Source organism: Paenibacillus sp. OSY-SE, from assembly GCF_000283315.1.
Classification (GTDB): Bacteria; Bacillota; Bacilli; order Paenibacillales; family Paenibacillaceae; genus Paenibacillus_B; species Paenibacillus_B profundus.
The window spans coordinates 1-95,333 of sequence record NZ_ALKF01000178.1 but is presented as its reverse complement, the minus strand read 5'-3'; the positions used below and the strand labels follow the sequence as shown (position 1 = coordinate 95,333).

80 protein-coding genes and 3 pseudogenes are annotated in these 95,333 nt (G+C 51.2%); 63 read left to right on the top strand and 20 right to left on the bottom strand.

The features are described from left to right. The 22 genes and pseudogenes from A372_RS35470 to A372_RS0113385 form a co-directional block, all read left to right on the top strand. Positions 1-1,016: polymorphic toxin-type HINT domain-containing protein (locus A372_RS35470; RefSeq protein WP_026011056.1), on the top strand; the 1,016-nt coding region annotated here is incomplete at its 5' end. Between the two features lie 18 nt (positions 1,017-1,034). Continuing rightward, positions 1,035-1,256, top strand: coding sequence for a hypothetical protein (locus A372_RS0113480; RefSeq protein WP_019421386.1), 222 nt, complete (start codon positions 1,035-1,037; stop codon positions 1,254-1,256). Between the two features lie 201 nt (positions 1,257-1,457). After that, positions 1,458-1,655 (top strand): annotated as a pseudogene (locus tag A372_RS0113475) (RHS repeat-associated core domain-containing protein); the annotation flags it as partial. A 1,333-nt stretch (positions 1,656-2,988) separates the two neighbouring features. Further along, positions 2,989-5,208, top strand: a complete 2,220-nt coding sequence (locus A372_RS0113470; RefSeq protein WP_019421384.1) for a hypothetical protein — start codon at positions 2,989-2,991, stop codon at positions 5,206-5,208. A 53-nt stretch (positions 5,209-5,261) separates the two neighbouring features. Then, positions 5,262-6,455 (top strand): HEAT repeat domain-containing protein, encoded by a 1,194-nt coding sequence (locus A372_RS0113465; RefSeq protein WP_019421383.1) that lies wholly within the window; start codon positions 5,262-5,264, stop codon positions 6,453-6,455. 31 nt (positions 6,456-6,486) lie between these two features. Then, entirely contained in the window at positions 6,487-7,875 is a 1,389-nt protein-coding gene (locus A372_RS0113460) for a glycosyltransferase family 2 protein (RefSeq protein WP_019421382.1), read from the top strand. A gap of 53 nt (positions 7,876-7,928) precedes the next feature. Further along, on the top strand, positions 7,929-8,732 hold the full coding sequence (locus tag A372_RS0113455) for a response regulator (protein WP_019421381.1): 804 nt from the start codon (positions 7,929-7,931) through the stop codon (positions 8,730-8,732). A 34-nt stretch (positions 8,733-8,766) separates the two neighbouring features. Then, the gene (locus A372_RS0113450) at positions 8,767-10,134 is read left to right on the top strand and encodes a nucleotide sugar dehydrogenase (protein ID WP_026011055.1); all 1,368 of its coding nucleotides are present in this window, start codon (positions 8,767-8,769) and stop codon (positions 10,132-10,134) included. Next, positions 10,127-11,062: a hypothetical protein gene (locus tag A372_RS0113445; RefSeq protein WP_019421379.1), complete on the top strand. Its 936-nt coding sequence runs from the start codon at positions 10,127-10,129 to the stop codon at positions 11,060-11,062. Before A372_RS0113450 ends, A372_RS0113445 begins: the two co-directional genes overlap by 8 nt. A 290-nt stretch (positions 11,063-11,352) precedes the next feature. Continuing rightward, positions 11,353-12,681, top strand: a complete 1,329-nt coding sequence (locus A372_RS35465) for a hypothetical protein (protein ID WP_019421378.1) — start codon at positions 11,353-11,355, stop codon at positions 12,679-12,681. Positions 12,682-12,773: 92 nt separating this feature from the next. Beyond that, on the top strand, positions 12,774-13,526 hold the full coding sequence (locus A372_RS35460; RefSeq protein WP_019421377.1) for a ribosomal protein L7/L12: 753 nt from the start codon (positions 12,774-12,776) through the stop codon (positions 13,524-13,526). Positions 13,527-13,577: 51 nt separating this feature from the next. After that, on the top strand, positions 13,578-14,900 hold the full coding sequence (locus A372_RS0113430; RefSeq protein ID WP_019421376.1) for an SMI1/KNR4 family protein: 1,323 nt from the start codon (positions 13,578-13,580) through the stop codon (positions 14,898-14,900). Positions 14,901-15,000: 100 nt separating this feature from the next. Then, on the top strand, positions 15,001-15,324 hold the full coding sequence (locus A372_RS0113425; RefSeq protein WP_019421375.1) for a hypothetical protein: 324 nt from the start codon (positions 15,001-15,003) through the stop codon (positions 15,322-15,324). 89 nt (positions 15,325-15,413) lie between these two features. Continuing rightward, a complete protein-coding gene (locus A372_RS0113420) occupies positions 15,414-16,121 on the top strand; it encodes a B3/B4 domain-containing protein (RefSeq protein ID WP_019421374.1) in 708 nt (235 codons plus the stop codon). Positions 16,122-16,220: 99 nt separating this feature from the next. Next, a complete protein-coding gene (gene uvsE, locus A372_RS0113415) occupies positions 16,221-17,222 on the top strand; it encodes a UV DNA damage repair endonuclease UvsE (protein ID WP_019421373.1) in 1,002 nt (333 codons plus the stop codon). Positions 17,223-17,343: 121 nt separating this feature from the next. Further along, positions 17,344-18,114 (top strand): enoyl-ACP reductase FabI, encoded by a 771-nt coding sequence (gene fabI, locus A372_RS0113410; protein ID WP_019421372.1) that lies wholly within the window; start codon positions 17,344-17,346, stop codon positions 18,112-18,114. A 128-nt stretch (positions 18,115-18,242) separates the two neighbouring features. Beyond that, complete coding sequence (locus A372_RS0113405) at positions 18,243-19,067, top strand: sulfite exporter TauE/SafE family protein (RefSeq protein WP_019421371.1); 825 nt, start codon at positions 18,243-18,245, stop codon at positions 19,065-19,067. 105 nt (positions 19,068-19,172) lie between these two features. Beyond that, positions 19,173-20,030 carry an inositol monophosphatase family protein gene (locus A372_RS0113400; protein WP_026011054.1) on the top strand — a complete coding sequence of 286 codons (858 nt, stop codon included), beginning with the start codon at positions 19,173-19,175 and terminating at the stop codon, positions 20,028-20,030. Positions 20,031-20,151: 121 nt separating this feature from the next. Continuing rightward, positions 20,152-20,406, top strand: a complete 255-nt coding sequence (locus A372_RS0113395; RefSeq protein ID WP_019421369.1) for a hypothetical protein — start codon at positions 20,152-20,154, stop codon at positions 20,404-20,406. A 137-nt stretch (positions 20,407-20,543) separates the two neighbouring features. Next, a pseudogene (locus A372_RS39545) lies at positions 20,544-20,702 on the top strand (cupin domain-containing protein); the annotation flags it as partial. A gap of 128 nt (positions 20,703-20,830) precedes the next feature. Continuing rightward, positions 20,831-20,998: a hypothetical protein gene (locus A372_RS37950; protein WP_019421368.1), complete on the top strand. Its 168-nt coding sequence runs from the start codon at positions 20,831-20,833 to the stop codon at positions 20,996-20,998. Between the two features lie 170 nt (positions 20,999-21,168). Further along, complete coding sequence (locus A372_RS0113385; protein ID WP_019421367.1) at positions 21,169-21,348, top strand: hypothetical protein; 180 nt, start codon at positions 21,169-21,171, stop codon at positions 21,346-21,348. A gap of 193 nt (positions 21,349-21,541) precedes the next feature. Here the strand turns inward: A372_RS0113385 and A372_RS0113380 are convergent, their stop codons facing one another. Further along, the gene (locus tag A372_RS0113380) at positions 21,542-22,927 is read right to left on the bottom strand and encodes a C39 family peptidase (RefSeq protein ID WP_019421366.1); all 1,386 of its coding nucleotides are present in this window, start codon (positions 22,925-22,927) and stop codon (positions 21,542-21,544) included. Between the two features lie 217 nt (positions 22,928-23,144). On the opposite strand from A372_RS0113380, the gene A372_RS0113375 reads away from it, so the two are divergent. The 5 genes from A372_RS0113375 to A372_RS0113355 all read left to right on the top strand — a co-directional run bounded on the left by A372_RS0113375 (position 23,145) and on the right by A372_RS0113355 (position 29,202). Beyond that, positions 23,145-23,765, top strand: a complete 621-nt coding sequence (locus A372_RS0113375) for an RNA polymerase sigma factor (protein ID WP_019421365.1) — start codon at positions 23,145-23,147, stop codon at positions 23,763-23,765. Continuing rightward, positions 23,713-25,443 (top strand): DUF4179 domain-containing protein, encoded by a 1,731-nt coding sequence (locus A372_RS0113370; RefSeq protein ID WP_019421364.1) that lies wholly within the window; start codon positions 23,713-23,715, stop codon positions 25,441-25,443. The genes A372_RS0113375 and A372_RS0113370 overlap by 53 nt, the downstream gene beginning before the upstream one ends. A gap of 195 nt (positions 25,444-25,638) precedes the next feature. Further along, entirely contained in the window at positions 25,639-26,373 is a 735-nt protein-coding gene (locus A372_RS0113365; RefSeq protein ID WP_019421363.1) for a DUF4367 domain-containing protein, read from the top strand. A gap of 81 nt (positions 26,374-26,454) precedes the next feature. After that, positions 26,455-27,801 carry an ABC transporter substrate-binding protein gene (locus tag A372_RS0113360; protein ID WP_019421362.1) on the top strand — a complete coding sequence of 449 codons (1,347 nt, stop codon included), beginning with the start codon at positions 26,455-26,457 and terminating at the stop codon, positions 27,799-27,801. Positions 27,802-27,846: 45 nt separating this feature from the next. After that, a complete protein-coding gene (locus A372_RS0113355) occupies positions 27,847-29,202 on the top strand; it encodes an ABC transporter substrate-binding protein (RefSeq protein ID WP_019421361.1) in 1,356 nt (451 codons plus the stop codon). A 413-nt stretch (positions 29,203-29,615) separates the two neighbouring features. Here A372_RS0113355 and trpB read toward each other — a convergent pair whose 3' ends face one another. Next, entirely contained in the window at positions 29,616-30,785 is a 1,170-nt protein-coding gene (gene trpB, locus A372_RS0113350; protein ID WP_019421360.1) for a tryptophan synthase subunit beta, read from the bottom strand. Positions 30,786-31,105: 320 nt separating this feature from the next. On the opposite strand from trpB, the gene A372_RS0113345 reads away from it, so the two are divergent. After that, a complete protein-coding gene (locus A372_RS0113345; protein WP_019421359.1) occupies positions 31,106-31,987 on the top strand; it encodes an ROK family protein in 882 nt (293 codons plus the stop codon). An 88-nt stretch (positions 31,988-32,075) separates the two neighbouring features. Here A372_RS0113345 and A372_RS0113340 read toward each other — a convergent pair whose 3' ends face one another. The 4 genes and pseudogenes from A372_RS0113340 to A372_RS33900 form a co-directional block, all read right to left on the bottom strand. Continuing rightward, the gene (locus A372_RS0113340) at positions 32,076-32,348 is read right to left on the bottom strand and encodes a hypothetical protein (protein WP_019421358.1); all 273 of its coding nucleotides are present in this window, start codon (positions 32,346-32,348) and stop codon (positions 32,076-32,078) included. 54 nt (positions 32,349-32,402) lie between these two features. After that, complete coding sequence (locus A372_RS37945; protein ID WP_019421357.1) at positions 32,403-32,576, bottom strand: hypothetical protein; 174 nt, start codon at positions 32,574-32,576, stop codon at positions 32,403-32,405. A 23-nt stretch (positions 32,577-32,599) separates the two neighbouring features. Further along, positions 32,600-33,262: a TetR/AcrR family transcriptional regulator gene (locus A372_RS0113330; protein ID WP_019421356.1), complete on the bottom strand. Its 663-nt coding sequence runs from the start codon at positions 33,260-33,262 to the stop codon at positions 32,600-32,602. A 181-nt stretch (positions 33,263-33,443) separates the two neighbouring features. Next, positions 33,444-34,256: pseudogene (locus tag A372_RS33900) on the bottom strand (substrate-binding domain-containing protein); the annotation flags it as partial. A 230-nt stretch (positions 34,257-34,486) separates the two neighbouring features. Here A372_RS33900 and ptsG point away from each other — a divergent pair. Both ptsG and A372_RS0113315 read left to right on the top strand, forming a co-directional pair. After that, complete coding sequence (gene ptsG / locus A372_RS33895; RefSeq protein ID WP_019421353.1) at positions 34,487-36,088, top strand: glucose-specific PTS transporter subunit IIBC; 1,602 nt, start codon at positions 34,487-34,489, stop codon at positions 36,086-36,088. 492 nt (positions 36,089-36,580) lie between these two features. Next, positions 36,581-36,823: a hypothetical protein gene (locus A372_RS0113315; RefSeq protein ID WP_157259544.1), complete on the top strand. Its 243-nt coding sequence runs from the start codon at positions 36,581-36,583 to the stop codon at positions 36,821-36,823. A 37-nt stretch (positions 36,824-36,860) separates the two neighbouring features. Here A372_RS0113315 and A372_RS0113310 read toward each other — a convergent pair whose 3' ends face one another. The 3 genes from A372_RS0113310 to A372_RS0113300 form a co-directional block, all read right to left on the bottom strand. After that, positions 36,861-38,063 carry an MFS transporter gene (locus A372_RS0113310; protein WP_019421351.1) on the bottom strand — a complete coding sequence of 401 codons (1,203 nt, stop codon included), beginning with the start codon at positions 38,061-38,063 and terminating at the stop codon, positions 36,861-36,863. Between the two features lie 29 nt (positions 38,064-38,092). Then, positions 38,093-38,671, bottom strand: a complete 579-nt coding sequence (locus A372_RS0113305) for a TetR/AcrR family transcriptional regulator (protein ID WP_019421350.1) — start codon at positions 38,669-38,671, stop codon at positions 38,093-38,095. 491 nt (positions 38,672-39,162) lie between these two features. Beyond that, on the bottom strand, positions 39,163-40,701 hold the full coding sequence (locus A372_RS0113300; RefSeq protein WP_019421349.1) for a multicopper oxidase family protein: 1,539 nt from the start codon (positions 40,699-40,701) through the stop codon (positions 39,163-39,165). 326 nt (positions 40,702-41,027) lie between these two features. Here A372_RS0113300 and bioD point away from each other — a divergent pair, with 326 nt between their 5' ends. The 5 genes from bioD (at position 41,028) to A372_RS35455 (ending at position 46,151) form a co-directional block, all read left to right on the top strand. Beyond that, positions 41,028-41,801 (top strand): dethiobiotin synthase, encoded by a 774-nt coding sequence (bioD, locus tag A372_RS0113295; RefSeq protein WP_019421348.1) that lies wholly within the window; start codon positions 41,028-41,030, stop codon positions 41,799-41,801. A gap of 24 nt (positions 41,802-41,825) precedes the next feature. Then, complete coding sequence (gene bioB / locus A372_RS0113290; protein ID WP_019421347.1) at positions 41,826-42,830, top strand: biotin synthase BioB; 1,005 nt, start codon at positions 41,826-41,828, stop codon at positions 42,828-42,830. Between the two features lie 35 nt (positions 42,831-42,865). After that, positions 42,866-44,059, top strand: coding sequence for an aminotransferase class I/II-fold pyridoxal phosphate-dependent enzyme (locus A372_RS0113285; RefSeq protein WP_036704143.1), 1,194 nt, complete (start codon positions 42,866-42,868; stop codon positions 44,057-44,059). Between the two features lie 75 nt (positions 44,060-44,134). After that, positions 44,135-45,169, top strand: a complete 1,035-nt coding sequence (locus A372_RS0113280; protein WP_237728536.1) for an alpha/beta fold hydrolase — start codon at positions 44,135-44,137, stop codon at positions 45,167-45,169. Beyond that, positions 45,108-46,151: a methyltransferase gene (locus tag A372_RS35455; protein ID WP_019421344.1), complete on the top strand. Its 1,044-nt coding sequence runs from the start codon at positions 45,108-45,110 to the stop codon at positions 46,149-46,151. The genes A372_RS0113280 and A372_RS35455 overlap by 62 nt, the downstream gene beginning before the upstream one ends. A 75-nt stretch (positions 46,152-46,226) precedes the next feature. Here the strand turns inward: A372_RS35455 and pfkB are convergent, their stop codons facing one another. Continuing rightward, positions 46,227-47,159, bottom strand: a complete 933-nt coding sequence (pfkB, locus tag A372_RS0113270) for a 1-phosphofructokinase (protein ID WP_019421343.1) — start codon at positions 47,157-47,159, stop codon at positions 46,227-46,229. A gap of 37 nt (positions 47,160-47,196) precedes the next feature. After that, complete coding sequence (locus tag A372_RS0113265; RefSeq protein WP_019421342.1) at positions 47,197-48,066, bottom strand: class II fructose-bisphosphate aldolase; 870 nt, start codon at positions 48,064-48,066, stop codon at positions 47,197-47,199. 89 nt (positions 48,067-48,155) lie between these two features. Here A372_RS0113265 and A372_RS0113260 point away from each other — a divergent pair, with 89 nt between their 5' ends. The 7 genes from A372_RS0113260 to A372_RS0113230 all read left to right on the top strand — a co-directional run bounded on the left by A372_RS0113260 (position 48,156) and on the right by A372_RS0113230 (position 56,281). Further along, positions 48,156-49,211, top strand: a complete 1,056-nt coding sequence (locus A372_RS0113260; protein ID WP_019421341.1) for an SIS domain-containing protein — start codon at positions 48,156-48,158, stop codon at positions 49,209-49,211. A 193-nt stretch (positions 49,212-49,404) separates the two neighbouring features. Beyond that, positions 49,405-50,190 carry a DeoR/GlpR family DNA-binding transcription regulator gene (locus A372_RS0113255; protein WP_019421340.1) on the top strand — a complete coding sequence of 262 codons (786 nt, stop codon included), beginning with the start codon at positions 49,405-49,407 and terminating at the stop codon, positions 50,188-50,190. Positions 50,191-50,729: 539 nt separating this feature from the next. Continuing rightward, a complete protein-coding gene (locus A372_RS0113250) occupies positions 50,730-51,212 on the top strand; it encodes a PTS sugar transporter subunit IIA (RefSeq protein WP_019421339.1) in 483 nt (160 codons plus the stop codon). 67 nt (positions 51,213-51,279) lie between these two features. After that, the gene (locus A372_RS0113245; protein ID WP_019421338.1) at positions 51,280-51,540 is read left to right on the top strand and encodes an HPr family phosphocarrier protein; all 261 of its coding nucleotides are present in this window, start codon (positions 51,280-51,282) and stop codon (positions 51,538-51,540) included. A 95-nt stretch (positions 51,541-51,635) separates the two neighbouring features. Further along, positions 51,636-53,375 (top strand): phosphoenolpyruvate--protein phosphotransferase, encoded by a 1,740-nt coding sequence (ptsP, locus tag A372_RS0113240; protein WP_019421337.1) that lies wholly within the window; start codon positions 51,636-51,638, stop codon positions 53,373-53,375. A 257-nt stretch (positions 53,376-53,632) separates the two neighbouring features. Further along, the gene (locus tag A372_RS0113235; RefSeq protein WP_019421336.1) at positions 53,633-54,487 is read left to right on the top strand and encodes a PRD domain-containing protein; all 855 of its coding nucleotides are present in this window, start codon (positions 53,633-53,635) and stop codon (positions 54,485-54,487) included. Between the two features lie 342 nt (positions 54,488-54,829). Beyond that, positions 54,830-56,281: a PTS transporter subunit EIIC gene (locus A372_RS0113230; protein WP_019421335.1), complete on the top strand. Its 1,452-nt coding sequence runs from the start codon at positions 54,830-54,832 to the stop codon at positions 56,279-56,281. Positions 56,282-56,731: 450 nt separating this feature from the next. Here A372_RS0113230 and A372_RS33885 read toward each other — a convergent pair whose 3' ends face one another. Further along, complete coding sequence (locus tag A372_RS33885; RefSeq protein ID WP_019421334.1) at positions 56,732-57,256, bottom strand: ferritin-like domain-containing protein; 525 nt, start codon at positions 57,254-57,256, stop codon at positions 56,732-56,734. 1,027 nt (positions 57,257-58,283) lie between these two features. Between A372_RS33885 and A372_RS0113220 the strand changes: the two genes are divergently transcribed. Continuing rightward, a complete protein-coding gene (locus A372_RS0113220; protein ID WP_019421333.1) occupies positions 58,284-61,067 on the top strand; it encodes an endo-beta-N-acetylglucosaminidase in 2,784 nt (927 codons plus the stop codon). Positions 61,068-61,215: 148 nt separating this feature from the next. Here A372_RS0113220 and A372_RS0113215 read toward each other — a convergent pair whose 3' ends face one another. Then, on the bottom strand, positions 61,216-62,535 hold the full coding sequence (locus A372_RS0113215) for a glutamate-1-semialdehyde 2,1-aminomutase (protein WP_019421332.1): 1,320 nt from the start codon (positions 62,533-62,535) through the stop codon (positions 61,216-61,218). Continuing rightward, on the bottom strand, positions 62,532-63,533 hold the full coding sequence (locus A372_RS0113210) for an LCP family protein (RefSeq protein ID WP_019421331.1): 1,002 nt from the start codon (positions 63,531-63,533) through the stop codon (positions 62,532-62,534). The genes A372_RS0113215 and A372_RS0113210 overlap by 4 nt, the downstream gene beginning before the upstream one ends. Before the next feature lie 232 nt (positions 63,534-63,765). Between A372_RS0113210 and A372_RS0113205 the strand changes: the two genes are divergently transcribed. The 6 genes from A372_RS0113205 (at position 63,766) to A372_RS0113180 (ending at position 71,949) form a co-directional block, all read left to right on the top strand. Continuing rightward, positions 63,766-64,857, top strand: a complete 1,092-nt coding sequence (locus tag A372_RS0113205) for an ABC transporter ATP-binding protein (protein WP_019421330.1) — start codon at positions 63,766-63,768, stop codon at positions 64,855-64,857. Further along, the gene (locus tag A372_RS0113200) at positions 64,850-65,644 is read left to right on the top strand and encodes an ABC transporter permease (protein WP_019421329.1); all 795 of its coding nucleotides are present in this window, start codon (positions 64,850-64,852) and stop codon (positions 65,642-65,644) included. The genes A372_RS0113205 and A372_RS0113200 overlap by 8 nt, the downstream gene beginning before the upstream one ends. Positions 65,645-65,653: 9 nt before the next feature. Beyond that, the gene (locus tag A372_RS0113195; protein WP_019421328.1) at positions 65,654-66,439 is read left to right on the top strand and encodes an ABC transporter permease; all 786 of its coding nucleotides are present in this window, start codon (positions 65,654-65,656) and stop codon (positions 66,437-66,439) included. Between the two features lie 280 nt (positions 66,440-66,719). After that, entirely contained in the window at positions 66,720-69,116 is a 2,397-nt protein-coding gene (locus A372_RS0113190; protein WP_157259549.1) for a S8 family serine peptidase, read from the top strand. A 102-nt stretch (positions 69,117-69,218) separates the two neighbouring features. Further along, positions 69,219-69,698 (top strand): thioredoxin-dependent thiol peroxidase, encoded by a 480-nt coding sequence (bcp, locus tag A372_RS0113185; protein WP_019421326.1) that lies wholly within the window; start codon positions 69,219-69,221, stop codon positions 69,696-69,698. Between the two features lie 322 nt (positions 69,699-70,020). Beyond that, on the top strand, positions 70,021-71,949 hold the full coding sequence (locus A372_RS0113180; RefSeq protein WP_019421325.1) for an AraC family transcriptional regulator: 1,929 nt from the start codon (positions 70,021-70,023) through the stop codon (positions 71,947-71,949). 264 nt (positions 71,950-72,213) lie between these two features. On the opposite strand, the gene A372_RS0113175 is transcribed toward A372_RS0113180, so the two are convergent. Further along, positions 72,214-72,636, bottom strand: a complete 423-nt coding sequence (locus A372_RS0113175; RefSeq protein WP_237728535.1) for a hypothetical protein — start codon at positions 72,634-72,636, stop codon at positions 72,214-72,216. A 19-nt stretch (positions 72,637-72,655) separates the two neighbouring features. On the opposite strand from A372_RS0113175, the gene A372_RS0113170 reads away from it, so the two are divergent. The 12 genes from A372_RS0113170 (at position 72,656) to A372_RS0113110 (ending at position 87,960) form a co-directional block, all read left to right on the top strand. Continuing rightward, complete coding sequence (locus A372_RS0113170; protein ID WP_019421323.1) at positions 72,656-73,144, top strand: hypothetical protein; 489 nt, start codon at positions 72,656-72,658, stop codon at positions 73,142-73,144. Positions 73,145-74,124: 980 nt separating this feature from the next. Continuing rightward, on the top strand, positions 74,125-75,612 hold the full coding sequence (locus A372_RS0113160) for an efflux RND transporter periplasmic adaptor subunit (protein WP_083858848.1): 1,488 nt from the start codon (positions 74,125-74,127) through the stop codon (positions 75,610-75,612). Further along, a complete protein-coding gene (locus tag A372_RS0113155) occupies positions 75,609-76,379 on the top strand; it encodes an ABC transporter ATP-binding protein (protein ID WP_019421320.1) in 771 nt (256 codons plus the stop codon). Before A372_RS0113160 ends, A372_RS0113155 begins: the two co-directional genes overlap by 4 nt. Beyond that, positions 76,315-77,499: an ABC transporter permease gene (locus A372_RS0113150; RefSeq protein WP_036704136.1), complete on the top strand. Its 1,185-nt coding sequence runs from the start codon at positions 76,315-76,317 to the stop codon at positions 77,497-77,499. The genes A372_RS0113155 and A372_RS0113150 overlap by 65 nt, the downstream gene beginning before the upstream one ends. A gap of 542 nt (positions 77,500-78,041) precedes the next feature. Beyond that, positions 78,042-80,600, top strand: coding sequence for a LuxR C-terminal-related transcriptional regulator (locus A372_RS0113145; RefSeq protein WP_019421318.1), 2,559 nt, complete (start codon positions 78,042-78,044; stop codon positions 80,598-80,600). Positions 80,601-80,790: 190 nt separating this feature from the next. Further along, positions 80,791-81,726: a sugar-binding transcriptional regulator gene (locus A372_RS0113140; RefSeq protein ID WP_019421317.1), complete on the top strand. Its 936-nt coding sequence runs from the start codon at positions 80,791-80,793 to the stop codon at positions 81,724-81,726. Positions 81,727-82,179: 453 nt separating this feature from the next. After that, complete coding sequence (gene deoC, locus A372_RS0113135; protein WP_019421316.1) at positions 82,180-82,845, top strand: deoxyribose-phosphate aldolase; 666 nt, start codon at positions 82,180-82,182, stop codon at positions 82,843-82,845. Between the two features lie 72 nt (positions 82,846-82,917). After that, on the top strand, positions 82,918-83,313 hold the full coding sequence (locus A372_RS0113130) for a cytidine deaminase (protein ID WP_019421315.1): 396 nt from the start codon (positions 82,918-82,920) through the stop codon (positions 83,311-83,313). A 117-nt stretch (positions 83,314-83,430) separates the two neighbouring features. Continuing rightward, positions 83,431-84,609: a NupC/NupG family nucleoside CNT transporter gene (locus A372_RS0113125; protein WP_019421314.1), complete on the top strand. Its 1,179-nt coding sequence runs from the start codon at positions 83,431-83,433 to the stop codon at positions 84,607-84,609. 26 nt (positions 84,610-84,635) lie between these two features. Next, the gene (deoB, locus tag A372_RS0113120; RefSeq protein ID WP_019421313.1) at positions 84,636-85,817 is read left to right on the top strand and encodes a phosphopentomutase; all 1,182 of its coding nucleotides are present in this window, start codon (positions 84,636-84,638) and stop codon (positions 85,815-85,817) included. A 21-nt stretch (positions 85,818-85,838) separates the two neighbouring features. Beyond that, positions 85,839-86,546 carry a purine-nucleoside phosphorylase gene (gene deoD / locus A372_RS0113115; protein ID WP_019421312.1) on the top strand — a complete coding sequence of 236 codons (708 nt, stop codon included), beginning with the start codon at positions 85,839-85,841 and terminating at the stop codon, positions 86,544-86,546. 112 nt (positions 86,547-86,658) lie between these two features. Next, positions 86,659-87,960 carry a pyrimidine-nucleoside phosphorylase gene (locus A372_RS0113110; protein WP_019421311.1) on the top strand — a complete coding sequence of 434 codons (1,302 nt, stop codon included), beginning with the start codon at positions 86,659-86,661 and terminating at the stop codon, positions 87,958-87,960. Between the two features lie 94 nt (positions 87,961-88,054). On the opposite strand, the gene A372_RS0113105 is transcribed toward A372_RS0113110, so the two are convergent. The 5 genes from A372_RS0113105 to modA form a co-directional block, all read right to left on the bottom strand. After that, positions 88,055-89,023, bottom strand: coding sequence for an ABC transporter ATP-binding protein (locus tag A372_RS0113105; protein WP_019421310.1), 969 nt, complete (start codon positions 89,021-89,023; stop codon positions 88,055-88,057). Between the two features lie 85 nt (positions 89,024-89,108). Continuing rightward, a complete protein-coding gene (locus A372_RS0113100; RefSeq protein ID WP_019421309.1) occupies positions 89,109-89,900 on the bottom strand; it encodes an ABC transporter permease in 792 nt (263 codons plus the stop codon). Further along, positions 89,897-90,673, bottom strand: coding sequence for an ABC transporter permease (locus A372_RS0113095; RefSeq protein ID WP_019421308.1), 777 nt, complete (start codon positions 90,671-90,673; stop codon positions 89,897-89,899). Before A372_RS0113095 ends, A372_RS0113100 begins: the two co-directional genes overlap by 4 nt. Before the next feature lie 190 nt (positions 90,674-90,863). Then, positions 90,864-91,538 (bottom strand): molybdate ABC transporter permease subunit, encoded by a 675-nt coding sequence (gene modB / locus A372_RS0113090; RefSeq protein WP_019421307.1) that lies wholly within the window; start codon positions 91,536-91,538, stop codon positions 90,864-90,866. Between the two features lie 26 nt (positions 91,539-91,564). After that, positions 91,565-92,413, bottom strand: a complete 849-nt coding sequence (modA, locus tag A372_RS0113085; RefSeq protein ID WP_019421306.1) for a molybdate ABC transporter substrate-binding protein — start codon at positions 92,411-92,413, stop codon at positions 91,565-91,567. A gap of 327 nt (positions 92,414-92,740) precedes the next feature. Here modA and A372_RS0113080 point away from each other — a divergent pair, with 327 nt between their 5' ends. Beyond that, a complete protein-coding gene (locus A372_RS0113080; RefSeq protein WP_019421305.1) occupies positions 92,741-93,694 on the top strand; it encodes a helix-turn-helix transcriptional regulator in 954 nt (317 codons plus the stop codon). Positions 93,695-93,936: 242 nt separating this feature from the next. Next, positions 93,937-95,304 (top strand): polysaccharide deacetylase, encoded by a 1,368-nt coding sequence (locus A372_RS0113075; protein ID WP_019421304.1) that lies wholly within the window; start codon positions 93,937-93,939, stop codon positions 95,302-95,304. Positions 95,305-95,333 lie beyond the last annotated feature (29 nt).

Below are 95,333 nucleotides of genomic sequence, written 5' to 3'. Positions count from 1 at the left end.
CGTATGAAGGGGAACTGACGAATCCGCTCAGTCTGAACCAATATACGTATGTAGAGAATAACCCGCTGACGAAGATCGATCCGACCGGGAACAACGCTTGGGATTTATGCATTGGCTCATTACTCTGTTTTTCAGCCGGAACGAAAGTGAAAACGGAACAAGGACTAAAACCGATTGAAGAGATTCAAGTGGGAGATAAAGTCCAAACGAGAAATGAGGAAACCGGGGAACTGGGTTACAACCCTGTAGAGGAATTGTTCCAAAGGGAAACGGATGAAACCTATCATGTAAAAGTGAATGGAACCACCATCATAACAACGGCAGAGCATCCATTTTGGGTAGCTGGCCAAGGTTGGGTCGAAGCACGTGATCTGAAGAAAGGGGACAAACTGGTCGATCTCGATGACCAAGAGGTTCCCATCGAGGACATTGACGTCAAGAAAGAACGGATCACGGTATATAATTTCAGAGTCCAAGGCATACACAACTATTTCGTAACGGACTTGAAGATATGGACGCACAATTGCGGCGGTCGTGACGGTGCACTGTCTGGAGGGAGAATTTCCTCTTCCGTTAGTGCCCCAAGAGTCGGAGGTGGAGGGGGTTACTCGAGCCCGGCGAATGTGAGTCGCGGACCTGTCGGAGCTAAGATAGAAATACCGAAAAGTGCAGAGCAATTTTATAAATCAGTTTTGGATAAAGGCTTAAAGTCTAATAAGGGTATAGGTAAACAAACGGCGACATCTAATAAAGGTAACAATTATAACGTTACCCCAAGTAACAATCATACAACAGTCACCCAAAATCCTGGATTTACTGGCAAGCCAAATTCAAGTGTTGATATTGTTGACCTTAAAACTGGAGAGATATTAACGAGAAGATGGTATGGGTCTGATGGAAAAGCAACAAGAGATGTAGACTATACCCATCATAAGAATCCTAAAACTCATCCAGAAGCACCACATGAACATACTTGGACTTATGATAAAAATGGTAATCCAAGTAGAAGTAAGTAAGGGAGGGAGAGATGAAAATTGGAGTACAGTGAACTTGTCCAACGAGTAGGGTGGGGCGAAGAGTTCCAGTTCTATTATCAAAATGAAGAATACTGGATTAGTACAAACAAAGAAGGATACTACTTAACAAGAGGGAAAGATAGTTTTACTCAGTCATTTCAGACAGCAGAGGAATTGTTTAAAGAAGGTCGAATCGATGGGGAAACTATATTAGAACTATGGGGATTAATTGAAATATAGTACATTGAGACCTTGATTGGCTTCGCGCCTTTCAAGGTTTTTCTTTTGGTGGGCTACCTAGTGCCCAATGAACCCATCATTCAACCAGTAACACATATAACCAAGGTAACACGGCTACAATAATTTCTTCATTACCTTTGTACACACATAAATTCTTGAACAATGTAACCTAATTAGCGCTATAGAGAGAAATTGCTCAATACGTACGATATCTGGGGCAATCCGCTGACGGAAGAAGAGCGGGTGCCAAATATTATTCGCTACTCGGGCGAGTATTGGGACAAGATGACGAATCTGCAATATTTGCGGACCAGATGGTATGATCCGAGTATCGGGCTGTTTAATAATGAGGATACGTATGAAGGGGAACTGACTAACCCGCTCAGTCTGAACAACTATTTGAAACGATAGAAATAGGGGGGAACCACTAATTTCTCCATGGCCAATAGCTCTACCCGCTGTACAGACCGTCGCTCAAGCTCTGGAGCAGGGCAGGACTGGGGTAATGGAAGCGAACATACTTTCACTGTATGCGCCATGGTAGTAACTAATCTGGTACTGTCAGACCCGAATGGGTTGCAAGGGCTCAACGTCCTACAGTACAAAAAGCGGGGGAACAATTGCCCGTCCTACATCAATTTTCCTCATCTGCACCACGTCATCTTTACCATTAAGAAACGTTTAAGCTCAAACTTTCCTTTAAACGTTGTCATTTAATAAGGCCTACATAGAGGTAGTATCATCAAGTGGATCAACACTTTACAAAAAAATAAAACCTCCGATTTCCTGGCTAAAACAAGAAACCAGTGCTGTACGTTGCAGTTGGAACCAAAACGGGAAAACATCCGCTAAACCACGTGCCCCAATTGCAAAAGTACATTTGTTTTGCCCATCAATTCCCCATTTTGGTGCTGGACCGCAATTGCATTTCAAAAGCCGAAAAAGCCGGATTTTAGCAAAAATTACTGCACAATTGCAGTTCGCCCCCCTCTATCCTTACGTGCCCCTGCCACTTAGAGGGAAAAGAAAATACCTCCTCCTCTACTATAGAAAGTGGGCCCAAATGAGCCTAATGGACACACCTGTTCCGCAAAAGGCACAGGGACTCGGCAGACTTTAGCATCAGCTATAACGCCTGCATGTGTCTAGCGGTCAAACACTGATTTTAAGATGGGTCTGATTCCTCGTTTGTAAGCGCACACAAACTAGACTATGAACATTGGCGTAAATAAGGGATGAGGCACTGCTACTCGGCCGTAGATCGTCACATAAAAATCTTGTAAACAAAAATAGTAAAAATATCCTATTTTGAAAGTTAATAATGTATTTATATGTCGAATGCATAATTGTGACCAAAGACCTGATATTCTAGGTATTTTTGGTAAATAGGTTACAAAGCCGAAACTTTTTGCAACACCTTGCGTCTAACTACAACAAGAAATCGAATAGAGAAAAAATCCTCTGCAGTACTCCACTTATCAAGCTGGATTGCCGAAAGTGAGCCGCTTGATTGCGGGCAAACTCTCACGCCCACATAAAATTTCATCAAAGGGAATTGGGTCCCAAATTCAAATCACGACTATATAACCATGTTATTCCAGTCGATTTAGTGGTTATTATTGGTTGTGTGGTGATGGTAATTGTTCTAGGAGGTGTTCTAACCCGCGTCTTTAACTATTTAGCGCGATGACTTATAGATTTCATAGAGAAAGGGTGGAATGGGAAAACACACATGAGCCGCAAGAGGAAATGGAACATTGTTGCTGTATCGTTTGTGCTCTTAATCGGCGTTTTTGCGGGAGGATTTTATTTACTGCAGGATTTTCTCTATCCGAAACCCATTGCTCTTGCTGACGCGAGCGGCATCAAGGTCAAATTCAAGACCGAGGGCGACCGCTTCATGGCATATGAGAAGGACGGGTTCAAGCCAATCTTCGTGAAAGGCGTCAATCTGGGAGCTACCGTACCAGGCTATTTCCCTGGCGAATTCCCGATTCAAGAGGACGACTATTTGCGATGGTTCGAGCAAATTCGCGATATGGGCGCTAACGTCATTCGCGTCTATACCGTGCATAAGCCGGTCTTTTATGAGGCGCTCGTTAAGTTTAACCGGGACAAGGGTGACCGCCCGCTCTATTTCATCCAGGGCATTTGGTCCCCGGAAGAACAGCTTATAGAATCGCAGGACGCTTATGTGCCCGAGATCCAACAGCAGTTCAAGCAGGAGATCGAGAAGGCGGTCCGCGCCGTCTATGGCGATCTGGAGCTGCCGGAATCGGCGGGTGTGGCAAGCGGGACCTATAAGGCTAATGCAGGAGACTACTTGATGGCGTGGCATCTCGGTACGGAGTGGGACCCGGTGATGGTGGACAACACGAACAACAAGCATCAGGCACTCAAGCCGTATGCAGGCACTTATTTCACCGCCGCGGCGCAAGCATCTCCATTCGAGAGCTGGTTAGCCGAGATGATCGACCATGCCGCCTCCATCGAGAATCGTTACGGATGGCAGCATCCGATGACGTTCACGAATTGGGTGACGACCGATGTCCTGACGCATCCGGGCGAACCGTTGTATCAGGAAGATTTGGCGAGTGTGGATGCAAGGCATATTGAGCCTGTGAAGTGGAATGCCGGTTACTTTGCCGCATACCATGTGTATCCGTATTACCCTGACTTCTTCCACTTGGACAAGTCACTGCAGACGCTGAAGGATGAGCAAGGTAAATTCAACACCTATAAAGCCTATCTGCGCCAACTTAAAGCCCAGTTCACAGATATGCCTGTCATGATTACGGAATATGGCGTCCCATCCTCGATAGGGGTATCTCACTTGGGAATGGGCGGCCGCAATCAAGGGGGGCATGATGAGCGGGAGCAAGGGCGCATCGATGCTTCGCTTACGCAGGACATTTACGATGAGGAGTTCGCTGGGGCTATCTTGTTCATGTGGCAGGACGAATGGTTCAAGAAGACATGGAACACGATGGATTATGAAATTCCGGACGACCGCCGCCCGTATTGGTTGAACGTATTGACCAATGAGAAGATGTTCGGTTTGCTCGGGATGTTTCCGAGTAAGGAGGACACCCTCGTTATAGACGGGGAGGCAGGCGATTGGGACCAATTGCCGGATAAAGTGCAGATCAAGACGGAGCTGCCGGGAATCCGGGAGATGTGGGCAGCTCACGATGAGGGGTATGTATACCTGTCGCTGCGGCTTGCCGAACCGTTCGATCCGAAGCGCAAGGCATTGTATATCGGTTCCAGCACGCTAGGCGGAGGCAACCGCAGCATGCCGGAGCTGCCGGGAATCACTTTGGACGAAGGACTTGAGACGCTAATCGTGCTCGGTCAAGACGAGGAGAGTGAAGTCCGCATCGCGTCCAACTACGATTTCCATAACCGGCTGTACGGACCATCGGGCTATTGGATGATAGAGCCGAAGCCGGAAGAGTTGGCACCTAATTCGGGACGGTTCAACCCGTGGAGATTAGCCGTCAGCTTGAAGATGGAGCCGCCGGATACGAGATCCGCGCATCCATTCGAAGATGTGACGGTCGGTAAATTGATTCGGGGGACGAATAATCCGAAGGATCCGAATTACAATTCTCTTGCTACCTGGCAGTACAAAGGTGATTTTGTGGAAATGCGCATCCCATGGATGCTGCTTGGGTTCGCGGATCCAAGTTCGAAGCAGGTCATCAGCTATAGTCCGCTTCAGGACAAACGGGTATTCAAGACGGAAACGACCGAAGGCATTCGCTTTCTGCCTTGGGTGTCAGAACGCAGTGCATCACAAGCAAAGAAAGACAAAGCAAAGGCATCTAAGCCATACGCACTACGCAATATCCCAGTATACCAATGGAATCAATGGGAAAAAGTTGGATATACAGAACGATTGAAACAAAGCTATGACGAGATGAAGCAGCTCTTTCACCGTCTTAACTAACTTTAGCGGCCAATGGCGCGCGACTTTAACCGATAAAAGGAGGCGAACGTCAAATGTTTTCCAATTTGGACCTTGCCGTAGCTTTCATTTACGTGTGTCTTGGCTTAATCGGATTCGGAGTGCTGATTTTGCTCACGATGAAAGCACGCAGCATTATATTGGAGCGGAAACGGGCAGCATTGCTGGAGAAGCATCAACCCTATTTCGTCTACTTGCAGCGGCATATCGTTGATCCAGACCCGTTCCAACCGCCTAAGGGACCACTTAGTCCATTAGAAACGCGAGTCATACAGGACAAGTTGATGGAGTGGATTGAAAAATTCCGGGGAGCACAGCGGCAGAAGCTGACCGCTCTGTGCGAGGACATGGACCTCGTGCAGCTGGATAGGAAACAACTTAGCAGTATGTTCTATGCGAAGCAAATGAAAGCAGCTTACCGTCTGGGGGGCATGAGATCCGCGCAGGCGGTTGAACCCTTGATTGAGCTGATGAAGCAGGAAAAAGACGGACCGCTACTGCACGTATTAGCCCGATCCGTTGCCAAGTGCGCGGAGCATCTAGACCAGCTGTATGTGATGTTGCAGCAGCTGACCCGTCACCGGAAAGGGAACTATTTGAATGCAGCCGAGGTGCTGGAGGAGACATCCCTTGATGTGACGCCGCTGCTCCTTCAATGCATGGAGGATCGGGATCACAATCTGGTGAAGACCGCATTGCTCGCTTTACGCGGACAGACAGGCGTCACTTTAACGCCTGCCCTGCTCCGACTTGCTGACAGTGACGACAAAGAAATACGTTCCCTTGCAGTTAAAATGCTTGTTCGTGCCGGCAATATCCTCCCGGAGGAAACCATCTGCTCATGGTTGACCGATCCGGAAGGGGAAATCCGTGCGGCTGTTGCAGAGTCGCTTGGACAATTCGGCTACGAAGGCAGCATACCTGCGCTGAAGCAAGCATTAACCGATTCTGACTGGTGGGTGCGCTATCACAGCGCGAAAAGCTTAGCCATGATGGGAGATGCAGGATTCCGAACGCTGTGTGAGGCAGCGCTGGAAAGAGATGACCCCTTCAAATCCGACATGGCCAAAGACCGTATTCATGAGGAGCTCCTGCGTGAGCATTTCTTCGCCAACCGGCGCAAGCAGATATCGGGCGCTCACACGAAACAGTCGCTGTACGAGCAATATTTCGGCCAAGCATCATCCGTACCAAACATTCGCGGCATAGGAGGCGATTATTCTGCTTAGAGATTTACTTCTCAACTACGGCTATTTCGCGATGTATTATGTCATCATCGTCAACACTATATATTTCGGCATTATGCTCTTTTCATTGAAGAGCGTCTTCTCCATTGTGCGGAGAAAACGATACGCGTTAAGCGGAAGCTTGGTGGGATCGGAGCACGTTCCGCCCGTATCCCTGCTCGTTCCGTCCTATAACGAAGAGCTGACTATTATTGAAAATGTCAGATCGTTGATGACGCTCAACTATCCGACCTATGAAGTCATCGTTATCAATGACGGATCCACGGATGAGACGATGAAGGTGCTTATCGACGAGTTCGAGCTGTTCCACATGGACAACTTGGCGGTTCGATATTCAGTTAATTGCACGAAGATTAAAGCAATCTATCACAATCCGGAATATCCGCATTTGTATGTCATCGACAAGCTGAACGGCGGTAAGGCGGACTCGCTGAATGCGGGCATTAATTTCTCGCATTATCCGCTCATCTCGTCGATTGATGCGGATTCCTTGCTGGAGAAAGATTCGCTCATTCAAATGGCAAATATGTATATGTCCAATCCCGAAGAATACGTCGCCATCGGCGGCAACGTGCGTATCGCCAACGGCTGCACGATTGAGAACGGCACAGTCAAGGAGGTTCGCCTGCCGAAGAAATGGTGGCCGATGTTTCAGACGTGCGAGTATTTAAAGGCGTTCCTCGGCGGACGCATCGGGTGGAGCGCGATTAACGGACTCATTATCGTATCCGGCGCATTCGGACTGTTCCGCAAAGACTACATTATTAAAGTCGGCGGTTACCGTGGCGGTTATCCGGGTGAAGACATGAACATCATCATCAAGCTGCACCGCTATATGCTAGAAAATAAATTGCCTTACCGCATTGCCTTCTGTCCGGAAGCTGTCTGCTGGACTCAGGCTCCGGACACGTATCATATTTTGTCCAATCAGCGCAAGCGCTGGGGACGGGGAAATCTGAAAAATATGATCGAGAATTATGATATGACGTTTCGTCCGAAGTACAAAGTATTCGGCATGCTGTCGCTCCCGTATACGATCATTTTTGAAGCGCTCAATCCGTACTTTAAAATTACGGGTCTGCTCTCTCTGATCGGCTACGCACTGTACGACATGACAAGCTGGAATATCGTCGGTGTGTTCCTGACGATCAACTTCTTGTCTGGGCTTCTGTTAGCTATCGGATCACTCTTGATCGAAGAAATCGCCTTTAAGCGTTACCCGAGAGTTAGCGACATGCTCCGCATGCTGGCCTTCAGCGTGCTCATGTTCTTCGGCTATCGCCAGCTCGGGAGCTTATGGCGGATTCAGGGACATATTCAATACTTTCAGAAGAACAACTCTTGGGGCGCAATGACCCGTCAAAGCTGGAAGGAAAAGAGCGAACAAGTGAAATCGGCCTAAAGGTCCATGTTCAACACTAACTTAGCGATAAGGAAAGGTGGTATTAACCGTTTATGCTGCACACTGCAGAACAGCAATCCGAATTCGTTCCGTCTTTTAAACAGACGGTGCATCATCTCTGTTCGAATGATCCCGAGCATCAATTAGGAATCATCTTCATTCATGCCGGTTCGATGGGCCGCGCGTGGGAGGGAGAAATAAGCAATTGGCTGAAGGCGGAGCGTACAATTTCATTCGAGTTGATGATCGATGATTCGCACCACCTGATTGCGATTATGCTGCGACGAGCAGCTCTTGATGAAACGCATTATTATGCGCTCCAGTTAAAGATGCTGCTTGAGCAGAAGTTTGCCGGCAAGCCGATTGTATGCGCAATTGCTGCCGTTGCTGATGCTGCGGAGATCGAAGAACTGATCGAGGGCCGCTTGGCCGAATTGACGGTCGGGGGCGCCTATTCCGATATCCGGGTTCTGCATGATGAGCTGCGGCCTATGGATGCCAGACGGATTCTAGTGGTCGACCATGATGAGAGCGTCCGGGAATTTCTGAACATATGGCTTACGATGAAGGGGTACGAAGTGTACGAAGCGGAAGATGCCTATTCCGCTTTGGACCGCATCCATTCCGAGCCGTTTGATCTCATATTAACCGAGTTGAATTTATATGGTATTAATGGCTTGCCGTTCATTTCTCACATTCAGAAGATGAATCTGAACCCTGCTCCGAAAATCGTCATTCTGTCCGAACAGCGGGTGGAGCAGACAATAGACTATTGCTATCAACAAGGCGTCAACGACTACATTACGAAGCCGTTCTCGCCCGTTGAATTAGATGAAAGACTCAGTCGTTGCTTCTAGACATAAAAAATAGAAAGTATGGAAGGTGGAACCTGTGAACATGTATGCTGCTAATTTGAAACATGCCATCGAACACAAAACGTCTGTCGTCGGAGTGATTGGTCTAGGTTATGTCGGTCTGCCGCTTGCTATCGAGATGTGCAAACAAGGATTTCAGGTGGTTGGGATCGACGTGGACCCTACAAAAGTTGAGAAGATTCATACAGGTCACTCTTATATTAAAGATGTGAGCGATGAAACCTTGATGGAATGCATGAACACAGGAAGATTGTTTGCTACGAGCGATTACAGCCATATTCAATTGCTGAACGCGGTCAGCATCTGCGTGCCTACTCCGCTGAGCGAGAATCAGGATCCAGACACTTCATATATTACGCAGGTTGTCGAACAGCTGAAGCGTTATATGAAAAAAGGGCTGATGATTACGCTGGAAAGCACGACGTATCCGGGAACGACGGAAGAGCTCATTCAGCGGGAAATCGAAGCGATCGGGTATCATGCGGGTGAGGATTTCTTCCTCTGCTTCTCGCCGGAACGTGTCGATCCGTCCAACGAAAAGTATAATACGTTCAATACGCCGAAAGTGATAGGCGGCGCGACGCCGGCGTGCTTGGAGCTTGGGACCGCTCTGTACGGACACATCGTGGAATCCGTCGTTCCGGTATCTTCCACGAAGGTGGCTGAAATGTCGAAGCTGCTGGAGAACACGTTCCGCAGCGTGAACATCGCATTCATTAATGAAATGGCGATGATGTGCGATCGGATGTGCATCGACATTTGGGAGGTCATCGATGCCGCTGCAACGAAGCCGTTCGGATTCATGCCGTTCTATCCTGGACCGGGCATCGGCGGACACTGCATCCCGCTTGATCCGATGTACTTGTCCTGGAAAGCGAAGGGCTTCCGTTTCTACAGCAAGTTTATCGATATCGCCCAAGCGACCAATGCCAATATGCCGTACCATGTTATGGAGAAAACATCCCGGATACTGAACGAAGGCTCAAAATCGCTTAGAAATTCGAAAATATTAATTCTCGGCATGGCCTACAAACCGAATATCGATGATTTGCGGGAATCCCCGGGTCTTGAAATCTATGAGTTGTTTAAGGCGAGCGGTGCTCAAGTCGATTATTACGATCCGCATGCGATTCACTTTAAAAATAAGACAGGCAAGACGGTGTGCACAATCGATTACAACCTGCCAACCTTCAAAACGTATGACTGCATGGTGCTGATTACGAATCATCAATCGTTTGATTATGAAGAACTCGCTGATTTGAATATCCCGATTTTGGATACTCGTAACGCTTTCAAAGGTATTAAACGACCGAACATTTACAAGTTGGGTTATACGGCGCAGACAAGCTCCAATGAAGAATGGGAAGAGGCTGTTCTTGTCTAATAAAGACAAAGTCTCCGTGCGCCCGAGCGCGCGGGTAATAAAGCGTTACACCCGGTTCAGACATAAGCGATGGACTACACTCATTCTGTTACTGTGCTTCTTTGCAGTCACGCCGCTGCTGTTCTACTCCGCGGGAGCGAAGCAGACAAAAGCGACATGGCTCTGGGACACCGAATGGATTCGGGACGCCCCGGATGAGGTCATATCCTTCAGCAAAGACAATCAAGTCAATTTAATATTCGTGCAGATAAGCACTGACGTGAGGGAGGTGGAATACCGTCAATTTATTCGAAAAGCGCACGAGGCTGGCATTGACGTTCACGCTTTAAAAGGGAGTCCGGAGTGGGCGCGGGCCGATAAGCAGGAGGAGGGCACGGAATTCATCCGTTGGGTTGCCAATTACAATGAACAAGCCGGGCCGAAAGAGCAGTTTACAGGTGTCCATCTCGATGTGGAACCGTATCTGCTGCGAGGCTGGAAGGGGGATCAAAGCCGGATTGTGCGCGAATGGTCGCACAATATGACCCGCTGGCTGAGCGAGGCCCGTGCAGCAGGCTTGTACATTGCGGCAGACGTTCCTTTCTGGCTTCATCGCATTGAAGCGTCAGAAGGCGGAGGCAGCCTCAGCGGATGGATGCTTGAGCGCTTCGATTCGCTTACCATTATGGCCTACCGGGATCATTCGGATTCCATTTACGATTTAGCAATCGATATGCTCGCAGAAGCAGAAAGTGCGAACAAGAAGATTCTGATCGGCGTTGAGCTTGGACCGACGGACGAGGGCGACTTCGTTACCTTTCATAGCAAGTCCGTGAACTATTTTGAAGAACATTTGCAGGAGGTAGGGCGGCAAAGTGTCGACCATCCGTCTTACGGAGGGGTTGCCGTGCATCACCTGCGAGCTTGGTACGAAAAAGTGAATCCTTAATGAACGGAACGGAGCGGCTCAGCCGCTCCGTTTTGTTGTTTCGTGCGGTCAGGTAGCGGATATTCTCTGAGGCAGTGCTCGAGCTCACGTAAAGGTATGTTCTTTCTCAGACACCCTTTGTCCATTCTCCACAACACTCAGAATTTGCGATTGGTTGAAGCACCGATGTATACAGCTTTACACGCTTGCCGCCGAATATAAGGTAAGAAAGGGGCAAGTTGCGTGGAATGGACAGCGGGTTGTCGGGGCCTTACAATTTAATTAGGGAAGAAAAAAGGAGGGTGAACGGGTTGAAGGATGGAAGCATGACTCCTTATGTAGATCAATTAGTAGAGGCTTTTCTGCAGGAAAGGGCATCCCAAGCCGTATTCGAGCAGTTATTTGCCATTTCTAGCTGTGATCCGAAGCAAATATCCGTGTTCGTTATCGCGTTCATGGAGCGGATATCTGAAGGTTCGACTGTGCTCGGCACGGCTTTCGGCCTGCTCGCTATGGAGAATTGGGATGAAGTCATCCAGGCAGCCATGAAACATTTACGGTCGAACCCTGCTCATGAGGGCGCAGCGGATGCGATCGCCTATGCCAGCCTGCAATGTCCGGACAAGCTGTCGTCCTATGTTGAAGAGCTGTTCCGATTGCAGCCGAATGAAAACGCTTATTATAGCGCATGGTTCTGCAGGGCTGCCCATGAGAAGGACATCGAACAATGGATACATACATTACACGATGCGGAAGTGAACGATCCGGCATTCGGCCACAGCTTGAATGCGCTGCTGGAAGCACGAACCGAGCCGGCGCTCCGTGCGGTCATCGAGCGGATCGAACGGCTGCACCGAGATGGCAGCCAGGCGGAGGCCGTCCGGTACCCGTTAGACTTGCTGCTTGAGGAAGCCGGTTACCGGCTCGCCGAAGGGGAGCTTGAACAACTGCACGGGAATATGGCCTATCATCTTGTATTTCGGCCGGAAGACTTCACCGCAGAACGTCCGGTATGGTTTGCGCGGGAACAGCATCCTACGTGGGGCTTGTCTCCCGCCACTCCGGCGGCAGACGACCGGAACGAGACGGCCATGTTCGGAGGCCGCCTCGCCGCCCCATGCTCCGTATGCGGTCAGCCGATTCATCGTCTATTGACACTCGAACGCATACCGGACGGCGTCCCGATTGCCTCATTGTCTCGTATTACGCTTGGAGTATGCTTGTCGTGCCTAGGCTGGGAGGAAGGTGAGTTGTTCTGCGTTCATGATGAGCAAGGCGAGCCGTACCCGCATCCTAGTGCGGCTGGAACGGAGCCGCAGGAGCCGCAATTTCCAGCCGAAGCGCTGCGGGATGCAATGATCAAGCTTGTGCCGGCATCAGGCCGCTGGCAGACGCAGGATTGGGCGCTATCGAATAGCCGGGAGAACCTGAACCGTCTCGGCGGAATGCCGTCATGGATTCAAGGGGCCGATTATTTGCACTGCCCGCACTGCAGCGAGAAGATGGCCTTCATCGCCCAACTCGATTCCGATCTGCCGACGTCTGACGGTGAGGAATGGATGTGGGGCAGCGGCGGCATAGCCTATATGTTCTGGTGCGACGGTTGCCGAGTCAGCGGCTATAGGTGGCAGTGCACATGACCATTTAATGGTCCAACTGACTTTAGTATGAGTGGGATTGATGTGGTGTGTAGAAGTCGGTTGCAGCAAGATGTTGCGAGGAGAGTGAAGAGATGGTGCTGAACATACCGCTGGACTTGCGGGAATTGCTTGACCGGAGCGTGCTTTGTTCCCCGGCTGCGGCGTATATCCCATTTTCACTGGCGAATATCGCAGATATTGAGAGCTACCAGCTCGGCTATCGAATAGATGGGCTTGCGGGGGAAGATCTGACCGGCTGGGAAGAGGGGGAATGGCTGCCTTCATGGCTCGTCATCGGGCAATGGGACGGGGATCCGTACTTTGTTGATATGACGGAAGGCGAAGCGGACTATCCCATTTATACTTCTGTGCATGGAGAAGGCTCTTGGGAAGCGGAGGAGTTCGGCTGCACTTTTGTGGAGTGGATTCGGACGTTGGAATGCTTGCTCGTCGAGGCGAAGCGTCAGGCAGCAACGGATATAGAACAGATTCATGCGCAACGGAGCAGCTTCGATATTTCGCGTTCATTCTTGGAGGAATGGCTGGAGAGCCTTCTCGAATGGGCGCAGTGCAGCGCGGAGGAACGGCCGCCGCTGGAACTGGACTTCCGGACATATCAGCTCGTGCTGACCGATGCCGGTCCGAACCGGATCAAGGTGCTGAAGATAGTGCGGGAACGACTGCAGCTAGCGCCGACGGCGGCGAAGGAACTGCTGGAGCGCGAGGAAGATCTGGTCATCGGCACAGGGACTAAGGAAGATCTGCAGCCATTGCGAGATTTACTGGAAGAACATGGGGCGAAGTCTGCATATCAGCTGGCGGATGCAGATATCGAGATGCCGTAAAGCCGTCTGCGCGCCGATTGATGATAGTTGGGGAAATGGAGGAGGAGAACAGTGGAACAAGTCATGCAGGCATGGGTTGAACGATGGGGAGCATTGATGAAGCGGCTTGAGCAGCAAGGTGCGCGGGTGCATCCGTTAGAAGTTCAGCCCCCAGCCACGGAGGCGGAGCTTGTGGAAGTAGAGGAACGAATAGGCATTCCGATCCCGTCCGTGTTCCGCACATTGTTGCAGCAGGGGACGAAGGAAGTCGGGATGTACTGGTCGCTGCCGAATGCGGCGATGCTTCCTGACGAGCTCGAGTATACGCCCTCCGGCGACTTCGGCTGGAGCTTAAAACAGCTCGACTGGCCTTATTTCGGCGGTGACGAGGATGACCCGGATGAACGGCGTTATTTGCAATTTCATACGGCTGGCAACGGGGATGCGCTGCTTATCGGTCTGGATGACGGGGCGGCGGATCCATCGGTATGGTATTGGAGCCATGAGGAGGGGGAGTTCGACCTGATGGCCCCGAGCTTTACCGAATATGTGGAGCGGGTGACGTCCCTCGGCTGTATCGGCGCGGACTGCGGACAGCACCGGCAATTTTGCAGCGAAGGCGGCCTGGACTTGGGCTGCTCCACCGCGCAAATATGGTCAACTTGGCTCGATGTCTTCTTGACGCTGACGCTAGAGCAGTCGGCCGCCAGTCTGGAATCGCTGCTCGCCTATGCCTCGATGCATGGGGCAGAGGAGCAGGCCGTCAAGGATGCGTTCGCGCGGTTTGACCGAACCGCAGTGTTTGACGCTTTGCAATCCAGGGTGGAGCATGCGCAGCAGTCGGATCACAAGCAAGCCTGGAGTGAAGTCATTGTGCATGTATCGGCTGCAGAGGCTGCGGACTGGGCAAGATCGCTTTGGCACGGCAACGAGGCGGTTCCCGGTTGGATTCGGGACTATTTGACAGCGCATTGTCTGCCTGAGGAGGAAGGCTTGCCGCTCGTCATTCGAGAAGTGGAGAGCGAAGAGGCAGATGGTTCCGTACATCCTTATACAGCTCTTCATCGCTTGCGGCATTTCCGCAGCAGCGCGATCATTAGCTGGATGAAGCCTCATGTTGCCTTCCCGATCGGCGGTTGGGACTCGCTCTTGGCCGTATCGCAGCCAAGCGCAGAGGAATTGATAGTGTGGCTGAATGGAAGCGACGCCGAGCGGCAGACGGCGCTGCATGCCGTCTGCCACATGATGAAGCAGCAGATCGTTCCCGTCACTCGGATAGATGCGGCGGAATGGGAGCAGGTATTGTCAGAATGGAGAGACAAGGAAATATTGCGGAACAACAAGCGGGTTTTTGATGAAGTCATCTCGAAGCTGGACGACTGGCACGCTTCCTGATGACAGGGGAGAGTGGCTATAGGCAACAAGAGGCATAGTTGCCAGACATCCAGTATTCGTGGTTCAATAAAGAATAGAACGAAGCAAAGGAGCGAGTCACATGGGATTTCAGACCGAGTTCAATTCCGTTTGCAAGTTTAAGACCGAACAGGAGCTGCATGAGCTGCTCGAATATGGCCGCGGCAAGATGACGAAGCAGGGCTTTCGCGTGTTCCCTGCAGGCCAGAAGGTAATTGCGTATACGCCGGACAATACGGCGGTCGCGATTGTCAAAATTGTGGCCTCCATTGCTGAGATTAACTTTCAGGGCGAAGAAGTGACCGAAGTAGAGATGGAGCTTATCCGCAAGCTGAATGAAGAAGAATCCCGGGTACAGACCGCGCTGGCGCACGAGATGTTCTTCGGAGACCCGAACCGGAAATAAATGATCGTCACGGAAGCACCGGAAGCCGGATTGGCAGAAGGGGCTTCTTTTGCATTCATTTACATTACGCCATAGGAGGTTGTAAACATATGAAATTTACCGTATCTGAACAAGTATTCGAGGCATTGCCGCATGTATGCTTTGGTATCGTTGTTGCTAAAGGAATTGACAACACGAAGGTCTACCCTGAAATCGAGCAGCGTCTGCAGCAGAGTATCGCTGAAGTGGAAGCGAAGTTCGAAGACGTCCGTGCCAAGCAATCGGAAGAGATCGCGCCGTACCGCGATGCGTTTCAGACGCTTGGTTTCAATCCGAACAAGTTCATGAGCTCGATTGAAGCAATGGCATCGCGCATTGAGAAGAAGAAAGGCTTTCCTAGCATTAATCCGGCAGTCGATCTGGGCAATGCCATCTCCTTGAAATATCTCGTTCCGATGGGGGCGCACAATATGGAGCAAGCGGAAGAGGACATTTGCGTGCGCTTCGCCAAGGCGGATGATACGTTCGTGCCGTTCGGTCTTGGACAAACGGAAGCGGAATCGCCAGATGACGGGGAACTGGTCTATGCCGTGGGCGATCAGATTAAGACCCGCCGTTGGATCTGGCGGCAAAGTGAGCTAGGCAAGATTACTTCAGACAGCCGCCACATCTTCTTTCCGATTGACGGGTTCATGGGCCGTAATGACGCTCAGGTTGCCGGCGCAAGAGCAGAGCTGGCAGAGTGGCTTCAAGCGCAATTTGGCTGTGCGGTTCTAACCGGATGGGTGGACCGCAATAATCGGGAAATGGAGCTGTAGGCGCACTCGACGAACATAAGTCAGGCTAAGCACTCCTTATAATGGTTACGATAAGGAAGAATATGGCGCGAAGGCGCTGAAAAAGGAGTCTGATGGTACGTGCTTGTGCGCTTCGGCTATGTGGCAATGTCGATGACGGTGCAGAATGCGTCCCCGTCCCGTACGATGACGTATGCGAATTTCAATAAACTTTACGACCGGGATGCCGGACTCCGGCGCTTGGAGCGGCTGGCGGAGGCGAATCTGCATAACACGCTGCGCCTGTTGAAGCATAACCGCGCGCATGACATTCAGGTGTATCGTTTCTCTTCGAAGCTCATTCCATTATCCACCCATGAAGCCTTGATGGATTGGGACCCATTTCCTGCACTCGCCGAGGCATTTTCCGCAATCGGGGCCTACGTCAATAAGCATAGAATGAGAGTATCCTTCCATCCGGATCATTTCACCGTCCTCAGCACGCCGCGTGAGGAAGTGCTGCGGAAATCTGTAATCGACCTGGAATATCACCTTCGGATGCTGGAAGCGATGGGGCTTGATGCGCGCGCGAAGAACAACATTCACATCGGCGGCGCATACGGCGATAAGCAGACAGCGGGCGAACGCTTCATGGTGAACTTTCGGATGCTGCCGGAAGCGATTGCGTGTCGCATGACACTGGAGAATGACGACAAGACGTTCAATGCGCTGGAGACGTTGGCGATTTGCGAGGAGCTCAGCGTGCCGATGGTGCTCGATATCCATCATCAATGGGTGAACAATGAAGGCGAGAATACTGCAGATCTATGGCCGCGCATCGCGCGGACGTGGGAGACAAAGTACGGACAGGCGGATGCGTCTAAGCAAGATCCGTTGCCGCCGAAGATTCATGTGTCGAGCCCGAAGAGTGAGAAGGATATACGAGGGCATGCGGATTATGTCGAAGTTAAGCCGCTGCTCGAGTTTTTGCGAGCTGCCGCGAGGTATACGGAGCGGCTGGATGTCATGCTGGAGGCGAAGCGGAAGGACGATGCGTTGCTGAAGCTGATGCAGGATTTGGAGGCTTATGCGGGTGAAGGGGTAACCCTGATGAATCAGGCGAGCGTCCATATCGATCCTTAATGGACTTGCTACTTGAAAATCAAGCGAAAATACGATACGTTGGACAAAGAACGTTTACCTCATTCTTTTCATTCTGCAATGAAATGGAAGAATGTGTGTCGGCGAGAGGAGGAATAATACGATGACTCAATTACTTGAGGGTAAAAATATCGTCGTTATGGGCGTCGCGAACGACCGCAGCATCGCATGGGCGATTGCACAATCGTTAGCCGCTCAGGGTGCGAGATTGGCATTTACATACGAGAGCGAACGTGTAGAAGGACGGGTTCGCAAGCTGGCGGAGACCATTCCGAATTCGGTCATTCTTCCATGTAATGTTACGGTGGATGCAGAAATTGAAGGCTTGGCAGCTCGATTGCGCGATGAGTTCGGCACACTGCACGGATTAGTACATAGCATTGCATTCGCCAAGACGGAAGAATTGGAAGGAATGTATGCAGACACTTCCCGTGAAGGATTTGCCTTGGCGCATGATATTAGCGCGTATTCCTTGGTTGCTGTTGCGCAGCGCTTGCATCCGCTGATGACCGAGGGCGGAAGCATCATGACGATGACATACCTCGGCGCAGAACGCGCAATGAAGAACTACAACGTCATGGGTGTCGCGAAAGCGGCGCTGGAAGCTTCGGTCCGCTACTTAGCGGCCGATCTGGGACAACACAATATCCGCGTCAACGCGATTTCGGCAGGTCCTATCCGCACGTTAGCTGCGAAGGGCATCAGCGATTTCAACTCTATCCTGAGACAGGTAGAGGAGAAAGCACCGCTGCGCCGCACGACGGAGACGGCGGAAGTAGGGGACACAGCGATGTTCCTGATGAGCTCGTTGTCCCGCGGGATTACGGGTGAAGTCATTTATGTAGACAGCGGATACCATATTATCGGCGTTTAACTAGACGCGCATAATATGCGAGACGTTGTACAAGCGTCCGCCTTGTCATGCGCATTTCTTCGACAGAATGAATGCACGTGGCAAGGCGTTTTTGTCATCTTCTATATTGTGAAAGTAGGAACGAAAACATGATAGGCACGATATTGTTCCTCGCGCTGATTGGTCTCGTGGCCGCAACCTTTGGCAGCCTTGTCGGCCTGGGCGGCGGCATCATCATCGTGCCGGGACTTATCTTTCTCGGTCCCCATCTGCTCGGGGGCCCCGTCTCCTCGCAGACAGCAGTTGGCACTTCACTCGCGGTTCTTATATTTACGGCATGCTCTTCGACTCTGGCCTATATGAAAGTGAAACGCGTCGATTGGCGCAGCGGTGCAGTCTATTTCATAACGAGTGGACCGGCTTCCATGCTTGGCGCGGCGTTGACCGAGTATTTCAATGACAACGTATTTAATCTTGCGTTCGGATTTTTTATGCTTGCCATGGCCATCCTCATGATGATAAAAGAGCGGTTGAAGCCGTTCGACATCTCGTGGCGAGAGACGCGCGCCATGATGGACGCCTCGGGTCAGGTGGAGGAGTATGGTTACAGCTTAGTGCCCATGCTATTTATCGGTTTTGCAGTCGGGTTCATTTCCGGGCTGTTCGGCATCGGCGGGGGTTCGTTGTTTGTTCCTTTAATGGTGCTTCTATTCCGGTATCCGGCTCATATTGCCTCAGCCACGTCCATGTTCGTTATTTTTCTCTCATCTATCTTGGGCACAAGCGTGCATGCTTGGAACGGTTCCGTTGATTGGACACTCGTGGCAATACTCGCGCCAAGCGCATGGCTCGGCGGACGAATCGGGGCGGCGCTCGCCAATCGGATGACTGGACGCGGGCTTCTGCTGCTGCTGCGCATCACGCTGTTCGTATTGGCGGTGCGTATGATTATGAGCGGCTTGGTGGCCGAATGACGGTTTTTGCGCTTACAAGGATATTCGAACGAAACTTCACTATAGAAATGACGTATAGTTAAGGAAGTATGATTACCATTTTTTACAGAAAGTAGCGTGAATGCCTTGAGCACTTCGGACAAGACTCCTTATGTTGTCACAAGTAAGAGTTACACCGCGGTAGCGGTCAATTGTGCTGCTAAGACGGGTGAATGGATTAAGAGCAGATTAGGTCAACACAAGTCACTCCACATAAAATCTTCCCTGCATGACTTGGTTACGGAAGTCGACAAGGGTGCAGAGCAAATGATACGTAAATTGATTTTGACACATTTTCCGCAGCACGTCATTTTGGGGGAAGAAAGCGTAGAGCCGGGAAGCGAAGCTTCCAAGCGCGCGTTGGAACAAGCCCAAGAAGAAGAATATTTGTGGGTCGTCGATCCGTTGGATGGGACGACGAACTTCGTACACGGCTTCCCATTCTATTCCGTATCGATTGCGTTGGCCCATCGCGGCGAAGTTATCGTCGGCATTGTATATGATCCGATGCGGGACGAACTGTTCGTTGCGGAGAAGGGGAAGGGGGCTTACGTGCACGGGAACCGCATGCAGGCAGCTCCGGAGAGCAAGCTGTCTGAGAGCCTGCTGGCAAGCGGCTTCCCTACGGAACGCGATCGGGCGCTGCCTGGCAACTTGGCAGGGATCAACGCCTTGGCCCCGCAGGTGCGCAACATACGTACCGCAGGATCGGCTGCACTGCATATGGCATACGTTGCAGCAGGAAGATTAACGGGCTTCTGGGAGTTGAATCTGAACGCTTGGGATTTGGCGGCGGGCAGTCTGCTTATTTCCGAATCTGGCGGCCGGATTACGGACACGTTCGGCAAGCCGTATCACTTGGGCGTGCGCGATGTGGTCGCTTCCAACGGGCTTATTCATGACGCTTTTATCGGCGCGCTGAAGGATGGAAATGCGCAAGGATAAGAAGCAACATTCTTCACACGTGCTATGGTGCGGTCATGCCCGGCTTCGAGACCTTTTCGTGGCATGAATGAGCTTGGTCAAGCCCATACTAACGCCAAAGCGTATGAAGGAGGAGGCTTCCATGCCTGAACGAGAAGAACGAAAACGTCTAGAGGCGGAATTGAGCGGCTTTCTGACTGAAGGGGAGATGGAGACGGAAGATCAGGATGCAGCGGTGAGACGGCGCCTAGCGCCCCGAACCGAAATTCGCATCCAGACGTCCATCGATCCGATCGTGGAAGAGACGGCGCGATACCGCAAGATGGCCAAGGAAGTGGATAACCGTTATGACGGTTATTTATCGCGGGTGAACGATAAGAAGAAGACAGAAGAATAACCGTCAAAGACGGAGCATAAGCATATGAGCCGGCCCTTAAGGGCCGGCTTTTTTAAAAGATATGAAGCAAGATAAGAGTCGTCGAAGTACTCTTTCGTTCACTCTCCCCATCATTCAGGCTGGGCAAGGAACAGCTCGGCAAGCTGGAATTTACGATCGATGGGCAGTAGACCGTGGTGTCTCAAGGGGAATCCATCGTCATACCGTGCGGGGCGAATCATGGGGTGACAGCATTAGAGAAGAGTGCTCTGTTGGGCGCGTTCACTCCGCTGCGCGAAGATTTGATTAAGCGATAACCTAATTTAGAAATATATGTATCCTTCGCCGCGTAAATAGAATAGAGATGATGGAAACGCTCCGACAACTTATCCGATAAGATGCCCGGGGCGTTTTGTCGTATTTTGGAAGCGGAGGAGGCTAGAGTATGTTATACTTCTTGATATGGCTTATCAGTTGGATTATGCTGTTCTGGATCTGGGGCGAGGCGTCGGATCGAAGGGGAAAGCACATCGGCTGTCTATGGGCGCTGGTCGTGTTCTCTCTTGGTCCGCTAGGAGTTATTTTGTATCTCATCACGCGCAATTGGGATTAAGCTGAACATATGGTTCCTAGGAGATTGGCCCCATCCGCCGCATATTCCGGTCTCAACCTGGACGAATAGAGGTAAAGACTGGGTAATTCATTGATAATCTTCGTCCATTAAGGTGGATAAGTCTGTTTTGTATCGCTGCAGCGGACAAAGAGAATAGGGAGGTGCGTGTTATGGTAACGCTTGTTCCTTTTGTTCTGGGCTTGTTGATTATGTTGGGCGTCATCATGTATGCGCTCTGGGTGTTTAGCCGCCGGGGTTCATTCCAGTACGACGAACAGAACGTCTGGATGCGGGATGTGGATGAAGATAAGCCGGCATCCAAGCACCCCCAAGACAAGACGGGGTTGTGACAATCGAATAGGAAGAATGTTCGAGGCTATCGCAATGGTTTGACCATTGCGATAGCCTCTTTTTATTTGGATGCAGCATACATTGCAGCCGCAGCTCCTCTTGAGTTGTTGAAATAAAAAAGGATAGAGCGGCAGGTTTGAGACTTGCCTCTATCTATCCTTCATTGTAGCTGTGCGGTATTTGTGTAAAAGGTTATTTCGTGCTTGGATTGGAGGCAGGAGCTCCCTGTTCCGGCAAATACGTAATAGCCTGACTGCCCATCTGTTCCCATCCCCGCTGGAAAGCTTTGCGCTCCACACGGTCGCGGCGTCCGAGCGGGTCGTTCACGTAGACATATTTATCGTCATAACCCGTTACAACTAACGAGTGCTCATAATAGGTGACTTGAATCGGTCCATCCGCCGTCTGCCAAGTGACCCAATGGTGCTCCGGCACGGCGTCGTACATGGTCGTATGGATAACCCATACCGGGGTTCCCTGACCGACGACCCATAATAAGTGATCGAATGTAGTGCCCGTCATATCGATAATCCGTCCCGGTAAATATTTTTCCGCGAGGTCGGCAATCGGTTCGTGGTAGACGCCGAGTCCCGGATTGGACAGGGAACGCATGTCTCCGACAAATCCATTGTGCGGGTTGCCGAAATATATTTTGCCGTCAGCCCGTTTGTACGGTGTCGGATCCTTGCGTATCTTCTCGGCAAGCTCGTTCTTATCCACATCCACCTGCGCGCTTCGCAGCAGCATGGCGAGCGCAGTTACCTCGCAGCCGCGCGGCAGATCCGGAAGCTGCAGAATGAGCGGGGCTCCATTCAAGCGGATTGACTTCGGCGCAGGCCGCTCGGGATCCCACATAACATGCTCGCCCCGATAGGTCACTCTGCGCCCGGGCGCCTGTTTGGCATAAGCGACGGCATCTTCCCAGCGGCGGAACAGAGTCTGGACCGTGTCTCCCAGCTTAACGGCGTATGACCCGAACGAATCATAAGCCAGATACAGGGACAGCTCATCGTGCCAGTCCTGCCACTGTTCGGCGTCCGGCGCCGACTTGCGCTTTGACAAAGCGATGATCCCGTCTTGCGTGTAAATGCTGCGGCCGAGCGCTTCCGTGACCGGGCGCAGCGGCACATAAGTCATCCCGTCCTTCACCAGCGGCGCAGCCTTGAGAGGTGTCGTAGACGGCGCGGCTGCCGTGGCAATGGTAACTTCGCCGGCATGAAAAGAATACGTCACTTTGGATTTATCCTTGGCGAAGGTAATCGTCCCTCGTTTCTTGTCATAGGAAAGCTCCGCCTCAAGCTTATTCGCTAGAAAGCGTGCTGGAACGAACGTTTCGCCGCGCTCTTTGTACGGTGCGGCTCCGGGACGCTCATCATCGATCGGCACGAGGTAGCGGCCGACACGAGCCGTGTTGCTGTACAGCATCAATACAATATCGTCGGACGGCATGTCGAACATGAAGGACAATGCTCCGCGATCGAATTTGGATCCCAATAAATATTGAAATGGATAGGCGCATAGCGCAAGCAAGATAAGGAACAGCAGCCAACGATTGAGCCGCCGAACGAATTGTGGCAATTTCAATATCCTCCTCAGACATACTCCCTTATGTATATCGGCTAATCGATCCCTTTTCGTTAGATAACCTGATTCTTAAGTTGCGGAATGCCATAACATCGATTAGAAGGGAAAAGTTTAATGAAAGAATAATATAAAAAAGATGAAAAAAATGAACCTTTTATTCTTGTGAGTTGTTAACTTAGTATAGTAACGCATAGGAAAGGTGGAGGACCTGTTGACGGACAGGGAATTTTTTGAGCGATACAACAAAGAAGTGTACAGGACCTGCTATTATATGCTGCGCGATGCGTCAGACGCGGAAGATGTATGCCAAGAGGTGTTCATGAAGGCGTTAACCTCCGGCTGGCAGCAGGTGGAGTATCTCAAAACGTGGCTCATGCGCATTACGGTCAACCACTGCTTGAACCATCTGCGCAGACGCAAGACGAGACGGATGAAAGAGAAAATGCTGCTCTTGTTCCAGCGGGAACAGGTGGAGCCGTCCGCGCTCAGCATGGTGGAGCGGCAGGAGACGGAGGACGAATGGAAGCGACGCATGGCGCAGCTGCCTGATAAAATCAGGGCAGTGGTGACGCTCCGTTACACGAACGATTTGGCTCTTGCGGAAATTGCCGAGATTTTGGAGATCCCGATTGGCACGGTGAAATCCCGCTTGAATAGAGGTTTGAAGCTGATGAAGGTCATGCTGGATGAGTCGGGTCAGATTGAGCCGGATGAGAGGGGCAGGCCGGGGAATAGCAGCGTACATAAGCAGGTAAAAGGCAGGAAGGAAGGTGCGGAACATGAAGAAGAGAACAAACGAAATAAAAAATCTTTCTCAGCAGCTGGGCGATGACGGCAACCATTCCTATCCGGACTTCGATGCAATGTGGATGCGGATCGAGGCGGCCATAAACGCGCAGGATAAGCAAAAAACTTCCGCATCGTCCAGGACGGTACCGTTGTTCCGAGGACGCCGCTTAGCCGCCGTGCTGTCAGCGGCTGTATTTGTGCTGTTAGCTACCCCGGTTCTCGCCTATATTTCCGGGAAGTGGGATTTTAATTCTCTCCAAGGTGTGGAATCAGCGATCCAGCATGGATTCGGGCAGCCGATCAATAAGAAGGTTACGAATAGCGGCGTCACATTCGCAATCGATACGGCGGTGTCCGACGATAATGGAACCACGCTGTTATACAGCTTGAATACAGGGGATAAGCAGGAACGGAAATGGACGTTCGACCAATTTGATTTCAAAGACGAGAAGGGAAATTCCATTGCAAGTCTGGATCTTGTGCAGAAGATGAATATGAACTGGGATAAAGGCTACTATTGGCATAATTGGGATGAAGAAAGCCGAACCTACAACGGATTCTTCGAAACGTCCTGGACGGTTCCCGGCAAGGAAGAGAATGTGCAATTGTCTGCGCGTGGGCTGCAGGCGTACGACTATGTTCGTGTACCAATCGATTTGAATCCGCACAAGGCAGAGGTACAGACTTTTCCGATTCATGATGGCGGGATCGAGGAATTGAAGGTGCAGTTCATGGAAGGCGGACAAGGGCAAGCAACCCTCAAATACTCTGTGTCCTACACGGATGATTCGAATTTCAACATCGTTGGCCCTCAAATTGTGGTGAAAAAGGGAGGGGAAATGGTAATTCGATCAGGCGATAAGACGACTAGAACGATCGAGATTGGGGGACATCCAGAATGGGGTGTACAAGAAGGTTATAGCTCGGACGAACTACTGCAGGGTGACAATTCATTCGAATTTGTATATGGCGTGAAGGGAAGCCATATCGAGGGAGAATGGAATATCGGTATGTTCACCTTGAACAAGGAGAAGGCGATAAAGGCGTCAGTGACCCGGGAATTAAACATTCCGATCCACACGGCGCAAGGGGACTCGATCCTCCGCAAGCTGATTATCAGGCCGACTGCGATAAAATTGGAGGTAGAGAATAAGAGAGAATTCCACGAAATTCCATATCGGACAGTTTCGTTGCTAGTGAACGGACGTAAGCTTGAAGGGTGGGAGATGCCATTGGAATATGCCAATACTCCGCTCCATGGATATCGGCAAGCTTTCACATTTCCGGCAAGGCACGATCTGCGGTTGACCGCGGACACGCCGGTAGAATTGTTGTTGGAACGTGAGATCGAGAAGATACGTTACTATAAGAAGCCAATCAAGTTGACAGCTATTACAGATGAAAAGAAAGAAACGATTGTGAACGTAGAGGGTTATCCGGTCAAAGTAACCTACTATACCAAAAACGGTGACCTGTATGTCGAGAACGAGAGCGAGAATCTAAAGTTCAGCGGCGTTACTCAGACGTACATGAAACAGGGAGACGAGAGAATATTCGGGAAAGTCCTGTTTTACCAATGGGAGGAGAACTGGCTCGATTGGGAGAATTCCAACAAGTATGTAAACGTGTATCGCGGATTTAAGGGAAACGAAACAGAGATTTACTTATTTGAGTTCTACATTCGACATTGGGATCGGGATTTGAAAATAAAGTTGCAATAGGATGAACGATGCTGTCCCCGTCAGGATATGACGTGAGGGCAGCATTTTTTTGAATTTCCCCCAAATTAGTGAACCTAAATAAGAGCGACCGTGTTAATTAGGATAGAGGCTTGCGCCTAAGGGATCCTATAAACACGATAGTGCGGCCTGACTAACATCCGAAAATCGTTTGAAATTTAGAGAGGAGAATAACCCATGAAAAACACAATGAAAGTAACAATCGCTACACTTTGCAGCATCCTGCTGCTAGGTTCCATGAGTGCTGCTGTACAGGCAGCGTCGTCGCAATCAATCAACAGCATTACGCTCAAAACGGCAGCGGCCAAAGCTCCGACTGATGCAGAGAAAAAGAAAATGATCGAAGCGGAGAAGGCAAGGATAGTAAAAATCAAAAAAAATCCTGGGGACGTTTACCTTGTGTATGTCAGTGATAAGAAGCTGAATGGCGATAGTGAGTTTTTATATTATGTGGAATTCCCAACATTTCAGAAATACGAAGACTACAAGAAATGGACTACTAAATTAAAGGGAGCAATCGTGCAGGAGCCAGAGGGGATGCCAGAAGGATATACCTTTGTTAAAGGAGTAATCCAAAGTCCGTCCAGTAAACAGTTCGAGGCACAAGTGAAGGCTGAAGCCAAAGGCAAAGTGGTATATTCCAAAAAGATGGAATGGAAGGAAGCAGGAGATATCAAACTGGAGTACAAAAAAGGAAAAGATAATATCATTCTCCACATGCAAACGGATTATAGCGAAGATAAGAAGACTAAAGAATACAAATACGAATCCGCCGCAGATAGCTTACATACTGATCGAAATCAAGTTACCTGGTCGAAAAACGGAAAGGTATTTTTCATCTCCGTGAATCCTGGAAATTCATTGACGGAGGAAGAGTTAGTCAAGCTTGCGAAAACGATGATTAAAAAATGATAGGGATTAAGGCCGACAGAAGCTGCAGGTACGGGTTGCCTGCGGCTTTGGATACGGAAGCAAAGGAGAATGATAGGCGAGATGCGATGGGGTTCGTGGTTGAAGCAAGGCACGATTCTGGTAAGCATTATGGCTCTGGTGAGTGGATGCTTCGGAACGAAGCCTGTGCTGGAGGAGCTCGGAAAGGATGGCCGCGGCAAATTAAAAGTGCTTTCCTATGATGAGGGCGATTTCTTTCGAGAATACGGAAATGTATTTACGCTCAAATTTCCGAATATCGACATTGAAGTGGTCGAGACCAAGGGATTATTCCAGCAAACGAAAAAAGGCGTTGATTATGGGACGGCATTAGCGAAGCTGATTGATGAACAGCAGCCCGATGTGTTGACTCTGCCACCTCAATATTATGAAGAATACGCATTGGACGGCAAATTATATAATTTAGAGCCGATCATCAAGCAGGAGCAATTCGATCTGGAAGGGTTCATGCCAGGCTTGATTGATATGGTGAGAGAGAAGGGAGGAGGCACGCTATTTGGCCTGCCGCCGTTTTTCTTTACGGATGTGATTTATTATAATGCCGATTTGTTCAAAGCGAATGCGATAGAACCGCCAAAAGGCGGCATGACCTGGAAGGATCTGTTCGATCTGGCTGCGCGCTTCGAAGATGCGGGAATGCCTGGGCTATATGCTGGCGATGAGAACGCGGTTCGGATGCTGAATCGCATAGCGGACACATGGGGCCTGCAGGAATTCGATGCTAAGGGGGAGAATATCTTGCTCGAATCCGAGGGCTGGAAGCAGGCATATCAAATGGTGACGGATGCAATACGTGCCCGCGCGCTGCAGGTTCAGAAATCGGGAGATACGAGGTTTCTCCGTTCGTCCGATAATCTCTTCCTGCAAGGCAATGCTGCTATGACCATTGGTGGATCAGGCTTTATTCGTGAGTTTAGCGATTCGAGCAACAAGAAGGCGAGCAAGATGGATTGGGGAATGGTTCCTGTCCCTATTGATCCCACCCACCCGAATGAAACGCCAAGCGCGATTTCCGATGAGTATTTTGCCATAAACGAGCAATCGAGCAATAAGCGGGCGGCCTGGGAATTTGTTAAGTACGTCAACGGACCGGAGATGGCGAAGGCAAGCTCCACCATGTACTATAAGCTGCCGACGCGAACCGGATTCGTCAAGTCGATTCAGGGCAAGAGTACAGAAGCTTTCTATGCATTGCAAATAAAAAATAGGAAATTCGAGTGGGCAATAAAGCGGATTCCTAATGAATTCAACAGTGTATATGCTCCTTTGCGGGAAGAAGCGCTACAGGCCATCATTGAAAATGAGAAAGCCGTGGATGCAGCCTTGGCAGAACTACAGCAGAAGGCACAGGCAGCGCTTCAGAAGGCGCGCCAAGACAATGTGAAATAAAAGAGATCGATGAATAGGAGTGCAAAGGAGAAGTGAAGTGAAGAAATGAGGCGAACCGGAAAACGTAAAGCGGCTGTACTGCTTCTGCTCAGCATCGTCCTGCTCATAAGCGGGTGCTTCGGGAATAAGCCCGTGCCGGACGAGCTAAGCGGTGAAGGCAACGGGAAGCTGAAGGTATATTATCCCTATGTAGAGGACTTCCATATCAAGTACGGCCAGTTATTTAACAGCCAGTACCCTGACATTGAAATCGAAGTAATCCAGTCGTGGGATGAGGGGGAGGGCGAACCGAATGAATTAAGCCCATTGGAAAAGTTACAGCGTATGATAGAGCGCCAGAAGCCGGACGTGCTCGTTCTAAATCTGGATGAGTATGATCAATTATCCAGCATGGGCAAGCTATATGATTTGGAATCGGCCTTCAAGCAGGAGCAATTCGATTTGGACGGCTATGCGCCAGGCTTGATCGACATGCTGCGTGAAAGGGGAAACGGTTCTCTATTTGGACTTGCTCCCACGCTCAGAGCTTCGTTCCTTTACTACAATGCGGATATGTTCAAGGATATGCATATCGATCCGCCGGTCGACAAGATGCCTTGGAAGGAGCTATTCGAACTGGCTGCCCGGTTCCATAACGGCAGAACGGATGAGGATACTTCATACGGATTGATGGATAATGAAGCTTCTGACGTATTGCGGGGAGTTGCGGCTGCGATGAATCTGCAGCTGTTCGACGCGGAAGGGAAGCAGGTGATGCTGCAATCCGAAGGCTGGAAGCAAGCGTTTCAGTTAACGGCCGATGCGATCCGGAACAAGGCGGTATCGGTTCGTCCGCCGCAGCAGGACGGCGAGCCTGGATCGCGTTATATATTGGCCATGAACAAATTCGTTAACGGGGAACTCCCGATGATTATCAATGATTCGTCCTTTGCTGCACACATTGGCGGGTCTTCCAAGATGAATTGGGGCATGGTGACCGCCCCGATCGATCCGGCGCGCGTGGATGAATCCGCGAGTACCTATGCGACACAAATATTCGCGATCGCTGCGGATTCGACGAATAAGCGAGATGCTTGGGAGCTTGTCAAGTTCATGAACGGCGCGGCGATGGCAAAGGTCATATCCCGCAACGGAAGAAGCGAGCTGCCGGCGCGGACAGGATATATTCCGAGAGGCTTGGAAAGAGGCGCGGAATCGATTTATATGCTGAAGCCGGCGAAGCATCGGGCGAATGAGCCGTGGAAGAAGAACATCCCGGAGAGCTTCTATGAGGCGTATTCTTCACTGGTGAATGAAGCGCTGCAATCCGTTACCGATAATGAGCAGTCAGTGGACGAGGCGCTGGCGGAGCTGCAGCAAAAGGCGCAGGTGGAGCTCGAATTGGCCCGCAGGAATAGGTAAGCGACGAATACAGATGGCCAACCGGCGGAGTCTGGTGCATTGTCTGGCGGCAGCAGACCCCTGTGAATAGGGAGAGGAGAATTTTTCGCATGAAAAACATGAGCAAGGCGGCAATTGCGGCATCCGGCTGTTCGGTTCGCTGAATATAGCCGCAGAGGCGGCATCGCAACCAACGAAGGCAAAAAGTGCCATCACGGCGGACTCCAAAGCTTCTTCCGTCCAGAATAACAAAAAGATTGCCGAGGCGGAGACGGCCAAATTAACCAAAGTCAGTAAAAATCCAGGTGATTTTTTTGCCCTGTACGTAAAAAGCGGCATGGGCGTCCAGCCGGACAGTGAACGATTGAGTAAAACGTGAAACAGCCATAGTCCCGTTCCCATGCGGACTATGGCTGTATTGCGCTGCATTGCCGCTATTTGTTCGCTTTGAGCATCTCGAACACTTGCTCCACATCTTTGTCTCCGCGGCCGGAGATGTTGATGATGACGATCTGATTGCCGTCCAGCACCGGAACGAGCTTCAACGCATGCGCGACCGCATGCGCGCTTTCCAGCGCCGGGATGATGCCTTCCGTCTTGGACAGCACTTGGAATGCTTCGAGCACTTCTTCATTCGTCACCGTCACGTATTCCGCGCGGCCCGATTCTTTCAAATAGCTGTGCTCCGGGCCGATGCCGGGATAATCGAGTCCCGCCGCGATGGAGTAGGTTGGCGCCGGATTGCCTTCCTCGTCGAAGAGAACGAGGCATTTGAAGCCGTGCAGAATGCCGGGCACGCCTTGTGTCAACGTAGGGGCTTGTTCCGGCTCCACGCCAATCAACCGCACCGCAGGCTCATCCACATAATGCGCGAAGGAACCGATGGCATTGCTGCCGCCGCCGACACATGCCAATACGGCATCTGGCAATCGTCCTTCCTTTTCCATTATCTGACGCTTCGATTCTTCGCTAATTACCGCTTGAAAATGCTTGACCATCGAAGGGAATGGATGGGGGCCTACAGCAGAACCAAGCAGGTAGAAGGTGTTCTCGTAGTTCTCAACCAGGTCGTTCAAGGCTTCATCCACAGCGTCCTTCAGTCTGCCCTGCCCTTTTGCAACCGAGACGACTTTCGCGCCCAGCAGCTCCATGCGGAACACATTTAGCGCTTGACGGCGGATGTCCTCGGCTCCCATATATATAACGCATTCCATATCGAACATCGCGCAGACGGTCGCAGTCGCTACGCCATGCTGGCCGGCTCCCGTCTCTGCAATGATCCGATGCGCGCCCATGCGCTTCGCAAGCAAAATCTGCCCGAGCACGTTGTTGATTTTGTGGGATCCGGTATGGTTCAAATCCTCGCGTTTCAAATAGATTTTCGCGCCCCCAAGCTTCGCAGTCAGATGCTTGGCAAAGGTAAGTGGGCTTTCCCGTCCGACAAATTCACGCAAGTACGTTTTGTATTCTTCGATAAATTCCGGGTCATCCTTGTAATGATAAAAAGCTTCGGCAAGCCGATTCATTACATCTTGCAGCTGCGGCGGAACAAAGCTGCCGCCAAATTGACCAAACATTCCTTGCTGAGACGTCGTAACGGTCATGGTGTGGCTCCTCCTTAGTGGCGCGTTTTAGCAAAATAACTTGCTCATATTTTAGCGCATCAGCTTGCGAAAGTCTATCGTCATTTCCAGCATGGAACACCTGCAAAAGGGTAGAAAGCTCAGCATATGTGTCCGAATCTTAGATGATGCGCGCAACTTATTGGAACATCCGATAGGCGATGTTATAATGAACAGGATGGAAGCGTTATCGTGCTGCCGCGCGACAGATAGGCAGAATGCGCGGCATTACGCGGATTGGCGGATAACCCCGCCTGAACATCGTAGAGAAGGACAGGCTTGGAGAAGGTGAGGGAGAAACAATGAAACTGTTAGGTGCAATTGAAGGCGGAGGTACGAAGTTTGTCGTCGCTGTAGGCACGCCGGATGGACAAATTCAACATATCGAGTCTTTCCCGACGACGACGCCGGAAGAGACAATGGATCGTACGGTTGAATTTTTCAAGGATAAAGGGGTAAGCTCCATTGGCTTCGGATCGTTCGGTCCGGTAGACTTGAACAAGCAAAGCCCGACATACGGTCATATCGCGAAGACGCCGAAGCCGCATTGGAGCGGCTATGATGTCGTCGGCCACCTGAAGCGCCATTTCAACGTTCCGGTAGGATTCGACACCGACGTCAATGGTGCGGCGCTCGGCGAATTAATCTTCGGCGCGGCCAAGGGCTTGAACAGCTGCCTGTACATTACGGTCGGCACGGGCATCGGCGCAGGCGCGGTAGTGGAAGGCAAGCTCGTGCATGGCTTGGTTCACCCGGAGATGGGACACATCATGGTGAAGCGCCATCCCGAAGATACGTATGAAGGCAAATGCCCGTATCATAAGGATTGCTTGGAAGGGCTGGCGGCCGGACCTGCCATTGAAGGCCGTTGGGGCGTGAAAGCATACGAACTGGGCGATGATCACAAGGCTTGGGAATTCCAAACCTTTTACTTGGCGCAAGCGTTGATGAACTATATTTTGACGATCTCCCCTGAGAAAATCATTCTCGGCGGCGGCGTATCGAAGCAGCTTCACCTGTTCCCGCGTATTCGCGAGCAAGTGAAGGAACTGCTGAACGGCTATGTGCAGCATCCTGCTGTATTGGAGTGCGGCGACGATTATATCGTTCCGCCGGCGCTGCAAGACCGGGCCGGCATTACGGGCGCGTTGGCGCTTGCGGTACAAGCGTTGGAAGCTGAATAATTCAATGGATGCATAGGGAAGGGGCTGCCCCAAAAGTCATAATGAATGACGGTGGCTGCCCCTTTTTTGTCAATTATAATCGTTGGTTTTATTTGGAGATACTTCTAAGTGCACTGAACACATTGACACCCACTACAATGATTCCGGAACCAAGCAAGCCCCATGCCCATAGGTGCAGGTTAAACAGTAGCCCCGCACCTCCCGCAGCCAACAGAACAAGTCCAATACCTCCACTGATTACTGCACCTTTGTATACTGCTTTTGGGGATGGGTGGGTTGCTTTTTGGGCGCGATTCATCGCCTTATGATACGTGTTGTTAGACAGCTTTTTGGTCGCTGCAAGTATTTTTTGATTAACCATTTGCAATTAGCGCCTCCTTATTCAACCATTCACATTTAAATGACAAGCAGCTCACTACCGAATCCCCGCATTTATTACTGCGCTGATTAGGGCGAAGACACCGAACACGATCGCCCAACCTGCCCACACATTTTTATAACCCTTACGTTTGCTCAGCAGCCATCCAATAATGCCTGCAATCAACACCGCACTTGCGATCGTTGACCCTACAATAAATCCGATGTGCATCACCGAGCCCCCTTTGTAAACATTCATTGCCCATCTTGTGAATATCCGCCCATATTCGCGTACAGGTCGGTTGCTTTCTCAATTAATGCATCACTGACAACATCAACACCTAACTGCTTCATCATCTGCTGTAAAAATTGTAAACGACGAAGGGTATCCGAACGGTTGCGTTCAAATAAAACCGGGTTTATCCATATGTTCAACAGCAACAAGAAAATCTCCGCACATTCAGTCGGATAATCGGTAACAATGGATCCGTCTTCTCTACCTTGCAACATAATTTGAGCAATCCGGGGAGTATCCTTAATGACACAGTCCTTGATCCCTGTCACTACAAACTGCGGGTTCTTGATCTGTGAGCTCAACACGCTGTCTATGGAATGTGTATCTTTGTCTGTGGCAACCGCTTCTAATATACTCACAAGCTTCTCTCTTGCATTATTCGCTTGTGTATTCTGAATTAACATGTCGAACATCTCTGTCGTAGATTGAGAGCGCTGCTTCATGACCGCATCCAATATCTCTTCTTTTGATTTAAAATGGTGGTATATTGCTCCCTTTGACATTCCTAAAGCATCAATAATGTCCTGAATGCTAGTTTTGTCAAAGCCTTTCTCGGTGAACAGTTTTGCTGACACCGTTAGAATTTGCTCCAATGTCTTCTCGGGATATTTGTTTCTTGCCATTATCCATCCTCCTATTAGATACCGACCGTTGGTATTTATATTTTTTCATAAAACAGTTGCTTCGTCAATCCTTTCTTAATTATCCGCCACTTGATGTCAGTTAACGAGAGAAGGGGCTGTCCCTTAAGTAGAAATTCTACTTTTGGGACAGCCCCTTTGTAATTCGATTTAATATCGTTTTTTAGCTTCTCGGTGCCGCGGTGGATTCTCGTGCGATGAGCTTCGTCGGCAGCAACAGCTCCATGAACGGCTCAACCTTGTGTTCCATGCGCCAGAACAACTGCTCGACGGCTTTGCGGCCGAACAGATTCAAATCGACGGCCATCGTTGTCGTCGTGGGCGTGGCCAAGCGGGATAACTGCCCGTTATCAAAGCTGCAGACGGATACGTCATCCGGCACCTGAAAGCCAAGCTGATGCAGCGTGGAGTTGGCGAGGAACCCGAGGCCATCGTTCACGCAAAACCAAGCGGTCGGTTGGGTTCTGATGGCTTTCATCGTCTGCATCATATATTCCGACTGCTCAAGCGCATCCGTCACGATCTAGTCCGGATTGACATCGAGTCCCAAATCGCGAAGTGCCAGTTGGAACCCATCCAGCCGCTCGTAGTAGCTGGGTGAGAAGCTGATGTTGCCCATAAAGCCGATATTCCGGTGCCCAAGCTCGAACAGATGCTGAACGGCCTCATATGCGCTGAAGCGATTGTTCGTCAAGATGCAGTCGATATGAATGGCCGGATGATGATGGTCAATTAGCACTGTCGGAATGCCGGTGGCAATAACTGCGTTCGTGTAAGTCGTACTAAGGTGAGACAAAATAAGGATGCCGTCTACGTCCAGATTTTCCAAAAACGGCGGCAAAGTAAGCTCAAGCTCCGATTCTTTGTTGATGGATTGGATAAGCAGATGCTTGCCGCGCCCTCTCGTCTCCTGCTCCACGCTTAAATAGATCTCTCCGAAAAAGCTCTTCTGCGCATCGAGCCGCTCATCAGCCACCGCTTTCGCTTGGGCGAGCTGCCGGCCATTATGGCGCGCTACCCTGAATTGGGAGTTTCCAAGGGCGTTGTCGTATATGAAGTATCATGAATTTGTATGAGTTTACATGAAGTTATGACTCTGTAAATCAGTACTCACCCGCGTGCATAGCACTAGAACGGATTGGAAATGGTAACAACAGGTTTCTCATCCATTCTGAAGATCATGCACATAGTTAGGGGTTGAGTTCTATGTTTAAATCCATATTCGGCGTGCTGCAAAAGGTCGGCAAGGCACTGATGCTGCCTGTCGCCATTCTGCCTGCGGCCGGCATTCTGCTCGGTATCGGCAATGCGCTTCGCAATCCGGATCTAATTGCAAGGATTCCGGTGCTGGGCAGCAGCACCATCAGTATCATCTCCAACGTGATGGAGCAAGCTGGGGGCATCGTGTTTGATAACTTGTCCTTATTGTTCGCTGTCGGGGTAGCCATCGGTCTGGCCGGGGGGGACGGTGTGGCAGGGCTTGCCGCCATCGTCGGATATTTCGTCATGAATGTGACGATGAAAGTGATAATGAACGTAACGCCGGACATGGTAGAGTCCAACTTCGCGTACGCCATCGTGCAGGGCGTGCCGACGCTGCAGACGGGCGTCTTCGGCGGCATTATTATCGGCATCACGGCGGCAACGCTGTATAAGCGCTTTTTCACGATTGAGCTGCCCTCATACCTCGGCTTCTTCGCGGGCAAGCGCTTTGTTCCGATAATAACAGCCGTCACGTCGCTTATTATCGGGATCGTGATGGTGTTCATATGGCCGCCCATTCAAGTTGGTCTGAATGCATTCTCTCATTCGCTCATCGATTCGAACCGCGCGCTTGCGGCCTTCATCTTCGGCATCTGTGAACGGGCGCTCATTCCATTCGGATTGCATCACATTTTCTACGCGCCGTTCTGGTTCGAGTTCGGGGAATATGTGAACAAAGCAGGCGAGCTGGTCCGAGGGGATCAGAAGATCTTTTTCGCCCAATTGAAGGATGGTGTCGAGCTGACGGCGGGTACGTTCATGACCGGCAAATATCCCTTCATGATGTTCGGGCTGCCAGCGGCAGCACTCGCCATATACCATGAAGCGCGCCCGGAGAATAAAACGCTCGTGGCGGGGCTTATGGGCTCGGCAGCGCTCACGTCGTTCTTGACCGGAATTACGGAACCGCTCGAATTCTCTTTCCTGTTCGTGGCGCCGCTTCTCTTTGCCGTTCACGTCCTTTTTGCGGGTCTTTCGTTCCTGACGATGCATCTGCTCGGCGTCAAAATCGGCATGACGTTCTCCGGCGGCGTCATCGATTATTTGCTGTTCGGCGTGCTCCAGCATCGGACGCCTTACTGGCTCGTCATCCCGGTCGGCTTGGTGCTTGCGCTCATTTACTATTTTGGATTCCGCTTCGCCATCCGCAAGTTCAATCTCAAGACACCCGGAAGGGAAGCGGCCGCACCGGCTGCTGCCTCTAGGCAAGGAGCGGCAACGGCGGGAGAACTGCCGCGCGGCATACTGACAGCGCTTGGCGGCAAGGACAACATCGCTTCCCTGGATGCTTGCATTACGCGCTTGCGTGTACAGGTCAAGGATAAGGGGGATGTGGACAAAGACCGATTGAAAGAGTTGGGCGCTTCGGGGGTGCTTGAGGTCGGCAACAATGTGCAGGCAATATTCGGAACCCGCTCAGAGACGATTAAGCATCAAATTCATGAAATCATCAAACAAGAGGACATGGAACTGGATACGGGCGAATTCAATGAAGATAGGGATCGAGGGAAGCGTCCAGACAGTGATCGCAGCGAGAACGATTAGAGCGGATGCATTTGACCGCTCTCTTTTCTTGTACAAGAGGATGACGGAGAGAACCTTCAATGCGTATCGCCATGCGGTTCACGCTTGTCCCTAAAGCCCGGCTAGGGCAGGGGTTCGGGCTTACAGGAGCGAGGCGTATCCAGAGCGAATGTTCCTATTTAGACCCTTTGGTTCACTCTACCCTTCATTCAGAAAATTAGCGTATTCCTCCTCCTCGCCATGGCGGATATGTTGTTAGGACCTTGAGCAATGCGTCATAGATCCGCTCTCCCCTGCAGTCAGGAAAGAACATGGTGGAACCTCCGATCAGAATGTAATAGGAGTTGCGTATATAAAACGGCCACGACCCCCCACCACTACTAAAAGCCCAATCGATACAGAGATCACTAAGCGCAGCAGCCAGAAAGCGGATCTATGTTCCATTGGGCTTTTTGCTGCGCTACGCTCCGCAACCGCGGGTACTTGGATTAAAAGCAAAAACGGGCTGGAACGGTGACAGGTACTGCGGGGGTGGAGCGGAGCAACGGGGTTCAAGCGGTGGCCGAGGACATTAGCTATGAAATTGAGAAGGTCCACGATTGGCTTGACTATAGGCCAGGCTACTTGAAAGGACGGATGAAGATGAAAAAAACGGAAATGATTTTGCAGCTAAAGGCAGATTACGAGCGGTATCAAGAAGGGATATATCTTCTGGATGGGGCAGTACCAGCGAAGCTGGCACTACCGACAAAGTAAATGGTGTTATTTATAAATACGCCCCGTGCTTTTCAAATTATTCCGCTAAGCTTTCTCCCAATTGTTTTTCCTTCCACATGACTGTAATACCGAGGCCAATGACCATAATGACAGCAGCGAAAAGATAAGGATAGTGGATGTTTACGTCAAATAGTATTCCTGCCATCGCTGGCCCGACGATATTACCTAAGCTCGTATAGGTTGAATTCATTCCAGCAACAAATCCTTGCTCTTTCCCGGCAGCTTTTGATAAAAATGTCGTCAATGCCGGACGAAGCAAATCAAATGCGAGGAAGATGAAGCAAGTTACCGCCAGCACGGCCAAATAGCTAGAGATCAAGGTGGACGCCACCGCCAATATTGCACCTGTAATTAAACATAATTGGATCAGTTTCTTTTCACCGAGTTTTTCTACCATTTTTCCAAACATAAATACTTGCGCAATAACGCCGAAGATTGAGCTTATTGTAATAATGGCTGCAATGTCCTTCGGCGTGAAGCCGAATTTATGATCAGAAAACAGGCTAAAAACCGTTTCATATGCTGATAAACCGAAAGCGAGCACAAATACAATGATAAATGCGATAAAGTAAAGCGGATGAAGTGATCTTTTTAAATCGCTTATAAAGTTTGTTTGCTTTGTATTTGCGGAAATTTCTGCAAGCTGTTCCTTTGTCAGCTGCTCTTTTAAAATAAATATGGACGAAATGCATGCTAAAAAGGCAATGGCTGCCGCAAAGAAGAAGGGCATACGCACACCGTATTCTGCAATAAAGCCACCGATGCCAGGTCCTATAATAAAGCCCGTGCTAATGGCGGCAGAAATATAGCCCATCGCTTTTGGCCGTTCCTGAACGGATGTAATATCTGCCACATATGCAGTAACACCTGGCATAACAAAGGCGGCACTAATTCCCCCTAGAATCCTTGATATATAAAGCACCGATACATTCGTGGCCAACCCAAAGATAAGTTCTGAGACACCGAAAAGGAATAAGCCGATGATGATGATTTTCTTTCTGCCGTAACGGTCAACCCATCGTCCTGCGAGTGGTGACATAAGCAGTTGTGCCACCGCAAATGCAGCAACAAGATAGCCCATCGTTTTGCCTGATAAATGCATAATATTCATAAAAGACGGCATAACGGGGATGATGAGACCAATTCCTAGAAAGGCAATGAATATATTGCTTAAAAGAATAAGTAATACCGTCTTTTGTTCTTTTATTGTTTTCTTCATGTATCAACACTTTCTTTCTGTAAGAATCATTAATGTGAAATACCTCTCCAGAATACGGTCCAAGAGGCTGCTAATTTATCCTTCAGCCGTTTCTCATCATTGCCGTATACAAGCTCCAGCATAATGGAATCGACTACTCCTAAGAAGGCGAGGGTCGGCGTTTTTGCTGCATCTCCGACTATTGCTTCAGCATCGATCCAAGCCTGAAATTTACTTTCCAGTATCGACTGCACCTTCTCCTCGATATCGATTACTTCCTTTTCGATTGCTTTTGCGAGATGTGCCGGCGGAAAAAAAGACATACGCAGCCAAAATTTTAACTGCTCATTTTTTTGGAATAGATCGATTACCAATTGCAGAAATCCGTATAAATCTTTTTCGGGATTTTTTGAATCAATGTTGCTGAAATATTGAAGCTTTGAAGATAGCTCCGTCTCTTTCGCATCACGTAAAACTTGCAGAAAAAGATCATCCTTTCCTTTAAAATGGGCGTAAATGGATTGTTTTTTCATGCCGACTTCTTCAGCGATTAGAGAAAGGGATGCTCCTTCATAACCATGAATTGTGAAATATTTTAGAGCGGCTTCCTTAATGCCATTGCTTTTCAATAAAACCACCTCCGATTTAACGAACGTTCGTCAGTTATATTAGCAAATGAAATAAATATAAGCAAGCGGAAAATAGATTTAGATATCTAAACAAATTATTTTTATGTTGCATCCTTTTTATTTTTGTTTTACTGTCACATTTTTGTGTGGATGGTTCGTTGTATAGAGTGATAGGGGGTGAATCTTAAAGCAGCGGTGAAAAAATAGAATTGTACGTTGAAAACGGAGGCTCAAAAAAAGGAAAGCGGTATACTCCAAGAAATACACTTGGACGGTTAATGCATTGCGAACGCAATGCATTACGTCACTAGCACTGATTAAAAAATTGAATTTCTGAGACCACAGATCAGAATTGTCGGAAAAGACAAGAACATATACACATAGAGGGGATAATACCAAGCTTCCTGGGCTTTTCAAGTACAAAGGGGCTATCTAAAAATGAGGCAGCTCCTTTTTTGAATCAAGTTAAAGTTGTGCGGGCCCAATCCGTTTTACTCGGCGATGACGGATGTCATCATGCCGCCGTCCTCGTGATTCAAAATATGGCAGTGAAACATCCATTCTCCTGCTTCATCGAAGCGGAATGCAATGTCTACATACTCGGCCAGAGGGACATTGACGGTATCCTTGAACAACTCCCGCGCCGGCGCTTCGCCGTTGAAGGAGAGCACTTGAAAGTGTGTGCCATGCAGATGCATGGGATGCGCCATATGATGGTCATCGTTATAGATTCGCATTGTATAAGTGCGGCCAGTCTCGATGCGAAGGGGCTCTGTATCGGGAAAGGCTTGCCCGTTAATCAGCCACGACATGCGATGGTTCATCATGCCTCCCCTCATCGCTCCTCTATTCGTCATACCTTGATTCATCTTCCCGTCGCTTTCTAGATTGCCGCTCACCATGCCCGAATTCAGGCGTACCGTAAAGTCAGGCGACTGAGGCGCTTCCGTCAGCAGCGGACGGGGCGCAGGTGCAAGGAACGGTGATGCTGTTACTTCGTTCCGTTGTCCGTTATATATGATCGGCAGACGCATGCCGCGGCCCCGGCCGTTGGTCAGCTCGAAGCTGCCAGCGCTATAGCTGCCCAGCAGTTCGGCGTCGACACGTTCTCCGGGACTGATAAGGATCGTATCGGATTCAAATGGCTCCGCCAGCGCCGCTCCGTCCAAATGAGTCACACGAAATGTATGTCCCGGCAGGTTCAGCTTCTGCGAGTTGACGGTTGAAGCATTGACGAACCGCAGCTTCACGAGCTCCCCTTCCTTTAAGGTTAACGCAGGAATGGCAGAGCCGGTCTTGCCATTTATCGTGTCGAATTCATCGATCTTCATCTTCCCCGAAGCTTGTCTCTCTTCTAACATCCAATCATCCAATACAAGCACGATATCACGGTCATACTTCAGATCTGCCGCTGTCTTAATAACGAGAGGAGCGTACAAACCTTGCTCGACCTGCTCTTCGACCGGACGGTAGTGCGAGTGATACCAGTATGTTCCGGTCTGCCGGATTGTGAACTCATACTCGTGCCGGTTGCCGGGCTGCATGTCGATGCCGGGACCGTCCTGCCGAATCGGAACCTTCAAGCCGTGCCAGTGGATGTTGGTGCCGACATCCAACTGATTGTTTACGTCCACGGTGACGCGATCCCCCTCCGCAAATACGAGCGGCGGCCCGGGAACTTGTCCGTTATAGCCCCAAATGTCTGCTTCGCGTCCGTCTCCGAAATTGTGCCGCGCCTGTTGTATTGTCAGTGTGATCGGTTTATTTCCTGGCTGCGGGCGAATTGAGGTCAATTCAAAAACACCGAAGTCATCTGCGGTGCTGGCGGGTAGGGCTGATTGCTCCTGATCGTTCGAGCCGGACGGCGTACTGTTATTCTCTGCCGCGCCCGCGTCAGACGAAGTGTTGAACCGCGTCTCCGCTCCGTCTGGCTGCCGGGAACAGCCTGAAGATAAGGCCAAGATCAGCACGGTTGCAACCGAGATTGTTAGAAGCGGGCGGAGACGATGAGATGGTTGAAAATGACACATATTTGGTTCCTCCTTGATGATAGACATTTGATCTTTTAGTACATGAGGGCATTTTCGTTATATCGCAAACCTATCACGGATCGATAAAGGTATGATCCCACATCCAACAGCTGCAGTATAGGGAAGCGGGCTAAAGAATCGCTGGAAGAACAGCGTACCAAAGATGTGTGTGGATTTTATGTAGAGGCAGTTCATGTATGTTTACCTTTCATGTATTAATTTGGTTAACAAACTCTTGTGCTGATTCCGCCATTCCGGTAAAATGGATGAATGTAATGTCAACTCTATATTCATATACATAGGTTTACAAAGAAGAGGTGCCCAACATGAAACCGCAAATGCAACGAGGGTCAGGGGATAGCAAAGGATTGTTCGTTTCCTCAACGGGAACGGGCGTTGGCAAGACAGTCGTCACTGCGGGGATTGCGGCTTATTTCCATCAAATTCGGAAGCGGAAGCTACAGCTATGGAAGCCGGTACAAAGCGGTGTGACTATGGGAGACCCGGAAGCGGACAGTTATCGCTTGCGAATGGGAAGCGGGATGACCGAGCTCCCCGAGGAAATGCTGGCGACTTGGACGCTGCGCGATCCGCTGGCGCCCTGGATGGCATTTGAACGTGCAGATGTTGCATTTTCGTTTACGGCTTTGCTGGAGGAAGGGCGTAAGCGGTTGGAACAACAGGCATTTCTGTTGATTGAGGGCGCAGGGGGAATCGCCGTACCATTCTCGCAGCGGCATACGATGGCGGATATGGCACATGAGCTCAGAGTGCCACTGTTGATCGTATCTTCACCGGGCCTGGGGACGGTTAGTCATACGGTTACGGCGGTGCATTACGCACGCGAACGGGGAAATATAGACATCGCCATAGCGTTTAGTGGTCCTCCGACGATGGCAGAAGTGAAGGAAGTAGAGGAGAACGCCCGCATGATTGAGACGATGGCGGATGTTCCTGTACTGGGACATGTGCCCTGGCTTCCGCAGCCAGATCGCGCCCGGGCGACCGAATCGTCAGCATGGGCGATGTGGCAGGAACAGTGGCTAGCTTCGTTTACTAGGATGACCCGGTTTACGCAATGGCTGCTTGAACGCGAATAAAGATGAGAAGAAGGAGCGATGAGGATGAGCGACACAATGATAATAGTGGAGACAGATTGGCGTAATTTGGCCAGAAAGGCGATTCAGGGAGAGGCTCTCACCCGGGAAGAGGCTCTGAGTGTGCTGCGCGCAGATGATGATGAGCTGCTCGCGATTATGGACGCGGCGTACCGCGTGCGCCGGCACTATTTTGGCAATAAGGTGAAGTTGAACCTGATTATTAATGCAAAGAGCGGATACTGTCCTGAGGACTGTGGATATTGCTCGCAGTCGCGCGTATCCGACGCTCCGATTGAGAAGTACACCCTGCTTGAGAAGGATATCCTTGTGGATGGCGCGAAGAAAGCGATGGAGATGCAGGCGGGTACGTATTGCATCGTTGCCAGTGGGCGCGGACCGACTTCACGTGAGCTGGATCAGGTCGTGGCTGCAGTGGAGGAGATTAAATCGACGATGCCAATGAAGATCTGCGCCTGCTTGGGCATCCTGTCGCAGGAGCAAGCGAATCGGTTGAAGCAGGCCGGTGTTGACCGCTACAACCACAATCTCAATACGAGCGAAGGCCATTATTCTCATATTACGTCCACGCATACGTATGCGGACCGCGTACATACGGTGGAGACGGCGAAGCATGCCGGGATGTCGCCGTGCTCTGGCGTCATAATGGGGATGGGCGAGACGGACGAACAGCTCGTCGATGTCGCGTTCTCCTTGCATGAGCTGGACGCGGACTCGATTCCTATTAACTTTTTGAATTCGATTCCGGGGACGCCGCTTGCGCATTTGAACGATTTGGACCCGCGCCGCTGCTTGAAAGCAATTGCGATGTTCCGCTTCATCTGCCCGTCGAAGGAGATTCGCGCATCTGGCGGACGTGAAGTGAATCTGGGCATGCTGCAGCCGCTTGCGCTTTATGCGGCGAATTCGGTGTTCGTCGGGGACTACTTGACGACCGAAGGGCAGGAAGCGACGGCGGATCATAAAATGATCGAGGATTTAGGATTTGAGATTGAACAATGTGCGCTGTAACTAGCGTTATCAATAATTCGGAACGATGGGCGTGGATGAAAGAGGAATTGGATGAGAGGGAGCGAATGGGGCGGCTGCGCCGCTTGTCGACCGCCATCTGGCTGGAGAACGGATGGATCGAGCGCGACGGCAGACGGCTCTTGAATTTGGCGTCCAATCATTATTTAGGTCTTGCTCCTTGGATTACTGAACAGGGGTGGGAGGCATTGCGCACGGAGACAGAAGCTATGGGTGAACCTGGAGTTCGAATAGGTTCTGGAGCTTCACGGCTCATCGTTGGTCACGATCCGCACCATGCCACGCTGGAGCGGGAGATGGCGGAATTCAAGCAAAGGGAAGCGTGCCTTGTCTTTACGAGCGGCTATATGGCCAATGCCGGCGTCATTTCTGCGCTGGTTGGCCGCCATGACGCCGTATTTAGCGACCGCTTGAATCATGCGAGCATCGTGGACGGCATCGTGTTGAGCCGCGCGCATCATGTGCGCTATCCGCATCGGGATTTGAACCGCCTGGAGGATCAACTGAAGAAGTGGAGCGTCGGCGCAACCAGTGGAGCGGGACGGGCGCCGCGGAAGCTCATCGTCACTGATTCCGTCTTCAGCATGGATGGGACGGAGGCGCCGCTGACCGATCTGGTGACGCTGAAGGAGCGATACGGCGCGATGCTTATGGTCGACGAAGCCCACAGCGGCGGCGTGTATGGGCCGGAAGGGCGCGGGCTGTGCCATGAGCTTGGCTTGCATGAGCGCGTGGACGTTATTATGGGCACGTACGGGAAGGCGTTTGGAGCCGTCGGGGCCTATATTGCAGCGGATGACATCGTCATCCGCTATTTGGTGAATCGGGCGCGCACATTCATATACAATACCGGGCTGCCGCCACTTATGGCAGCCCTCATTCGTGCCCGGCTCAGCGAGGTGCGTGCTGCAGATGAAGCGCGGTCCGAGCTCATGCGCAAGGCGGCGCTGTTCCGCGCGCGGCTGCGTGCCGGCGGACTGGACATCGGCGAGGGTGCGAGCCATATCGTGCCGGTCATGCTAGGCACGGATGAGCTCGCGGTTGCGATGAGCGCCGCTCTGGCAGAGACGGGCATCGCGGGTGTAGCGATTCGGCCGCCGACGGTGCCGGAAGGGTCGGCGCGCATCCGTTTTGCGCCGACGCCGATGCATCGCGACGAGGATTTGCTGTGGGTGGCGGATACGGTCGCACGCTTGGCGCGAAATATCTAGGCTCAACGCTTCTTAGTGTAGAGACAGACATGCCAGCTTCGCTGGTGCCGAATTTACGACAATAGGCAGTCGGAAGTGGAAGAAAATAGAGCAGCCATGGATGATAGTAAGTATGACGCGAGGTTGTTAATGATGGAGATAGGAAGATATGAAAATGATGGCCAACAGATAGGGATGAACGGTACAACGGCAGCGAATGGAGGCGGAGACGCTTCCGCTGCGAAGGCGAAGCGCCCGAAGCTGTTATGGGTGCACGGCTGGGGGATGTCACCCGAGACGTGGCGGCATTTAGCCGCTGAGCTGCCCGCATTAGACCATCGCTATGTGTCGTATGCCTCCTGCCGCACGATAGAGGAGCTCCGCGAAGTGGTGAGCCTGCCCTTCCGGCTGGAGCCGGAAGGGGAGTGGCATGCGATCGGCTGGTCGATGGGCGGAATGCTGCTCCTCGAGGCGCTTGCCGCATGGATGGCGGGGCCAGCTTCCCCCGCCATGCCAGCTGTGCGCAGCATCGTCTTCTGTGGGACGACGCTGCGCTTCATTGACGACACGGGGCAGGCCGGTTGGCCCGACCGTGTCGTAGCGCGCATGCGCCGCCGCTTGGCGCATGCGCCCGAGGAGACGCTCCGCGCGTTCGCGGAATGTCTCCCTTCCGCAGCCGAGCGCGATGACGCCGGGCTGCGGCGGGTGCTTGCGCAGTACCGTGCGCGAACGGCGTGCTCTGCGCATGCGCCCATGGCAGCGGCTCAACCCGCGTCGCCTGAGTCTGGCGTGCATGCATTCACGCCGGAAGGGCTTGACGCCGGTCTCGCCTACCTGCAGCAGGCAGACCTTGCCGCGGCGTGGGCGCGGGTGACGGCGGCACCGGCGGGGCCGCGCCTGCTATGGCTGCACGGGGCGGACGACACCGTATGCCCGCTTGGCGCGGTGAAGCGGGCACAGGCGCTGAACGGACAGCGGAACGCTGCCCGCTTTGCGGTGCTGCCGCAGGCCGGGCATGTGCCGTTTCTTACGCAACCGGCTCGCTGGCGAAAGGAGTTGACGTCGTGGTATGACAACGACATCGGATTCAACAGAGACTCCGCGTCCATTTCTGGGCGCGAACGTGAATAAATCGCTTGTGCAGCGCCGCTTCGACAAGCATGCGCACGAGTATGACAGCTATGCCGAGGTGCAGCGTGTGATGGCGCACGAACTGGCGCAGCGCATTTCGACGAGCTGTACCGGACCAGTCTCCCGGATTGCAGATATCGGCTGCGGTACGGGACTGCTGACGCTTGAACTGCCTCGGTTATTTCCAGAGGCATCCGCGACCCTTGTCGATATGTCGCCGCAAATGGTGAGGGCGGCTTGCACGAAGCTGGAGCAATCCGGTACAGCCGCACGGCGCCTCGATCCCGTCATCGCCGATGCGGAGGCGTGGGTGCAGGAGCAGGGCGGACAGAGGGGAAGCCGTGATCGCGCTCAATCTTACGACCTTATCGTCTCCAGCGCCGCCTTTCAATGGTTCAACCGTCCGGCGGAGACGGCAGGCGGGCTGCTTCGCCTGCTTGCTCCGGGCGGAGTGCTGGCCTTCGCTACGTTTATGCCGGGGACGCTGCACGAGCTGCACGAGTCTTTCGGAGAAGCCGAATCGGCGCTCGGCTTGCCGTCGGTTCCACGCGGACTGGCATACCCGGCGCGGGAGGATTGGCTTGGGTGGCTGAGCGCGCCTGTACGAGCCGCCGTATCTGAGGCCGACGAACGGGCTGCTGGTACGGCTGCTCCTGTAGACAATCTTGCACGGAGCACTGCCCACGCTGCGGTATCTACAGCGGATCCAGCAGCTCTGTCGTCCCATAAAGCGTTGCCACCTTCTGTCACATGGGAAGAGGCTAGCTACCGCTATGCTTTCCCGGATGTGCCGGCGATGCTGCAGCAAGTCCGCCGCGTCGGAGCGGGCAACGCCGTCGCAAGCAGTGCTGCCGCCGGCGCGTTGAACCGTACGCTCTATCGGAAAATGGTAAAGTGCTACGACGACCGTTATCGGCTTCCCGATGGGCGCATTCCGCTCACCTACGAGGTTGCCTACGGCATCGTTGAGCTGCAAACATAACGAAAGCAAACGGCCGCCCGCACCTGTCTGGGCAGACAGGATGCGGGCGGCCGTATATATAGGGCAGGGTTGCTGTTATAGAAGTATTTCCACTTGAATTTGTTGCTTCAACGCCTCGACATCCTCAAGCCGCACCATGCCAGCGGATGGCATAAGCGCATTGGCCGTGCCGCAGGCGGCCCCTAGCTTCAGCCGTTCTTCCGCCGGTAAAGCGCGTTTGTCCGCGACGACCAGACCGGCAACCATGGAATCTCCACTGCCGACGGCGTTGACGGCGTCGATGCGCGGAATGCTCACGCGGAATAACTGCTTATCCATAGCGGACAGCGCCCCGCGCTCACCGAGTGAGACGACGACATTCGCGATGCCCTGCTTCGCTAGCCGGAGCAGAGCGGATTTGATGTCGTCTTCCTCTTCCGCGTTGCCGTCCGTCAGCTTCACGACTTCATGCTCGTTCGGCTTGATAAGATAAGGACGTGCAGCAATGCCTTCCACCAGCGCCTCACCGCTCGTATCCAGCACCGGGATAGCGCCGGCCCCACGGGCGATGGTGATAAGCTCGGCATAGAGCCCAAGCTGGCATCCTGTGGGCAGACTGCCGGAGAAGACGACATGTGAGGAGCGCGAAGCGAGCTTCGCTATCCTCTCCTTCATCGACTCTATCGCTTCTGCCGGAATGGAAGGGCCGGCTTCCAACAGCTCCGTCTGGGTGCCTCCTTCCGGGTCGATCACATTCAAGCAGAGGCGCGATTCGCCCTCCACCGTGATGAAATCGGACGGAATTCCTTCCTGGCGCAGCTTCTCTGAGATCGCCATCCCATTGAAGCCAGCGACGAACCCTGTTGCGATCACGTCTTCACCGAGCGTGCGGATGACGCGAGCCACATTGATGCCTTTGCCTCCGGCAGTCGCATTCATTTGCTCCGCCCGGTGCAAGGAATTAAGGTTGAATCCGGGGATGATGTATGTCTTATCGATCGCCGCATTCAAGGTTACGGTTGTAATCATATACGTTCCTCCAACATGAAGCGGGCTGTTGCAGCGGTTAGCGAACCGCGTTCGCCTTGCCGATACAGCCGGCCATTTCCATCTTGCTCTTAGCTAGTGCTTTTACTGCCTCTTTCGCAGGCACCATATATTTACGTGGATCGTTCTCGTCAGGATTCCCTGCAAATACGGCTTTAATCGCATCGGAGAAGGCAATGCGCAGCTCTGTGGCAACGTTCATTTTTGCCATGCCATATTTCACGCAGCGCTTCACTTGTTCTTCCGGAATGCCGGAGCCGCCGTGCAGAACGAGTGGAACGCTGACATCTGCATAAATTCGTTCCAGTCGCTCGAACGCAATTTTCGGTTCACCTTTATAAATACCGTGCGCGGTGCCGATTGCTGGAGCAAGCGTAGGGACGCCGGTCGCCTCGACGAACGCAGCGCATTCTTCAGGAACGGCAAGTCGCGCATCTTCTTCTTCGACGACGATATCGTCTTCCACGCCGCCGACTTTGCCAAGCTCGGCTTCGATGTTGACGCCTGCGGCTGTAGCCACTTTCACAACTTCCTTCGTGCGGCTAATATTTTCTTCATATGGATGCATCGACGCATCGATCATGACGGATGTATAGCCAGCGCGGATACATTTTACAATGAGATCATAATCAGTGCAATGGTCTAGATGAAGTGCGATAGGAACCGAAGAGAGCTTGGCTGCGGTCTGGGCGGCAGATACGATGTATTCCGGCCCTAAGTGCTTCACCGTACCCACCGTCGTTTGCAAAATGAGGGGAGTTTGCGTTTCTTCTGCGGCTTCAACGACTGCCTGCAGCATTTCCAAGGTGTGAACGTTGAAAGCGGTAATGCCAAAGCCTTGTTCGCGAGCCGCTTGCAGCATAGATGTAGAGCTGATAAGATGTCCCATTTGCATAGCCTCCTGCATATTATGATTGAAACAATCAAAATAATGACTTATAATTTCATTAAGTTGATTATAAAGGAGGATTTTGTGGAATGTCAAACCAGAATACGCATACGTATCGCGAAATTAGTGATCAGGCTGCAGCTCTGCAAGAAGCATGGACACAATTGCAGCAACAACAGGATTGGATCGGGAAATATATAGGAAGCGATAAATATGAGGAAGTTGTCTTCATCGGCTCCGGTTCCTCTTGGTACCAAGCGATGACGATGGCGGCGACGTATCGGAAATGGACGGGACGCAGTGCGGTGGCGCATCCGTCCTCCGACTTGTTCTTGTTCCGTGAACAGACCGTGGCGGCATCGAAGAAGACGCTCTTGGTCGGAGTTTCGCGTTCGGGCGAGTCTCACGAAGTCATCCTTGCGTTAGAATCAGTGAAGGAACTGCCGCATTGGACCACGTGCGGCATCACTTGTCATCCGTCAAGCAAGATGGCAAATATGACGGATTGTCTTGTATCGCCGCGCGGTGCGGAGAAGAGCACGGTCATGACGAAGTCGCTCAGCAGCATGACCTTCATGATGCAGGCGGCGATTGCTCTTGGCGCAGGACAGGAGAAAGCATACAAGGAATTGGAAGCTGTATTGCAATCCGACGCTGCGTCCGTTACAATGTCGGATGAAACGGCAGAAGCGTGGGTGAACGGAAATTCTTTTAATAAAACGATTTATTTAGGAATGGGCGCGTTGTACGGTCTTGCGCTGGAAGCGTGCTTGAAGCTGAAAGAAATGACCTATACGTGGACGGAAGCATACGGCACGCTAGAATTCCGCCACGGACCGAAGTCGATTGTCGATCCAGAAACGCAAATCGTGTTGCTGCTGTCCGAACAAGCACGCTCCTATGAGCTGAAGGTAGCTCAAGAAATGAAGCAATATGGCGCTACGGTCGTCATCGTAACCGCACAAGCCGGTGAAGATACGCAATTTGCCGACAAGGTGGTTGAGCTTGGTGCTGCGGATGTCTGCGATGAAGCACGTGCGGTATTGTATTTGCCATTTATTCAATACAACGGTTATTATACGGCGGTGAAACGGGGCCTTAACCCGGACGATCCACGGAACTTGACCCAATTTGTATCTATATAATAAGCGTGTCTATTTGCGTGAATCGCATGTAGGAAGTTCGTAACTGGCGCTGCTAACGGAGGTTCTGTCTCCGGCTAGCAGCTCTTGCTTTGCCGGCATACCGCTTTTGGACCGCATTCATCATGGGTTTAAGCCCTTTTTTACCTAGTAACAACCCGCAACGCAACAACCAGCAACGGATGGAGTGAATCGTATGAGTGAATCGTTATCCAAAGGCGAGCAGCGCCGACAGCAAATTTTGCAAGTGTTAAAACAGAATGGACGCATTACGATAGCGGAGATGATCGATCGTTTTGAATGCTCGGAAGCGACCGCTCGCCGGGATTTGGACTTATTGGAGCGGAAAGGCGAGCTGATTCGCACGATCGGGGGCGCGATTTTTGAAGGTGCTGGTTCCGTACGGGAAGTTCCTTTCGTAGAGAAGCGCCAACTGCTATGGCTGGAGAAGGAAGCGATCGCAGAACGCGCCCTTGACTTTATCGAGGAGGGCGACAGCATTTGCTTGACCGGCGGAACGACGACGTTTCTCATCGCGAAGCTGCTGAAGCAGCGCCAAGGGATTACCGTTGTGACCAATGCGGTGAATATTGCGATGGAGCTGTCAGATTGTGAAGGCATCCAGGTTGTCGTCATTGGCGGCGTAATGCGAAGCAACAGCTTTGAACTATGCGGACCGCTCGCAGAGCGCACGATTGAGCATTTGAATATTGAAAAGTTGTTCATGGGCATCGACGGCTTCTCTACAACCAAAGGAATTACGACGTATTCCGAGCTGGAAGCACAGACTGCCCGCATGCTGATGCGCCAAGCACAGCAGACGATCGCGGTGTTCGATTATACGAAGGTCGGCAAAGCTTCATTGTTCTCCGTAGCTCCTGTCAATGAGCTGACGGCATGTATCACGGACCGGCTTCTCCCTGCTGATATGGCGGAGGAACTGGATCGAGCGGGAGCGTTGTGCCACTACGCCAACCTGTAGAACGGCCCAACCAACGTATTACTTATTTAGATTAAAGGAATCTGCAACGGCTTTCCTCCGTGTCACGTATGGTATGCAATAAAATGTTTTCTCTGGGTGTTATGTGGTGCAGCCAGGAATGAATCGGGTATAGAAAGAATAAGACGGTATGAGCATGATGCGGCGGTATGATTTACAACCAGAACGCACATCTTATGGATACCGCATAACTCATTTGCCAATGTACTGATGGCGAATATGTCTAATTTTACCCAATCGCCCGGCTCGCTTGCACACACAATATCCATCATGATACAATGAGTGGTGAATTTTACACTGCAAGTCAGCGTGTTACTAGTACGACTAGGCATGAGCTAAGCGGCTGTTCACTGGGTGAACTGCATGCTTCAGCGCATGCCTTTTTGCTTTTTTTTAACAGCAACACGTATTTGTTGCACATGATCGTCGGCTGATTTATCCCGCTGGAAGAACAGAAATACAGAACACTGACAGTAACGGATTGTCCATAGGATAACGGTTCATACAAGGAGGAAATTTATATGTTTGGATTTGGAAAGAAAAAGAAAACGATCTCCATTACAGCGCCTATAACAGGTAAAGCGGTAGCATTGGAGCAAGTTCCTGACCCGGCTTTCGCACAAAAGATTATCGGTGACGGCATCGCCATCGAACCAGAGCAAGGAGTGCTTATCGCCCCCTTTGACGGACAGGTCATTCATCTCATTGATACGTACCATTCCTTGGTGCTCGGTCATGAATCTGGACTTGAATTGCTTATTCATATCGGCGTGAACACGGTATCGCTGCAGGGCAAACCGTTCAAGCCTCATGTTAAAACAGGCGATAAAGTGAAAAAGGGTCAAACGCTGATCGAGTTCGATATTGCCCAAATTAAAGAAGCGGGTCTGCCGGTCATCACACCTGTTATTGTGGCCAACGGTGATGTTGTCGCCGAGCTTAAAGCGAACACAGGCAGCGTGACGGCGAATTCAAATGAACTGATGGAAATTGTCCTGAAATAAGACGGAATCGTAAAACATATTGTAAGTAAAAACACCAGTAAACTTTGATGGAAAGAGGTCATGAATAATGGAAAAGCAATTTACAATCAAAAACCCGCAAGGGATTCATGCGCGTCCGGCAGGTGCGATTATGAAAAAAGCGGCGGAATTTGCAAATGCGCAAATCTCGTTGGAGTTCAACGGCCGCAAAGTTAGCGCGAAAAGCATCACTGGCGTCTTAACGCTTGGCATGAAGGCAGGGGACATCATTACCGTATCTGCGGAAGGCGATCAAGCTGCGGAAGCGATCGATGCAGTAGGCACAGTTATTGAATCGGTTCTCGACTAATTCATTACGGATAAAGAAAAGCCCTTCAGAAGAAGGGCTGGCAGGCATACTGTGTATTTGAAATAAGCATCAACAAAAGGAGTGGAGAAACCGTCATGCTACTTCAAGGAATCGCGGCAGCATCAGGATACGCTATCGGAAAGGCATTCGTCATGCAGGAGCAAGCCACTGCGGTGGAGCGCAAGGACATTGGAACGTACGCCGTTGAAGCCGAGGTGGAGCGTTTTCAGAATGCTGTGCAGCAGGCGATGGACGAGCTGGAGCAGATCAAAGAGAACACGGCAGCGAAGTTGGGGGAACATCATGCGGAAATCTTCGCTACGCATATTCTTGTCTTGCAGGATGAAGAATTTGTCGGTCAGGCGAAGGAGAAGGTCCGTCAAGAAGCGGTGAATGCGGAATTTGCGCTTCAAGAAGTGACGCAGCAGCTTGTGGATATCTTTACGAGCATGGACAGTGAATATATGCGTGAGCGCGCGGCAGACTTCCGCGATGTGAGCCAGCGTGTGCTCGGCTTGTTGTCTGGCAAGAAGTCGGCACAGCTAAGTGACTTTGATGAGGCGGTGGTCTTGTTCGCACATGACTTGACCCCATCCGATACGGCGCAGCTGGATCGCAGCAAGGTGGCCGGATTCGCGACCAACATCGGCGGACGCACATCGCACTCTGCCATTATGGCCCGCTCAATGGAAATTCCGGCGGTCGTTGGCTTGCAGCATGCAACGGAAAGCGTCGAGACCGGAGACATGATCATGTTGGATGGATCGAGCGGCATTATCTTGATCAATCCGGACGAGGACACGTTGAGCTTGTATCGAGAGAAAAAACAGAAGTTCGAGAAGCGTCAAGAAGAGATGAAGCTGTACAAGGATAAGCCTTCCGTAACGGCAGATGGCCATGAAGTGGAACTGGTGGCGAACATCGGCAATCCGCAGGATGCGTTGGGTGCCCGGAACAATGGGGCGGAAGGTGTCGGCCTATACCGTACGGAATTTTTGTACATGGGCCGTGACAGCTTCCCGTCGGAAGAAGAGCAATACAATTCTTATGTCACGGTATGCGAAACGATCGGGTCTGATAAGCCTGTTGTTATCCGTACGCTGGATATCGGCGGCGACAAAGAATTGCCATACTTGGAGCTTCCAAAAGAAATGAACCCGTTCCTTGGCTATCGCGCCATTCGTCTCTGCTTGGACCGCAAAGATCTGTTCAAGACGCAGCTGCGTGCGATTTTGCGTGCTAGCGCGCACGGCAACGTCAAATTGATGTATCCGATGATATCTACGATAACCGAGCTGCGCGAAGCGAATGCTATCTTGGCAGAAACGAAAGCGGAGCTGGATGAGGAAGGCATCGCCTATAACAAAGGGATGGAAGTCGGCATGATGATTGAGGTGCCTGCGGCTGCGATTATTGCCGATCAGCTGGCTAAGGAAGTTGATTTCTTCTCAATTGGCACGAACGATCTCGTTCAATATACGATGGCGGCGGACCGTATGAACGAGCAGGTGTCTCACCTGACACAGCCGTTTAATCCGGCGGTGCTGCGCCTGATTCGCATGGTTATCGATGCGGCGCACCAAGAAGGCAAGTGGGCCGGGATGTGCGGCGAAATGGCAGGCAACCTGAAGGCGGTGCCGATTCTGCTCGGACTGGGACTCGATGAATTCAGCATGAGCGCAAGTTCCGTGCTGTCAGTTCGCGTGCTGCTCTCCCGTTTGAACCGGGATGAGATGAAACAATTGGCCGAAGAAGCGCTAGCGCTGGAAACGGCTGAGGAGATTCAATACCTGGTGGTGGAACGGGTAGCGGCGGTTCAAGAACTATCCATTTAACATTTATACACGTTATAAGTTAATAAATGTAGGCCGAGAGAGGGGATACCCCTTTTTCGGCGCTGCAATTGACGTTAATGGTTCGACACTAATTTGACAAAAAGTTTATTATTATTCTAAATTTAGACATAATTCTCTTTTTATGTTGACAATGATTGCGGTTTCAACTACAATGATTTTACAGTTGAACGCGTTAATGCGAAAACGTTTCCATTCAATGATTTATCTCCGCAATTTCATGAGAAAGGAGATTCACGTTGTCAAGCAAGCGTCGCTTTGAGATTATACGGTCATTAAGCAACAATGTCGTATTGGCGAACGATGTGTTGACGAACAAAGAAACCATTCTCATGGGAAAGGGACTCGGATTCGGAGCTAAACCTGGAGGAGAGCTTGTTCCGAGTGACACCCGCATTGAGAAGACATTTGCTTTAGAGAGTCAGCAGCATCTGTCGCAGTATCAGATGCTCTTGGAACAGATTGATCCGGAAGTCATTACCGTATCCGAGCAGATCATTTCCATGGTGTCTGAAGCGCTTACGCCGGATTTGAACGAGCATATTCACCTCGCATTGCCGAGCCACATTGAATATGCGCTGTACCGGTTGCGCCATGACATTGCGATTGAAAATCCGTTTTTGTGGGAGCTTCGCACCTTGAATCCGAAGGAATATGAGCTTGCTGCTCAGGCGGCCGGGCTTATTGACCGGACATTCGGTGTGACTGTGCCAGAAGATGAAATCGGATTCTTGACGATACACATTCAGTCGGCTGTCGCACATGTTCCTGTCGGGAATATGGTCCAGTTCAATCATCTATTGAAGGATCTGGTTGCACTGATCGAAGAACGACGAGGGGGCGACATCCCGAAAGACAGCATAGACTACCTTCGGCTCATTACGCATCTCCGCTTCGCCATTGAGCGAATCCGCCAAGGGGAGCATTCCCGCAATCCGTTCCGGGACAAGCTGAAGGACATGGTGCCTTATGAGTTCGAGGTGGCGCAGGAATGTGCCGCGTTAATGGCGCGGAAGCTGGAGACGGAAGTGTCGGAGGACGAGACAGCATACATCGCTATGCATCTGTATCGATTGTTTAACAAAGACGAGTAATTATCTATTACCTATAAGTGCGTGTTCAAAAAGGTCGGTTTTTAGCACCGAGAAGGTTGCAGGACTTCGAGAGTGAATGCAAGATTCTATGCCGAGTTACTTCCTGAGTGACTTCGTGATCAAAAGAGGACTTTTTGAACAACCTCTATAACAACCTTCATAACAGGCGTGTTACTAGTACGACTAGGCATGAGCTTGCTAAGGGATAGCATCCGCGATATCGGGTGGTGTCTCATCGCAAGCTCATGTCTTTTTGCGTTGTTGCGGTGATGACAGGCAGAAGAATAAAACTTTGGCCTTTTATCCATACTTTACTTAACCAATTAAGGAGGAGAACAACTCATGCTAGCCTTTTTGCAAAGAATTGGTCGGGCATTGATGCTCCCGGTTGCAACGTTGCCGGCGGCAGCCATTTTGCTTCGCTTCGGTGCAATTGACTATGTGAAAGACTTCCATATGGGAGACACGGTCGGCGGGTTCCTGAACCAATATATTGCCCCGTTCCTGGATGCAGGCGGCTCTGCTATATTTGATAACTTGGCTCTTATATTCGCCATCGGGGTAGCCATCGGATTTGCTTCAGACGCGGTGGCCGTATTGGCGGCCGTCATAGCGCATATTATTTTACTTAAAGTATTGTCCAAAATTCCGGCAGCGTTCGCGTTCATTCCGGATGACATGAAGCTCGACATGGGCGTCATCGGCGGTATATTGGCCGGTGGTATCGCTGCGTTCCTGTACAACAAATATCATGATATTAAAGTGCCGGATTGGCTTGGCTTCTTCGGCGGCAAACGATTTGTGCCAATTGTCACCTCAGCGGTTATGATTTTAGTAGCGATTCCGTTCGGGATTGTATGGGGACCGGTTCAACAGGCGCTCGATTCCTTCGGCAACTGGATTGTTGAACTCGGAGCGGTCGGCTCCGGCATCTTCATGGTAGCGAACCGGCTTCTCATTCCATTCGGTCTGCACCACGTGTTGAATGCAATTGCATGGTTCCAAATCGGCTCCTTTACCGACGCTGCCGGACAAGTATGGCAGGGCGACATTGCCCGATTCTTCCATGGCGACCCGACGTCAGGGTTGTTCATGACCGGGTTTTTCCCAATCATGATGTTCGCATTACCAGGTGCGGCTCTCGCCATTATTCATGCGGCGAAGCCGGAGAATCGCAAAATGGTTGCTTCCATCTTTATCGGTACGGCTATCGCGTCGTTCCTAACTGGGATTACGGAGCCGATCGAATTCGCATTTATGTTCGTTGCTCCCGTACTGTTCGTTGTCCATGCGATATTGGCGGGGGTGTCTGGATTCGTAACGGCAACGCTTGGCATTAAGCACGGGTTTGGGTTCTCAGCAGGCTTTATCGACTATGCGCTGAACTTCCCATTGGCGACGAAGCCATTGCTTCTGATTCCAATCGGACTCGCCTACTTTGTGGTTTACTATTTCTTGTTCCGCTTCCTGATTGTGAAGCTGAATCTGAAGACGCCGGGACGCGAGGATGAGCTGGAGACAGAAGGAGACGCGGATAACACGGTCAACGCCAACTCCAGCCTGCGTGAGAAAGCGGAAAAAGTCGTCGGACTTATCGGCGGCAAAGATAACATTATTACGAACGAAGCATGTATTACGCGCTTGCGCTTGACGCTGAAGGACGACACCGTGGTCAACGAGGCGGGCTTGAAGGCGCTCGGCGCCGCCGGGATTATGAAGCTCGGCAAAGGCAACGTGCAGGTGGTGTTCGGTACGCAGTCCGAGCTCTTGAAGGAAGAAATCAAGAAGCTGTAACCTAATATTGCTGTAATGGCAGCGGCTCCGCGTCTTTAAGATGCGGAGCCGTTCTGTTGTAGGGGGATATGTCCGGTTGCCGTTTAGTAGGGAGTAGGCCCGCTTGCCGCTCATTAACGTTATGCCGCACAAAATGTACACTCGGTCCTCGCACATGCATCTCGACCATATGTGATTTCTTGAATCAGCAGACAGTCAAGCAAATCAAAACGCAATAAGCTGCATCAGAACACAGTAGTTAAACAGGTGTACATCACAACGCCGTAGTTATACAGAACGCAATAGGTTGCATGTAAATGGGGCATATATATTGCACAAATTACAGTTGATTGGAATTGGGAGGATGCCCTTTGCCAAAAAGAGAAGCATCCGGGTGAAAAATAAACGAAACAGAGATGTTACGGCGATGTTGGGTCAGAGGGGATTAGAGAATAGATTAAAAGGATTGCGCTATTTATTTTTCGCGTACAAGAAATTGTATTTGCTGGTTTGCTTCAACTCGTCAGTCAATATTTCAAAAATGATGTTGCGGAACGGTTCCGGCCCAACCGTGAAATAAATGCGCCGGTATTTTTCAACTGCGCTGAGCTCACCGAAGAGAGCCTTTTCCAGCCCTTCGAGATACGAGGCTGTCAGCTGATAGGATTCATCTATGGCTTCAGGGACTTGTTGCCCGGTCAAGCAATAGTAGATATAGCGGAACCATTGGCGATGCCTCCGCTCGTCGTTGCGAATGGACGCGATAATGTCCTTGTCCGCCTGGGAAGGGGCGAGCCGGATTAAATCATCATAGAACAGCTCGTCATCGCGTTCCCCTTGAATGGAGCTCGCAATGAGAGGGAGGGCCGTATTCAGGTTGGTGTCGTAAGCATCGAGCGGCGGCTGAAGCGGGTTAGTTAAGCATTCGGTGCTTGGAACAGGGGCATTTGCACGATATGGGGCATATGGAGGGCTCATGCAGAATAAAGGAAGCATGTTAAGTCCTCCTCGATATGGATTCGATCTTGCAATATCATATGTGTGTCCGCCTAGAAGGGTACCTGACTTCTATAATTATGACGGAAATAACCAGTTAAGAGCCACTTGTTTAATTCAGAGTAAATTTTTGGAGAGGCGTTACTCTCTCCGTTCGGCGTTTCCGTTCACTCTCCCCTTCAGTCAGTAACAACGATTCCAGCATCGTCCAGACGCTCTATGGTGTGATTGAACGGTTGATGTAATAGTGGGAGGGAGCATCTCCAACTGCAATCATACATTTGAGAGTTCCCTTTTAACGTCTTGCGTCACGCTGGACAGCACAGAGAGATGCCCCTTCTGAACGAGAGGGAGAGTGGAGAAAAGTACGTGGCAGCGTATCGTGATTGGCTAGAAATGTGAGCTATCTTTAGTTCATTCATATAGTTACTCTGAGCGCAATGAACTACATCAGTGTGTAGTTAGGTTAATTAGGGACATACCTGATGATTGCTTTATTATTACTGCCTAATATCTCGAAAATTGAGCGTTGATAAGTGTGATGACGGCTATATCGATTCAACTTGGCAAGGATACCAAGCTGCATCCATTGGATTTCGTCCAATGCTTTTTAGCATGGAGCGTGACTGGGTGTCATTTCACTGGAAATGATCCAATAGGACCGGACCAATTTGGATCTAAAAGACTAAAAAGGACGATTTGATTGGACAGTTTCCAGCAGAATCATCGAATACTGCTTGTTTGAGGGGGAAGGCTGTACTATTTCCAATGGAATCTTCATTTCCCAATCCAATCTGCACCGTTCGGGCTGAACGAAAGCGGAGCGCAGCCAATTTTCAGGGTAAATATTAAAGATTTGGTGGATCAATTAAAGATATCTCGTCAAATAGGAAATACCATCCTTTTCACTGGATAATATAGGGTATACAATAAATCTGCATATCAAATTGTAAGCGCTAACATTATTTTCGGCCCATGCATCCGGATATGGCTTATTTATTATTTGGGAGAGAGGAAGAGGTATCGAATGAAACGATTGCAACCGACGGTTATGTCCAAACAACGAATGAAACGCAGCCTTGCCGTATTCGTCAGCACGGCGATGCTGGCGGGTTCCTTGATGGGGTTTGCCGGTCAAGCGGAAGCCGCGCAGCCGCATTCTTCCTATTGGTATCCGAACACGCTCTTGGAGTGGTCTCCGTCAACGGACCGGGATGCCGCCTTCAACAAGGGCAGCGTCAAGCTTGTAGAGGAGCGTGTGAAGGGTTATAAAGTAAATCCAAACGCGCTGGAGGACCCGAAATTGATGGCGCTCGCATCCATGTACCCGAATACGAGCGGGGTGCCTTCGCAAGGCTCTGAAAAATTCAATACATTTACATTTGGTTATTGGCAGTATGTGGATAGCCTCATCATGTGGGGCGGCTCTGCGGGCGAGGGCCTGATCGTACCGCCAAGCGCGGATGTGATCGATGCCGCCCACAAGAATGGCGTGCCCGTTTACGGAACCGTATTTTTCCCGCAAAGAGAACACGGCGGCAAGCTCCAATGGCTGCGCGACATGCTGCAGCAGCGTGAGGACGGCTCGTTCCCTACGGCGGATAAATTAATAGAAGCGGCATCATATTACGGCTTCGACGGCTGGTTTATCAACCAAGAAACGCAAGGTGCCACGCCGCAAGACGCGCAATTGATGCAGCAGTTTTTGAAATATTTGCAGCAGCACAAGCAACCGGGCATGGAGATCATTTGGTACGATTCGATGATCAATCGAGGGCCCATATCCTGGCAGGGGGCGCTGACGGACAACAACAAAATGTTTTTCCAAGACGGCAGCGAGCGCGTGTCCGACACGATGTTCCTTGACTTCCGCTGGCAGTATTCCGGTTATACGTTCCAAAATTCTCCTTCTGTCGCCCAAAGCTTGAACCGGAGTCCTTACGACCTCTATGCGGGCATTGATGTAGAAGCAAATGGATACAATGGAACGTTCAACATGCCTGCTTTGTTCCCGGGAGAGGGCAAGGCAACGACTTCCTTGGGCATTTATCGCCCGGATTGGGCTTGGAACAGCTCGAAGACCCATGAAGAGTACATGGAAAAAGAGACGACGTTCTGGTCGGGCTATGAGCATAATCCAGCCGCGACGCCGCCGCGTCCGGGGGCAGGGGATGCAACGAAGCAGAGAACGTGGCGTGGAGCGGCCAACTATTTCGTAGACAAGAGCGTCATTACTGGTCCTGAATTCATCACTCATTTCAATATGGGGAACGGGCATCTGTTCGCCGTGAACGGGGAAGTAGTCCGCAGCCGGGATTGGAGCAACCGAAGCCTGCAGGACATCCTGCCGTCTTGGCGCTGGATTGCAGAGTCCGAAGGGACGGGACAGGCGTTGCAGCCGTCCTTTGATTATGAGAACGCTTACTACGGCGGCAGCTCGTTGAAGGTGGCGGGTGACCTCCGGCCGGATTCGGCTACACACGTCAAGCTGTACAAGACGAACATCCGGGTCGAGCCGACGACGGTCGTATCGGCTACATATAAAGCCAATGACGAGAATGCCAGAGTCCAGATCGGAGTATCCTTCGATGATGCGCCAGAGCAATATGTGTACCTGGATCCGGCAACCATCGAACTGGCGGACGGAACGAGCGTCACCGACACCGTGTACAAGAACAAATGGGTGCGTTCGACCGTGACGCTGGCGACGTATGCGAACCGCAACATTGCGGGCATTTCACTGAAATTCGATTCACCGGAAGCGATTGATGGCTTGCAGGTGAATATCGGCGAGCTATCCATTCGCAATACGGAAGCAGCAGTCCCTCAGCTTGACGCGGTGAACGGTCTTGTAGTGACGGAATCCGATTTCCGAGACGGCATCTATGGCGATGCCCGCCTCAAATGGGAAGCGCTGGGGGGAGAGGTGCTGTACTATCAAGTGTACCGCGTGAATCCGGACGGAGTCCGTGAGCTGGCAGGCGCGACGGCCAACAACGTTTTTTATGTTCCGGAAATGAAGCGCATTGACAAGGAAGCGGGGACGACGCTAGAAGTTGTGCCGATTAACCGTCATTATGAACAAGGCGAACGCGCATCGGTCTCCTTCGAGTGGCCGGGTTACCCGCAGCCTACCGCCGATTTCGAAGCGGATAAGACGTTGATTGCGCCAGGCGATACCGTGAAGTTCATGGATAAATCGTCCGAGGTGACAGAGAGCTGGTTGTGGAGCTTCCCGGGCGGGCAACCGGAATCGAGTTCGGAGCGGAATCCGGCAGTTCGCTACGACAAGGAAGGCGTATATGAGGTGACGTTGACGGCGAAGAACAGCGAGGGCGAAGATTCGCTCACGAAGCAGCTCATTACCGTTACCAAGGATGCGGCCGGCGGCATCGCCGATTTGGCGCTGAACAAGAAGACGGATGCGAGCAGCTTCGTCAATTCGAACGAAGCACCACCGTTTGCCGTCGACGGCAATGACCGCACGAAATGGTGCGCGGTAGGAGACGGACCGCATTGGATGACGGTCGATTTGGGAGCCGTCCACCAAGTGAGCGAATTCGTCGTGAAGCACGCGCAGGCGGGCGGTGAAGGCGAGGCGTTCAACTCGCGCGCATTCCGGATTCAGCTGAGCCTGGACGGGGTAAATTGGAGCGATGCCGTCGAGGTGAAGGACAATACGCTTGGCGTCAGCAAGCATGCAATCAGCCTGACGAAGGCGCGCTATGCGAAGCTGATCGTCGATAAACCGACCCAAGGAGGCGATACGGCTGCGCGCATTTATGGCTTCGAGGTGCATGGCTTGAAGTAGCCGGTACAGACGTCGGCAATGGGGCAGAGCGGCAGTGGTATTGGAACGCATGCTGTCTTACAAAAATAACGTATGCTGTATACCGAAAGACGCCGGGCTGCATGGCAGCTCCGGCGTCTTTGCGTGAAATGGATGGATAGGTTGTGCTTTATGAGTTAGCCATGCGGCGGAACGATTCGTGCGCTGCCTCGATCGTGCGCTCGATGTCTTCGGCGGTATGCTCCGTCGTCAGGAACCATGCCTCATACTTCGAAGGCGCAAGGCAGATGCCTTGATCGAGCATGTGGCGGAAGAAGGCAGCGAACGCTTCGCTGTCCGTCTCTTGCGCTTCCGCGTAATTCGTCACCGGATGATCGCAGAAATGCGTCGAGAACGAGCCGCGGATCCGGTTGATGGTGAGCGGCACGCCGTAACGGTCGGCACCTTCCTGGATGCCTGCCGTCAAGCGGATGGACAACTCTTCCATCCGTTCGTACACGCCCTCCTCGCGCAGCACTTCGAGACAAGCGATGCCGGCGGAGATGGAGGCCGGGTTGCCGGCCATCGTGCCCGCCTGGTATGCTGGTCCAAGCGGCGCGACCTGCTCCATGATGTGCTTCCGTCCGCCGTAGGCCCCGATAGGGAGGCCGCCGCCGATAATTTTGCCCATGGCCGTCAGGTCTGGCTCGATGGCAGCAAAGTCAGGGAAGACGCGGTACGTCTGCGTCGATCCGTAATGGAAGCGGAACGCGCTGATGACTTCGTCATAGATGACGAGCGCGCCGTACTCGCGGGCCAGCTTGCACAGCCCTTCGAGGAAGCCTGCCTGCGGCATGACCATGCCGAAGTTGCCCACGATCGGCTCGACCATAACAGCAGCTACGTCATCGCCCCAGTGCTCCAGCGCTGCCTTCAGGCTGTCGAGGTCGTTGAACGGCACGGTGATGACTTCGCTCGCGATGCTCTTCGGAATGCCGGCGCTGTCGGGAATGCCCAAGGTGGACGGGCCGGAACCAGCGGCCACGAGCACGAGATCGGAATGGCCGTGGTAGCAGCCGGCAAATTTGATTACCTTCGTGCGCTTCGTGTAGGCGCGGGCGACGCGAATCGTCGTCATGACGGCCTCGGTGCCAGAGTTGACGAAGCGGACTTTGTCCATGGAAGGCACCGCTTCCTTCAGCATCCGCGCGAGCTTGATTTCTAGCTCGGTAGGCGTGCCGTACAGCGTGCCATTCTGTGCGGCACGCACAATGGCTTCGGTTACGTGCGGATGCGCGTGACCGGTAATGATCGGGCCGTAAGCGGCCAAATAGTCGATATACTTATTGCCGTCGACATCCCAGAAGTGAGCGCCTTGCGCGCGCTCCATAAATACAGGCGAGCCGCCGCCGACCGCTTTGAACGATCGGGAAGGGCTGTTCACCCCGCCGACGATATGCTCAAGCGCTTCTTCATATAGTTGTTCGGAACGATTTCGGTTCGTAGTCATGTAGACGAATCTCCTTTGTTCTTGATATCTTCGGATGCGGATGCTTTATTTTCCAAGGCGTCTTGAATGTACTGCTTCAGCTTATCATTATCAATGACTTGCAGCACGGCGGAATTGTTAATTGTCGCGTCAGCGACATTATCCATCGCCGGAAGCTGGTGGCTTGGCCCGATGGAGCTGTCATAGCCTAAGGAGGCCAGCTTAATAATGTCATCCGCCGTCAGGTTCGTTTCCACGTAGGGGGCGACCTCATTAATTAGGTGAGGGAGCTGAATAATGGACCAGGCCGATTTCAATTTGTCCGCGACAGCGGTTAACAGCTCGCGCTGCCGCTTTGTACGGGCAAAGTCGGACATGGCGTCGTATCTGAACCGGACGTACATAAGCGCGGTTTCTCCGTTCAGCAGCTGCTTGCCCTTTTTCAAGTCGATATCGTATTGATGCTTATCCGCCTTGCTGGTATACTTCATGTTCTTCTCCACTTCGAATTCAACCCCGCCCATGGCGTCGATGAGCTTAATGAAGCCTTGGAAATCCGTATATACATAATATTGGACGTCAAGTCCGGTAAATTCGCTCGCCGTCTTCATGGCAAGCTCGGGGCCCCCGTACGTCAGCGCTGCATTGATGCGATCTTTGCCGAATCCGGGAATATCCACATATGTGTCGCGCAATATAGAGAATAGATTTGCCCGTTTCGATTGCGGATCGAACGAGGCGAGCAGGATGGAATCCGAACGCGGAACTTCGTCCTTGTCCATGCCTCGCGAATCGCCGCCGAGGAGCAAAATATTGACGCGCTCCCTCCCCTCCCATTTCGGAGGCTCTACCGCTTTCCGGTCGGGAAGCTTGCTGACAACAGGTGTAAAACGGGACTCTTCCGGCTTCTTCTGCAGGTTGCCCAAGCTGTCGTACATGGCCCAAGTGTAGTATCCGACACTGCCGACAATAATGACGGTCATCACGGTTAGTGCGTGCTTCCAATACTTTTTCCACATATGTATCGTCCTCTCCTCATCCGGCTGTGAAAGAAGCGAAGTTCATGATGTCAGCTCCGGCGCATTCATTCAAGTCGTCGTACGTGCTATATTAAATGTTATGGATAATGACCCGCATCTTGTCTATCCAATTATAAAATCTTTATGATGTTGAATCAATTCGCGTCCAAGTGCGAGACTAAAGCAGTCATCGCTAACTACGCAAATCTACGAAAGGGTGAACCATACAGCAATGAATGCCATAGAAGTAAGGGATTTGCGCAAAACGTTTCACGTGCAAAAAAACCGCGAAGGGCTGAAGGGCGCTTTGCTTGATTTATTTAAAAGGGAATATAGCGAGGTGATGGCCGTCAAAGATATTTCGTTCACGATTCCGCAAGGAGAAATATGCGGATATATCGGGGAGAACGGAGCGGGGAAATCAACCACAATCAAGATGCTGACCGGCATTCTGGTGCCGACCGCAGGCGAGCTCCATGTAAACGGGTATATTCCGTATGCAGAGCGGGAGAAGTTCGTGCGCGGCATCGGTGTCGTCTTCGGACAACGCAGCCAGCTCTGGTGGGATATTGGCGTCATCGAATCGTTCCGGCTCCTGCGCAAGGTGTACCGCGTGTCAGAAACAGACTTCAAGCGGCGCTTGGATGAGCTGGTGGAACGGCTGCAGCTGCAGGAGCTCTTGAATCGTCCGGTGCGCAAATTAAGCCTCGGTCAGCGCATGCGCTGCGAGCTGGTCGCCTCCTTGCTGCATCAGCCGTCTGTGTTGTTTTTGGATGAGCCGACCATCGGCTTGGATATCGTCGTCAAGACAGAGATCCGGGATTTTCTCCAAACGCTCAATAAAGAGCACGGCACGACCATCTTGTTGACGACGCATGATTTGCAAGATATCGAGGCGCTCTGTACGCGTGTCGTTATGCTGGATGATGGACGCATCATTTATGACGGCAGCTTGGACACGCTCAAGTCCACATGGGGCAAAGGGCGCGAGGTTCGATTCCAATTTGCGAAGCCAATGCGGTCAGGGGATACAGAAGCGCTCACATCGGGCTTGGACGTTAATTGGACGATGGAATCGCCGTATGAAGCGAGCGTGTTCGTACCGTTTGCCACGAATGTGTCCGAGGTAATCGGGCAAGTCGTGGGCGGCGCCTCCATCTCGGATTTGAAGATTATCGAGACGAACACCGACGACATCGTGCGGGAAATATACCGTACGGGGAGCGCTGAGCTGCCGGAAGACCCAATGGCAGACGATACTTCCGAGGCTTCCGCCGCCCGGGAAGAGAGCGAGAAGGAGAAGGAAGCGGTGACCCATGGCTAGCGCATATTTAGAGCTGATACGCATTCGATTTCTAATGATGCTCGCGTACCGCGTCAACTATTATTCCGGCATTTTAATCTATACGTTAAGCATCGGAGTGTACTATTTTACATGGCAAGCCATTTATGGAGGACAGGGGACCATTGCGGGCTTTACCGCAGATCAGATGACGACGTATATCGCCGTCTCTTGGATGGCGCGCGCCTTTTATTTCAATAACCTCGATCGGGAGATTGCCAATGAGATACGCGATGGCAGCGTAGCGATACAGTTCATCCGGCCTTATAACTATATTGTCGTGAAGATGATGCAGGGCTTTGGAGAAGGGCTGTTCCGGCTGCTCTTGTTCATGGCTCCGGGCATGGTCATCGCCTGCTTGCTGTTCCCGGTGCAGCTCCCGCGCGAACCGAAGCTGTGGCTTGTGTTTGCCTTTATGCTGTTCATGAGCTTTCTTATTAATTCGCAGTTGAACATCATTACCGGATTGACGGCGTTCTTCGTGGAAAATAACGAGGGCATGATTCGGATGAAGCGGGTCGTGGTCGACCTGTTCTCTGGCGTCATTGTGCCGATATCGTTTTTTCCGGGGTGGCTTATGCTGCTGAACCAATGGCTGCCGTTTCAAGCGATTACGTATTTGCCGAGCTCTGTCTTCACCGGCCGGATTGAGGATAGCCAGATTCTCACCGTCGTCGGCATCCAATTGCTCTGGTTCGTCATTCTAATTATTCCGATCGTCATCATGTGGCGCGCCGCAAGACAGCGGTTGTTCGTGCAAGGGGGGTAACGGCAGAAGATGTATTATATCGGACTCATCGGCGAATATTTGAAAAACTATATGAAGACGCGTCTAACCTACCGTGCGGACTTCTGGGTGGAAGTTGTGTCGGATCTGCTGTTCCAAGCGACGAATCTGATCTTCATCTTCATCGTCTTCATGCATACACCGACGCTCGCGGGCTGGACGCGTGACGAGATGGTGTTCGTCTACGGCTATTTCATGATTCCGTACGGCATATTCAGCTGCTTTTTCAATCTGTGGAGCTTCAGTGAACGATATATTGTAAAAGGGGAGATGGACCGCATTTTGACGCGGCCAGCGCATAACCTGTTTCAAATATTGCTCGAAAATGTAGACCCGCCGGCACTCATCGGTTCCGTCGTGGGCGCGCTCATTATGGGCATATGCTGGACGCAGCTCGGGCTCGACTTCGGCTTGGTGGAACTGCTGGTGTTGCTGCTGTTATTGGCTGGGTCTGTGCTCATCTACTTTGGCATTTATGCGGCGCTCACTTCCATCTCGTTCTATTCTGATGCGCCGACCGGCATATTGCCGCTCATCTGGAACATTCAGAGCTACGGGCGGTATCCGCTCACGATATACAACCGCTTCATTCAAGTATTGCTGACATGGATATTGCCTTTCGCTTTCGTCGGTGTCATTCCGGCCTCCTATTTCATGACAGGCAAAGGGATGACCCAGTTGGCGCTTCTCACGCCGATTATCGGCTTGCTGTTCCTGGCGATTGGCCTCACGATGTGGAATGTGGGCGTAAAACGCTACCGTGGAGCGGGATCGTAGGCTTTTTTTAGGGTTGGAAATAAACACCAAGCTTTCTTCGTAAAATGGCGAAGAAAGCTTTTTCTATTCTAGCAAAGAAAACTATTGAAATGTATTATTTTCCTTTATATTATATTGATATACATTTTTGTTCAATCCTTCAATCTGCTAATCTTGATTTCTCCTGAATTTTGCGGATTGTGTGAAAATGTAATAGTCAAATACGGAGGTGATGTTGTCAGTATTACTCGCATATGCGAGAGTATGCCAATTGAAAAGAGGAGGAATGAATTTGGTGAAGATGAAAAACAAAAAAGTGCTCTCTCTGGTGATGTCGCTTGCTATGGCGCTCAGTCTGATGACTCCGGCGGCCGGGGCGTACGAGAGTCCCCCGCTGGGCGGGCAGCCTGATCCCGTGCTGCATCTGAGAACAGGCAGCGTGAACCTGCATGAAGGCTCATGGAACGACGGGCTTATGCAGGAGGAGGGGGAAGCGGAACGTCAATTGTTCGTTGTTCAATTCAATGATGTCATTACAGAATCATCCAAGCAGCTACTGCTCCAGAATGGAGCGGAAATCGGAGATTACCTTCCCGATTTCGCCTATCTGGTACGTATGAACCCACAGCAAGCCGGCAGCCTCGCCGCACACGAACTCATTTACAGCGTCACTCCATATCAAGCCGAATGGAAGGACGGCACCATTCTTTCTTCTCAGCACATCCAGCCAGACACCTACATTATCTCGGTATTTAGAGGAAGCGAATCCAGCGTGGCCGAATTGCTGCAACAGCAAGCGGCTGAATCCGCCATCGTGCACGAAGGCTACATCGAAGCCGTGCTAAGCGATGAGCAGATTCCCCAAGTGCTTCGACATCCGGACGTGACATTCGTCGAACCGAAGCCGAAAGAAGAGGTATACAACGATTTCGTAACCAATCAAATCGGCGCGTCTACGCCAACCGGCGTTTGGAGCCGCGGGCTGACCGGCAAAGGTCAAGTTGTCAGCGTGGCCGACAGTGGTCTGGATTCAGGGAATCTAAGCACGCTGCATAAAGATTTCGAAGGTCAGCTGCATGCTACGCCTGCCCCTAATCCGTCGACCGGGACATGGTCCGACACGAATGGGCATGGCACTCACGTGGCCGGCACGGTTCTCGGCAACGGAGCGATGTCTGACGGCAAGTATAGAGGAACCGCGCACGGCGCGAAGCTGCTCTTCCAAGCCATCGGTTGCGGCGGCGACTCGATATGCCCTGGCGATGTGCGGGAATTGTTCGGCACGGCGAAGCAGCAGGGTGCATCCATTCATACGAACTCCTGGGGAGCCCGCTTCAACTATTCGTACAATGCCAACTCCTCCCGCGTTGACGAATATACGTTTGGCAATAAGGACTTTACTGTATTGTTCGCAGCCGGGAACGATGGAAGCTCGAACAACACGGTTTCATCGCCAGGCAATGCCAAAAACACGATTACGGTCGGCAATCTGCTGAAAAGCAATCCGAATCAAATCGCCCCTACCTCCAGCAGAGGTTATGCCATTGACGGCCGGATAAAGCCGGATCTCGTCGTAACCGGCTCCAACATTATTTCGACTCGTTCCTCAGCTTCATCAAGACAGCCTAATCCGAACCAATACTACACGAGCCTGTCGGGCACTTCCATGGCAACTCCGGCCGTTGCCGGATCGGCAGCCATCGTCCGCCAATTTTATATCGACAAGAAGAATGTGACTCCATCGTCGGCACTCATCAAAGCTACGCTCATTAACGGAGCGGATGATGTAGGCTACGGCTGGATGAGCAGAGAGACAGGATGGGGCCGCGTGAACCTGGTCAATTCGCTCTCTCCGACGGACGGCAGACAAGGAGACTTCGTCGATAACAAGACGGGCTTGAAGACAGGTGACTCCACATCGTATCGCGTTAAAGCCTCAGCCGGCAAACCGTTGAAAATCTCTCTGGTCTGGAGCGATTATCAAGGAGCTGTTCAAGCCGGCAAGCAACTGGTTAATGACCTCGATCTTGAAGTAAAGACTCCGAGCGGCCAAATATTTAAAGGCAACTGCTTTGTGCAAAACACGGCAAGCTCTACATGCTCCAACTATGACCATGTGAATAATGTCGAAAATGTGTATGTGTCCACTGCGGCAACCGGTGAATATACTGTGACGATCAAGGGGTATAACGTGCCGCAAGCGTCGCAGCCGTTTGCTCTAGTCGTATCGGGGAACGCAGCCGAGATTCTCGGCGAAGGTCCGGGTGAACCGATGCCTGTGGAGCTGAAGGCGCCTGAGCAATTGACCGTAACGGCGCTGACTTACAACACGGTCAGCCTGTCATGGACCGACCCGAACGGGACTGGTCAAGGCATTAAGTACGAGGTGTACAACCAAGAGGAAAAGGTCGGGACTAGCGGAACAACGAACTATACCGTGGCAGGACTTATCCCTGGGCAGACCTATACGTTTACGGTGAAGGCCGTTAGCGAACAGGGTAAGGCGTCTCCGCCGAGCCAATCGGTGACCGCGAAGCTGCCTGCCGAATTCGAGCCGTGGAAGGCGAGATACGCATACAAGTTGAACGATCTGGTGTCATATCAAGGCAGCATATACAAATGCATAACAGCACATACATCGTTGGTAAGCTGGGAGCCGCCTAACGTGCCGGCGTTGTGGTCCCGCGTGCAGCAATAAGCTGATGGACAGCGGACGTCCCTTTTTGAAAATGGATGCGGCAAATGATAAGCTAGAGGCAGCAAAGCGGTGGCGATGGCCATCCGAAAGAGGTGTATACTGATGACGCAATCCGTTCAAGCGCAAGTCGGACAAATCGTACCTGATTTTACGTTGCCGGCTTCCGGCGGGCAGGACGTCCGCTTAAGCGATTACCGCGGCAAGAAAGTCGTCCTTTACTTCTACCCGAAGGATATGACACCGGGCTGCACGCAGGAATCATGCGATTTCCGCGATTACCACGGGGATTTTGCAACACATAACGCCGTAGTGCTCGGCATTAGCCCAGACGATCTGAAATCTCATGCTAAATTCATTGAGAAGCACAGCCTTCCGTTCACACTGCTCTCCGATACGGAGCACAAGGTGGCCGAACTGTTCGGCGTATGGCAGCTGAAGAAGCTGTACGGCCGGGAATATTACGGTATCGTGCGTTCGACCTTCCTTATCGATGAGGAGGGCAAGCTGGCCAAGGAATGGCGCAACGTAAAGGTGAAAGAGCACACGACAGAGGTGCTTGAGGCTGTGCGCATACTGGGATAACCGAATAATGAATAGGTGGAGCGGCTCAAGGTCTGGAGACTTTGGGCCGCTTTTGCATTGGGCTGTGCGAGTTTGAGAAGAGTGTGATCGTTATTGCCTAATTGAATTGGAATTACCATTTTAATGGAGCAATCGACAGGAGTTGTTCCCAGTTCCGGGCACGTTCGTCCTTTTTGCAGACGTCCGCTTCAGCTGTGGTATTGAGAGTGATTATCATTTATAATAAGTGCAATCGGTTTGCGGAAAGCGAATGCCTGGCGGGATCGATATCTTTGGCTGCGCAACGGACAACCGCAAAGGTCCATGAGGAGTTGAGCAGGTTATGAACCTGAGTGAACATATTGTGCTTTGGAACCACGCCTCGGTCAGGCTGATGGATATCCGGCACACAAACATGAAGGCCGGCGAGGAGTTGCAATTCTATAACCTTCCGGCCAGCTTTTTTTTATTTGCGGCACGCGGCGGCGCTCACGTGCAGTTGGACGGCGTGTCGTATCACACCAAGCGATTTCATTTGCTGCACGGCGGCAAAGGTACATGTTTGGACATTTACACAACAAAAGAGGAGTTTGAATATTATTTAATCTTGTACAAGGCTGTTATTCCCCTTCCTTGCAGGCAAGAGATTCTGGAGTTGATGAACCGAATACGTCCGTTTCAGCTTCAATACAAAATTGTGCCGTACTCCCCGTTATCTTTTTTAGCAAAAATAGAAGAAATGGATCGAGAATGGCGAATGGCGGGCGAGTTGGAGCATTTTCATGTCAAAGCCCTGTTTTATCAATGTGTGTATGAGCTGCTGCAGCAGCTTCAGAGAGAAGGGGGTCACATAGTTGAAACGGGCCCTGTATCTCAAGCCGTACGATATATGCAAGATCATTATGCAGAACTCATTACATTGGACTCATTGGCGGACAAACTCAATTGCAGTGTCGGTCATTTGGGCAAGTTATTTAAGAGCGAGATCAATTACAGCCCGATCCAATATTTGACGCAAATCAGAATAAAAGAAGCTAAGGAGCTGCTGCTTGCTTCGGATGCGACTCTGGAAGAGATAGCTATACGCGTCGGGTATCTGGACAAGTATTATTTCAGCCGGATTTTTAAAAAACATACGGGAACATCGCCCATTCAATTCAGAAACCGACTTGGCACGGTCGATAAAAATGCAAATCGTCCATTGAGATGGCGCAGAACATCCATTGGCGGCAGAAAGCTGGGGTATTATAGTAACAATGATAATAATAATCGTTATCAATGTTACAGAGAGGGAGATATACCCATGCTTAAAAGCACAAAGATGTTAGCCGCCATCCTGTTCTGTCTGAGCTTGTTTTTGAGCGCTTGCTCGGGAGCTTCGACAACCTCCGGGAATGTTACGGGAGGCGTTCAAGCAGCACCGGGACAGGAATCGCAGGCGGGAACGGCGGACAAGACCAGAACCATATCGACGATAAAGGGAGACATCAAGATTCCGGACAAGCCTCAGCGTATCGTCGTCGATCTCTACCTTGGCAGCTTCATCGCATTAAACGTGAAGCCGATCGGCACCCCAGAGAAAAATTTAAAAAATCCCTATTATTCCAATAAGCTCGAAGGAGTAGAAAATATCGGGGAATATGAAGCCATCTCGCTTGAGAAAATCGTGGCGCTGCAGCCCGATCTGATCGTTACGGGCAATGAGCCGGCATACGATTCATTCAGCAAAATCGCGCCGACAATTCTCGTTCCGTTCGGCAATCTGAAAACGGCGCATGAGGAAGTAGCCTACTTCGGCAAAGTGCTGGGAAAAGAACGGGAAGCGGAGGCTTGGCTGGCTGATTATGACAAACGGATTGCGGACGCACGGGCGAAGCTGGACAAGGTTGTGCCGGCAGAGGCGACATTTTCTATCATGGAAGACTGGGGCAAAATGGTAGGCGTGTTTGGCGACAACTTCGGCCGCGGCGGACAAGCCGTCTATCAGGCTCTCGGTCGTAAGCTTCCTGTCAAACACGCGGCGGAAATAATGGAGCAGCAGTCGGTGGAAGTATCAATGGAAGTCATTCATGAATTTGCAGGCGACTATATTATTTTCACTTCAGACAAGCGTACGTACGGGGACTTGAAGTCCGATCCGATCTGGGGAACGTTGGATGCGGTCAAAAACGATCGTGTATATATTTGGAAGAGTGAGAAATCGTGGTATTTTGATCCGATTGCGACTTTGTCACAAATGGAGGAGCTCGCCGCATGGTTAGCCGGGGAGTAGCTCCAGGCCGTTAATCTTCCCGGTATTTTCACTGCGAGTGATAAAGAACATTTTCCCAATGAGCCGCGAAAAGGCGGCTTTTTTATAGGGGGTGTCTGCAATAACAATTCCCGGCTAAGCGCTTTTTTTTATTCATCCCTAAATACGATTAGCCCAGAATGGCACTTATATCGATTATTTATATGTTGTGTCCAAGTGAACAGATAGACAAGCCTGTTTTACTCTACATAATCCAATAGGTTCTATTCATCGCCTTTCTGCATTTTATTTTCTTTTAACTAAATAAATGATGGCAAATATGGTGAAATAGACAAATGCGAACGCCAAAGAAGTATTCTTCATTGTCTTATCATCGGAAAAAATTTGAATGAAAAAATTAAATCCTAAAACGACTGCGTACCCAGTGTAAACTTCTGTTGATTTTTCCACGCTCTCTGTTTGCTTTCTCCCGTCTATTATTTTTAATGTGAGCACCAAAATCCAGAAATATATAATTGCGCACGAAAGAGCAATATCCTTAATGAGCTGATCGGGAATAAAAAAATGAGTAAAAACAGCAATTGCTACGATGACGGCGAGGATGATGTAATGTATTGTTAGTTTTTTCAATAAAAACCACTCCTGTTCCTGAAAATCAATACGTTTTGGAGTCAAGACACTGTCGCTTGTCACCGCAATTGCTGTCACCGTTTTTTCATTAGGAAGTGTGGCAAGTGCAGCTGCCAGTCATGTAAGTACGCCTGTTGGCGGAGAAAGTTCGCTGGCCGATCCGAACTTTGTTCAAGCGGAAAGAGTTCTCGATGCAATTGAAAGAATGCCTGACAGCGTCATTAACAGCGGTCCTGATGCGATCATTGAGTGGTTGAATACGAATACGGAGTTTCAAATCTCCGAGTTTGAAACAAGTGGGGCTATTGGGTGCGTGTCTGCAGTAGTAGTAGCCTTGGCATCTCTCGTTTATGCGCCTGCAAAGCTTGCGAAAATAAAAGATGCCATGAAAGCAGCCGGCGGTACTGTGAAGTTTATGAACAAAGTGTTGGAAACCTACAAAGTCGCTAAAGGAATGGGCTTATCTACTATGGAGGCTATAAAAATGGGTGTGCAGGATGCTGCCAAAACTGCCGGAAAGGAAGTTGTAGAAGCTATAATAGGATTTTTCGGTGTGGGAGCTATCTACTCCGCTTGCTTTGAATAAAATGGACTCATACATATAGACCTCATGCGGTGAGGTCTATTTTTTTTCCTCATCAGGCCGAATCAATTCATTAATCCCCGTCTCAGCGACTCTATAACTATTCTACTCTCAATGTAATCTTTGGATCGTTTTATGCTAGTCTTCATTTTTAAGCTGCTTATTTCCTCTTAACCAGATAAAGGATTGCAAATATGGCGAAATAGAAAAATGTGCACGCCATGGAAATATCCTTAATTGTCTTATCTCCGGCAAAAATTTGAATGAAAAAATTAATCCCTAAAATGACAACGTGGGCAATGTGAACTTTCGTCACTTTTTCCACGCCGTCTTTCTGCGTTCTATCGTCTCTTAACTTGAATATGAATACAAGTATGCAGAAATAAAGAATTATACATGAAAACGCGATATTCTTTAGCATCTGATCATCGATAAAAACTTGAATGAAAATATTAACTGGTAGAATAACAGCGAGCACAACGGTGGCGATTATAGTGTAAGATATATGCGCATTTCTCAACATAAACCACTTCCATCTCTAAAATCCAATGTTTACAATATTATACATCAGGATAATAGTAGGCGGCGGTACTGTGAAATTTGTAAATAAAGTGCTGGAAACCTAATTTGAATAAAATCGATTCGTACATATAGACCTCACGCGGTGAGGTCTATTACTTTTTTATGTTAGGCAGGATGATTCAATTCCCGCGTTAGCGCCTCTATATTGATACAGCCCCAAATAAGAACTATTTCTCCTAAATGACACTTATATTAGTTATTTATATAATATGCCATCGTGCAAAGGAAAGCAAACGGTATCCGAACGGCCTTACGTTTTCAGCATTTACTCAGCTAACGCTCAGTTTGTGCTCAGTTACCTTTAAGGATCCATTCAGCTAAGGTAGGTATGATGGGAACAATGAACAGCCCGGACATGTCGCGGGCTGTTCTGTAGAACCGGTAAAGGTGGACTTGACGCGATGAGGAAGTGGATGATCGTATTAGGAATCGTCATTGCAGCAGGGGCGGCTGCAGGATTCTATTTTACGCGGCAGCAGACGGAGCAATCGTCGGCGGACCCCGTGCCAACTCGAACGGTACAGGCGACCAGAGGGCGCATAGAAACGAAAGTGTCCGGTTCTGGAATGGTCGGAGTTGCACAAGAGAGCAATGTGAAAGCGGCTTATAAAGGGACAGTCAGCAAAATTAACTTCAAGGTCGGAGACAAGGTGAAGAAAGGACAGACGATCGTTGAGTTCAAAAAAACGGACAATTCCGAGAAGATCAAGCAAACCGAGCTCTCCCTAAAGAAACAGCAATTGCAGATGGAGCAGCTTCAGAAGCAGTATAAAGAAGCGGCGGAGGAAAGCAGGGACTCTATTAGAATCAATATAAAATCGTTAACGCTAGAGATAGAACAAAATGAATCAACGATCGCCAGCTTGCGGAAGGAAGAAGCGGAGAACCATGACGTTGCCGCCCCGGTTGCGGGCACGGTCACGGCGAGCGAGATTGAAGTCGGAGGCGATGTGAACGAGAACACCGTCGTGGCGGTCATCGTCGATTATACCAACCTGGAGTTCACCATGTCGGCGGATGAACTCGATGTGCCGAAAATCAAGGCGGGACAGACGGCGGAAGTGACACTGAACGCATTCCCGGACAACGTGTTTACAGGAAAAATCAATACGATTGCCAATGAAGGCAAGAGCTCCAACGGCGTTGCGACCTATGAGGTAAAGATTGGCTTATCCAACGCCGCAGGCGTTCTCTCCGGCATGTCCGGCCAAGCGGAAATTGTTACGAATGCGAAGCAGGACGTTGTTCTTGTCCCGGTAGAGGCGGTCGTCGCCATGGGCGGCAAGCATTTCGTCCGAGTGCCTGGCGGCGGAGGGGCATCCGCCACAGCGCCTAACGCCGGAGAGCTGCCGTTGGAACGAGCGGGCGATGCGCCGGATGGCGCTCAAGCCGAGCCGGCAGGGAGAGAATCCGGGCGGGAAGGCGGCAGCAGGGCTGGAAGCGGTCTGGCGGATGGCGCTGGAAGCGACGCTGGCAGCATGGATGGCCGTGCCGCCAGCGGGAATGGAGGTGGAGATGCAGCAGGAGGCAATACAGGAAGCAGCAATAGAAGCAGCGCCCGAGGCAATTCCGGCAATAGGGCGGCAGGAAGCAGCGCAGGCAATGGAGCTGCAGCCGGGCAGGATAATGACGGCGCGATCCGGCGAATGGGCCAGGCTTCTGGCGGAACGCTGAGAGAAGTGACCGTTGGCATCAGCAATGACTCCTATGCCGAAATCATTTCCGGCCTGAGTGAAGGCGACTCTGTAATCCTTGCCGCGCCGCAAGGAAAGGCAGGCGGGTCGACCGAGCAAAGACAGCAGATAAGAGGCATGGGAGGCGGCGTCATTGGCGGCGGCAGCTTCTCGGGTGGCGGGTTTCCTAATGGCGGCGGAGGCAGCCGCCGATGAGAGAGCATGCAGCATCCGGCAGTGGTGATGTCCTGATCTCGATCCGGGACGTGAGGAAAGCATACAGAATGGGTTCAGAGGAAGTGACCATTCTTCGCGGGGTCAATCTGGAGATTCGCCAAGGCGATTTTGTGGCGATTATCGGTCCGTCCGGCTCAGGCAAGTCGACGCTGATGAATGTCATCGGCTGTCTGGATACGCCGAGCTCTGGGAGCTATACGCTGGACGGTATGGAAGTGAGCGGATTAAGCGATAACAAGCTGGCGGAAGTTCGCAATCGGAAAATCGGCTTCATCTTTCAAAGCTTTCACCTTCTTCCGAAGCTGAGCGCTATTGAAAATGTGGAGTTGCCGCTCATTTACCGGGGATTGTCGAACAAGGAGCGCCGTGAAGCGGCAGTCAAGGCGCTGCAGCAGGTAGGTTTGGACGGCAGAATGGGCCATCGGCCGAGCGAGCTCTCAGGGGGACAGCAGCAGCGGGTTGCGATAGCTCGGGCACTGGCCACTCATCCGCCGATTCTGCTTGCGGATGAACCGACCGGCGCATTGGATACGAGGACCGGCAAGGAAGTGTTGGGACTAATTGAGGAGTTGAATAGCGCCGGGCATACGATTGTGTTAATCACCCACGACTTGGAAGTAGCCGCGCGGGCCAAAAGAGTCGTATTCATGAATGACGGCATCTTGACCGAGGAAAGGGGGGATGGACGTGAAGCTGTCGCAAGGGTTCAGAATGTCATGGCACAGCATTCTGGCCAACAAGCTTAGAACCTTCCTTTCCATGCTAGGGATTTTGATCGGAGTCGCCACGGTAATCTCGCTTGTGGCAATGGGACAAGGCTCTTCCAATGAAGTGGAGAAATCGTTGCAGAGCTTGGGCACGAATATGTTGTCGGTAAACATAATGGGCCGCGGAAGCGTGACGACATTATCCTTGGATGATGCGGTTCACTTGGCCGACGGAATCGAGGATATCGAAGGAGTCGCTCCGATTGTCTCCGGGAATGCAGCCGTAAAATACGGCACGACGGAATCCGCCTCGGTGTCTGTTGAAGGAATTACGCCGGACTATGAGACGGTCAAAGATTTCAAGCATCAGAGCGGCCGCTATATCGTCCCGCTGGATGTGTCGAACTATTCCAGAGTGGCGCTGCTAGGCGTCAATACGGCTGCCGACTTGTTCGGCTCCGAGGACCCGACGGGCAAGACAGTGCTGCTTAACGGCGTCCGGTTCAAGGTAGTGGGACTGCTGGAGCCGAAGGGAAGCTCGCTTGGCGGCTCGAACGACGATAAGGTGCTGATTCCGATTACGACGGCGCAGCGGCTGTTCCAATCGGCAGGCATCCGTTCCATCAGCGTTAAGGTGGCCGAGGAGGATAAGATGGCTGCGGTCGTAAGCCAGATTGAAGCGAAGCTGGCGGAATTGTTCCGCGGCAATACGGACAGCTTCAACGTTTTTAATCAACAGGATGTCAAGGATACGATGAGCTCCATATCCAAGACGATGTCGATGATGATGGCGGGCGTTGCCTGTATTTCGCTTGTCATCGGCGGAATCGGGATTATGAACATCATGCTCGTGTCGGTAACCGAACGCACGCGTGAAATCGGCATTCGCAAATCTCTGGGCGCCAAGAAACGGGACATATTAGTTCAATTTCTGATCGAGGCGGTCATTATTAGCGGAATGGGCGGATTGGCCGGAATCGGTCTGGCTTATGCCGCTTGTTATGCCATGACTCATTATTTTGAAATGGCAACTGAAATCAAGGCGAACATTATTAGTTACTCTTTTGTGTTTTCGGCGGCAATCGGCATTTTGTTCGGTATTTTTCCGGCTAACAAAGCCGCTTCCTTGAAGCCGGTAGACGCTTTGCGGCACGATTGAAGAAAGGGACTGGCAGTGCTGTGCTGTTGGCCATTATATGGTTGGTCTATCTGTCAGGCCCATATGAAAAGGCAGCCGGCTCATCCGACATGGATGACATGGCTGTCTTTTTTACTTATGGATGCAACTTTTTGTGCCATACATGTCAACGTGGAAGGTTGGGACGTCTCTACTTGTCTCATCCATTGGATTTCGTCCAATGAATAAGCCGGGTGCATCTCATTAAAGTCGATTACATTGGATTTCATCCAGTGGTTTGGCACTCTATCCGCATCTATGGCTGAGAAACAGCCCGATCCATTGGACAAATTACAGTCTACATGCCGTTTAGCCGCTGAGTCCGTACATTTGACTGTATATTTTCCAATGGCGCTTACACCGGCTTAACCAGGGCCATGGTTAGAAGCCCCGCAAATGCTTGCTTCGACTCAACCTCAGACTAACCAATAGGAGACATTGTCAGCATTCCCCCGCCAAATTTATTTAATTTTTTCCATTATTGCTCTACAATGATAATGGAAATGGGAAAGGGGATACCGACGATGATGATATCCACGAAAATACATCCACCGCGTTCAAGGCTGCCGCTGGTTGAGCGTGAGCGCTTGCTGCAGCTTCTTGATGAGGGCTTGAACTGTAAATTGACCGTAGTTACGGCTCCGGCCGGGTTCGGCAAATCGACGCTGCTTGGCGCTTGGGCAAGCCGTCATGAGCATGCGGCATGGGTGACGCTTGATCGGCAGGAGAACGATTGGGTAAGTTTCTGGTCATATATAATGGCGGCGGTCGGCGCTGCGCATCAAGAGTCCGGTATCCAAGCGGAAGCAATGACATCGCGGATCAATCCGCGCAATCCCCACATCTGGATGGGAGAAGTCATTCGCGTTTTGACTCAGCTGCCAGCCCCATTCGTTATTGTGCTTGATGATTACCATGTCATCGAAAATGAGCAGATCCACCGTTCGATGTCGTATCTATTGCGGCATTTACCAGAATATATTCATATTTACATCGGAAGCCGTAACGAACCGCCTTTACGACTGCCCCAGCTTCGATTGCGAGGAGAATTGCACAAGGTTGGCATGCAAGAGCTGCGCTTTACCGGTGATGAGGGAGCGGCTTTCTTTCAACATTGTTTAAGCTTGCCGCTGGCCCGACGCGAGGCGGACATGCTGGTCGCCCGGACGGAAGGATGGATCGGCTGCATGCAACTCGCTGCCCTTTCCTTGAGGGAGAAACGGGAATATAAGGAGTTTATTCGTCATTTTTCTGGACAACACCGCGATGTGGCTGAGTTTTTGCTCATGGAGGTGTTGGACAATCAGCCGGAGCGCACGAAAAAGTTTTTACTGTATACATCGATATGCAGCCGGATGTCCGGGCCGCTATGCGAAGCGATTACCGGACAAGCAGGAGGACAGACGGAGCTGGAGGAACTGGAACGTTCTCACCTGTTTGTTATCCCGCTGGATGATGAACGGGGTTGGTATCGCTATCATTATTTGTTTCAAGACTTTTTGCAGGCGCAGCTGAAGAAGCGATCTCCCGGACAGGCAACGAGACTATATGCGCTAGCGGGGAAATGGCTGGAAGAGCACGGTCTGGCCGAGGAGGCAGTAGAACATTATTTGCTCGGCGAGCAGTATGAAGATGCCTTGCGGATGATCGAGGGGCTTCGGGATCGGATTGCGCAATCGAAGCTGGAGACGATGCTGCGGTGGCTTTCTGCCATACCGCCGCGAATTTTGAATCGGACGCCCCAGCTCGATTTATTCTGCATATGCTTGCTGTTGTACAACGGACGGTTATCAGAAGCGGAAGAGCGAATCGAGGTAATGGAGGCTTCTCTGCAGCAGGCCAGGAATGTGGAATCCGAAGCAGAGCATCGGCTTAGAAGCAGCGCTCTATCGTTAATTCGCATGATGCTGGCGCATCATCAAAGAGATTTTACAGCGGTGCTTCGCTATTTCGAGCAATGTGTCGACGAGGTTCCCGAGAGCAACAGCGGTATCCTGCATCTTATTACTCATCAATTGGACTTGGGTTTAGTAGATAACAATTTGATTGCCCATATCGGAAGCTTGCGTGTGGCGGAACAAATCATATTGCGTTCTATTGAAGTATGGGAGAAGAAGCAACATAGCGCCTTTGCAGCCGTATCCTATGAAAATTACAGTCACCTGCTGTATGAATGGAACCGTCTGGACGAAGCAGAGCATTGGGCGGCGCTAGCGCTCAAGACAAAAGCGGAATCGGTGCCGGTTGCTCTCTATGCCGCCTTTACGATGGCGCGGATTCTGCAGGTGAGAGAAGCTGCCCCGCAGGCGCTGGAAATTATGCTGCAGCTTAAGAACCGTTATACCGTCCAGGAGCATGGGCAGGCAGTTCAGCGAATATCGGTCGAATTGGCGCGGCTCGCCTTGGCGCAAGGAGATATCAAGCAGGCGGAAGCATGGATTCAAGAAAGCGGGATAGATCAATTAGAAGATGAATTTTCTCTTAACCAAATCTATGAATATTATGTATTGGCACAAACGCGGGTAGCGTCGGGGCGATATGAAGAGGCCATTCTCCTCTTGGAGAAGCTGAATCAGCTGGCAAGACAGCACAGCCGTCAAGGTGATGTAGTGCGGACGTTGGCGCTGCACAGTGTTGCATATTATTGTGCAGGCAATGTTCAGCCGGCGATGCATAAATTAGGGGAAGCGCTTGAAATTGCCGAAGAAGAAGGCTATATTCGCTCGTTCACGGATGAAGGGGCTCCGATGCTTGAGCTGCTGGCCGCGTACGTGCGGATGCGGCAAACAAGTTTTTTGCGCGGAGAGAAGTTCCGTGTCAGGTTGGAATATGTCAAAAAATTAATAGGGTGCCTCCGGCAAGAGCATGGAGATGACGAAACGCTGAAGAGCAGCCTGCTGACAGGTCAGGAATTGAAAGTGCTGCAGCTGATCGAGAGTGAACTGACGAACAAAGAGATTGCCGCCGAGCTAACCGTGAGTGTGGCTACGATTAAAACCCATATTAACAATATTTACCGCAAGATGAATGTGAAGAGCCGCTTCGAGGCGGTGCATCGCGGAAAAGAATTGCACTTATTATGACATGCACCCCTTAGAATTCATCGGATAAACCATGGAGAGAAAATTCCTCTGTTTAGTCGGCCTGTCGAACTTATTTGCAACGCCGTTATGTAAAAAGTCACCTATAGTGTATAATTAGACATGCATTTTTCATATTGTTTTTTGAACATGAACTTATGGAATGAATCATCTAATAAAAGTGGGTTGTAACATGGATAACGAGAAACAGCGGTTAAGCATTGAAGCAGCAAGACTTTATTACCTTTCTGATTATAGTCAATTAGAAATTGCGACAAGGCTCGGTGTCTCCCGTCCGACCGTGTCCCGATTATTGCAGCATGCCAAAGAACAGGGCTATGTGCGTATCAACATAGTCGATCCACTTGAAGATTTGGATGCTTTGGGTGAGCAGGTTAAGCAAAAATATAATTTGGATACGGTCCTTGTGTGCTATTCGCCTTTGAACGAGTATCAAGAAATTCAGAAGCATATCAGCAAGAAAGCGGCTGATTATTTGCATGAAACGGTTCAGGATGCGGATATTATCGGCGTAACCTGGGGGAGGACGATGCATGCAGTGGCGCTTCAGCTGCAGCAAAAGCAGGTGCGAGGCGTGGAGGTCGTTCAATTAAAGGGCGGCGTAAGTCACTCCCACGTCAATACGTACGCGGCTGAAACGGTGAATTTATTCGCCGCGGCGTTCCAAACCATTGCCCGTTATTTGCCGCTGCCCGTCATATTCGACAGCATCGCTCTCAAACAGATGGTGGAGCAAGACCGGCATATTCATCGTATTATTCAACTGGGTAAACAGGCGAATATTGCTGTCTTCACCGTAGGAACGGTTAAAGACGATGCCCTTCTGTTCCGGCTCGGCTACTTCAGCAAAGAAGAGCAAAAACTGCTCCAAAGCAGTGGTGCAGGCGATATATGCTCCCGTTTCTTTGACGAGAAAGGGAACATGTGCAGTGAAGAAATCAATAATCGTACGGTAGGCATCGACCTTGCGGAGCTGCGCGATAAGGAAAAATCGATTCTTGTTGCCGGAGGGCAACGGAAAATCGAATCGATCAGGGCCGCCCTGATCGGCAAATATGCCAATATATTAGTGACTGACCAATTCACCGCGCAAGCGTTGTTAAAATAATCACCCTGCCGCAGCAGGGATTGCACCCCTTAGAATAGACATTGAGATCAGCCTCTCAGTGACGAGCTATATCTAAGGGGTTTTTTGTTTCCAGAAATAACGATACGCTGCCATGTGCTTCTCTCCACTCTCCCTCTCATTCAGAAAGGCATCTCTCCGCAGGTGGGCTGTCGGTGATATGTATTCCGTAACCGTTCTTCTCAGAAAATGCAGTAATATTCACCAATTAGATAAAATAGTCTAGCGTATGGAAATGCGGGAACCATTGTTACTGACCGAAGGGGAGAGTGATCGGAAGCGCCGAATGGAGTGAGTATCTCCTCTTTATTCGACCTTGAACAAAATTTCAAACTACCATTTACATATGTTCAATACCTGTGTTATGATGTGCATGAAATCAATATAGTTCACCATAAACAGGTATGAAAATAGAGTAGGTAAGGAGTGTAGAGCATGAGCATAGCAGGAATTATTGATCATACGCTTCTGCGGGCGGACGCCACGAAAGAGGACATCGCCAAGCTTACGGAAGAAGCGAAGCAATATCAGTTCGCTTCGGTCTGTGTCAACCCGGCATGGGTGGCTTACTCGGCAGAGCAGCTAGCAGGCACGCAGGTCAACGTATGTACCGTTATCGGTTTTCCGCTGGGTGCCGCCACTTCCGCAGTCAAAGCTTATGAGACGAAAGATGCGATTGCCAATGGGGCAAACGAAGTGGACATGGTTATTAACATTGGCGCTTTGAAAGCACAGGATTACGAACTGGTTGAGAAGGACATTAAGGCAGTTGTGGAAGCGGCTTCAGGCAAAGCGCTCGTAAAAGTTATCATTGAAGCTTGCCTGCTCACCGATGAGGAGAAGGTGCGAGCTTGTGAATTAGCTGTAAAAGCGGGCGCTGACTTTGTTAAGACATCCACCGGCTTTTCTACAGGCGGAGCGACTCGCGAAGATGTTGCTTTGATGCGCAGCACCGTCGGACAACGTGCAGGTGTTAAAGCTTCTGGCGGAGTCCGGAGCTTGGAAGACATGAACGGCATGATTGAAGCAGGAGCAACGCGCATCGGTGCCAGTTCCGGCGTTCACATCATGGAGGGCGATCAGTCGTCATCTTCTTATTAATCTATATAAGAGCGTGTTTCAGAAGTCCGTTAGGGACTTTTGAAACACCCCTACTAGAGGAGGATATGTCGCATGAAAGAACAGTTGATTCAAGAAGCGATTGAAGCGCGCAAGCAGGCCTATTCCCCTTATTCCCGCTTTCAGGTCGGCGCCGCAGTGCTGGCAGGAGGAAAAGTGTACCGTGGCTGCAACGTGGAGAACGCGTCCTACGGCTTAACCAATTGTGCCGAACGAACCGCGATCTTCAAGGCCGTCTCCGAGGGAGAGAGCAAGATTGAAGCCATTGCCGTGGTGGCGGATACGGAAGGTCCGGTATCTCCATGCGGCGCTTGCCGGCAGGTGCTGGCCGAATTCTGCGACAGTCAGACGAAAATATATTTAACCAATCTTCATGGCAACACCGAGGAATGGACGATGGAGCGTTTGCTGCCGGGAGCTTTTCAGGCGGGAGATATGGACACTGATTAATCGAATCAGCAAGATTTCCTTTTTTTCGTTCAAATGTAAGCGTTTAATATGTTGCCTGCGCAAGTTTTTCGCAAGTCAATTTAATCTGCACATGCTCAAGCATGGGGGGAAGTACGAATGAAATATGTAATCGCTATTTTGGGCGTATTGATCGTTTTCGGGCTCACATACGCCGCCAGCAACGATAAACGCAATATTCGCTATCGTCCGCTGGTGCAAATGGTTATTCTGCAAGTGATATTGGCATTCATTTTGTTGAATACGAGTGTGGGCGAGCTTCTAATCAAGGGATTTTCTTCCGTGTTTGAGTCGTTGCTCGCCTATGCGGCAGATGGAGTGAACTTTGTCTTCGGCGGTATCGCGAACGAAGGGCAGGCTCCGTTTTTCTTGATGGTGCTGCTGCCGATCATATTCATTTCCGCGCTGATAGGCATTTTGCAATACACGAAGATTTTGCCGTTTATCATTAAATATATTGGACTAGTGTTGAGCAAGGTGAACGGCATGGGCAAGCTGGAATCGTACAATGCGGTGGCATCCGCGATCTTGGGGCAATCTGAAGTATTCATTTCCGTGAAGAAGCAAATTGGCTTGCTGCCGGAGCATCGTTTGTATACTTTGTGCGCTTCTGCGATGTCTACCGTGTCGATGTCGATCGTCGGCGCGTACATGCTGATGATCAGTCCAAAATATGTCGTCACGGCGCTCGTGTTGAACCTGTTCGGCGGGTTCATTATTGCTTCCGTCCTTAACCCTTACAAAGTGTCGAAAGAAGAAGACATATTGGAGGTTCAGGAGGAACACAAGCAGTCCTTCTTCGAAATGCTTGGCGAATACATTATGGACGGCTTCAAGGTAGCCATTACGGTGGCTGCGATGCTGATTGGTTTTGTAGCGTTGATCGCGCTGGTCAACGGCCTGTTTGACGGATTGTTCGGCATTACATTCCAACAACTGCTGGGATATATTTTTGCGCCGTTTGCGTTTTTGATGGGCGTGCCTTGGAAAGAAGCGGTAGATGCAGGCAGCATTATGGCGACGAAGATGGTAGCCAACGAATTCGTGGCGATGCTGGATCTGTCCAAGCAAGCCGTTCTGTCTGAGCGGGCGACGGGTATTGTATCCGTTTTCCTGGTCTCGTTCGCCAACTTCTCGTCCATTGGCATTATTTCCGGCGCCGTGAAAGGATTGCATGAGAAGCAAGGCAACGTGGTTGCCCGCTTCGGCCTCAGATTGCTGTATGGCGCCACGCTGGTCAGCGTATTGTCTGCAACGATTGCCGGTTTGTTCCTATAATAAAATGAGGAAGGAGAGGAGAAGACATGGATTCATTTAAACGCATTCACCTCATTGTGATGGACTCGGTAGGCATTGGAGAGGCCCCGGATGCCGCCCAATTCGATGATATCGGCGCTGACACGCTTGGCCATATCGCGAGCGAACGCGGGGGGCTGAACATGCCGAATATGGCAAGACTGGGCTTGTCCAACATCCGCAACATCCAAGGCGTGCCTGAAGCAGACCAACCGCTTGCTTACTATTGCAAAATGCAGGAAGCCTCCAGTGGAAAAGATACCATGACCGGTCATTGGGAAATGATGGGATTGCATATCGATACGCCGTTCCGTGTATTTCCGGATGGATTCCCGGATGAACTCATTCAACGGATAGAAGCGAAGACAGGCCGCAAGGTCATCGGCAACAAGGCGGCCAGCGGCACTGAAATCATCGATGAGCTCGGGGAAGAGCATATGAGGACCGGTGCTCTTATCATCTACACTTCTGCCGATTCGGTGCTGCAAATCGCGGCTCACGAGCAGGTCGTGTCCTTGAATGAGCTGTATAATATCTGTACATTCTGCCGGGAAATAACGCTGGATGATCCTTATATGCTCGGCCGAATCATTGCTCGTCCATTTGTAGGCGAACCCGGAAAGTTCACCCGGACGCCCAATCGCCATGATTATGCGCTTAAGCCGTTTGGACGCACGACAATGAATGAGCTGAAGGATAAAGGCTATGATGTCATCGCTTTGGGGAAAATCTCCGATATTTTTGATGGCGAAGGGATTACAAAAGCGGTAAGAACCGTTTCCAATATGGACGGGATGGATAAGCTGATTGAAGCGCTCGATGAGCCGTTCACCGGTCTCAGCTTTCTGAATCTTGTCGACTTCGATGCGCTGTATGGCCATCGGCGAGATGCGCACGGGTATGGTCAAGCGTTGGAGGAATTCGATGCGCGTTTGCCGGAAGTATACGCCAAAATGACGAAGGATGATCTCTTGATCATCACCGCCGATCATGGCAACGATCCGACGTATAAGGGCACGGACCACACTCGGGAATATGTGCCGATGTTAGCCTATTCCCCGCGCATTGTGGCGGAGGGGACAGAGCTGCCGCTTCGTAGAACGTTCGCCGATATCGGCGCCACGATAGCCGACAATTTTGGGGTCGCAATGCCAGAGTATGGCACCAGCTTTTTGACGAATTTGCAATAAACCTACTTGGAGGAATCGATCATGAGTGTGCACATTGGAGCGAAGCAAGGAGACATAGCCGACACGATTTTGCTGCCGGGAGATCCGCTGCGGGCAAAGTATATCGCTGAAACTTACTTGGAGGAGGCTGCCTGCTACAATGACGTTCGCGGTATGCTCGGTTTTACGGGAACATATCAAGGGAAGCGCGTATCGGTTCAAGGTACTGGGATGGGGATTCCCACGACAAGCATTTACGTGAATGAGCTGATTAACGAATACGGCGTCAAAAACTTGATTCGCGTAGGAACGTGCGGCGCCATGCAGAAGCATGTTCAGGTGCGTGATGTGGTTCTCGCCCAGGCTTCCTGTACGGATTCCAGCATGAACCGCCATGTTTTCAATGGGTATGATTACTCGCCGATTGCCAGCTTTCCGCTGCTGCTAGCGGCATATGAACGTGGGATATCCAAAGGGTTGAAGCTGCATGTCGGCAACATTTTCAGCTCGGATATGTTCTACCGCGACGATAAGTCCGTCGTACAGAAGCTGATGGATTACGGCGTGCTTGGTGTAGAGATGGAAACGACTGCCTTGTATACGCTTGCCGCCAAATACAGTGTAAACGCGTTGACCATTTTGACTGTGAGCGATCATTTGCTTACCGGGGAGGAAACGACGGCAGCGGAGCGGCAAACAACCTTTGGCGATATGATGGAAGTGGCTCTTGAGACCGCGATTTCCCTTTAAGAGGTTCCCCTTTTGATCACGAAGCATCCCAAGATGGGATTTGTCCAACCAGCATTTTGCAAAATATGCTTTTGCAAAATGACTTCAATGCATACAGTGAGGAGAAAAGACGATGAGAATGGTGGATTTGATTGCGAAGAAGCGGGACGGCAAGGAACTGACAACTGAAGAAATCAATTTCATTATTGATGGATATACAAAAGGCGACATTCCGGATTATCAAGTCAGCGCCTTGGCAATGGCCATCTATTTTCAGGATATGAACGAGCGTGAACGGGCCGATTTGACCATGGCCATGGTTCATTCCGGAGACACTATCGACCTGTCGGCGATACAAGGCATCAAGGTAGATAAGCACTCCACCGGAGGCGTAGGCGATACGACCACTCTGGTATTGGCTCCGCTTGTAGCTGCTTTGGATATTCCGGTGGCGAAGATGTCCGGACGCGGGCTCGGCCATACCGGCGGGACGATTGATAAATTGGAAGCCATTGAAGGATTCCACGTAGAGATCAGCAAAGACGAATTCGTGAACTTGGTAAATGAGCATAAAATCGCTGTTATCGGACAAACTGGCAATCTCACGCCAGCCGACAAAAAGCTGTATGCATTGCGCGACGTTACGGCAACCGTAAATTCGATTACACTTATTGCGAGCTCGATCATGAGCAAAAAAATCGCGGCAGGATCCGATGCCATCGTGCTGGATGTGAAGACCGGCGCAGGCGCGTTCATGAAAACCGCTGAAGATGCCAAAGAGCTGGCCCATGCCATGGTCAGCATCGGCAACAAAGTCGGACGCAAGACGATGGCAGTCATATCCGATATGAGTCAGCCGCTCGGCAGCGCGATCGGCAATTCCTTGGAAGTGAAAGAGGCCATTGATACGCTCCGAGGTCACGGGCCGAAGGATCTGGAGGAGCTGTGCTTCGCGCTCGGAAGACAGATGGTCTATCTCGCCGGCAAAGCAGATTCACTGGAAGAAGCCGAAGAGAAGCTGAAAGAAGTCATCCATAACGGTAAAGCGCTGGAGAAATTCAAAGAGTTTATTGCCAATCAGGGCGGAGATTTTTCCGTAGTAGATGACCCGGACAAATTGCCAAAAGCAGCCTATATCATAGAAGTGCCAGCGAAGGAAGACGGCATGGTCGCCGAAATCGTGGCAGATGAAATCGGAACCGCAGCCATGCTTCTCGGAGCGGGACGCGCTACCAAGGAATCCGAAATCGATCTGGCTGTAGGATTGATGCTGAACAAGAAAATCGGAGACAAGGTCAAAGCCGGAGAGTCACTGGTGACCATTCATGCGAATCGGGAAAGCGTGGACGATGTTATCGAGAAGATTTACGCGAACATCCGCATTGGCAGCCATGCGGAGACGCCTGTACTGATACATGACATTGTGACGGAATAGACGGAACGGTTGTTGCTTAGGCCGAAGCTTTAATAAAGGAGCCGAGCGAGAGTCAGGACATGTTTTCCTGCTTCTCCCCGGCTCTTTTTCTATCTTAATACACCCGATGAATAATATCCTCGAAATTAGGCTCCTCCATATGAACGTCCTCCAGCTCCCCGAACTGCTCCAGCAAGCGCAGCGCTTCCATCGCGCTTAATTGTTCGCGGTTGCATTCGACGGTCAGCGTGCGTCCGGCACGGCTGTGGCAACGAAGCGGAGCAGGAACCTCATGCTCCATGCTTTCCGCCTTGTTGTACGTGACGCGGATAATAGTAGGGAGCCCAATCCTCCGGCGGAGATCGTCAATCGTGCCGTCGAAGCCGAGGCGGCCGTGGTTAATGACGATGACCCGGCTGCACAACTGCTCGATGTCGTCCATATCGTGTGTCGTCAGCATAATCGTTTTACCCAGATTGAGGTTGATATCTTTAAGAAACTGGCGAATGTTCCGCTTCGCAATGACGTCCAGCCCGATGGTCGGCTCATCCAGGAATAGAATGTCTGGATCGTGCAGAAGTGCTGCGGCGATGTCGGCCCGCATCCGTTGCCCGAGCGACAACTGCCGGACAGGGGTGTCGAGGAATTCGTCCAGAGCAAGCAGCTCCCGCAGTTGCCCGAGCCGTGTTCGCTTCTTCGCCGCGTCCATCCCGTACATGGCGGCAAGAATGTCGTAGGAATCGCGGGTCGGCAGATCCCACCACAGCTGTGTCCGCTGTCCGAATAGGACGCCAAGCCGCTTCGTCACCAGCCGGCGCTTCTGGTGCGGACTGTGGCCGAAGATGCGCACTTCCCCCGAGGTTGGGTGGAGAATGCCGGACAGCATTTTGATTGTCGTCGATTTGCCGGCGCCGTTCGGGCCGATGTAGCCGACGAATTCGCCGGGTTCAATCTGGAAGCTGATGCCGCATACTGCTTCCTTCACCTGATAGTCTCGGGAGAACAGGGAACGCAGCCCTTTGAACGGCCCTTCCTTCGGCGCCGCTCGACGGAACTGCTTATGCAATTCAGTTACAGTAATCATGGAAGTATCTCCTCCTGCCGCGTTGGCGGCCCTCATCGTCTTGGTTGTGCGTGTGTCATCTTGTTTCCATTGGCCGAACAACCGGTCAACTGCCCGTGCTCTGGTATCGCGCGAGTCCAATCTTCCATGCCCGCAAGGCGATTGTGAACAACGCCAGCGCGACCAGAATGGATAAGCCGACCAGCCAGATCCCGGCTTCGTGCCGCAGAATGTACAACGAAGGCATATAATTGGCGAACCCGACCGGAATGACGCTAATAAGCAATCCCTGCAGCCATTTCGGATATATGCTCATCGGATACTGCGCCGCTGTCCGTGCCGCATCTTCGGTAATGTTCTGCAGCTCTTCAATCCGGGTAATCCAGAATCCAGCCGTTGCCGTAAGCAAGCCAATGGCGAACAGCAGCACCGATCCCGACAGGATGACGATGACGGTGAGGGGCAGTGCGGTCCAGGTGATCTGGCCGGTCTGCATCATGGTTCCCATGCTAAAGGCAAGAATGGCGATGCCTTGAATGAGCTCGCCGAACTTGATCGAGAAATTTTGCGACATAAGCGCGAGCAGAACTGGGACGGGACGCAGCAGCAGGCTGTCCAGGCTGCCGGTGACCAGATACTTTTCCAAATGATGCACATCGGAGGCGAACATCCGGTACAGTGCCTTGGACAAAGACAGCACGGCATACAAATATCCGGCTTCCGCCAAGCTCCAGCCTTTGATATGGCCGAACTTAAGCAGTATGACCGCCAGCATGAGAAATTCGACGACATTAATAATCGCAGCCATGATGCTCGAGAACCAGAAGTTGAACTTATATTGCATCCGGCTGCGTATGCTTGCGCGTACGAGAAGAGCGTACATGTGAATCCATTTCATCCGCCCTGCACCTCCACTTTGCGCCGCATCATCCCGGTAACGGCGAGACATACGACAGTGAATAGAGCGCACCAGAAGAGCGACCCGGCGAGCGCAGATGGAGACTCCATGCCCAAGTAAATTCGAGTCGGCACATAATGCAGAAATGGATAGAACGACGCGCGGCTAATCGCGGCGAGCCACGGCGGGAGCCATTCAATCGGGATGAGAAAGCCGGACAACAGCATGCTGAACGCATAGTTGACCCAGTACAGCCAGCGGGATTCGGTCGTCCACAGCGCGGCGGCCCCGATGATATAGTTCAAGCAGATGGAAATGTACGCGGCAAGCGTCAAAGCTACAGCGGTCCACACGTAAGTGATAACGGATGAGGGGACGTGAAGCGGCAATACGAAGAAATAAAGCGCGTAAATCGGAAGAAACTTGTACACGAACTGGTAGGCTATCTGCCCCCATTCCTTGCTCATGAGCTGATAGAACAGATGAACGGGACGGACGAGATCGAGGGCAATCTGCCCAGTTCGCACGGACTGCTCCATGCCGAGTCCGTTGTTGAGAAAGGCGGCGATCCATAAGCTCGCCTGATTGAACGCGACATAGCTGATTATGCCATTCAATCCGTATTCGCCAAGCGAACGGCCTTCGCCGATGCCTGTCCAGACCGATACGTAAATGAGGCCGAACAGAGCGCTTGCGATGTTGTGCACGAGATGTGCACTGCGGTACTGCAAGTTGCTGAGATACATTTTGCGGGCCAACGTTAAAAAAAGCATTCAACACCTCCGTCATCATCATGAATTTCGGCAAGCCGACACTTCGATGCAGGGTGAAATGCGCGTAGAGAGAGCGAGGAATATAATACCAAACTTTGAGGGGGAAACGCAATAGTTATTTTTTGCGGGATGAGAAAAAAACAATATTAAGGAATATGGAACTGTTATACACAGCAATAGCCGACTGTCGTCACCGCGTACTGCGAGTGCCGGCGTCCCTCTGCCCTTGATTGGCGACAAAGAGGAGGAGGAAGGAGATGGCGATCATACAGCCAGACCATGCCCAAGCGAGCGTCGTATTGCCAGCGTCCACGGCAAAATAAATGGCGGTGGGCACGGTCTGCGTGATGCCCGGAATATTGCCGGCAACCATCAGCGTCGCTCCGAATTCACCGAGCCCGCGCGCAAAGCCGAGGATGAAGGCGGTCACGATGGAACGCGAGGCGAGTGGAAGCGTAATATAGCGGAATACTTGCCATTCGCCAGCGCCTTCTGCCCGTCCCGCCTGCTCCAGCTCGGTATCGACCGAGGCGAAGCCGACCTTGAGCGACTGGTAGACGAGCGGGAAAGAGACGACGATGGCTGCGATGACCCCGCCCGACCAGTGAAAGACGAGCGGATGGCCGAGCCACGCCTCAGCCCATTCGCCTAAGCGGCTCCGTCTGCCGAGAAGAACGAGCAGGATGAAGCCCACCACGGTAGGAGGGAGGACGAGCGGAAGCATAAAGGCCGTTTCGACCAGTGTCTTGCCGCGAAAGCTGCGGCCTTTCAGTAACCAGGCAACGGTGATGCCAAGCCCCATTACGATGAGGCTGGATACGATCGTAATTTGCAGAGAGAGCAGTACTGGACTCCAGAAAGACACCTTTCCTCCTCCTTTCGTGTGGAAAATTAATCGGCAAGATGGAAGCCATAGCGCTCAAAAATGTGACTTGCTTCCTCGCCAGACAAGTATTGATACCATTCCTGCGCTTCTGTCGGATGAGATGTAGCCTTTACAATACCCATCGGGTAGACGATCGGCTTATGCATAGAGGAGTCGACCGTATAGGCGATGAGCGCTTTATTGGCGGTAATCGCATCCGTACGATAGACGAACCCGGCATCGACATTCCCCGTTTCCACGTAGGAGAGCACTTGGCGAACATCCTTCGTTAAGACGAATTTGTCGGCCAACGGCTCCCATAACTTCGCTTTTTTCAGCACTTCTTGCGCATAGCTTCCAGCGGGCACGCTCTCTGGCGCCCCAATAGCGATCCGCTTTACTTGCTCCGTGCCGAGCGGCTCCAATCCCGTCCACTCCGCTACTTGATTGTTCGGTACGATGACGACGAGATCGTTCTTCAGCAAGGGGCGCTGCCACTTGTCATCGATCAAGCCGTTTTGCAGCAGCTCGTCCATTTGCTTCTTGCCTGCGGAGATGAATAAATCTGTCGGTGCGCCCTGTTCAATCTGCTTCTGCAGTGTGCCAGAAGCACCGAAGTTAATTAGGACCTTTACATTCGGATGGTCTTTCTCATAGGATTGCTTCAGTTCTGCCAGCGCATCCTGCAGACTGGCGGCCGCGGAGACGGTCAATTGGACCTCGGGCGGTTGCGTGTCCGTGTTCCCATTGGCTCCAACTCCTGTGTTGGCGCTGCAGCCGCCCCCCAAGAGAGCGACGAGGGACAGCATGAGGATGAGCATCATTCCAAGGTGCGTTTTCATTCGGTATGGTTGCAGGCGCTTCTTCTTCAACATCGTTAATTCCTCCCTGTATGTACCGTTCAGTTGGATGAATACACAATTCCCCTGTCTAAGGAATGGGATAAGCTCACCTTTATTTTGCCTAATTCAGCCTGCAAACATATTCGTTTATAATAGCAAAGTGCAAAATCGGTGAAACCAGTTTGTTGTGCAATCATTCATTTCCAAACGCAGCATAACTTTATGTTTCATTATAAATAGTTATAACAAGTTATAAGTGGTGATGTCTAACATTTTTGTGACAAGGCGATCACGGCCTGCCTTGTCAAGTGGCCGATCCGATCGTATGATCGAAGAAAGCGCATACCAAGGAGGTTCGCAATGCCCCATTCCATGTCCTATACGGTCCATGAGATCGCACAAATGCTCAAAGTATCCAAGTTGACCGTTTATGATTTGATCAAAAAAGGCGAACTTCGCGCATACCGCGTCGGCAAGCAAATGAGGGTCGACGGCGTTGAGCTGGAAGCATACAAGCAGCGCGGGCAACGTTACGAAGCAACGGCTTATTACGGAGAAGCACTGTCAGAATCGCGGCTTATCAGCCAAAGGGCGGCGGCTCCCTTGCCGTCATCTCAACTTGTCATTACCGGACATGATGCATGTCTTGAATTATTGTCCAAACATTTGGAGCGAGAGAATAAATCGATTCGCCCGCTGCGTTCGTTCGTCGGCAGCATGGAAGGCTTGATCGCGCTCTTTCACGGCGATGCTCATATCGTGAGTACGCATCTGTTCGACGGCGATACGGGGGAGTACAATCTTCCTTATATACGCAAATTATTAGTCGGTCTTCCCTATATGGTCATTCATGTGGCCGCACGTTCGGCGGGATTATATGTCCAACCCGGCAATCCGAAGGGGATTGCTTCATGGACCGATGTGGCCAAGCCAGGCATTATGCTGGTGAACCGGGAGCGGGGATCCGGCGCGCGCGTGCTGCTGGATGAGCAGCTGCGGATCAACGGCTTGAAGAGAGAAGTGCTGCACGGATATGGAAACGAGGAGACGACGCATTTAGCGGTCGCAGGACAGGTCGGGAGCGGACAAGCGGATGTCGGGGTTGGCATTGAGAAGGTTGCCTATGCAGTCGGTATTGATTTTGTGCCACTCATGCAGGAACAGGTTGATCTCGTCGTTCTGAAGCAGCCCGAACATATGCCGTGGATCGACATTCTGCTGCAAGTGCTCCGTTCTGCTGCATACCGGGAAGAATTGATGGCGATTCGAGGCTATGATACAAGCCGGACCGGAGAGATCCGCATGGAAGCATAGAATAGGGATGGAGATGTTCTCTCCAAATACGATAGACCCGGCGGAATCCGATCGGGTCTTCTGCGTGTGAATGCGTTATCTGGCATAATCTATGAGTTGCCAGTCATTTTTTCGGGTACCGTTCATATAATCTAGCAATACGGCTTATGAACTAAGCCCTGAAGTCTCTCATCATTGGATTGAATGAAGCAATTATCATACCATTATTATAGTGTGAATGGAAAAAGAGGAGGAGCAAGAACATGAACGAACGCAATCGTAAGATGGAGCTTCGCATTTTGGCGGCGCTATGTGCGCTGCTCGTCCTGGCAGGAACCTGGACAGCCTTTGGATGGAAATCCCAAATGGAACAAGTCGCTTACGCTTCCTCACAGCGAATGATGATGGAAGAACGCGCGGCATCGGATATAGAGCAAACCGCGGCACAGAGCGCCGGAACGGTGAACGTGGCATGGACGGCGAAGGCGGACAAGCCTTCTGGAGAAGCTGCAGTATTACCGAGAGGCGGTAAAACAGCGCTAGCGGCAGCGCCGGCCAAGAAACAAGAAAAGGTAATCTATTTGACGTTTGATGACGGACCGAGCATACATACCTCAGATGTTCTCGATATATTGGACAAGGAAAACATAAAGGGCACTTTCTTCGTGCTAGGACAGCAGGCGGAGCGCAATCCAAAGCTGGTGGAGCGTATCGTAAAGGAAGGACATGCGATTGGCAATCATAGCTATAATCATGAGTATAAGACGTTATACAGCGATTTCCGCAATTTCTGGAACCAAATCAAGCGTACAGGCCAAATCGTAGAGAAAATCATAGGCTACGAGCCGGTACTGGTGCGAGCGCCGGGCGGCACGATTATGAATTTCGACAAGCAGTACTTTGAGTTAATGGATAAAGCGGGGTACTTGGTCTACGATTGGCATGTAGACAGTGCGGATTCGAAGCGCCGCGGCGTACCAGCCCGAGAAATCGTGCAAGCGATCAAAAAGGGAGCGCTTCTGCCAGAGACAGTCGTGCTGATGCATGATGGGGTTGGGCATGACGAGACGGTCAAGGCGCTGCCGGACATCATTGCATTTTACAAATCAAAAGGCTACACCTTCGACGTGCTGTCGCCGGAAGTGAAGCCAGTTCAATTCCACGTTGGCTCCACGGCGCGGTGGAAGCGTTCGCCGGTGAGCACTGCGTGGATTCAAGACAACGTTAAGCCTATCGAGACTCTAGTGGCGGCAAAGGATCCAATGACGTTCACCGTGGAGACGGATCAAGGTCAAATCCGCTTGGAGCCAGATCAGTTCATGAGCTATGAAGATAAGACGTATGTGCCGCTACGCATGCTCGTTGAGAAACTGAACGGGACGGTCAATTGGAATGTGGAGTCGGACCGCGTGAACGTCGAATGGAATCAGACGGCCGTTGAGTTTGATTTGAAGCAGGGGCAGCTGTCGCAGACGATGCCAGACGGGACGATTCAAATACATGAGGCTGATCTTGTCTCGCAGAATAAAATGACGTGGGTGCCGCTGCGGGTGATGCTGGATGCATTCCAAGTCAAAATGTTTCATTATGAGCTGGAGCCGGTTCAACCCGAGAAGCCAGCTGCGGCTTAGGCATCTATTCAGAACCGAGAAAATGGGAT

Excerpts from the sequence above, each read along its gene's own strand:
- ptsP (WP_019421337.1), top strand. The coding sequence starts at position 51,636 with ATGCTACTTCAAGGAATCGCGGCAGCATCAGGATACGCTATCGGAAAG.
- A372_RS33885 (WP_019421334.1), bottom strand. The coding sequence starts at position 57,256 with ATGCTTCCTTTATTCTGCATGAGCCCTCCATATGCCCCATATCGTGCA.
- A372_RS0113215 (WP_019421332.1), bottom strand. The coding sequence starts at position 62,535 with ATGACTACGAACCGAAATCGTTCCGAACAACTATATGAAGAAGCGCTT.
- A372_RS0113195 (WP_019421328.1), top strand. The coding sequence starts at position 65,654 with ATGTATTATATCGGACTCATCGGCGAATATTTGAAAAACTATATGAAG.
- A372_RS0113265 (WP_019421342.1), bottom strand. The coding sequence starts at position 48,066 with ATGGGACATCTTATCAGCTCTACATCTATGCTGCAAGCGGCTCGCGAA.
- fabI (WP_019421372.1), top strand. The coding sequence starts at position 17,344 with ATGACTCAATTACTTGAGGGTAAAAATATCGTCGTTATGGGCGTCGCG.
- A372_RS0113105 (WP_019421310.1), bottom strand. The coding sequence starts at position 89,023 with ATGATTACTGTAACTGAATTGCATAAGCAGTTCCGTCGAGCGGCGCCG.
- A372_RS0113370 (WP_019421364.1), top strand. The coding sequence starts at position 23,713 with ATGAAGAAGAGAACAAACGAAATAAAAAATCTTTCTCAGCAGCTGGGC.
- A372_RS35460 (WP_019421377.1), top strand. The coding sequence starts at position 12,774 with ATGGTGCTGAACATACCGCTGGACTTGCGGGAATTGCTTGACCGGAGC.
- pfkB (WP_019421343.1), bottom strand. The coding sequence starts at position 47,159 with ATGATTACAACCGTAACCTTGAATGCGGCGATCGATAAGACATACATC.
- A372_RS0113360 (WP_019421362.1), top strand. The coding sequence starts at position 26,455 with ATGCGATGGGGTTCGTGGTTGAAGCAAGGCACGATTCTGGTAAGCATT.
- A372_RS0113205 (WP_019421330.1), top strand. The coding sequence starts at position 63,766 with ATGAATGCCATAGAAGTAAGGGATTTGCGCAAAACGTTTCACGTGCAA.
- A372_RS35455 (WP_019421344.1), top strand. The coding sequence starts at position 45,108 with ATGACAACGACATCGGATTCAACAGAGACTCCGCGTCCATTTCTGGGC.
- A372_RS0113125 (WP_019421314.1), top strand. The coding sequence starts at position 83,431 with ATGAAATATGTAATCGCTATTTTGGGCGTATTGATCGTTTTCGGGCTC.
- A372_RS0113420 (WP_019421374.1), top strand. The coding sequence starts at position 15,414 with ATGAAATTTACCGTATCTGAACAAGTATTCGAGGCATTGCCGCATGTA.
- bioB (WP_019421347.1), top strand. The coding sequence starts at position 41,826 with ATGAGCGACACAATGATAATAGTGGAGACAGATTGGCGTAATTTGGCC.
- trpB (WP_019421360.1), bottom strand. The coding sequence starts at position 30,785 with ATGACCGTTACGACGTCTCAGCAAGGAATGTTTGGTCAATTTGGCGGC.
- bioD (WP_019421348.1), top strand. The coding sequence starts at position 41,028 with ATGAAACCGCAAATGCAACGAGGGTCAGGGGATAGCAAAGGATTGTTC.
- A372_RS0113460 (WP_019421382.1), top strand. The coding sequence starts at position 6,487 with ATGTATTATGTCATCATCGTCAACACTATATATTTCGGCATTATGCTC.
- A372_RS0113470 (WP_019421384.1), top strand. The coding sequence starts at position 2,989 with ATGAGCCGCAAGAGGAAATGGAACATTGTTGCTGTATCGTTTGTGCTC.
- A372_RS0113150 (WP_036704136.1), top strand. The coding sequence starts at position 76,315 with ATGGACGTGAAGCTGTCGCAAGGGTTCAGAATGTCATGGCACAGCATT.
- A372_RS0113465 (WP_019421383.1), top strand. The coding sequence starts at position 5,262 with ATGTTTTCCAATTTGGACCTTGCCGTAGCTTTCATTTACGTGTGTCTT.
- A372_RS0113155 (WP_019421320.1), top strand. The coding sequence starts at position 75,609 with ATGAGAGAGCATGCAGCATCCGGCAGTGGTGATGTCCTGATCTCGATC.
- A372_RS0113190 (WP_157259549.1), top strand. The coding sequence starts at position 66,720 with ATGAAAAACAAAAAAGTGCTCTCTCTGGTGATGTCGCTTGCTATGGCG.
- A372_RS37945 (WP_019421357.1), bottom strand. The coding sequence starts at position 32,576 with ATGCACATCGGATTTATTGTAGGGTCAACGATCGCAAGTGCGGTGTTG.
- A372_RS0113385 (WP_019421367.1), top strand. The coding sequence starts at position 21,169 with ATGGTAACGCTTGTTCCTTTTGTTCTGGGCTTGTTGATTATGTTGGGC.
- A372_RS0113260 (WP_019421341.1), top strand. The coding sequence starts at position 48,156 with ATGTCAAACCAGAATACGCATACGTATCGCGAAATTAGTGATCAGGCT.
- bcp (WP_019421326.1), top strand. The coding sequence starts at position 69,219 with ATGACGCAATCCGTTCAAGCGCAAGTCGGACAAATCGTACCTGATTTT.
- A372_RS0113425 (WP_019421375.1), top strand. The coding sequence starts at position 15,001 with ATGGGATTTCAGACCGAGTTCAATTCCGTTTGCAAGTTTAAGACCGAA.
- A372_RS0113355 (WP_019421361.1), top strand. The coding sequence starts at position 27,847 with ATGAGGCGAACCGGAAAACGTAAAGCGGCTGTACTGCTTCTGCTCAGC.
- A372_RS0113130 (WP_019421315.1), top strand. The coding sequence starts at position 82,918 with ATGAAAGAACAGTTGATTCAAGAAGCGATTGAAGCGCGCAAGCAGGCC.
- A372_RS0113145 (WP_019421318.1), top strand. The coding sequence starts at position 78,042 with ATGATGATATCCACGAAAATACATCCACCGCGTTCAAGGCTGCCGCTG.
- A372_RS0113100 (WP_019421309.1), bottom strand. The coding sequence starts at position 89,900 with ATGAAATGGATTCACATGTACGCTCTTCTCGTACGCGCAAGCATACGC.
- A372_RS0113455 (WP_019421381.1), top strand. The coding sequence starts at position 7,929 with ATGCTGCACACTGCAGAACAGCAATCCGAATTCGTTCCGTCTTTTAAA.
- A372_RS0113250 (WP_019421339.1), top strand. The coding sequence starts at position 50,730 with ATGTTTGGATTTGGAAAGAAAAAGAAAACGATCTCCATTACAGCGCCT.
- A372_RS0113255 (WP_019421340.1), top strand. The coding sequence starts at position 49,405 with ATGAGTGAATCGTTATCCAAAGGCGAGCAGCGCCGACAGCAAATTTTG.
- A372_RS0113075 (WP_019421304.1), top strand. The coding sequence starts at position 93,937 with ATGAACGAACGCAATCGTAAGATGGAGCTTCGCATTTTGGCGGCGCTA.
- A372_RS0113140 (WP_019421317.1), top strand. The coding sequence starts at position 80,791 with ATGGATAACGAGAAACAGCGGTTAAGCATTGAAGCAGCAAGACTTTAT.
- A372_RS0113245 (WP_019421338.1), top strand. The coding sequence starts at position 51,280 with ATGGAAAAGCAATTTACAATCAAAAACCCGCAAGGGATTCATGCGCGT.
- A372_RS0113330 (WP_019421356.1), bottom strand. The coding sequence starts at position 33,262 with ATGGCAAGAAACAAATATCCCGAGAAGACATTGGAGCAAATTCTAACG.
- A372_RS0113405 (WP_019421371.1), top strand. The coding sequence starts at position 18,243 with ATGATAGGCACGATATTGTTCCTCGCGCTGATTGGTCTCGTGGCCGCA.
- deoB (WP_019421313.1), top strand. The coding sequence starts at position 84,636 with ATGGATTCATTTAAACGCATTCACCTCATTGTGATGGACTCGGTAGGC.
- A372_RS0113220 (WP_019421333.1), top strand. The coding sequence starts at position 58,284 with ATGAAACGATTGCAACCGACGGTTATGTCCAAACAACGAATGAAACGC.
- deoD (WP_019421312.1), top strand. The coding sequence starts at position 85,839 with ATGAGTGTGCACATTGGAGCGAAGCAAGGAGACATAGCCGACACGATT.
- deoC (WP_019421316.1), top strand. The coding sequence starts at position 82,180 with ATGAGCATAGCAGGAATTATTGATCATACGCTTCTGCGGGCGGACGCC.
- A372_RS0113180 (WP_019421325.1), top strand. The coding sequence starts at position 70,021 with ATGAACCTGAGTGAACATATTGTGCTTTGGAACCACGCCTCGGTCAGG.
- A372_RS37950 (WP_019421368.1), top strand. The coding sequence starts at position 20,831 with ATGTTATACTTCTTGATATGGCTTATCAGTTGGATTATGCTGTTCTGG.
- A372_RS0113285 (WP_036704143.1), top strand. The coding sequence starts at position 42,866 with ATGAAAGAGGAATTGGATGAGAGGGAGCGAATGGGGCGGCTGCGCCGC.
- A372_RS0113200 (WP_019421329.1), top strand. The coding sequence starts at position 64,850 with ATGGCTAGCGCATATTTAGAGCTGATACGCATTCGATTTCTAATGATG.
- A372_RS0113080 (WP_019421305.1), top strand. The coding sequence starts at position 92,741 with ATGCCCCATTCCATGTCCTATACGGTCCATGAGATCGCACAAATGCTC.
- A372_RS0113310 (WP_019421351.1), bottom strand. The coding sequence starts at position 38,063 with ATGAAGAAAACAATAAAAGAACAAAAGACGGTATTACTTATTCTTTTA.
- A372_RS0113110 (WP_019421311.1), top strand. The coding sequence starts at position 86,659 with ATGAGAATGGTGGATTTGATTGCGAAGAAGCGGGACGGCAAGGAACTG.
- A372_RS0113210 (WP_019421331.1), bottom strand. The coding sequence starts at position 63,533 with ATGTGGAAAAAGTATTGGAAGCACGCACTAACCGTGATGACCGTCATT.
- A372_RS0113160 (WP_083858848.1), top strand. The coding sequence starts at position 74,125 with ATGAGGAAGTGGATGATCGTATTAGGAATCGTCATTGCAGCAGGGGCG.
- A372_RS0113300 (WP_019421349.1), bottom strand. The coding sequence starts at position 40,701 with ATGTGTCATTTTCAACCATCTCATCGTCTCCGCCCGCTTCTAACAATC.
- modA (WP_019421306.1), bottom strand. The coding sequence starts at position 92,413 with ATGTTGAAGAAGAAGCGCCTGCAACCATACCGAATGAAAACGCACCTT.
- ptsG (WP_019421353.1), top strand. The coding sequence starts at position 34,487 with ATGTTTAAATCCATATTCGGCGTGCTGCAAAAGGTCGGCAAGGCACTG.
- A372_RS0113230 (WP_019421335.1), top strand. The coding sequence starts at position 54,830 with ATGCTAGCCTTTTTGCAAAGAATTGGTCGGGCATTGATGCTCCCGGTT.
- A372_RS0113095 (WP_019421308.1), bottom strand. The coding sequence starts at position 90,673 with ATGCTTTTTTTAACGTTGGCCCGCAAAATGTATCTCAGCAACTTGCAG.
- A372_RS0113345 (WP_019421359.1), top strand. The coding sequence starts at position 31,106 with ATGAAACTGTTAGGTGCAATTGAAGGCGGAGGTACGAAGTTTGTCGTC.
- A372_RS0113365 (WP_019421363.1), top strand. The coding sequence starts at position 25,639 with ATGAAAAACACAATGAAAGTAACAATCGCTACACTTTGCAGCATCCTG.
- A372_RS0113340 (WP_019421358.1), bottom strand. The coding sequence starts at position 32,348 with ATGGTTAATCAAAAAATACTTGCAGCGACCAAAAAGCTGTCTAACAAC.
- A372_RS0113395 (WP_019421369.1), top strand. The coding sequence starts at position 20,152 with ATGCCTGAACGAGAAGAACGAAAACGTCTAGAGGCGGAATTGAGCGGC.